The sequence below is a fragment of the Exiguobacterium sp. s183 genome (assembly GCF_018617655.1).
Taxonomy (GTDB): domain Bacteria; phylum Bacillota; class Bacilli; order Exiguobacteriales; family Exiguobacteriaceae; genus Exiguobacterium; species Exiguobacterium aestuarii_A.
The window spans coordinates 115,343-229,170 of record NZ_JACSKN010000004.1; the positions used below are offsets into that span (position 1 = coordinate 115,343).

118 protein-coding genes and 1 riboswitch (2 of these 119 running past the window's edge) are annotated in these 113,828 nt (G+C 47.6%); of the genes, 66 read left to right on the forward strand and 52 right to left on the reverse strand.

The features are described 5' to 3' along the window. Window positions 1-1,613, reverse strand: partial view of a lamin tail domain-containing protein gene (locus KNP62_RS10725; RefSeq protein ID WP_214785501.1) — the start only. Its footprint begins 1,894 nt before the window's first position; 1,613 of the gene's 3,507 nt are visible here — the first part of the coding sequence; its start codon is at window positions 1,611-1,613; the stop codon falls past the left edge of the window. 376 nt (window positions 1,614-1,989) lie between these two features. On the opposite strand from KNP62_RS10725, the gene KNP62_RS10730 reads away from it, so the two are divergent. From KNP62_RS10730 to KNP62_RS10750, 5 genes are all read left to right on the forward strand, one after another. Further along, window positions 1,990-2,751 carry an alpha/beta hydrolase gene (locus tag KNP62_RS10730; RefSeq protein ID WP_214785502.1) on the forward strand — a complete coding sequence of 254 codons (762 nt, stop codon included), beginning with the start codon at window positions 1,990-1,992 and terminating at the stop codon, window positions 2,749-2,751. A 129-nt stretch (window positions 2,752-2,880) separates the two neighbouring features. Then, window positions 2,881-4,536: a glycoside hydrolase family 13 protein gene (locus KNP62_RS10735; RefSeq protein ID WP_214785649.1), complete on the forward strand. Its 1,656-nt coding sequence runs from the start codon at window positions 2,881-2,883 to the stop codon at window positions 4,534-4,536. A gap of 54 nt (window positions 4,537-4,590) precedes the next feature. Then, on the forward strand, window positions 4,591-4,929 hold the full coding sequence (locus KNP62_RS10740; RefSeq protein WP_214785503.1) for a hypothetical protein: 339 nt from the start codon (window positions 4,591-4,593) through the stop codon (window positions 4,927-4,929). A gap of 57 nt (window positions 4,930-4,986) precedes the next feature. Next, entirely contained in the window at window positions 4,987-5,190 is a 204-nt protein-coding gene (locus KNP62_RS10745) for a YwbE family protein (protein ID WP_015880320.1), read from the forward strand. A 1-nt stretch (window position 5,191) separates the two neighbouring features. Beyond that, window positions 5,192-5,359 (forward strand): hypothetical protein, encoded by a 168-nt coding sequence (locus KNP62_RS10750; RefSeq protein WP_015880321.1) that lies wholly within the window; start codon window positions 5,192-5,194, stop codon window positions 5,357-5,359. A 39-nt stretch (window positions 5,360-5,398) separates the two neighbouring features. Here KNP62_RS10750 and KNP62_RS10755 read toward each other — a convergent pair whose 3' ends face one another. After that, window positions 5,399-6,385 (reverse strand): hypothetical protein, encoded by a 987-nt coding sequence (locus tag KNP62_RS10755; protein WP_214785504.1) that lies wholly within the window; start codon window positions 6,383-6,385, stop codon window positions 5,399-5,401. A 388-nt stretch (window positions 6,386-6,773) separates the two neighbouring features. On the opposite strand from KNP62_RS10755, the gene KNP62_RS10760 reads away from it, so the two are divergent. Continuing rightward, window positions 6,774-8,246, forward strand: coding sequence for an alanine/glycine:cation symporter family protein (locus KNP62_RS10760; protein ID WP_214785505.1), 1,473 nt, complete (start codon window positions 6,774-6,776; stop codon window positions 8,244-8,246). A gap of 50 nt (window positions 8,247-8,296) precedes the next feature. On the opposite strand, the gene KNP62_RS10765 is transcribed toward KNP62_RS10760, so the two are convergent. Both KNP62_RS10765 and KNP62_RS10770 read right to left on the reverse strand, forming a co-directional pair. Further along, window positions 8,297-9,097 carry a formate/nitrite transporter family protein gene (locus tag KNP62_RS10765; RefSeq protein ID WP_214785506.1) on the reverse strand — a complete coding sequence of 267 codons (801 nt, stop codon included), beginning with the start codon at window positions 9,095-9,097 and terminating at the stop codon, window positions 8,297-8,299. A gap of 93 nt (window positions 9,098-9,190) precedes the next feature. After that, window positions 9,191-9,580, reverse strand: coding sequence for a VOC family protein (locus KNP62_RS10770; RefSeq protein WP_214785507.1), 390 nt, complete (start codon window positions 9,578-9,580; stop codon window positions 9,191-9,193). Window positions 9,581-9,660: 80 nt separating this feature from the next. On the opposite strand from KNP62_RS10770, the gene KNP62_RS10775 reads away from it, so the two are divergent. From KNP62_RS10775 to KNP62_RS10785, 3 genes are read left to right on the forward strand one after another with little or no spacing between them, the layout of a single operon-like run. After that, complete coding sequence (locus KNP62_RS10775; RefSeq protein WP_214785508.1) at window positions 9,661-10,779, forward strand: GTPase; 1,119 nt, start codon at window positions 9,661-9,663, stop codon at window positions 10,777-10,779. Between the two features lie 14 nt (window positions 10,780-10,793). Further along, on the forward strand, window positions 10,794-11,936 hold the full coding sequence (locus KNP62_RS10780; RefSeq protein WP_214785509.1) for a YcjF family protein: 1,143 nt from the start codon (window positions 10,794-10,796) through the stop codon (window positions 11,934-11,936). A gap of 47 nt (window positions 11,937-11,983) precedes the next feature. After that, window positions 11,984-12,946, forward strand: coding sequence for a 2-hydroxyacid dehydrogenase (locus tag KNP62_RS10785; RefSeq protein WP_214785510.1), 963 nt, complete (start codon window positions 11,984-11,986; stop codon window positions 12,944-12,946). A gap of 37 nt (window positions 12,947-12,983) precedes the next feature. On the opposite strand, the gene KNP62_RS10790 is transcribed toward KNP62_RS10785, so the two are convergent. From KNP62_RS10790 to KNP62_RS10805, 4 genes are all read right to left on the reverse strand, one after another. After that, window positions 12,984-13,589, reverse strand: coding sequence for a YflT domain-containing protein (locus KNP62_RS10790; RefSeq protein ID WP_214785511.1), 606 nt, complete (start codon window positions 13,587-13,589; stop codon window positions 12,984-12,986). Between the two features lie 14 nt (window positions 13,590-13,603). Then, a complete protein-coding gene (locus tag KNP62_RS10795; RefSeq protein ID WP_214785512.1) occupies window positions 13,604-14,119 on the reverse strand; it encodes a YflT domain-containing protein in 516 nt (171 codons plus the stop codon). A 112-nt stretch (window positions 14,120-14,231) separates the two neighbouring features. Further along, window positions 14,232-15,092, reverse strand: coding sequence for a hypothetical protein (locus KNP62_RS10800; RefSeq protein ID WP_214785513.1), 861 nt, complete (start codon window positions 15,090-15,092; stop codon window positions 14,232-14,234). A 44-nt stretch (window positions 15,093-15,136) separates the two neighbouring features. Further along, window positions 15,137-15,550 (reverse strand): methylglyoxal synthase, encoded by a 414-nt coding sequence (locus KNP62_RS10805; protein WP_026824646.1) that lies wholly within the window; start codon window positions 15,548-15,550, stop codon window positions 15,137-15,139. Window positions 15,551-15,771: 221 nt separating this feature from the next. Between KNP62_RS10805 and KNP62_RS10810 the strand changes: the two genes are divergently transcribed. Together KNP62_RS10810 and KNP62_RS10815 are read left to right on the forward strand one after the other, a co-directional pair. After that, window positions 15,772-17,523 carry a mechanosensitive ion channel gene (locus tag KNP62_RS10810; RefSeq protein ID WP_214785514.1) on the forward strand — a complete coding sequence of 584 codons (1,752 nt, stop codon included), beginning with the start codon at window positions 15,772-15,774 and terminating at the stop codon, window positions 17,521-17,523. 103 nt (window positions 17,524-17,626) lie between these two features. Beyond that, window positions 17,627-19,105 (forward strand): HD-GYP domain-containing protein, encoded by a 1,479-nt coding sequence (locus tag KNP62_RS10815; RefSeq protein WP_214785515.1) that lies wholly within the window; start codon window positions 17,627-17,629, stop codon window positions 19,103-19,105. Between the two features lie 30 nt (window positions 19,106-19,135). Here KNP62_RS10815 and KNP62_RS10820 read toward each other — a convergent pair whose 3' ends face one another. After that, window positions 19,136-19,438 (reverse strand): AzlD domain-containing protein, encoded by a 303-nt coding sequence (locus KNP62_RS10820; RefSeq protein ID WP_214785516.1) that lies wholly within the window; start codon window positions 19,436-19,438, stop codon window positions 19,136-19,138. Continuing rightward, on the reverse strand, window positions 19,435-20,166 hold the full coding sequence (locus tag KNP62_RS10825; RefSeq protein ID WP_214785517.1) for an AzlC family ABC transporter permease: 732 nt from the start codon (window positions 20,164-20,166) through the stop codon (window positions 19,435-19,437). The genes KNP62_RS10820 and KNP62_RS10825 overlap by 4 nt, the downstream gene beginning before the upstream one ends. 114 nt (window positions 20,167-20,280) lie before the next feature. Between KNP62_RS10825 and KNP62_RS10830 the strand changes: the two genes are divergently transcribed. Continuing rightward, window positions 20,281-20,982 carry a CBS domain-containing protein gene (locus tag KNP62_RS10830; protein WP_214785518.1) on the forward strand — a complete coding sequence of 234 codons (702 nt, stop codon included), beginning with the start codon at window positions 20,281-20,283 and terminating at the stop codon, window positions 20,980-20,982. On the opposite strand, the gene KNP62_RS10835 is transcribed toward KNP62_RS10830, so the two are convergent. Together KNP62_RS10835 and KNP62_RS10840 are read right to left on the reverse strand one after the other, a co-directional pair. Further along, window positions 20,965-21,300, reverse strand: coding sequence for an antibiotic biosynthesis monooxygenase (locus KNP62_RS10835; protein ID WP_214785519.1), 336 nt, complete (start codon window positions 21,298-21,300; stop codon window positions 20,965-20,967). The two genes, KNP62_RS10830 and KNP62_RS10835, sit on opposite strands and share 18 nt — an antisense overlap. Before the next feature lie 76 nt (window positions 21,301-21,376). Further along, window positions 21,377-22,216 (reverse strand): M15 family metallopeptidase, encoded by an 840-nt coding sequence (locus KNP62_RS10840; RefSeq protein WP_214785520.1) that lies wholly within the window; start codon window positions 22,214-22,216, stop codon window positions 21,377-21,379. A gap of 174 nt (window positions 22,217-22,390) precedes the next feature. Here KNP62_RS10840 and KNP62_RS10845 point away from each other — a divergent pair, with 174 nt between their 5' ends. Both KNP62_RS10845 and KNP62_RS10850 read left to right on the forward strand, forming a co-directional pair. Continuing rightward, window positions 22,391-22,609, forward strand: coding sequence for a hypothetical protein (locus tag KNP62_RS10845; RefSeq protein WP_074036747.1), 219 nt, complete (start codon window positions 22,391-22,393; stop codon window positions 22,607-22,609). 55 nt (window positions 22,610-22,664) lie between these two features. After that, window positions 22,665-23,132, forward strand: coding sequence for a hypothetical protein (locus tag KNP62_RS10850; protein ID WP_214785521.1), 468 nt, complete (start codon window positions 22,665-22,667; stop codon window positions 23,130-23,132). A 17-nt stretch (window positions 23,133-23,149) separates the two neighbouring features. Here the strand turns inward: KNP62_RS10850 and KNP62_RS10855 are convergent, their stop codons facing one another. After that, the gene (locus tag KNP62_RS10855) at window positions 23,150-24,253 is read right to left on the reverse strand and encodes a glycerol dehydrogenase (RefSeq protein ID WP_214785522.1); all 1,104 of its coding nucleotides are present in this window, start codon (window positions 24,251-24,253) and stop codon (window positions 23,150-23,152) included. 372 nt (window positions 24,254-24,625) lie between these two features. Here KNP62_RS10855 and KNP62_RS10860 point away from each other — a divergent pair, with 372 nt between their 5' ends. From KNP62_RS10860 to KNP62_RS10880, 5 genes are all read left to right on the forward strand, one after another. Further along, window positions 24,626-25,285 (forward strand): type 1 glutamine amidotransferase domain-containing protein, encoded by a 660-nt coding sequence (locus KNP62_RS10860; RefSeq protein WP_214695688.1) that lies wholly within the window; start codon window positions 24,626-24,628, stop codon window positions 25,283-25,285. Between the two features lie 109 nt (window positions 25,286-25,394). Beyond that, window positions 25,395-25,820 (forward strand): DMT family transporter, encoded by a 426-nt coding sequence (locus KNP62_RS10865; protein WP_214785523.1) that lies wholly within the window; start codon window positions 25,395-25,397, stop codon window positions 25,818-25,820. 14 nt (window positions 25,821-25,834) lie between these two features. After that, window positions 25,835-26,509, forward strand: coding sequence for a Crp/Fnr family transcriptional regulator (locus KNP62_RS10870; protein ID WP_214695695.1), 675 nt, complete (start codon window positions 25,835-25,837; stop codon window positions 26,507-26,509). An 11-nt stretch (window positions 26,510-26,520) separates the two neighbouring features. Continuing rightward, window positions 26,521-26,994, forward strand: a complete 474-nt coding sequence (locus KNP62_RS10875; protein ID WP_214785524.1) for a DMT family transporter — start codon at window positions 26,521-26,523, stop codon at window positions 26,992-26,994. A 91-nt stretch (window positions 26,995-27,085) separates the two neighbouring features. Further along, complete coding sequence (locus tag KNP62_RS10880; protein WP_214695701.1) at window positions 27,086-28,414, forward strand: hemolysin family protein; 1,329 nt, start codon at window positions 27,086-27,088, stop codon at window positions 28,412-28,414. Window positions 28,415-28,424: 10 nt separating this feature from the next. On the opposite strand, the gene KNP62_RS10885 is transcribed toward KNP62_RS10880, so the two are convergent. Further along, window positions 28,425-29,609 carry an amidohydrolase gene (locus tag KNP62_RS10885; RefSeq protein WP_214785525.1) on the reverse strand — a complete coding sequence of 395 codons (1,185 nt, stop codon included), beginning with the start codon at window positions 29,607-29,609 and terminating at the stop codon, window positions 28,425-28,427. 128 nt (window positions 29,610-29,737) lie between these two features. On the opposite strand from KNP62_RS10885, the gene KNP62_RS10890 reads away from it, so the two are divergent. The 3 genes from KNP62_RS10890 to KNP62_RS10900 all read left to right on the forward strand — a co-directional run bounded on the left by KNP62_RS10890 (window position 29,738) and on the right by KNP62_RS10900 (window position 31,465). Continuing rightward, entirely contained in the window at window positions 29,738-30,286 is a 549-nt protein-coding gene (locus KNP62_RS10890; RefSeq protein WP_015880351.1) for a LemA family protein, read from the forward strand. A gap of 18 nt (window positions 30,287-30,304) precedes the next feature. Continuing rightward, complete coding sequence (gene htpX / locus KNP62_RS10895; RefSeq protein ID WP_214785526.1) at window positions 30,305-31,192, forward strand: zinc metalloprotease HtpX; 888 nt, start codon at window positions 30,305-30,307, stop codon at window positions 31,190-31,192. 69 nt (window positions 31,193-31,261) lie between these two features. After that, window positions 31,262-31,465 (forward strand): hypothetical protein, encoded by a 204-nt coding sequence (locus tag KNP62_RS10900; protein WP_074036726.1) that lies wholly within the window; start codon window positions 31,262-31,264, stop codon window positions 31,463-31,465. A gap of 15 nt (window positions 31,466-31,480) precedes the next feature. On the opposite strand, the gene nagE is transcribed toward KNP62_RS10900, so the two are convergent. The 3 genes from nagE to KNP62_RS10915 are packed head-to-tail and all read right to left on the reverse strand — an operon-like array spanning window position 31,481 to window position 34,325. Further along, on the reverse strand, window positions 31,481-32,971 hold the full coding sequence (nagE, locus tag KNP62_RS10905) for an N-acetylglucosamine-specific PTS transporter subunit IIBC (RefSeq protein ID WP_214785527.1): 1,491 nt from the start codon (window positions 32,969-32,971) through the stop codon (window positions 31,481-31,483). Then, entirely contained in the window at window positions 32,968-33,816 is an 849-nt protein-coding gene (locus KNP62_RS10910) for a PRD domain-containing protein (protein WP_251125684.1), read from the reverse strand. Before KNP62_RS10910 ends, nagE begins: the two co-directional genes overlap by 4 nt. A 20-nt stretch (window positions 33,817-33,836) precedes the next feature. Next, on the reverse strand, window positions 33,837-34,325 hold the full coding sequence (locus KNP62_RS10915; protein WP_214785528.1) for a PTS sugar transporter subunit IIA: 489 nt from the start codon (window positions 34,323-34,325) through the stop codon (window positions 33,837-33,839). A gap of 457 nt (window positions 34,326-34,782) precedes the next feature. On the opposite strand from KNP62_RS10915, the gene KNP62_RS10920 reads away from it, so the two are divergent. Beyond that, window positions 34,783-36,699 (forward strand): endonuclease MutS2, encoded by a 1,917-nt coding sequence (locus KNP62_RS10920; protein WP_214785529.1) that lies wholly within the window; start codon window positions 34,783-34,785, stop codon window positions 36,697-36,699. A 63-nt stretch (window positions 36,700-36,762) separates the two neighbouring features. Then, window positions 36,763-37,470 carry a hypothetical protein gene (locus KNP62_RS10925; RefSeq protein ID WP_214785530.1) on the forward strand — a complete coding sequence of 236 codons (708 nt, stop codon included), beginning with the start codon at window positions 36,763-36,765 and terminating at the stop codon, window positions 37,468-37,470. A 33-nt stretch (window positions 37,471-37,503) separates the two neighbouring features. On the opposite strand, the gene KNP62_RS10930 is transcribed toward KNP62_RS10925, so the two are convergent. Then, window positions 37,504-38,070 (reverse strand): hypothetical protein, encoded by a 567-nt coding sequence (locus tag KNP62_RS10930; RefSeq protein WP_214785531.1) that lies wholly within the window; start codon window positions 38,068-38,070, stop codon window positions 37,504-37,506. Window positions 38,071-38,213: 143 nt separating this feature from the next. On the opposite strand from KNP62_RS10930, the gene KNP62_RS10935 reads away from it, so the two are divergent. The 6 genes from KNP62_RS10935 to KNP62_RS10960 all read left to right on the forward strand — a co-directional run bounded on the left by KNP62_RS10935 (window position 38,214) and on the right by KNP62_RS10960 (window position 45,340). Then, a complete protein-coding gene (locus tag KNP62_RS10935; protein ID WP_214785532.1) occupies window positions 38,214-38,864 on the forward strand; it encodes a response regulator transcription factor in 651 nt (216 codons plus the stop codon). Beyond that, window positions 38,861-40,129: a sensor histidine kinase gene (locus tag KNP62_RS10940; protein ID WP_214785533.1), complete on the forward strand. Its 1,269-nt coding sequence runs from the start codon at window positions 38,861-38,863 to the stop codon at window positions 40,127-40,129. The genes KNP62_RS10935 and KNP62_RS10940 overlap by 4 nt, the downstream gene beginning before the upstream one ends. Further along, window positions 40,120-40,863: an AAA family ATPase gene (locus KNP62_RS10945; RefSeq protein WP_214785651.1), complete on the forward strand. Its 744-nt coding sequence runs from the start codon at window positions 40,120-40,122 to the stop codon at window positions 40,861-40,863. The genes KNP62_RS10940 and KNP62_RS10945 overlap by 10 nt, the downstream gene beginning before the upstream one ends. A 210-nt stretch (window positions 40,864-41,073) precedes the next feature. Then, complete coding sequence (gene licT / locus KNP62_RS10950; RefSeq protein ID WP_214785534.1) at window positions 41,074-41,925, forward strand: BglG family transcription antiterminator LicT; 852 nt, start codon at window positions 41,074-41,076, stop codon at window positions 41,923-41,925. Window positions 41,926-42,027: 102 nt separating this feature from the next. Beyond that, window positions 42,028-43,878: a beta-glucoside-specific PTS transporter subunit IIABC gene (locus KNP62_RS10955; protein ID WP_214785535.1), complete on the forward strand. Its 1,851-nt coding sequence runs from the start codon at window positions 42,028-42,030 to the stop codon at window positions 43,876-43,878. Between the two features lie 16 nt (window positions 43,879-43,894). Next, window positions 43,895-45,340, forward strand: a complete 1,446-nt coding sequence (locus KNP62_RS10960; protein ID WP_214785536.1) for a glycoside hydrolase family 1 protein — start codon at window positions 43,895-43,897, stop codon at window positions 45,338-45,340. Between the two features lie 113 nt (window positions 45,341-45,453). Here the strand turns inward: KNP62_RS10960 and KNP62_RS10965 are convergent, their stop codons facing one another. After that, on the reverse strand, window positions 45,454-45,891 hold the full coding sequence (locus KNP62_RS10965; RefSeq protein ID WP_214785537.1) for a hypothetical protein: 438 nt from the start codon (window positions 45,889-45,891) through the stop codon (window positions 45,454-45,456). Window positions 45,892-46,077: 186 nt separating this feature from the next. Continuing rightward, the gene (locus KNP62_RS10970) at window positions 46,078-47,865 is read right to left on the reverse strand and encodes a type I phosphomannose isomerase catalytic subunit (protein ID WP_214785538.1); all 1,788 of its coding nucleotides are present in this window, start codon (window positions 47,863-47,865) and stop codon (window positions 46,078-46,080) included. A 134-nt stretch (window positions 47,866-47,999) separates the two neighbouring features. On the opposite strand from KNP62_RS10970, the gene KNP62_RS10975 reads away from it, so the two are divergent. The 9 genes from KNP62_RS10975 (at window position 48,000) to KNP62_RS11015 (ending at window position 55,254) form a co-directional block, all read left to right on the forward strand. After that, window positions 48,000-48,296 carry a PTS sugar transporter subunit IIB gene (locus tag KNP62_RS10975; protein WP_015880368.1) on the forward strand — a complete coding sequence of 99 codons (297 nt, stop codon included), beginning with the start codon at window positions 48,000-48,002 and terminating at the stop codon, window positions 48,294-48,296. A gap of 5 nt (window positions 48,297-48,301) precedes the next feature. Continuing rightward, window positions 48,302-48,646, forward strand: a complete 345-nt coding sequence (locus tag KNP62_RS10980) for a PTS sugar transporter subunit IIA (RefSeq protein ID WP_353047530.1) — start codon at window positions 48,302-48,304, stop codon at window positions 48,644-48,646. Between the two features lie 23 nt (window positions 48,647-48,669). Further along, window positions 48,670-49,977, forward strand: a complete 1,308-nt coding sequence (celB, locus tag KNP62_RS10985; RefSeq protein ID WP_214785652.1) for a PTS cellobiose transporter subunit IIC — start codon at window positions 48,670-48,672, stop codon at window positions 49,975-49,977. Between the two features lie 61 nt (window positions 49,978-50,038). Next, window positions 50,039-51,439: a glycoside hydrolase family 1 protein gene (locus KNP62_RS10990; RefSeq protein ID WP_214785653.1), complete on the forward strand. Its 1,401-nt coding sequence runs from the start codon at window positions 50,039-50,041 to the stop codon at window positions 51,437-51,439. 79 nt (window positions 51,440-51,518) lie between these two features. Next, window positions 51,519-52,247, forward strand: coding sequence for a GntR family transcriptional regulator (locus tag KNP62_RS10995; protein WP_015880372.1), 729 nt, complete (start codon window positions 51,519-51,521; stop codon window positions 52,245-52,247). Between the two features lie 41 nt (window positions 52,248-52,288). Then, on the forward strand, window positions 52,289-52,963 hold the full coding sequence (locus KNP62_RS11000) for an ABC transporter ATP-binding protein (RefSeq protein ID WP_214785540.1): 675 nt from the start codon (window positions 52,289-52,291) through the stop codon (window positions 52,961-52,963). Then, window positions 52,960-53,967, forward strand: coding sequence for an ABC transporter permease (locus KNP62_RS11005; RefSeq protein WP_214785541.1), 1,008 nt, complete (start codon window positions 52,960-52,962; stop codon window positions 53,965-53,967). The genes KNP62_RS11000 and KNP62_RS11005 overlap by 4 nt, the downstream gene beginning before the upstream one ends. Further along, entirely contained in the window at window positions 53,964-54,575 is a 612-nt protein-coding gene (locus tag KNP62_RS11010) for a class I SAM-dependent methyltransferase (protein WP_214785542.1), read from the forward strand. The genes KNP62_RS11005 and KNP62_RS11010 overlap by 4 nt, the downstream gene beginning before the upstream one ends. A gap of 16 nt (window positions 54,576-54,591) precedes the next feature. Continuing rightward, window positions 54,592-55,254, forward strand: coding sequence for an NAD(P)H-dependent oxidoreductase (locus tag KNP62_RS11015; protein WP_015880376.1), 663 nt, complete (start codon window positions 54,592-54,594; stop codon window positions 55,252-55,254). Window positions 55,255-55,293: 39 nt separating this feature from the next. Here the strand turns inward: KNP62_RS11015 and KNP62_RS11020 are convergent, their stop codons facing one another. Together KNP62_RS11020 and KNP62_RS11025 are read right to left on the reverse strand one after the other, a co-directional pair. Continuing rightward, window positions 55,294-55,929, reverse strand: a complete 636-nt coding sequence (locus KNP62_RS11020; RefSeq protein WP_214785543.1) for a nitroreductase family protein — start codon at window positions 55,927-55,929, stop codon at window positions 55,294-55,296. Then, a complete protein-coding gene (locus KNP62_RS11025; protein ID WP_214785544.1) occupies window positions 55,926-56,372 on the reverse strand; it encodes a MarR family winged helix-turn-helix transcriptional regulator in 447 nt (148 codons plus the stop codon). Before KNP62_RS11025 ends, KNP62_RS11020 begins: the two co-directional genes overlap by 4 nt. Before the next feature lie 181 nt (window positions 56,373-56,553). On the opposite strand from KNP62_RS11025, the gene KNP62_RS11030 reads away from it, so the two are divergent. The 3 genes from KNP62_RS11030 to aceA all read left to right on the forward strand — a co-directional run bounded on the left by KNP62_RS11030 (window position 56,554) and on the right by aceA (window position 60,374). After that, complete coding sequence (locus KNP62_RS11030; RefSeq protein WP_483299211.1) at window positions 56,554-58,737, forward strand: malate synthase G; 2,184 nt, start codon at window positions 56,554-56,556, stop codon at window positions 58,735-58,737. After that, window positions 58,734-59,030: a hypothetical protein gene (locus KNP62_RS11035; protein ID WP_214785546.1), complete on the forward strand. Its 297-nt coding sequence runs from the start codon at window positions 58,734-58,736 to the stop codon at window positions 59,028-59,030. The genes KNP62_RS11030 and KNP62_RS11035 overlap by 4 nt, the downstream gene beginning before the upstream one ends. Window positions 59,031-59,105: 75 nt before the next feature. Continuing rightward, window positions 59,106-60,374, forward strand: a complete 1,269-nt coding sequence (gene aceA / locus KNP62_RS11040) for an isocitrate lyase (RefSeq protein WP_214746768.1) — start codon at window positions 59,106-59,108, stop codon at window positions 60,372-60,374. A 32-nt stretch (window positions 60,375-60,406) separates the two neighbouring features. Here aceA and KNP62_RS11045 read toward each other — a convergent pair whose 3' ends face one another. Further along, window positions 60,407-60,670 (reverse strand): LlsX family protein, encoded by a 264-nt coding sequence (locus KNP62_RS11045; protein WP_214785547.1) that lies wholly within the window; start codon window positions 60,668-60,670, stop codon window positions 60,407-60,409. A 65-nt stretch (window positions 60,671-60,735) separates the two neighbouring features. Beyond that, complete coding sequence (locus KNP62_RS11050) at window positions 60,736-61,932, reverse strand: LysM peptidoglycan-binding domain-containing protein (protein ID WP_214785548.1); 1,197 nt, start codon at window positions 61,930-61,932, stop codon at window positions 60,736-60,738. A 265-nt stretch (window positions 61,933-62,197) separates the two neighbouring features. Between KNP62_RS11050 and KNP62_RS11055 the strand changes: the two genes are divergently transcribed. Continuing rightward, window positions 62,198-62,947, forward strand: coding sequence for a FixH family protein (locus KNP62_RS11055; protein WP_214785549.1), 750 nt, complete (start codon window positions 62,198-62,200; stop codon window positions 62,945-62,947). Between the two features lie 33 nt (window positions 62,948-62,980). Here KNP62_RS11055 and KNP62_RS11060 read toward each other — a convergent pair whose 3' ends face one another. Beyond that, the gene (locus KNP62_RS11060; protein WP_214695756.1) at window positions 62,981-64,606 is read right to left on the reverse strand and encodes an ABC-F family ATP-binding cassette domain-containing protein; all 1,626 of its coding nucleotides are present in this window, start codon (window positions 64,604-64,606) and stop codon (window positions 62,981-62,983) included. A 189-nt stretch (window positions 64,607-64,795) separates the two neighbouring features. Between KNP62_RS11060 and KNP62_RS11065 the strand changes: the two genes are divergently transcribed. Beyond that, window positions 64,796-65,437, forward strand: coding sequence for a hypothetical protein (locus KNP62_RS11065; protein WP_214785550.1), 642 nt, complete (start codon window positions 64,796-64,798; stop codon window positions 65,435-65,437). Between the two features lie 38 nt (window positions 65,438-65,475). On the opposite strand, the gene KNP62_RS11070 is transcribed toward KNP62_RS11065, so the two are convergent. The 4 genes from KNP62_RS11070 to KNP62_RS11085 all read right to left on the reverse strand — a co-directional run bounded on the left by KNP62_RS11070 (window position 65,476) and on the right by KNP62_RS11085 (window position 68,343). Further along, window positions 65,476-65,925: an SACOL1771 family peroxiredoxin gene (locus KNP62_RS11070; RefSeq protein WP_483299212.1), complete on the reverse strand. Its 450-nt coding sequence runs from the start codon at window positions 65,923-65,925 to the stop codon at window positions 65,476-65,478. 52 nt (window positions 65,926-65,977) lie between these two features. Continuing rightward, window positions 65,978-67,216 (reverse strand): peptidase T, encoded by a 1,239-nt coding sequence (gene pepT / locus KNP62_RS11075; RefSeq protein ID WP_214785552.1) that lies wholly within the window; start codon window positions 67,214-67,216, stop codon window positions 65,978-65,980. A 102-nt stretch (window positions 67,217-67,318) separates the two neighbouring features. Beyond that, window positions 67,319-67,993 (reverse strand): LrgB family protein, encoded by a 675-nt coding sequence (locus KNP62_RS11080; protein ID WP_214785553.1) that lies wholly within the window; start codon window positions 67,991-67,993, stop codon window positions 67,319-67,321. Further along, window positions 67,990-68,343 carry a CidA/LrgA family protein gene (locus KNP62_RS11085; RefSeq protein WP_214785554.1) on the reverse strand — a complete coding sequence of 118 codons (354 nt, stop codon included), beginning with the start codon at window positions 68,341-68,343 and terminating at the stop codon, window positions 67,990-67,992. Before KNP62_RS11085 ends, KNP62_RS11080 begins: the two co-directional genes overlap by 4 nt. Window positions 68,344-68,493: 150 nt before the next feature. Here KNP62_RS11085 and KNP62_RS11090 point away from each other — a divergent pair, with 150 nt between their 5' ends. Beyond that, complete coding sequence (locus KNP62_RS11090; protein WP_214785555.1) at window positions 68,494-69,231, forward strand: YwqG family protein; 738 nt, start codon at window positions 68,494-68,496, stop codon at window positions 69,229-69,231. Between the two features lie 44 nt (window positions 69,232-69,275). On the opposite strand, the gene KNP62_RS11095 is transcribed toward KNP62_RS11090, so the two are convergent. Continuing rightward, entirely contained in the window at window positions 69,276-72,428 is a 3,153-nt protein-coding gene (locus KNP62_RS11095; protein WP_214785556.1) for an efflux RND transporter permease subunit, read from the reverse strand. Window positions 72,429-72,457: 29 nt separating this feature from the next. After that, window positions 72,458-73,024 carry a TetR/AcrR family transcriptional regulator gene (locus KNP62_RS11100; protein WP_214785557.1) on the reverse strand — a complete coding sequence of 189 codons (567 nt, stop codon included), beginning with the start codon at window positions 73,022-73,024 and terminating at the stop codon, window positions 72,458-72,460. A 228-nt stretch (window positions 73,025-73,252) separates the two neighbouring features. Between KNP62_RS11100 and KNP62_RS11105 the strand changes: the two genes are divergently transcribed. The 3 genes from KNP62_RS11105 to KNP62_RS11115 all read left to right on the forward strand — a co-directional run bounded on the left by KNP62_RS11105 (window position 73,253) and on the right by KNP62_RS11115 (window position 76,792). Next, window positions 73,253-74,314: a Fe(3+) ABC transporter substrate-binding protein gene (locus tag KNP62_RS11105; protein WP_214746803.1), complete on the forward strand. Its 1,062-nt coding sequence runs from the start codon at window positions 73,253-73,255 to the stop codon at window positions 74,312-74,314. A 133-nt stretch (window positions 74,315-74,447) separates the two neighbouring features. Beyond that, the gene (locus KNP62_RS11110; protein ID WP_214785558.1) at window positions 74,448-76,085 is read left to right on the forward strand and encodes an ABC transporter permease; all 1,638 of its coding nucleotides are present in this window, start codon (window positions 74,448-74,450) and stop codon (window positions 76,083-76,085) included. Next, the gene (locus KNP62_RS11115; protein ID WP_214785559.1) at window positions 76,085-76,792 is read left to right on the forward strand and encodes an ABC transporter ATP-binding protein; all 708 of its coding nucleotides are present in this window, start codon (window positions 76,085-76,087) and stop codon (window positions 76,790-76,792) included. The genes KNP62_RS11110 and KNP62_RS11115 overlap by 1 nt, the downstream gene beginning before the upstream one ends. A gap of 49 nt (window positions 76,793-76,841) precedes the next feature. Here the strand turns inward: KNP62_RS11115 and KNP62_RS11120 are convergent, their stop codons facing one another. The 3 genes from KNP62_RS11120 to KNP62_RS11130 form a co-directional block, all read right to left on the reverse strand. Beyond that, window positions 76,842-77,741 carry a class F sortase gene (locus KNP62_RS11120; RefSeq protein ID WP_214785560.1) on the reverse strand — a complete coding sequence of 300 codons (900 nt, stop codon included), beginning with the start codon at window positions 77,739-77,741 and terminating at the stop codon, window positions 76,842-76,844. 19 nt (window positions 77,742-77,760) lie between these two features. Then, on the reverse strand, window positions 77,761-79,101 hold the full coding sequence (locus KNP62_RS11125) for a copper amine oxidase (RefSeq protein WP_214785561.1): 1,341 nt from the start codon (window positions 79,099-79,101) through the stop codon (window positions 77,761-77,763). 88 nt (window positions 79,102-79,189) lie between these two features. After that, entirely contained in the window at window positions 79,190-79,969 is a 780-nt protein-coding gene (locus KNP62_RS11130) for an AraC family transcriptional regulator (RefSeq protein WP_214785562.1), read from the reverse strand. 123 nt (window positions 79,970-80,092) lie between these two features. Here KNP62_RS11130 and KNP62_RS11135 point away from each other — a divergent pair, with 123 nt between their 5' ends. Together KNP62_RS11135 and KNP62_RS11140 are read left to right on the forward strand one after the other, a co-directional pair. Continuing rightward, window positions 80,093-81,742: a glycoside hydrolase family 13 protein gene (locus KNP62_RS11135; RefSeq protein ID WP_214785563.1), complete on the forward strand. Its 1,650-nt coding sequence runs from the start codon at window positions 80,093-80,095 to the stop codon at window positions 81,740-81,742. Between the two features lie 103 nt (window positions 81,743-81,845). Beyond that, a complete protein-coding gene (locus KNP62_RS11140) occupies window positions 81,846-82,352 on the forward strand; it encodes a flavodoxin domain-containing protein (protein ID WP_214785564.1) in 507 nt (168 codons plus the stop codon). Here KNP62_RS11140 and KNP62_RS11145 read toward each other — a convergent pair. Next, a complete protein-coding gene (locus tag KNP62_RS11145; protein WP_214785565.1) occupies window positions 82,316-83,914 on the reverse strand; it encodes a glycoside hydrolase family 55 protein in 1,599 nt (532 codons plus the stop codon). The two genes, KNP62_RS11140 and KNP62_RS11145, sit on opposite strands and share 37 nt — an antisense overlap. Before the next feature lie 261 nt (window positions 83,915-84,175). Here KNP62_RS11145 and KNP62_RS11150 point away from each other — a divergent pair, with 261 nt between their 5' ends. The 4 genes from KNP62_RS11150 to KNP62_RS11165 all read left to right on the forward strand — a co-directional run bounded on the left by KNP62_RS11150 (window position 84,176) and on the right by KNP62_RS11165 (window position 85,969). Beyond that, complete coding sequence (locus tag KNP62_RS11150) at window positions 84,176-84,376, forward strand: cold-shock protein (RefSeq protein WP_015880427.1); 201 nt, start codon at window positions 84,176-84,178, stop codon at window positions 84,374-84,376. Between the two features lie 117 nt (window positions 84,377-84,493). Then, complete coding sequence (locus tag KNP62_RS11155) at window positions 84,494-84,907, forward strand: pyridoxamine 5'-phosphate oxidase family protein (protein WP_214785566.1); 414 nt, start codon at window positions 84,494-84,496, stop codon at window positions 84,905-84,907. Window positions 84,908-85,085: 178 nt separating this feature from the next. Further along, complete coding sequence (locus KNP62_RS11160; RefSeq protein WP_214785567.1) at window positions 85,086-85,592, forward strand: DoxX family membrane protein; 507 nt, start codon at window positions 85,086-85,088, stop codon at window positions 85,590-85,592. Between the two features lie 80 nt (window positions 85,593-85,672). Beyond that, the gene (locus KNP62_RS11165; protein WP_074034148.1) at window positions 85,673-85,969 is read left to right on the forward strand and encodes a DUF3817 domain-containing protein; all 297 of its coding nucleotides are present in this window, start codon (window positions 85,673-85,675) and stop codon (window positions 85,967-85,969) included. Window positions 85,970-85,990: 21 nt separating this feature from the next. Here KNP62_RS11165 and KNP62_RS11170 read toward each other — a convergent pair whose 3' ends face one another. Continuing rightward, window positions 85,991-87,241 (reverse strand): MFS transporter, encoded by a 1,251-nt coding sequence (locus KNP62_RS11170; protein ID WP_214785568.1) that lies wholly within the window; start codon window positions 87,239-87,241, stop codon window positions 85,991-85,993. 110 nt (window positions 87,242-87,351) lie between these two features. Here KNP62_RS11170 and KNP62_RS11175 point away from each other — a divergent pair, with 110 nt between their 5' ends. After that, complete coding sequence (locus KNP62_RS11175) at window positions 87,352-88,542, forward strand: helix-turn-helix domain-containing protein (RefSeq protein WP_214785569.1); 1,191 nt, start codon at window positions 87,352-87,354, stop codon at window positions 88,540-88,542. A 4-nt stretch (window positions 88,543-88,546) separates the two neighbouring features. Here the strand turns inward: KNP62_RS11175 and KNP62_RS11180 are convergent, their stop codons facing one another. Further along, window positions 88,547-89,554 carry a S66 family peptidase gene (locus KNP62_RS11180; protein WP_214785570.1) on the reverse strand — a complete coding sequence of 336 codons (1,008 nt, stop codon included), beginning with the start codon at window positions 89,552-89,554 and terminating at the stop codon, window positions 88,547-88,549. Between the two features lie 63 nt (window positions 89,555-89,617). Continuing rightward, window positions 89,618-89,944, reverse strand: a complete 327-nt coding sequence (locus KNP62_RS11185; protein ID WP_214790236.1) for a winged helix-turn-helix transcriptional regulator — start codon at window positions 89,942-89,944, stop codon at window positions 89,618-89,620. A 106-nt stretch (window positions 89,945-90,050) separates the two neighbouring features. Here KNP62_RS11185 and KNP62_RS11190 point away from each other — a divergent pair, with 106 nt between their 5' ends. Continuing rightward, entirely contained in the window at window positions 90,051-90,854 is an 804-nt protein-coding gene (locus KNP62_RS11190; RefSeq protein ID WP_214785571.1) for a VOC family protein, read from the forward strand. A gap of 13 nt (window positions 90,855-90,867) precedes the next feature. On the opposite strand, the gene KNP62_RS11195 is transcribed toward KNP62_RS11190, so the two are convergent. Both KNP62_RS11195 and KNP62_RS11200 read right to left on the reverse strand, forming a co-directional pair. Then, complete coding sequence (locus KNP62_RS11195) at window positions 90,868-91,860, reverse strand: 5'-3' exonuclease (protein WP_074034157.1); 993 nt, start codon at window positions 91,858-91,860, stop codon at window positions 90,868-90,870. A 199-nt stretch (window positions 91,861-92,059) separates the two neighbouring features. After that, on the reverse strand, window positions 92,060-93,382 hold the full coding sequence (locus KNP62_RS11200) for a hemolysin family protein (RefSeq protein WP_214695824.1): 1,323 nt from the start codon (window positions 93,380-93,382) through the stop codon (window positions 92,060-92,062). Window positions 93,383-93,571: 189 nt separating this feature from the next. Here KNP62_RS11200 and KNP62_RS11205 point away from each other — a divergent pair, with 189 nt between their 5' ends. Continuing rightward, window positions 93,572-94,369, forward strand: coding sequence for a glucose 1-dehydrogenase (locus KNP62_RS11205; RefSeq protein ID WP_214695826.1), 798 nt, complete (start codon window positions 93,572-93,574; stop codon window positions 94,367-94,369). Between the two features lie 33 nt (window positions 94,370-94,402). On the opposite strand, the gene KNP62_RS11210 is transcribed toward KNP62_RS11205, so the two are convergent. Beyond that, window positions 94,403-96,358: an ATP-binding protein gene (locus tag KNP62_RS11210; RefSeq protein WP_214785572.1), complete on the reverse strand. Its 1,956-nt coding sequence runs from the start codon at window positions 96,356-96,358 to the stop codon at window positions 94,403-94,405. A 189-nt stretch (window positions 96,359-96,547) separates the two neighbouring features. Between KNP62_RS11210 and KNP62_RS11215 the strand changes: the two genes are divergently transcribed. Next, window positions 96,548-96,868: a PadR family transcriptional regulator gene (locus KNP62_RS11215; protein ID WP_214746862.1), complete on the forward strand. Its 321-nt coding sequence runs from the start codon at window positions 96,548-96,550 to the stop codon at window positions 96,866-96,868. Next, window positions 96,865-97,896 carry a DUF4097 family beta strand repeat-containing protein gene (locus KNP62_RS11220; RefSeq protein ID WP_214785573.1) on the forward strand — a complete coding sequence of 344 codons (1,032 nt, stop codon included), beginning with the start codon at window positions 96,865-96,867 and terminating at the stop codon, window positions 97,894-97,896. Before KNP62_RS11215 ends, KNP62_RS11220 begins: the two co-directional genes overlap by 4 nt. Window positions 97,897-97,932: 36 nt before the next feature. Here the strand turns inward: KNP62_RS11220 and KNP62_RS11225 are convergent, their stop codons facing one another. From KNP62_RS11225 to KNP62_RS11240, 4 genes are all read right to left on the reverse strand, one after another. Next, a complete protein-coding gene (locus KNP62_RS11225) occupies window positions 97,933-98,625 on the reverse strand; it encodes a LutC/YkgG family protein (protein WP_214785574.1) in 693 nt (230 codons plus the stop codon). Then, the gene (locus KNP62_RS11230) at window positions 98,625-100,025 is read right to left on the reverse strand and encodes a LutB/LldF family L-lactate oxidation iron-sulfur protein (RefSeq protein WP_285800618.1); all 1,401 of its coding nucleotides are present in this window, start codon (window positions 100,023-100,025) and stop codon (window positions 98,625-98,627) included. Before KNP62_RS11230 ends, KNP62_RS11225 begins: the two co-directional genes overlap by 1 nt. Window positions 100,026-100,027: 2 nt before the next feature. Next, window positions 100,028-100,765, reverse strand: coding sequence for a (Fe-S)-binding protein (locus tag KNP62_RS11235; protein ID WP_214785576.1), 738 nt, complete (start codon window positions 100,763-100,765; stop codon window positions 100,028-100,030). 228 nt (window positions 100,766-100,993) lie between these two features. Continuing rightward, window positions 100,994-102,277 (reverse strand): NCS2 family permease, encoded by a 1,284-nt coding sequence (locus KNP62_RS11240; RefSeq protein WP_214785654.1) that lies wholly within the window; start codon window positions 102,275-102,277, stop codon window positions 100,994-100,996. 245 nt (window positions 102,278-102,522) lie between these two features. Between KNP62_RS11240 and KNP62_RS11245 the strand changes: the two genes are divergently transcribed. From KNP62_RS11245 to KNP62_RS11260, 5 genes are all read left to right on the forward strand, one after another. Beyond that, a complete protein-coding gene (locus KNP62_RS11245; protein ID WP_214785577.1) occupies window positions 102,523-102,756 on the forward strand; it encodes a hypothetical protein in 234 nt (77 codons plus the stop codon). 10 nt (window positions 102,757-102,766) lie between these two features. Next, window positions 102,767-103,726, forward strand: a complete 960-nt coding sequence (locus KNP62_RS11250; protein WP_214785578.1) for a LacI family DNA-binding transcriptional regulator — start codon at window positions 102,767-102,769, stop codon at window positions 103,724-103,726. Window positions 103,727-103,793: 67 nt separating this feature from the next. After that, entirely contained in the window at window positions 103,794-104,075 is a 282-nt protein-coding gene (locus KNP62_RS11255) for a HesB/YadR/YfhF family protein (protein ID WP_214785579.1), read from the forward strand. 97 nt (window positions 104,076-104,172) lie between these two features. Continuing rightward, window positions 104,173-104,307 (forward strand): hypothetical protein, encoded by a 135-nt coding sequence (locus KNP62_RS15685; RefSeq protein WP_256441184.1) that lies wholly within the window; start codon window positions 104,173-104,175, stop codon window positions 104,305-104,307. A 94-nt stretch (window positions 104,308-104,401) separates the two neighbouring features. Continuing rightward, the gene (locus KNP62_RS11260) at window positions 104,402-105,331 is read left to right on the forward strand and encodes a manganese-dependent inorganic pyrophosphatase (protein WP_214785580.1); all 930 of its coding nucleotides are present in this window, start codon (window positions 104,402-104,404) and stop codon (window positions 105,329-105,331) included. Between the two features lie 54 nt (window positions 105,332-105,385). Here the strand turns inward: KNP62_RS11260 and KNP62_RS11265 are convergent, their stop codons facing one another. The 7 genes from KNP62_RS11265 to KNP62_RS11295 all read right to left on the reverse strand — a co-directional run bounded on the left by KNP62_RS11265 (window position 105,386) and on the right by KNP62_RS11295 (window position 111,892). Continuing rightward, a complete protein-coding gene (locus KNP62_RS11265) occupies window positions 105,386-105,817 on the reverse strand; it encodes a GNAT family N-acetyltransferase (RefSeq protein WP_214785581.1) in 432 nt (143 codons plus the stop codon). Window positions 105,818-105,835: 18 nt separating this feature from the next. Continuing rightward, complete coding sequence (locus tag KNP62_RS11270) at window positions 105,836-106,627, reverse strand: ABC transporter permease (RefSeq protein WP_214785582.1); 792 nt, start codon at window positions 106,625-106,627, stop codon at window positions 105,836-105,838. Continuing rightward, entirely contained in the window at window positions 106,624-107,418 is a 795-nt protein-coding gene (locus KNP62_RS11275; protein ID WP_214785583.1) for an ABC transporter permease, read from the reverse strand. The genes KNP62_RS11270 and KNP62_RS11275 overlap by 4 nt, the downstream gene beginning before the upstream one ends. Further along, window positions 107,415-108,419 (reverse strand): ABC transporter ATP-binding protein, encoded by a 1,005-nt coding sequence (locus KNP62_RS11280; RefSeq protein WP_214785584.1) that lies wholly within the window; start codon window positions 108,417-108,419, stop codon window positions 107,415-107,417. Before KNP62_RS11280 ends, KNP62_RS11275 begins: the two co-directional genes overlap by 4 nt. Window positions 108,420-108,521: 102 nt before the next feature. Then, entirely contained in the window at window positions 108,522-109,649 is a 1,128-nt protein-coding gene (locus KNP62_RS11285) for a DUF418 domain-containing protein (protein ID WP_214785585.1), read from the reverse strand. A gap of 20 nt (window positions 109,650-109,669) precedes the next feature. Continuing rightward, a complete protein-coding gene (locus KNP62_RS11290; protein ID WP_074034179.1) occupies window positions 109,670-111,223 on the reverse strand; it encodes an ABC-F family ATP-binding cassette domain-containing protein in 1,554 nt (517 codons plus the stop codon). Between the two features lie 60 nt (window positions 111,224-111,283). Continuing rightward, the gene (locus tag KNP62_RS11295) at window positions 111,284-111,892 is read right to left on the reverse strand and encodes an NAD(P)-dependent oxidoreductase (protein ID WP_214695843.1); all 609 of its coding nucleotides are present in this window, start codon (window positions 111,890-111,892) and stop codon (window positions 111,284-111,286) included. A 126-nt stretch (window positions 111,893-112,018) separates the two neighbouring features. Continuing rightward, window positions 112,019-112,120: riboswitch (purine riboswitch) on the forward strand. 77 nt (window positions 112,121-112,197) lie between these two features. Here KNP62_RS11295 and KNP62_RS11300 point away from each other — a divergent pair. After that, window positions 112,198-112,779 carry a xanthine phosphoribosyltransferase gene (locus tag KNP62_RS11300; RefSeq protein WP_159563328.1) on the forward strand — a complete coding sequence of 194 codons (582 nt, stop codon included), beginning with the start codon at window positions 112,198-112,200 and terminating at the stop codon, window positions 112,777-112,779. After that, a protein-coding gene (locus tag KNP62_RS11305; protein ID WP_214785586.1) for a nucleobase:cation symporter-2 family protein crosses the window boundary here: on the forward strand, window positions 112,776-113,828 show its 5' portion. 252 nt of this gene lie beyond the right edge of the window; 1,053 of the gene's 1,305 nt are visible here — the first part of the coding sequence; the start codon lies at window positions 112,776-112,778; the stop codon falls past the right edge of the window. Before KNP62_RS11300 ends, KNP62_RS11305 begins: the two co-directional genes overlap by 4 nt.

Sequence of the window (113,828 nt, forward strand, 5' to 3'; positions counted from 1 at the left end):
CGTCCACCGTAAAGGACAATCCCTTCAGATGTGCGTGCATCGTTATCGGCTTCAGCATCCGGTGTCTGGATGAAGTAATATGTCGTCCCGCTCGAGATGAAAGTAGACGTGACGATTCCTTCGACGCCCTCAACCGTCTGTCCGTTCATTGGAGCCGTATGGTTCGCTCCTTGGATGTCGTGAATGCGAATCTTATCTGTGATCTTGTATGAGAATGTCGAGACCGCGCTGAACGTGTCGCCTGTTTTCACGACCGTCTTCAGCGTCGTCGAATTTTCGATGCGAATCGAACCTTCGTAACGAGTCCCGTTCTCTTTCGGATCTGAACCGTCGAGTGTATAGAAAATTTCGGCGTCTGCCGTCGTCGTTGAGAGCGTGACGTCTTGCGGTCCGACAAACGTGCCGGCACCTGGTTTTGCGACGGCCGGACGAAGGACCGACGTATCGATGACCGTGTCAGCTGGGTCACGCGGGATGATTTGATAAGCATCGTCAAACTGCTGAACGATTCCTGTGATAGATGAATAGTTCACGTCCGTCTGTAAATCGAGGATGCCACGCTCGTCACGAACGATGAACTCTTTCGTTCCGTCCGTTGCCGTCAAGTTTTGACCGCTCCCTGTGAGCGTGACATTGTTGACGGTTACGAGTTCTGATTCGACGTCTTCATTGATTTGTTCTCCCGTCACTACTTGTGCAGTAGGAAGCGTTGCTGCTTGTTTCGAGACGACGACCGCACTGTTCAATTGAAGGAGTTCACGATACGAACCGACGACGCCTGTGACGACGACTTCATCCCCAACGTTGACCGCAAGGGACGTCGGACGGATAGAAAGACCGCCTGTCGCATCTTGAATCGAGATTGTGTTCGCAAGCTTTCCAGTGACGACTCCTTTTACAGTGACCGTCTCATTTTCTGCTTTTGTCCGTGCGTCAGCGATTGAAATCGGTGTGACCGGTGCAGGTGGCTCCGTCGTACCGCCATCGCCATACTCGACGCCTCGGAACGTATGCGCACCGAGGTTATCGAACGAGTCTTGTGGTGTCGATGTCCATTCGACAGCAGGATCGAAAGCGTCGCTTCCGTCACTGTCGCCACGCGTGACCGTATCTTTTCGGATGAGTGACTGGTCGGCAGTCGCGACGGTCGTTCCCCATTTCGTACCTGGGTCGACACCGAGTTGACCGAAGACGTCGAGAACAGTGTCTCCTTTTTTCAAGACAATCGTGTCATCTCCGTTGAAGTTCGTCACAGCGCTCGTCGTATTCGATTTCGCTTTCAATGCGTCCGACGCACTACCGTTCACGATGACATATGTAGCTCCTGGTGCGAGTGTTCCCGTCAAATTCAATGTGTTTCCGGCAGTCGTACCACCATTTGAATAGAGTTCAATCTTGTAGGCAGAAAGGTCGATTGTCGCGTTCGTTCCGTTAAACAACTCGATGGCTTTATTGTTGCTTGACCCTTCTACATACTCTGAGATGAAGAGGTCTGAAGCATTCAACGTCTCAGCATGTACATTTGCCGCGATCGGCGTCATGCTACTGACGATGAGTCCTGCTGACAAGGCGAGTCCAGTGACTGCCTTAAATGATTGTGTTGGTTTCCCCATGTGTAAGTCTCCCTTAGATGTAATTGTGTGATTCGATTTCCCCATTGTGCACCATCATAAATTGAGTATAAATACCCCTCCTTTTTATCAAAAAACAACATGATAACGCTTACATTACTTTCCTTTTAACGAATCACTTGAAAAATTATTCGTGTATTGTCAAAAGTGACAAACACATTTCCCAAGTTTTTAACTACATGTTAAACATAACCAAGCAGACGTCAGAACTCAATCCACTAAATACGAAGTTATGATTACAGTTTGATGACAAGGTAAACAAAACTTGAAGAACTTGACGGTTGGGTCGATAACTTTTACACTCTTCTAATACGAATTAATTGTATCGGTTAAGTGGGAATTAAAAAAGGAGGCAGTAATGAGAGCGATCAACTATCCAGTCATTCCTGGAGCAGGCGCATTTTATTATGAAGGAAATGAAATTGGTATTTTGCTTTGTCACGGATTTAATGGAACGCCTCAGAGTGTGCAAGACGTCGGGATCGAGCTGATGAAACAAGGGTTTACGGTGTATGCTCCACGTTTGAAAGGGCATGGGACAGACCCGGAAGATTTTCGATGTTCGACACATCGATGTTGGTACAAAAGTGTCATCGAAGGCATCGAACGATTGCGCGAGTCGTGTCAGACGGTCATCGTCGTCGGTCAGTCGATGGGTGGGACGCTAGCGCTCAAAGCTGCACTTGAGGAAAAGGCAGATGCAATTGTCACAATCAATGCCGCCTTATCCGTACCTGGATATGCGTGTCATGCGTCAGATACCGAGTGTCGATTCATCGATGAAGACGCTCCCGATATTTTAGCAGAGGGTGTATATGAGATTGTCTATGACCGTGTGCCGACAAAGGCGATTCGGGAATTACTGTCGTTAATTGATGAGGTGAGACCACAAGTTGGTTCGGTAAATGTGCCGACATTTGTCATCCATTCGGCTGTCGACAACGTCGTGCCGCCGACCGACTCGATTTGGTTGTTCGATCAATTGCAAGGTACAAAAGAATATGCGGTGCTCTCGAACTCGTATCACGTCGCGACGATGGACAATGATTGGAAACACTTATCGAAGCTCATCACGACTTTTTGTGAACAAGTTGGGGCGCTTCATTCAAATGCAGTGTAAACTGCATTTTTTTGTGAGCTGATTCTTTGCAAACGCTTGCACTAGTGCTATGGTAGATGTGAATCATACCTTATTGTAGGAGGCACGTGCCGTATGGAGACGTTGTTCAGCCAAACAAAACAAACAGAAGTGAGTCGCGTATGGTGGAAAGAGGCGATTGCCTATCAAATCTATCCACGAAGTTTCAAAGATTCGAATGGGGATGGAATCGGAGATTTACGTGGGATTATCGAAAAGCTCGATTACTTAGAAGACCTTGGCATTGACGTGATTTGGATTTGTCCGATGTATAAGTCGCCAAACGATGACAACGGATATGATATTAGTGACTATCAAGACATTATGGAAGAGTTCGGGACGATGGAGGATTTCGATGCGCTATTAGAGGCCGTACATGCACGTGGCATGAAACTGTTGCTCGATCTCGTCGTCAACCATACATCGGATGAGCATCCGTGGTTCCTCGAGTCGAAAAGTTCTAAAGATAACCCGAAACGGGATTGGTACATTTGGCGAGACGGAAAAGATGGCGCACCACCGAGCAACTGGGCAAGTATCTTTGGCGGCTCTGCTTGGGAATACGATAAAAAGACCGATCAATACTACTTACACGTCTTCTCGAAGAAGCAACCGGATTTGAACTGGGAAAACCGTGAAGTTCGAACGGCTATCTATGACATGATCAACTGGTGGCTCGATAAAGGGGTGGACGGATTCCGTGTCGATGCGATCAGTCACATTAAAAAAATGCCAACGGGAACGATGCTCCCATCGCCGGACGGCAAGCCGATCGTCACGGCGTTCTCGATGTACTCGAATATCGACGGCATCCATGACTATCTTCAAGAGATGAAACGGGAAACGTTCTCGAAATATGATATTATGACGGTCGGTGAAACGAACGGGATTGAGCCGGAAGCAGCAGATCTTTGGATGGGTCCAGAAAACGGTGCAATGAATATGGCGTTTCATTTTGACCATGTCGACATTATGCGGCGGTCACGTCTGGCCCCACTCGATGTTGTCGAGTTGAAACGAATCTTCGATAAGTGGCAGCAAGGTTTACGTGAAACGGGTTGGAACGCTCTATATATTGAAAACCATGACATGGTGCGTGCGGTCTCGCTCGTTGGGGATGAGCATCATTATTGGCGGGAGAGTGCGACTGCGCTTGCGATGATGTACTTCTTTATGCACGGGACACCGTTTATTTACCAAGGACAAGAGATTGGGATGAAGAACGTACCGCTTCCATCCATCCATGACTACGATGATGTCGCGACGAAGAATGAATACTTCGAACGGATTGCGAACGGGATGAGTGAAGTCGACTCGATGCAGCAAGTATGGGGCACATCCCGTGATAACGTGCGAACGCCGATTCAATGGGATGCATCACCGTATGCTGGTTTCTCAACGACAGCCCCATGGATGCCGATTCACGAAGAGTATGAGACACTCAACGTCGAGGCACAGCAAAACGATCAGCACTCGATTCTCTCGTTCTACAAGGAAATGATTCGTCTTCGTCGAGCCGAAGATACGTTTACGTACGGTCGTTATCGTGATGTCTTGCCAGAGCATAAGCAGGCTTTCGTCTATGAACGTACATTTGAGAACAATCGATTCTACGTGGTCGTCAACTTGACCGCGAATCCGGCAGAAGTGACCATCCCGGAGATTGCGGGTGCGACGCTTGTCATGACGAATGAAATCGATCCGGAGACGATTGATACCGAGACATTCATGCTTCGACCATTCGCAGCGCGGTTATATCGTTTATGATAGAGGGGTACCTTCTGAGGAGGGTACCTCTTTTGAATGAGGGGTGGAGTGAGGATGCATACGATTGAATTTTCAAATGGGAATGATTCCGTACACGTCGTAATCGAAAGTGCCACTCGTGAACGATTAACCTTAAAGATTGGAGAAAGCTGGATCGTAACATCCGTGATGGCGTATCTCGACTTTGCAGAGACGTTCGCGGCAGCTTTTCATGATCTTCAAGGAACAGCGACACTTCGCGATATAGATGGAAACGAGATCATTGATGTCATCTTCTCACATCGAGGAGTCCGTATTACGTTTCATGATCCTCTTCCGGAGAAGACGCTACAGACCGATCAAAGTTATATGACGGAACCGATGCGACAAATCGGAATCTGGAATAGGCTGTGACAAATAAGGGAAAAGAGCATATGATAGAGGTTGACTAAATGGAAAGGGGTGTCGGGTATGGATGGAACGAAACGTGCTGACATTCGCCCAGGACTCCATGTCCAAATCGTTTTGAAACAAGATCAACGAAGCGGGAAGCTGACGAAAGGCGTCGTTCAAGATATATTGACGAACTCGCCACGTCATCCGCACGGAATCAAAGTGCGTTTGAGCGATGGACAGGTCGGTCGTGTGAAAGTGATCGAAGCTGGAGGTGAGTAAGATGAGTGAGAAAAAACTATCTTTTCAAGAAGCGATGAAACAAAAGCTGGCAGAAAAGAAACAGAACCAGACAAAGGTTCCGACGGGTTTACATGGTACAAAACAAAAACCGTTGACGAGCCAATTGACGAAAAAACCAAATAACCAGAAGAAACGTACTGGTATTTAAAAAGCAGTCGCTTGAAGAAGCGACTGCTTTTTTGATTCATTAATCGTGTAACGTATTTTCGAAATAACCGTTGTTAAATTGATCGAGAAGTTGTTGATAATACTTCATTTGGTCTACGTTCTTATTAACTAAAGCTGTTTCTGCGCCGGAAAGTAATTCGCCAACTGTCAAACCAGTGGATATTCCGCTGTCTTTGTAAACAAGATCGAGACCAAGAAGAGATGGGTCATTCAATAACACGTTGATTTTCGCTGCTGTTAATTGCATAATCAATCGTTTTTCTTCAGTCATTGATTTTGGAGAACTTGTCATCAATGCAGCTAAGGCTTGTTGTCCTTCAAGTGTACTGACGTCATAAGCAATTCCTTGAATATAGACGATTGAGCCGTACTCGAACGTTACTTTCTTGTAATTGAAGATGTTTTTCCAGAAACCAATTGTATAGACTCCATAATCGAACTCTGGTGGGGGTGGCGTACATTCTTCAACGGTTAATGTCACATAGCGTACCCAAGGGTTACCCGTACCTGGGTCACCAGGGTAAGCAGTCTCTGTATCTCCATTGACGATTGTATCTAGGTGAAGAAAAACGTTAAATTGGAAACCGTTTGATTTTAATACACTTTCGTCTACACCAAGATAACTTGCTAATGAAGCATAAGGTATTAGTAGATGTGTCGGATCAACAAGCGATGATGTTTTAAATTCGTATGCACCGGGACTTCCGCGTTCAAGTGATTCGCTTGTCAATCGAAAATCAATTTTGATGTTTTCAGGCACATCAGCTAATGTCACACCGTCATTTAGATCGATGACAACTTTTAGACCGTCTGCGACAAATTCAAAATCGACGACTCCGATTGGGATGTTCTGTCCTGCATAGATGGTTGAATCAGAGGTCGTGGACACACACCATTGTCTCTCCGTTCCTACGGTCGCTTCTGCTACGTTTCCTTTCATAGGCAACAATGACAACACAAAGGCCAATACAACGAACCAGGACAACCACTTCCGATGCCTTTTCATGATGGATTCCTTCTTTCTTCTAGATGATTTTTCGTGGTGAACAGAAGGTGATAACTATATTTAGTTAATACCCGGTAAACAGAAAAATCATATATTTTATGCGAAAAAACAGAGTAGTAAAATAGATGATTGATTGATTTAGCCTCAGAAATAATGAATTTTAATTTTGAAATATGTCGAATTAATCATGATTTAATATTTCTAAACATTTTTATGTAAGCGCTTTAAGTGCTTATAAATAAGGAATCTTGCTTAGTTGATGTGAAAAAAGAGTGAAATCACCTATAAAAAAATTATTGCCAATTGTCAGAATCTTTGTATAATTCAGAACTAAGACATCATAAAAAATTCTCAACTTCAGATTCACACAACAGGGAGGAACTTATTCATGGAAGCGATTCAAGGTATGTTACAGGGAAGCGTCGACTTTTTGAACAACATCTTATGGTCGTACGTATTGATCGCCGTGCTCGTCGGAGCCGGGATCTACTTCACGGTCAGAACACGATTTATGCAGTTCCGTTACTTAAAAGAAATGTTCCGGACGATTACAGATAAATCGGACGTGACACTTTCGAAAGACGGGAAGAGTATTTCTTCGATGAAATCATTCTTTATTGGTGCCGCAACTCGTATCGGTACAGGTAACCTTGCAGGGGTCACGGTAGCCGTCACACTCGGTGGACCGGGAGCGGTCTTCTGGATGTGGATTGTTGCCCTTCTCGGTGGAGCAACAGCTATGATTGAAAGCACACTCGCTCAAGTATACAAAGTGAAAGACGATGTTGCGTACCGTGGTGGTCCGGCTTACTACATCGAAAAAGGATTGAACAATCGTGCACTCGGAATCGTATTCGCAGTTCTCATCGCCGTCACATTTGGTTTGATCTTCAACTCTGTTCAATCGAACACGATCGCTGCAGCATTCGATAACGCGTTCGGTGTCGATGCAGTCATCGGTGGAGCAGTCTTAGTCGTCCTTACTGGTCTCGTCATCTTTGGTGGTGTACAACGTGTCGCGAACTTCTCGGCAATCGTCGTACCTGTCATGGCAGTTCTCTACCTTGCAATCGCACTCTACGTTGTTGTTGTAAACTTCGCTGAACTTCCAGCTGTGTTCGCGATGATCTTCCAAAGCGCATTCGGTTTAGACGAAGCGGTCGGTGGTTCAATCGGTGCTGCAATCTCAATGGGTGTCCGTCGTGGACTCTTCTCGAACGAAGCTGGTATGGGTTCTGCACCAAACGCAGCAGCAGCTGCTGAAGTATCGCACCCAGCGAAACAAGGTTTCCTTCAAGCTCTCGGTGTATTCTTGGATACATTGATCGTTTGTACGGCTACTGCAGCAATCATCCTTCTCTCAGACAGCTATGCTTCAGGGAACGGTGAAGGGATCGTCCTTCTTCAAAACGCTTTGACTGAACAAATCGGGGCACTTGCTCCAGCATTCATCGCCATCAGCGTCTTCTTGTTCGCGTTCAGCTCAATCGCAGGAAGCTACTACTACGGTGAAACGAACATCGAATTCATCAAGAAGAGCAAAGGTGCAGTATTCGGATTCCGTCTCGCAACAATGGCATTCGTCTTCATCGGAGCGGTCGCAAGCCTCGGATTCGTATGGAGCCTCGCTGACCTCTTCATGGCAGGAATGACATTGATCAACATTGCGGCTATCACATTGCTCGGTGGCGTTGCCTTCAAAGTTCTTAAAGACTACGAAGAGCAACGTGCTCAAGGTCTCAACCCACGCTTCTCTGCTCGTAAACTCGGCATCGAGAACACAGAATGCTGGGACGTGGAAGAAGACGAAGTGGCACAAGGTTCTGTTCAAGCAGCCGCTGCTGACTCTTCAAAATCATAATTCGTGAAATGAAACAAACAGGGACCCTGCTAATCGGGGTCCCTGTCTTTTTATGCGTGATGACGCATCGGTTTGACGGCTTGTTCCGTCTCCGATTTATTCAAATATACGTAACTTCCGGCGACGAACAACGCACCACCGACAATATTACCGAGTGTAGCGAAGAATAGATTGTAAAGAGCACCGCTGAAGGTGATGAGGTCCGACGGTACATAGTGAAGCGCAAGCGCAAAAACGCCCATGTTCGCAATCGAGTGCTCGAATCCGGCGGCAAAAAATACGACGACTGGAATCATCGTCAGCATGATCTTCGCGACGTCGTTATTTGTTTTGAGCGGCATGAAGATGGCCAAACAGACGAGCACGTTACACAAGATGCCTTTCAGGAAAATCGCGAGGGCATCTCCACCGATTTTTTTCGCGGCGACGACAGCTAGTAGGTGGTCACCCGTCACTTCGCCCATACTGTGAGCGCCGATGACGAGTAAGGACAGGATGAGGGCACCAATCAAGTTACCGAACCAACTGAGTCCCCATATTTTTGCTAAGTCTAACCAGGCGACACGACCTCGTTTTGCCCCGGTGTAGAGATACATCGTGTTACTCGTAAACAGTTCTCCCCCCATCCAGACGATGAAGACGAGCGCGACCGAGAAGCTCGCGCCGGCGATGAGCATCGTGCCGGGCACATCGATGAACATGTTTCCGACCGTGAACGAGAAGACGACCCCGATCCCAATCAAAAATCCAGCGATTATCGAACGTAACATGTATTGCGAAAATGATTGCTGAAGCAATGACGATTTTGTAAATGCGGCTTCTTCCATATAGTCGATGACTTGTTTTTCCATAAGAAGACCTCCTTTAGACATTTTCAGTCTAGGAGGTTGTTATAAAGTTTGCAATTGTTTTCACAAACTTTCAAGAAGTTCTCACGAAACCGTTCACATCGTTGCCACGAGTTCAACTTTGATGCGGTCTGGGTCTTCAAAAAACAGTGCGGTATAGTTCGGACCCCCTGCGTGAGGGAAACGGTCAGCATACAATTCACGAAACCCGTGTGACGTGAGTTGCTGTCGGATTTCTTCTAGTTGTGCGAGCGATGAGGCATGAAACGCCAAGTGATTGAGTCCGGTCTTTTTTCGATGGTAGGACGGAGTAAGGTGGTCTTCCTCTGTCTGAACGAACACGATATATGTATCGCCGTAACGATAGCTTCGACCTTCTGGCCACGATTGGTAGAGCGTGTACGCTAGCTGGTCACAGAGAAGCCATTCCCAAGCGCGTATACTGTCATCTAGGGTGGATACGTATAGTTCGACATGGTGAAGCATGAGAATCATCCTTTCGATGGACGTTTGAAATTGCTCCATTCGGTATAATTGAACTATACAACGAATGGGGGAGGAAGCATATGGATCGGACAGGGCTCGTCTCGAATATTTTGATTGCCGGGAAAACTGGCGTCGGAAAGAGTGCGTTCATCAATTATATATATGGACATGACGTCGCCGAATCGCGTGCCGGAAGTCCGGTCACCGCAGAAGGGCTTCATGAGTACGAGTATTACGACTTAGAACGGGGAATCTTATTTCGGTTCTTTGATACGTGGGGACTCGAGGCAGACCGCTCCGAAGAGTGGCATCAAGCGATCCTATCCATTGTGCATCAGCGCGAAGGGGCGCTCGATATCGCAGAATGGTTTCACACGATTTACTACTTGCTGTCCGTGCAGTCAGGGCGTGTCGAGGCATACGAGCTCGAGGCGATTTTAAAGCCGTTATATGAACGTGGGAGCAACGTCACTCTCATTCTGACCAACTTCAATGAAGAAGACCCGATGAGTGTGCAGAAGGCGGAAGCGATGGAACGGGTATTGTTACGTGAATTGCCAATCGATAAAGGGGATATCATTCGTGTCAACAGTGTCGAGAAGAAGTTACTGACGGGGAAACGTGTCCCGGTAAGAGGCTATGAAGAGGTATGGAAACGGAATCGGACGAACCTTTGGAAAGACATCGAACGAAAACTTCCCATCAATCTGACGAATCATCTTTTAGAAGAGTTGGAAGATTGGCGGATTCGAAGTATCGACTCGGCAGAAAAAATCCGTATGCTGACCCCACAGGCGATGATTAGTTGGAAAGCCCGTCACATTGAAAAGGATTTAGAGAAAACACTCGAGCAGGCGGCCGTAACGACCGAAGACGCGATGGCAGAAGGGGTGCGTCACTATATCCAACTCATGCAACGGTACCCATTAGTCGGTGAACAAGCAGACCACTTGTTTAGAACGAGACGAGTCGAACTCGGATTTGACTATTCATTTGGAAAAACGGTAAGGAAGATGGTTCTCGGAATGATTCCCGGAGTGCATTTCATTTACTGGGCATTCAAGCGCCGAACGGCAGAACGAGGCATCAAAAAGGCCATCGATCAGCAATACACATCTGTGAAACAAACGATTGAAGAAGAGATTCGACGTGGCTTTGAGCGCGAGATGCGTCAGCTAGGGCAAACGCTCAACTCATAAAGGGGGAAACGAGAATGGAATCGACAAAGCGGTTTGATTTTAAAGACTATGATTTGAAAGCAGAGCTCGAGCGACTTCGTGGAAATGTAAAGAAACCAAACATCCTCATCGCAGGGGCGACGGGAGCGGGAAAAAGTTCGGTCGTGAACCATGTGTTTGGTCGAGATTTGACAAAGGTGGCGGCAGGGGAACCCGTCACTCGGGGAATCCATCAATATAAGAGTGACGATATTGCGGTCACGTTGTTTGATAGCGAAGGGTACGAGATTGGGAGTGCCCGCCAACAACATTACGAGGAAGAAGTCATCGGGTTTGTGGAGAACGCAAAGAAACAAGAAGCATCCGAACGAATCCATCTCGTTTGGTACACAATCAACGCCGCGACAAAACGTGTCACACCACTCGACAAGACACTGATCCATCGTCTTCGTGAATCGACTGCTGTCGCTGTCTTATTTACACAGATTGACCAAGTTGATTTAGATGAACTGACGGCGCTACGAAGTGAACTAGATGAGGTCGTATCAGAGGAATCCGTATTCCAAGTCAGTATTTCTTCGGAAATATTAAATGATGAGACGTTACGACAGTATGTCGATTGGGAACGATTGATTGTGTGGTCGGTCGAACAGCTAGACGCTTCTTTGCAGGAAGGACTCTTGATGGAGATTCAGGCAGAGAGTGAAGCGATGCTCAAGTTGAAACGGAAGAAAGCGAATCGAATCATCTCAGGCTATGTGGCGAGCGCAGGAACGGCCGCTGCAGTCCCGCTTCCGTTTGCCGATGCCGTGGCCTTGACACCGATTCAAGTGACGATGAGCGTCCATCTGTTTCGCTATTGGGGCGTGAAGGCGAGTGATGATTTACTGAAGACGCTCATTGGAAGCACGATTATCCCACAAATCGGACGTACGTTATCGAAAACGATTCTATTGAATGTCATGAAGTTCTTCCCGGGAGCGAATGCGGCAGCCGGTGTCATCAATGCGACGGTTGCCTCAGGAATCACGTGGGCAATCGGACTCGCCATCAACGAAATTGCCTATCGAAATGCGATGGACTCCTCAAAAACAATCGAGCAGTTGTTGAATCAAGAGTTCGGTTCGTTGTTTGAACAGTTCTTGAAACAAAATCCGAAGTCGAATCAACCATCCTAACGATCCCTTTTGTTAGACTACAAGTAAGTGTAGAGAGGGGGAGAAAGATGAAAAAACGAATCTATATTACGCGACGCTTGCCAGAAGAAGCAGTCGCGCCACTTCGTGACCATTATGATGTGCGTATGTGGGAACATGAGGGGCAGAGTGTCCCACGTGAGGTTCTTCTAGAAGAGGTGGAAAGTGCACATGCACTATGGACGATGCTCAGTGACACGATTGACCGCGAAGTGTTTGAACGTGCCACGAATTTAGAGGTCGTCTCCAACTTGGCTGTCGGCTATAACAATATCGACTTGAACGCAGCGAAAGAGAAGGGAGTCATCGTGACGAACACTCCGGACGTCTTGACCGAAACGACGGCGGACTTGACGTTTGGACTCATGATGATGACGGCACGGCGTCTCGGTGAGGCAGAGCGTGATTTACGTGCTGGCGAGTGGAAATCTTGGCTGCCGATGGGATATGTCGGGATGGACCTCTATCAAGCGAAGCTTGGCATTATTGGTATGGGACGGATTGGTGAGGCGGTCGCACGGCGGGCACGAGGGTTTGATATGGAGGTGCTGTATCACAACCGGACGCGTCGTCACGAGTCGGAGTCGATGTATGGCTTCACCTATGCGGAGCTCGATGAACTGTTGACGCAATCTGATTTCGTCGTCGTTCTCGCACCACTCACGGACGAGACGCGTGGAATGCTTGGAGCAGATGAGTTTGCCAAGATGAAAGAAACAGCGATTTTCATCAACGTGGCTCGTGGAGAGATTATCGACGAACAGGCGTTGTATGAGGCGCTCAAGGCGAAAAAGATTTGGGGGGCTGGCCTCGACGTGTTCACGAAAGAACCGGTCGACTTGGATCATCCGCTATTGACGCTTCCGAACGTGACGACACTACCGCATATCGGGAGTGCCTCGATTCGGACACGTCTCGCGATGATGGCGTTGAACCGAGATGCCATCGTGAACGTGCTGGAAGGAAAGGAACCGAAGAATCGTTTAACATGACAAAGAGCCTGACGCGTGCGTCAGGCTCTTTGTCATGTTAAAAGCGTCGAATGTTGTCTGGGTCTTCGACATCGTTTCGATACGCACGATCATCGAGACCGCGTAGTTTTTCTTCTCGGTCAGGATTCTTTGTTTCTTTATCAAGCTTGTCTTGCTCCGGGTCTACCGGGTGACTTGGGTCGACGGTCTTGGCCTCATGGTACGGTTTCGAGTCGATTTCCAATCCGTCGTCTGTGTGACTACCGAGATGGGTGGAGGATGCGTCTTGATACGGTTTCGCGTCAACCGTCACCCCGTCCTGATGACGACGTTCAAAGTCTTCGTCGACGTATACGAGAATTTTACCGGCCTCTACATCGTCATAGTGACGTTTCACTTCTTCCTCGCTGAGTCCCATGTTTCGTAAGCCGGCATGAACATCTTCATGACCACTTAAGAAAGCCCGAACTTTATCAAACCAACTTGCCTGATGTGCAGCTTCCGTATGAACATCTGTATCACGTCTCAAAATCGATACGTTGTCTTCATGCTTTGTGATGACGTAAATGTGCGAATCTTCGTATCCTTTTGCTCGTAATTCTTCAATTTTCCCGAGTGCTGCGTCCTGTGTATCATGCATACTGATAAATTGTTTTTCGTTCATGGTTGTGTTCCTCCTTATAGTCGTCGATGGTCTTCTAAGCCGGAATGGCCACGTACAATCGGGTCATCCTTTGTACCTTTTGGTTCTTCGTCATGGTCGTTGAATGGTTTCGCATCAAACGCGATGCCATCCGCCTTTTCTCCTTTGTCATGATCGAGTTCGCTATCTTTTTTGTACATGTTCGGATAGCGGTCATATGAATGACGATCGATATAAAGTAAAAGTTGTCCTTCATCGATGGCATCATAATACTCTTCTGCCTCTGCATCGCTGAGTCCCATGTTTCGGAGTTCGTCACGTATGCGATCACTCCCATGCAGAAATGCTTTGACGCGATCGAGTAAATTTACATCTCGAACCCCAGCCTCGGCGTTTACATCCGTATGGTCACGTAATGCGGAGATTTCCCCATCTCGTTTGGCAACGACATGCATATTTTTCTCAGCTTCCCCTGCAGCCTTCAACTCGTCTACTTTATGCATGACTTCCTGTTCCGTCTGAAACAGACCAATCATTTTACGTTCTGACATCGAATACCTCCTTATATTTTGGTCAATCTTCAAATAGCGTCACAATAGGAGTAATTTCCGTTCTATCCAAAATTGAAACAAAAAACGCCATCCTCTGAAAGGAGTGGCGTGGTTAGTAATAAAGCATGAGTGTGTCGTCCCCGAGCGAACAACGTGTGCTCTTCCAGACGAATTCAATTAATGTCCAAATGGCCATGAAGCCACTAATTGCCAATAAAATCAGCGCATACAGTGGAGTCAATTGAATGATAAACGACCAACCGAGCGTCATTAAAATCGGTTGAATCAAAAAGATTGATGTGATGTAGACGATGACAATGAGTAAGGCGAACGCAATCCTTCTTCCGAGCGTGTGGACATGGTGCCGAAAACGGGTCAATATACCGAAGATGGCACCGGTCACGAGAACAGGTAACAGGAATGCGAGATAGTCTACCGGATATGTCGACATCGGGGCGGTGAATAAGCGCCCACTGAATACATCATCGATGACGAGCAGTAAGTTCGCATAGGAGAATGCCAAAATCATACCAAGCAACCATCCGAATCGGTTCCAAATTGTACGTGATGATTTGAGTGCCTCGATTTTTGTATAGGCGAGGAAAGCAAGATCTCGGACCTCAATTTCTTTTAATGACAGTTTTGCTTCATCAAGCTGATTGATGGCCCAGTCAAAATCTCGATTCGCTTGGACTTTTTCATGAGGTTTTAATTCATCTGAGGCCTCAATCAAGACGTGGTAACGACGACGATATTCTTCATTCGTCTCGGGTTGTTCGATGAGGAAACGGGCGTATTCGTGGGGGTCTTGATTTAAGAGACCGTCTAACGACTGTCCTGTTTTTTCTGCATGACGGATATAGCCGGCGAGTGCCAGTAAGAGACGGTCCGCCTCCGCCTCATTTCCAAGCAGTTCGATCAGGCGATGACGTACTTCGTTAAAGAACTGTTGGACGTTCGGGTCATGAATCATATTCGGTTCCAGGGAGATTCCTCTCCTTTCTTGGTTTGTCATGGTCACGCAGGTGGTTCGTCATTATGAGAAAGTTTAAGCGACTCGAAATCACCTTGTTCGATGCTTCGAATCAAAATCTCGCTTCCTCCCATATTTGTCGAAAGGGGGATGGAATACACGTCACAAAGACGCATCAATGCGCTCACGTCTGGTTCGTGAGGTTGGGCAGTCAGTGGATCCCGGAAGAAGATAATCATATCCATCTCACCACGTGCGACGGCAGCTCCAATTTCTTGGTCTCCTCCAAGCGGTCCTGAGCGGAAACAATGCACGGGTAACCCGGTCGCTTCCGCAATTCGCTTACCGGTTGTACCTGTTGCGAACAATTGATGCTTTTCTAGAATATGTGCATACGTTTTAATGAGAACAATCAAATCGTCTTTCTTTTTGTCGTGAGCCACTAAAGCGATGTTCATTTTAATTCCTCCTAAAATGACTTCTCATGTTATTCGTATCATATCTCACGTGATTTGACACGATTTCTCTCTTAACTTACCTACCCATTTCCACTGAATCGTAATAGTGATGTAAACGAGTTGTCATGTGCATAATGTTTGATAATTTTGAAATATAGGTATTTAAGAAATAGCACTGTTAAGGAAAAGCAATCATTTCATAAAAAAAGGAGGAAGATTCGGTGAACAATACAACGTATAACTTCAATTCGTTCATGTCATGGCTACCAGAACTTTTACTAGCAATTGTTATTCTCGTAGTCGGTTATATCTTGGCGAAAGTATTGGAAAACGTGACACGAAAAGCATTGAAGAAGGCACGACTCGATGAGCGGGCAGGTATCAAAAAAGAGGGGGAAAAAGGAGATAAATGGACACCTGAACGCATTATTGCAAAAGTGGTGTTCTTTGGGGTGTTACTTCTCGCATTCCTGATCATCTTTGAATTCATGAATGTCCCTGCAATTACGGAGCCGTTCAGTCAGATTTATGAAGGATTCTCTGGGTTGATTATCGGTGTCATTAAAGCAGGTTTGATTTTACTCGTTGCGTGGGTCATCGCTACCCTTTTGAAAAAAGGGATTCAAATGGCGGGGCACCGCTTGAATTTAAGCAAGTTGATGGAAAAAACGGGACAAGAATCGACAAGTGTCAACCAAACGAAATGGGTCGATACGGTCGCGAACATCGTCTTCTATCTCGTTCTCTTATTGGCATTACCGGCTGTACTTGACGCATTGGGACTTCGTGGGGTCAGCGGACCATTCGAAGACTTGTTGAACAGTTTCCTTGGATTCATTCCGAAGCTTGTCGCAGCAGCGCTCATCTTCGCAATCGGTTATATTGTCGCGAAGATTGTACGTGACATTTTGACGAAGTTCCTTGAAGCAGCAGGATTAGATCGATTGGCAGAGCGATTCCATCTTTCTGACTATGTGAAGGGATCGAGTCTTGCGAAAGCAATCGGTACAATCGTGTTCATCTTCATCATGATTCCGGTCACGATTTCGGCACTTGAAGCGCTTGATATTCGAGGAATCTCGGAACCAGCGATTGCGATGCTCAATGATGTTCTTGTCATGATTCCAGACATCCTTGTCGCAATCGTCCTCGTCCTCGTCGGTGTATTCGTGGCAAGATGGTTGAAGGGTGTCGTTGTATCACTCCTTGAGAACCTTGGCGTCAATTCATTGGCTCATAAAATGGGCTTCGGGGAACGAGCATCTTCGATGTCGATCGCCCAAGTGGTCGGTGTCATTGTACAAGTGATCGTCATCTTACTCTTCGTATCTGAAGCACTTCAGGTGGCGAATCTCGAGTTCATGGCGTCTCTCGCCACTGCAATCTTCGCTTACTTGCCAATGGTGATTGCGGCACTCATCATCTTGGCGGTCGGCTTCTGGTTAGCTAACATGGCAGAACGTTTGGTCGGAAGTGTTCTTGTCGATGGCGCAGGACAACCGAGTGCGCTTCGTTACGTAGCGAAATATGCGATTCTCGGACTCGTCTTCTTCATGGCCATCAGCCAGCTCGGCATCGCGCCGATGATTGTCAATACGGCCTTCCTTCTTATTCTTGGAGCCGTTGCCCTCGCCTTCGGTCTTGCTTTCGGGCTTGGCGGTCGCGAGACGGCAGCACGCTACTTGAAAAAAGCGGAGCACCGTATTGATGAGACGGAAGTTTCAAAAGAAGGACTCGAAAAAGAAAAAGAACAGATGAGTCGCGAAGCGGAAGCTGCGAAACAGCAAGCCAAACAAGGTGTTGAGCAGTCGAAGCAGGAAGCGGAACAATCGAAGAACGAAGTGAAGCGAGACGTTCATGATTCAACGGAAGATCACGTAAACGGACCGGAACCAAATCCGTTCCACGACAATATCACTCCAGATCAAGACAATCGTTCACTTGACGACAACGATGGTCCGTTACGCCCTTAATTGATTCTTTCACGGATCTCCCATGTGGAGGTCCGTTTTTTGTGTTCAACTTTGAAAGGAATCTGGTCGATAGATAAAGAAAAGAGTGACAGAGGTGAGAGGGATGTTTGAACGATTTCAACGAACACTCGTTGTGAACTATGTGATTGGCTCAGGATTAGCGGTTTTTGGTGTGGGGGGCGTTTTCATTTTTCAGACGCTTGATTTGTCAGTTCGTGAAATCGGACTACTTCTGGCCATTATGTTCGGTTCGGGAATTGTCATGATTACGTCAGAACTTCTTTTGTATCGTAAACATATTCGACCGATCCGACGGTTTTTTGCAACTGAGTCTCCGACGATACAAGAATTGGCGTCGGCGTTCGAACAAGCGAGCCGCTTCCCAATTTTAACGGTCGAGCGAATTTTGGGTCCTCATTTATTTGGATTATCCATTCCGTCAATCGCTTTGACGACCATATGTATTTACAATGGCTGGATTGATTTACCGTATCGTTTGATTGGTCTAGCTGCCATCGGTGCCGTCATGATTGCCGTGTTGCACGCGTTGATTGAGTACTTTTTGACGGTACGGTCGGTGGAACCGCTACTCGTGTATATGAAAGAAAGGCACTTCGAACTTTATCATCAGCCTATCCATGCAACATATCGGTCATTCAGTGTCCGAACTAAATTATTGATTAGCATGCTCATTACGGGTGTCTTTCCAATCATGTTGTTTATGTTGGCCTCGAGCGTTCAATTGTCGACCTCGACTCGGACGGATACATATTGGAATTGGGCGTTCGTGATTCTTGTCATTATCGTTGGGATTGCAGTGTTATGTAGTTTCTTACTCTATGACAATATCAAACGCCCGATTGGACTCTTGACGTCGGGAATCGAGCAGATGGAATCAGGACGACTCCAAAAAATCGAAAACCCCTATTTAGATGAGTTCGCCCAATTGATTGGTGGGTTCAACCAAATGGTCGAGACGGTGAACGCTCGTGAACAAGAGAATGCGCAACTGTTGGACAGTCTCTTCATTTTATTCGCGGCAACCCTCGATGCACGTGACCCTTATACGGCCGGTCATTCAGAACGTGTGGCGATGTACTCGGTAGAGCTTGCCCGTGCGCTTCATTTGCCAAAGGAACAAATCGATTTACTCAATAAGTCTGCACTTCTTCACGACATCGGGAAAATCGGGATTCGTGATGATGTCTTGCTGAAGGAAGGAAAATTGACAGACGAAGAGTTCTCAAAAATTCAGGAACATCCGACGATTGGCATTCATATATTGAGTCAAATTCATTTACCGGCATCCCTTCAACCGATTTTGGCCGGGGTTCGGTCGCATCATGAACGAATCGACGGCAAAGGGTATCCGGACCGCTTAAGTGAGGTCGATATTCCATTGTTCGGAAGAATCATGGCGATTGCCGATGCTTATGACGCCATGACGTCTGATCGGCCTTATCGCTCTGGGATGCCGATGGAAAAGGCACTCTCTATTTTAGAGAGCGGTCGTGGCACGCAATGGGACAGCGAATTTGTAGACGTATTCGTAAGGCTTCGTCGACAAGCGATATCTGCATAAAAAGGAGCGGCACCTCGTGTGCGGCTCCTTTTAGAATAGAGTTTGGAATGCGTACACACCGAATACGGCTCCGATAACGACAACGACGAGATTGACGCGGAGTAGCGCAAGCATCGTAGCAACCACTCCTCCGAACAAAGCGGACGTCGTAGTGGTCGTCGAAGACAAGACTCCCGGAAAAATCAAACTAGCCAATACCGCATACGGGATGAAGGAAAGAAATCGTTTCATATATGCCGGTAACGCCAATTCCTTTAACCAGAGTAGCGGGACGAGGCGAGGAAGATACGTGACGAGCGCCAACCCTAGGACGAGCAAAAATAAGGACATCATGAGACCTCACCCTCCTTAAATAGAAAAGCACCGATTCCGGCTGCGACGACAGTCGCGATGATGATCCGAATTCCATCTGAAATCGGAAAGAACGGCGTGATCATCCAATGAAGCACCGCTTGCATGACGATGGCGAAACTCGCAACAACGAAGACAGGGCGATTCGTCAAGGACGGGACGAGTAACCCGATGAACATCGCATATAGCGCAATGCCCATGCTCGCTTGTAACGTGCCGGGAAGACCGAAAGCGAGAAAGACACCAATCCAAGTACCGATGTTCCAAGCGAGAAAGGCAATCGTATTCAATCCGAGAACGAACAGACCAGAACGTGCCTCTTTTCGGGTGGATGCGATACTGAATGTTTCATCGGTGACACCGAACGCAATGGCTGCTAAAAGCTTGCGAGACGTTGTATCGATTCGTTGCGACAACGAGGCGGACATTAAAAAATGACGAGAGTTTAGAATGAACGTCGTCAGAATGATTTCCCAATACATCGAACCGGTCATCAGCAATTGCACGGTGATAAACTGACTCGCTCCTGCAAAGATAAAAAACGACATGGACAACGTGATCACGTTTGGCAGATCAAACGATTTTGCCAAAAGACCGAAGGCGATGGCAATCGGGATATATCCAATGGCGACGGGAATACCTGCTCGCAGTCCCGCGCGAAATGTCGACTGTTGTGAAGATGGGGATGTGGATTGAACTGAAGTCGCCATGACAGCCCTCCTTGATGATCAAGATGATTTCTATGTCATTCGGGATGAATGGACGGTTTCCTGCTGAAACGATGAAAAAGAGGGTATACATGTATCGTTAAGGAGGGTGGTCACATGAGTCGTGCTGAAGAATTTTTGGCATCCTACCATCGAATCGAGGACTACTTGAGTCGAGAGATGGGAGATGGCCAGCATTTCAGTTTTAGCAATATGGTGAATCGGTTAGCGAAACAAAATCCAATCATCGATCGGTATAAAGAAGATTTACATCAAATGAGTCAACTGCGAAATGCAATCGTCCATGAGCGGCGTGAACCCGATTTTATTATCGCGGAGCCTCACGAGTCGCTCGTCGAATTGATTTTAGAGGTGGAACGGGAACTGCTTCATCCACGTCTCGTCATCCCGTTGTTTGCGAAATCAGTGGTGACGTTTCAGTCCGAAGATTTTTTGACGGAGGTGCTCCGAGAGATTCGCGATAAAAATTACTCACAGTTTCCCGTATATCACGACAACGGTTCTTGGCGTGGTCTTCTGACGAAAAAAGGAGTGACCAGTTGGTTGGCCGAGACGATCGACGGAACCAACTTATCACTCAAAGGAGTTCGCGTGAAGCATGTTCTCCATCATGATCCGCATATGCATCGGTATCGATTTATTCGAAAAGATGCGACAGTGATTGAGGCACAACACTGCTTCACGCAAATGAAAGAGGGCGCACGATACGACGCCCTCCTGATTACGGAGACTGGTAGTCCAGATGAAACGCTACTTGGAATCATCCGTCCTCAAGATTTATTAAACGCGCTCCGTTGAGGCGAGGTGTTCAATCGCGACCTCATATTGGGTCACGGTGTTGCCGAGGACGATCGGTTTTACTTCCGACGTCCCGTCATCTCGTTTCTTATGGGCGTGCTTGTAGGCATTGCTGTCGCGCCAATTTTCAAAGCTTGCCGCATCCCGCCATGTGGTCATGATGACCACATGGTCCATTGCTGCATCGGACGTATCCGTCAACACTTGCATCCGGACAAAGCCATCCATCGCTTCGATTCCTTTTGTCGTCTCGAAACGCGATTTGACAGCATCGACTTTTCCTTTTTCAACGTCTAGTTTATTCATAACAATCCACATCCCGCATGTCCCCCTATACGAATAAGATGATTCCATTATACCGTGAACAGGGAAATGTCTAAAAAAGGATGCTCACTCAACGTTTGCTCCACCATTCTTCAAACGCCCAGTTCTTCTGCTTCATCATCGTCGCTTCGGTTACCCCGACATAGCGCAAGTGCCATGGCTCATAATTGTATCCAGTGATTTTTTCTTTTCCTTTCGGATAACGGACGATAAAGCCGTAACGATGGGCGTTTTGAATCATCCACTTTCCTTCAGGCGATTGGTCAAAGGAAGCGTATAATCCTAGACGCATACGTTGACTCGTCATATCCACCGCTAGACCGGTTTGATGTTCACTGTATCCGGGACGGGCGACATATTTTGAAGCGTATGCGACTCCGCGCGTATTGACCCAGTAGGTATATAGCGATTTTTGAGTTGAATAGGAGCGATAGGCGCTGAGTGCGTATAACGTATGACCTTGCTTTCGACCTGCGTAATACAATTTCGCTAGCGCATAAGCGGCTTCCGCTGTCATCAGTGTACGTTCACTACCTTTTTGATAAACAGTTGGGACGGTTAAGGTCACAAGTTGTGGGGAACGATAAGTGGACGGGAGCCCATTTGTTTTATTGACGAGTCGTAACCGGTCGGCCGTTGGCATTTTAGGGATGCCGGCTTTTAGGTTAGTGGTCGGAGTGAAGTACTTTGTACTCCCGATATAGACATTGGACCAACTTCGGTTATACGTGGTGTAACGGATAGGGACATTCGTTCGTAACGCCTTCAACACAGGTGAAGATTGCATTGCACGACCGTATAGGTAGGTTGTTTTGATGGTATAACCTGGTTGTGGGGACGATGATGCCGCTGTCACCGGCGAAGCTTGCAACAGGAGCAGACAAATAATCAAGATACGCAGGGACTTCATGGCAAAACGCCTCCTCGTGGGTTAGATGATGTTCCTTTTCCCGTTTTCTTGATGGACTGAGCATCTTTTATCCATCCTCAGGTCGGATGAGGATACAGCTTGGGTCCGATGAAGCAAGGAGTCAAATCCGATACAATAAACATAACGAATGAGATCGTAGAAAGGAGTGAGCGAATGGAAGTCTTATTTGGATTACCACTGTTGTTGCTCGTCCTGTTCTTTGCCTTTTTATACTTTAATATTAAAGGGCTATCGAATATGTGGAAGGACTACAATCGAACGAAATCGATGATTCCGCTCGGATTCTTCATCGTCGGGATTATCGGAATTTTTACAGGAGTGTGGACGTGGCTCGTCATTTTGATTTACTACGTCGTCCGCCCGAAAGACTAAACACTGTATGCAGACGCATACGGTGTTTTTGCTATACTAAGGACGAGGTGTTGAGATGGAGAAGTTAATAAAAGCATGGTTTATCGTGACGTTGATCGCGTTTGTAATCTTTAAGCTTGGTGAAGTAATGACAACCCCGTATTCGGAAACACCGAGCGAAGGGAATATATACTGGATTGTGCTCTTGATTGGATGGCCGTTTCTGTTATTGTTCATTTGGATTACGGTTCTTATGACACGTCGAGTCACGGCATCCGTGCGACCGATGGGGAGAATCGTGTTAGGTTTGGGTAGTCTCATCATGGCCGGGATTGCCTGGGTGACCAATCAATCGCAAGCGACGTCTCTTCGGGAAGGGATTCGTTTATCTACGAATGAGTCTTTCGCCGAAGGGTGGAACCAGTTCACGAATATCATTTATATGAACCAGCTGACTTTCTTTTTCCTGACAGTCAGTTGTATGGGGGTTGGGATTGTCCTTTCGTTCATCCCGACCAAAAAACAGCGAGAAGAAGCCGTGTGAGCTTCCTCTCGCTATTTTTATAACCGTTCTTGATAAAGACGGGCATATCGATCAGCTGCGATGATGGCGTCTGCAACTTCTTCTGGCGTGACATCAAAACCGCTATGAATCGTTTCGCCTTCTGCCGTGGCGGCTTTTCCGACTTTCAAGATATCTTCTCGAGATGCATCTTTCAATTTGATATCTTCGAGTGTGACCGGCAAGTCGAGTGCCATATAAAATGCAACGTACTGCTCGAATTCTTCTTGAGGACGTCCTTCGAGTGCGAGTTGCACAAGTGTTCCAAATGCAACTTTTTCACCGTGCGTCAAATGGTGGATGTCCCCTTCTAACGCGGTAAATCCATTGTGAATGGCATGGGCTGCAGCCAAACCACCACTTTCAAAGCCGAGACCGCTCAATAGGGTATTGGCTTCAACGATGGCTTCGAGCGCAGGTGTAACGACTTTTGCCTTGACGGCTTCATACGCTTGAATACCATACGTGAACAATACTTCTTCACAACGTTCGGCGATTGCTTCCGCCGCAAGCGTCGGGACACCACCGGCCATCGTCTTTCCTCCGAATGAAAGGACGCTTCGGACTTCGACCCACGTCGCCAAAGCATCGGCAATGCCTGATGCAAGGAAGCGCGGCGGTGCCTGTGCGATCAATTCGGTGTCCACCAGAACGAGGTCTGGATTCTTTTTATAAAAACGATAACTTTCGAAATTGCCTTCATCTGTGTAAATGACTGAAAGTGCGCTCGTCGGTGCATCTGTCGAAGCAATCGTCGGTACAATGACGATGCGCGCATCCAATTCATCTGCGACCGCTTTTGCTGTATCAAGCGTTTTACCACCACCGAGACCGATCACGAACGCGGTGCCACTCTCTTTGACATCTGTGGCGATTCGAGTGATTTCATGCTTCGATGCCTCACCGACAAAATCTGCTTTCGTCGCCTCAATATTGCTCGCCTGCAGTGAATGTGTCACACGCGAACCGACCAATTCCCAGACGACGTCATCCGCGATGAGTAAAGCGTTTGAACCGAAGTGAGCGACATACTCTCCGATGCGATCAATCGTTTGTTTCCCTTGCACATACTTAGCCGGACTGATGAAAATACGTTCTGACATAGTAAACTTCATCCTTTCATATCGGGTTTAGTGTAAGTGCTTACAACGACATCATACTACAGTTTGTGAAGGAATACCGTGAAGATTACATGAAGATTGGCAACTGACCGAGCACAAGCAACAAGATGATGATGGCGACAACAATGAGAAACCCCCAGTCATTCATTCGTTTCGTCATACGAGATATCCCCTTCATAGGTCTAAGTGTCGATTCATCTACAGTATAAAAGGATGTGGAAAAAAGGCAGGACGAATAAATCACCAGGTCAAAAAAAGAACTACCTGATGACGGTGAGGCAGTTCATAAGGTTTAACGGATGATGAATCGGGAACAATAGTGTCGTATGTTCATTATTGAAGGAGGAATTGAGTATGTCGAAACATGTACTGATTGTCACGACGTCAGCGAATCAATTATCAAATGGCCACGCAACGGGACTTTGGCTTGAAGAGTTTGCCGTGCCTTACTTGTTATTTGAAAAAGAAGGATACAAAGTGACGGTCGCGAGTATCGAAGGTGGAGACGTGCCAATCGATGCAAATAGTTTAGAAGATGGCTTGTCAGAAGACATTCTAAATACACGCGAGTTGCTCAAAGACACAGCGCGACTTGATCAAGTCGCAGACGAGTCGTATGACGCAATTTATTTGCCAGGTGGTCATGGGACAGTCGTCGATTTCCCAGAAAATGAAACGCTACAACGCGTTATTCGTAACGTTTATGAGAGTGGAAATATTGTCGGTGCCGTTTGCCACGGACCAGTTGGATTGGTCAATGTGAAACTGAGCAACGATGAACCACTCGTCAAAGATAAACAAGTGACAGGATTCACGGACGCAGAAGAAAAAGAAATGCAACTCGATTCTGCTGTACCATTCTTACTTGAGACGGGACTACGCAATCAAGGCGGACAGTTCAAAGGAGCCGACAACTGGGCAGTGAATGTGGCAGTCGACGAGCGACTCGTCACAGGTCAAAACCCTCAGTCTTCTGAAGCAGTCGGAAAAGAACTTGTCAAATTGCTAGGATAAATAGATAAAGCAACTTCGGTTATTCGAAGTTGCTTTTTATTTTTGGACATATGTCCTATTCAAGCGGTCATTCTTTTTGTACAGTCAGACGAAGAGAGAGGGGAATGACATGGGAATTATATTTGCCATACTATCTGGTACGTTTATTGCTTTACAAGGAATTTTTAATGCCAAACTAGGAGATGCGGTAGGGGCGTGGATGTCTGTCACAATCGTCCATTTTGTCGGACTTCTGTTAGCGCTCGTCATTTACTTTTTCAAACGAGATGCAGACATGACAGCTTTCAAACGTGTCCCTTGGTATTATAGTCTAGGTGGACTATTCGGTGTATTCGTCGTCTTCGGCGAACTGACAGCGATTCAACAACTTGGTGTGACGTGGGCAATCTGTGTCCTGCTTGTGGCACAATTGCTAGGCGCCTTTATCATCGATTTGAACGGTTGGTTTGGTGTCAAACGGAAGCCGATGAATACGGGACAGGTCATGGGACTCGTCTTGATGGTCGTCGGGATCGGAATCTATACATTCGCGTAAGGAGTTCAATTCTCATGATGAATATGATGGATGCACTGACAAGATTGCAGTGGAATCACCTTTTTTCTAACGAAACGCTTGAAGCTTCTTCTTTAGTCACTTATGAATCCGGTACAATGCTTTGTTCGAACAATCAACACATTGAATCCTTGTTCGTCGTGCTCGAAGGACGTGTCAAAATCTATACACTCAGTGAAGAAGGGAAGTTGCGCTTGCTTCGTTTGAAAGCTGCGCCGACGCTCATTGGAGACATCGAATATGCGAGTGGTCGTAACGTATTGCATACTGTCGAGGCGGTTGGTTCGGTAACCTGCTTACGGATTCCGTTTGAGGCACTTCGTCGTCATAATCGTACGGTCGAATTCACGGAACACCTATTGCGTGGGGTGTCCGAAAAACTGTTCATCGAGGCGAACGCCTCATCCAATCATCTCATGTCGACACTTGAAGAACGGTTGGCGGGCTATTTGATTTCCCTTAGTGAATCGGGTAACGAGCTGTTTCAAGCTGAGATGAGTCAACTGAAGCGTAAAGAAGTCGCCGAATGGCTTGGGACGAGTTATCGTCATTTGAATCGGACGTTGCAGGCGTTCGTCGATGAAGGATTGGTCACGCGAACGAGAAAAGAAGTTGTCATATTAAATAGTGAACGATTGAAGGAACGTGCGAACGGTATGTTCTATGAGTAAGGAGAGATTATATGATTTTTGGGATCATCTGTTCAGCAGTGGCCGGAGCATTCATTAGTGTACAGGCAGCGGTCAATGCAAAAATGAATACAAATTTAGGAGCATGGGCGACGACAGTGTTGGTCTTCATCGTCGGATTGGTCGGTTCCATCATCCCGTTACTGTTATTCGGAGGCAATCTTTCCGGATTGCGTGATGTGTCGCCAATCTATTGGCTCGGTGGATTGCTTGGCGTCGGTGTCGTGTATTGTGTCATGCGGAGCATCCAGCTGCTTGGACCGACTTTGTCCGTGTCACTCATCCTCGTGTCACAACTCATTTGGGCGTTAATCGTCGATTTGTATGGCGCTTTCGGGATGCCTCAAATTACGTTATCGGCTGGACAAGTCGTTGGGCTTACGGTCCTGCTCGTCGGGGTTATTCTCTTTAAACAGTCTCAGACGGCGGCTATCGCCAAACAAGCTGTCAACGAAGCCACTTCATAAGGAGTGGCTATTTTTTCGAGCAAAACGGGTACAGGTTGGTAACGATTTTTTGTTAAAATGAAGCAGTATGGTTTTAAAAATAGCTGAGGTGATGAAAAAAGTGGATTCTTCCATAGTGATTGATTTGTTGATTGTTTTGTTTTTGATTGTGTTGAACGGGATTTTTGCGATGACAGAAATTGCGCTCATCTCATCGAAGCCTGCAAAACTTGAGGTTGAAGCAAATCGAGGGAAACGAAGTGCCAAGATTGCGCTTCATTATTCGAAAGACCCGACAGATTTGTTGTCGACCGTTCAAGTCGGAATCACATTGATTGGGATTATTAACGGGGCATACGGGGGCGCACGCTTCTCGGCACCGCTCGCATCGGCATTTGAACAAGCCGGAATGAGTACGCAGTATGCCGGAACCGTTGCTTATGTGGCCGTCGTTACGATTATTACGTATCTGTCGCTCATCATTGGTGAATTGGTCCCGAAACGGATTGCGCTCGTCTCGCCTGAAAAAGTAACGATGGCAATCATTCCGTCGCTCGATCTATTCAGTAAGTTGATGCGCCCATTCATTTGGATTTTATCGAAATCGACGCTCTTCTTATTCAAACTCCTTGGATTAAAGGCAGAACAAACGAGTGGAGAGACTGAGCTTGAGATTAAACAGCTTCTCTTTGAAGGAGCTCAGCAAGGTCAGTTCGCCCATGAAGAAGTGCAACAAGTCGAACGCGTCTTTGCGTTCCACGATCAATTGATTTATGAGCTCATGCAACCTCGGACGACGCTTGAATGGGTCGACTTAGAGGATGACATGGATGACATGAAAAAATCGATTTACGAGAGTAAGCATAACAAGTTACCAGTCGGTCGCGACTCACTCGACGACTTTGTCGGATATATCGATGTGCGTGACATTTTGACGTTACCGACATTGCGTGAACCGTCACAAATTTTAAAGCGCATCAAGCAACCGCTTATCGTGCCAAAACAACGTGAAGCGAGCCAAGTGCTTCAGATGATGCAGAAAAATGGTGTCGAGATCGCATTCGTCTTAGATGAATACGGTGGATTCCTTGGGATGGTCACGCTGTTCGATATTTTGGAAGAAATCGTCGGAGAAGTCATGATTGAAGAAGATACACCGGAAGTGGTTCGTCGTGAGGATGGATCGTATTTAGCGGACGGGTTACTCGGGATCGAGGACTTGAAACGAACGTTCGAGATTCGGGACGATCGCTTCGATGAGGGACGCAACTCGTATCATACGCTCGCCGGACTCGTTATTTATGCATTAGGTGATTTTCCGAAGCGGGGGGACGTGGTCGAAGCGTACGGTCTTCGTTTCGAAGTCGTGGATATGGACGGCAAACGAGTTGACCAAGTGCTCGTGTCTGAATTAACAGAACCAGTCAAAGAAGAGGATTGATGCAATTGCATCAATCCTCTTTTTCATGTGTCATCCAAGTACGCTGTAAAGCGCCTAGCAAAATGTGAGCCGTGTGTAACATCGCTCGTTCATCCACATCGAAACGAGGATGGTGGTGAGGGAAAATCGCTGAGAGTTCAGGGTTTCCAGCGCCTGTGAAAAAGAAGCTGCCTGGTACTTGTTCTAAATAGTAAGCGAAGTCTTCTCCGACCATGAGTGGTGCCATCTCGATGACACCGTCTTCGCCGACGGTTTCTTTCGCACTTTGGCGGACGAATTCTGTTTCTCTCACATAGTTGACGACGGCTGGATAACCTTTTATATAGTCAAGCGCATACTCGGCATCGCTCGCAGCACAGACAGAACGAATCATACGTTCCATATCCGTGATGATTTTATCTTGCGTCTCTGAAGTGAACGTACGCACGGTTCCAGACAACTTGGCCTCTTCGGCAATCACATTGAACGCTTGACCGGAATGGAGAGTCCCAATGGTCAAAACGGCTGGTTCGAGCGGGTCGATGCGTCGACTGACCACTTGTTGGAGATGGTTCGCCACATTCACGGCGACCATGAGGGCATCGACCGTATGTTGCGGAATCGCACCATGTCCACCTTTTCCTGTGATGGTTAATTCAAAGCGATCGGCTGCCGCCATGACGGGACCTGTTTTGACGCCGACCGTTCCGAATGGGAGAGGTGTCCAGATGTGCGCGCCGTAGATATAATCCACATTGTCGAGACAGCCGTCCTCAATCATCGGTTTAGCGCCACCGGGAGCCAACTCTTCGGCGAACTGGTGAATCAGCACGACGTCTCCCGGAAGGTCCATCTCGGTCAATACTTTCGCGAGGACGAGAAGCGTCGCTGTATGGGCATCGTGTCCACAAGCATGCATGACCCCGTTTACTTTTGAACGATACGGAACGTCTTTCACATCTTGGATGGGAAGCGCGTCAAAGTCGGCCCGTAACGCGATGGTCGGACCATCACCGCCTTTGATTCGACCGACGACCCCATTACCGCCAACGTGTTCACGTACTTCAATCCCAAGTTCGCGGAGATAAGAGGCGATCATCTTCGGCGTTTCGACTTCTTGAAAAGATAGCTCTGGATATTGGTGAAAATGGCGTCTTAGTGACACCATCTCTTCGAACAATTCGGTCAAACGTACTTCGGCATTCGTGACAACCATTGCGTACACTCCTTTGTGATCAACGCATTAAGAATTGCAACCATTTGCTAATTTTTATGAAAGTTAAGCTTATCTTATACGAGTAAAGGGAATTAATACAGGAGAAAATGAAGAAATGAGGTGCCAACATGGGGTGGATTATTGCGATTGTAGCGGTTGTCGTGCTCGTACTCATTTATTTTTCGATGTACAACGGGCTCGTCAAATATCGAAACTGGGTAGATGAGGCATGGGCTCAAATCGATGTACAGTTGAAGCGGCGCTATGACTTGATTCCAAACTTGGTCGAGACGGTGAAAGGGTATGCGAAACACGAGCAGGAGACGCTCGCAAAGGTCGTCGAACTGAGAAATCAGCTCGGAGAGAAGTCAAATCGCCAAGATCAGATGGCGGTGAACGATCAACTGAGCGGGGCGTTGAAAAATCTATTCGCGCTTCGTGAAGCGTATCCGGATTTGAAGGCGAACGAGAACTTCAAGATGTTGCAGGAAGAATTGACGCAGACGGAAAACAAGGTCGCATACTCGCGTCAGCTCTATAACAACACGGTCATGAAGTACAACACAAAAATCGAATCGGTACCGACGAACATCATTGCCTCTGTGCACCATTTTGAAAAGCGCGATATGCTCGAGGCGCGTGCCGAAGAGCGCGAGAACGTTCGCGTCTCGTTTTGATGAATCGAGGTGGCAAGTATGCTCCTCTATGAACAGATTCGAAAGAATAAAGTGAAGACGGTCTTCATCGTCACAGGGTTTGTCTTATTCGTCCTTCTCGTTGGGGCAGCCATTTCCTATGTGAACTATGGAGACGCGATCCCAGGTTTGATTTTCACACCAGTGTTCTCCTTGTTTTATGTCGGCATCGTCATCATGTCGAGCACGAATATCGTCATGAAGATGAATCGGGCACAAGAGGTGACATCGGTGGAAGAACACCGCTTTTTATGGCATACGGTCGAAAACATGGCGATGGTCGCGCGAGTACCGATACCCCGCATCTTTATCATCAACGACCCGTCGCCGAACGCCTTCGCGACGGGATTGAAACCGGAAAAGGCGGCCGTCGCCGTCACGACGGGGCTACTAGAGCGATTGTCTCGTGAGGAAGTGGAAGGTGTCATCGCACATGAGGTCGCACACATTAAAAACTATGACGTGCGACTCTCGACGGTCACCCTCGCACTCGTGTCGGTCATCGCCATCATGAGTGATATCGGTTCACGGATGTTATTTTTCCGAAGCATCAGTGGGGGACGACGTGATCAAAATCAGAATCCCATCTTCCTCATCATCGGACTCGTTTTATTAGTGTTAGCCCCGCTCATCGCGATGCTGATCAATATGGCGATCTCACGTAATCGCGAGTTTCTAGCAGATGCGAGTGGAGCGGAACTGACCCGAAACCCGGATGCCCTCGCTTCGGCGCTTGAGAAGATTGCCAACGTAGAGACACCGGTCGAGCAAGCCTCGAGTGCCTCGGCCCCACTGTACTTCTCCGATCCACTTAAGAAGAAAGTGAGCGGACTGTTCTCGACACACCCCGATCCAGTCGAGCGGATTTCCCGACTTCGTCAAATGTGAGCAGAGCCTGTCCGGTTGCGGCAGGCTCTTTGTGTTACACTGAACTGGGAAAATAAGGGGGTGGATGAGTTGGGTAAAAAGAAGTACATAGGGTTCGTCCTTGGATTTTGTGTCGTCATTTTCTTATCAGGTTTTGTATTGAATAATCCGATTTGGCAATTGATGCGTGTCATTATGTGGCTTACGCAATACATCTTGCCGTGGATTTTCCTCTACTATTTCATTCAATTCTACAAACACTATGCACAAAAACAAGAAAAGCCACCTGAATGAGGTGGCTTTCGACGTTTATCCGGCGCGGTGGCTACGGATTTTTTCAATCTCATCGAGGACGAACTGAACGTTTGTGCCGACGATGACTTGAATGTGATTCGGGCTGACGACTTTAACGCCAGGGATGCCGGCTTTCTTGATTTGATCTTGGTTGACGGTATCCATGTCCTTCACGTCGACGCGCAAGCGTGTGATGCAAGACTCGATTCCTGTGACGTTGCTGTCACCGCCGAGACCGTCATAAATCATGTTCGCCATCGCTGAGAATTCGTTACCTGAAGCAGATGCGACCGGCGCCACTTTCGTTTCGCCGTCTGTCGTTTCACTTGCGACTGCATCCACGACTTCATCTGGTTCACGACCTGGTGTCGCCAAGTTGAGCTTCACAATCATGAAGCGGAAGATTGCGTAGTAGATGACTGCAAACACGAGACCTTGAACGAGTAGCATATACGGTTGGTTTGCGAGCGGCAAGCGCGAGCTCAACACGAAGTCAACGAGTCCTGCACTGAATCCGAACCCGGCTGTCCATTGGAACGTTGCTGCGATAAAGAGCGAGATTCCTGTAAGGACTGCGTGTACAAGGTAAAGAACTGGTGCGAGGAACATGAATGAGAACTCGAGTGGTTCAGTTACCCCTGTAAAGAATGAAGCGAATGCAGCTGCAAGAAGAAGTGAAGCCGCTTGTTTCTTACGTTTTGTCTTCGCTGTATGGTACATCGCAAGTGCTGCGGCAGGAAGACCGAACATCATGGTTGGGAAGTAACCTGCTTGGTACATTCCCGTTACACCTTTCTCACCTTCACCCGACCAGAAGTTTCCGATGTCGTTGATCCCTGCGACGTCGAACCAGAAGACCGAGTTGAGGGCGTGGTGAAGTCCAGTAGGGATCAAGAGACGGTTGAAGAACCCGTAAAGTCCGGCACCAAATGCGCCAAGTTTAGAAATCGATTCCCCGAATCCAACGAGGCCTGTGTAAACGACCGGCCAGATGAAGTAGAGCGCGACCGATACGAGAATCATCGAGAATGCCGTCATGATTGGAACGAGACGCTTCCCACTAAAGAACGCGAGGGCATCCGGTAATTTGACGTGACTAAAGCGGTTGTACATCGAAGCAGCGACGAGACCAGAAAGAATCCCTACGAACGCGTTGGCAATCTTCCCGAATGCTGGGTTGACGGCTTCGACATCAACACCTTGGAATAAGGCGACTGTACCAGCAGATAGTAGTGTTGTGACGGTCAAGAAGGCCACGAGTCCACTGAGTGCTGCAGAGCCATCTCGGTTTTTAGCCATTCCGAGAGCGACCCCGACTGCGAAAAGAATTGGAATGTTATCGATAATCGCTGCACCCGCTTTAATTAAGAATGCAGCTGCAATGTTTTCAGATCCCCAGCCGACTGGGTCAATCCAATAACCAATCCCCATGAGAATCGCGGCAGCAGGAAGTACGGCAACCGGCAACATGAGGGAACGTCCGAGACGTTGGAAAAAGTTCATCATTTTTGATTTCCTCCTTTTTGGTGGTGTTGATCTTGTAGACGTTGAATGTGGAGCGTAATATAGCCAAGTTCTGACTCGGGCAAGACGATGCCATATGTCTCTTCCATTTCTGTTGCGACATCAGATGCGCACGCATAAGCAGACGTGAATTTCGTCTGAATCATGCGGAGCATATCTTCATCAATCGTGTGATGATCGTAATGGTTGACCCGATCCATGACGAACCGTAAATGTGTTAATAATCGTTGATAGGATAAGTCATCTTCTTCAATGGATACATCGAGTCGTCGTGAAATCGATTGAATCATGTCGCGGACAATCGTTGTCTGTTTGACCGTCTTGCGTAAATCACCTCCTTTCACTTTCATCGTATGGATATGAAGCGCGATGAACGCGGCTTCGTCTTTCGGCATTTGGACGTTCAATTTTTCTGCGATATGTTCAATCGCCCATAGTCCAATCTCGTACTCATTCCGATAAAGGATTTTAATCTCGTTCAACAGTTTGTTCCGAAGTGAGATGCCTTCCATCTCACGCTCAATGGCAAATGAGATATGGTCGGTCAAGACGATGTGAATATGTTCATTAAATGATGTCTCGAGCCGTTTTTCTGCGTACGAAATAATGTCCTCGGAAACGGTAAAGTGTTCAACGGGGATTCGACTCAACAACTGTTGAAACTTGTCGTTTTCCGGCATGATGAACAATTTTTCAATTTTATGGGGATTCACGATGTCATTTTTCGCTTTTTTAAAGGCGACGCCAGGTCCAATCGCAATCTTTTCTTCCCCATCGTCTGAGACGATGACCGCATTGTTGTTTAGAATCTTTTTGATCTTAATCATGTGTCCTCCTTGTTCCGGAGTCACGCTTCCACTCGGGCGACAATCGTCTTACCTGGGACGGCTTCCTTCGTGAATGTGAAGGCGTAATGATGGGCAAGCGCGCCACCATTCGTCACGACCATTGGCGTGACCGTGTCTTTACCAGCTTGATGGATTTGGACCAAGTCGGCTGTCATTAACAGCTGTCCTGTTTTCACGTGGTCACCTACATCTACACGGAGATCGAACGGTCGACCTTCGAGTTCGACGGTGTCGAGTCCGACGTGAATCAAAATCTCAGCACCATCCTCGGTCCGAATACCGATGGCGTGCTTGGTCGGAGCGATTTGTACGATCTCTCCGTCAGCTGGTGAGACGACTGCTCCGTCTGTTGGTGTGATGGCAATGCCATCTCCCATCATCTTTTCACTGAAGACCGGGTCAGCTACTTGATCGAGTGGAATAACGTCTCCTTCCATTGGCGAGTGCAGTGTCGGTTTGTGTCGATTCATTAACTTATTCCATAGCATATCTTCTACATCCTTTCTTAACGCAAAACGAGGAAAAACAAAACAGGCATGGAGTATAGACGGGTGGCATGCACCGTACGTCTTACCCCATGCCTGATCGAATCAGTCACATGTGATCGCTATTCGTTTCTTCACGTTCAACATAACATGTGTAGATTTGAGACACAAGTCTTTTTTGAAAGCGTTCTCTAAAATTTTACAAGGTGATGAATCTGTTGTATAGTAAGGGCGAATCTATTGAAGAAAGGTGTTGCATGTTGATGAGTGAGGTTGTATCTGCCTAACGAACTGAAAAATGTCGGATGACACGTCTTTTTGTCATGCCGTCATGTTCCGTTACAGATACCGCCCATCAAAAACTGCCAGACACCGGTCTGTCTTTTTGCGTTGGTCGTCATCGACCGACGCTTTTTTGTTTGCGCGGTATCTCGATTCTACAATTTGAGGAGAGAGACACATGAACGAACAAACATTTGAAAAATTACAATACAATGAATTGATGACAAAAGTAGAGCGTTTCTGCATCAGCGGATTCGGAAGACGACTACTCAGACAGCAACGTCCGACGAGCCATATTGCGACGGTGAAGAAGCGTCTGCAAGAAACGTCTGAAGCACGAGCGATTTTAGATGCGACGTCACATGTCCCATTCATCGGCGTGTCTGATATGGAGACGATCATCGGCAAACTACAGCGAGGGATTCAACTCGAAGCAAACGAGCTCGAAGCAGTCGCGGAGTTTTTACGTGGCGCGCGCAAGCTGAAGCGATTCATGCTTGAACATGAATTTTTCGCACCACTCTTGTCCGCGTATGCTGCCGGAATGGGCGAATGGCGAACACTCGAAGAAGACATCACGCAAGCGATTCGAGCCGGTCAGGTCGTCGATGAGGCATCAAAAGAGTTGAAGCGGATTCGAAAACAAGTCGACATTCTCGAAGGACGGATTGAGGAACGGTTGGCCAAATTTTTGAAGAGCGCCGCCAATCGTGAGATGATTCAAGACGGATTCGTCACGAAAAAACAGGACCGCTTCACCATACCAATCAAAGCTTCATATAAGCATAAAGTGGCGGGTACGATTGTGGACACATCGAATCGCGGCACGACGGTCTTTATTGAACCGGAAGCCATTTCGAAGTTGAACGCCGAACTCGTCGTCAAACGTACAGAAGAAGCGGTAGAAGTGTATCAAGTACTAGCGACGTTGACGGGAGCCGTGGCAGAAGTTCTTCCTGACATCGAGGCGACGCTCGATGTCATTGCCCAGTACGATATGGTCTTCGCCAAAGGGAAGTACAGTCAGTCGATTGATGGCGTGACACCGCATGTGAATGCGACCGGTCGCATCCAATTGAAGCGAGTACGCCATCCGCTCTTAGAAAGCGCTGTGCCACTCGATTTTGCCATCGGTACAGACTATCGCGGCTTGATTATCACGGGACCGAACGCCGGCGGGAAGACGGTCGTATTGAAAACGATTGGACTCCTCAGTCTCATGACGATGACGGGTCTGCATATACCGGCCCATCCCGATACGGTCATCTCGACATTCGATGAGGTGTTCGTCGATATCGGAGACAATCAGGATTTGGAGTCGGCGCTCAGTACGTTCTCGGCGCATATGCACAATGTCGCGAAAATCATGCAAACCGCTGGAAAGCGGTCACTCTTGTTATTCGACGAAATCGGAAGTGGGACGGAACCGAACGAGGGGGCTGCTCTTGCGATTGCCATTTTAGAAGCGGCATATAAACGGGGCGCGATCGTCGTGGCGTCGACGCATTATGGAGAAATCAAATCGTATTCTGAAGCGCATCCGGATTTCATGAACGCTGCGATGCAGTTTGACCCGGAAACGCTCGAACCGAAATACCGGCTGCTCATGGGGCAGTCTGGCGACAGCAACGCCTTGTTTATCGCTCGCAAGATGAAGTTATCGGAAGCGATTCTCAAACAGGCATCTCGTTACATGAACGAGAAAACGTATGACACTACGAAAGTCGATGAATCTAAAATAACGCGAGAAGTGGAAGTGGTACCACTTGAAGAAGCAGAGCGTTTTGGAAAAGGTGACCGTGTCCGTCTACTCGAGACGAATCAAGTCGGTCTTGTCTATTCGTTTGATGCATCGCGTCGGCATGTACGAGTATTTGTGGATGCAGAGTATATAGAGTTGCCGAGTCGTCGTGTGCGGTTAGAAGCACGGGCAACGGAACTTTATCCGGCTGACTATGATTTGGATACGTTGTTTACGACGTATCAAGAACGAAAGGAAGCCCACGACTTTGCACGAGGATCGAAAAAAGCGTTACGACGAGTGGAGAAAGAGATTCGAGAAAGAAAGAAACAAGAGCAATCTAATCGGAAATGAATGTAGCATATGGTGAAAGGGTAAGAGCACATAGAGAGAAGTCTTAATGTGGGAGGGGCTCATGTGTTCGAGTTAAGCTTTTGGTTTGCACTCGGTTTTGCCGTGATTCACTTTTTTTCAGGAAAGCTCATTCACGTGCGTGAAGTGCCGAGGAGCCGTTTTTTGTCAGTGGCTGGCGGGATTGCCGTTGCTTATGTATTTCTTCATCTCTTACCAGAGTTAAATGAATATCAACGCGAACTTGAAGGAGAGATTGGAAATAACGTCTTCGCTTCCCTTGAGAACCATATCTTGATTATCAGTATGTTAGGGCTGGCTGTCTTCTATGGACTCGAACGTTTCGCGACGGCGAATAAACGCAAACAAAAACCGTATGTATTTTGGATTCACATCGGTTCGTTCACTCTTTATACGTTTAGCATCGGTTATGTACTCGCAGAAAGTGAGTTTCAATCGAATGGCACGATGTTCCTTTACTTTGTGGCGCTCGGCATACACTTTGTCACGGTCGATCAAGGATTGAGTCAGCATCATCAGCAACTTTACGATCGACAAGGGCGCATCTTCTTAGCGCTTGCCGTGCTTATAGGATGGGGAGTCGGTACATTTGCAGAAGTAAATGAACTCGGCTTGTCCATCGTTGTCGCTTTTTTGGCAGGAGGGGTGATTTTGAACGTCATGAAAGAAGAGTTGCCTGCTGAACGTGAAAGTAGTTTTGGTGCGTTTTTAATCGGATTGTTGGGTTATGCTTTGTTATTACTCGTCATATGAAAAGGCAGCCACTTGCGGTGGCTGCCTTTTGACTTATAAGCTGTTGCTTTGATTTTCTACGTCGCTCTCTGTTGAAGCATCGTCATCTGAAGAGGATGAATCGCCGTGATGTGGACCGTGACCATGCCCATGGCGATCCCCTTCACGTCCGCCACGCATGCCGCGAGCATCTTCTAAATCATCGTAACTCGTCACATCGGCAAAACGTTCTTCGTGGTCCGCAAGGATTTGATCGGCTTCTTCTTGCGTCAAGTTTCCTTCTTCTACAGCGGTTGCGAGTTTTTCTTCATGCGATGTCATGATGGCATCGATGAACGCTTCAATTGAGATCCCTTTTTCTTCTGCAAGCTCAGGAAGTGATTGTCCGTTTTCGCGAGCAGCATCCACTTCTTCTTCGGTTAAACCGAGCGCTTCAATGAGAGCTGCATGTCCCGCTTCTCGGTCACCGAACATACCGGGACCCCGTTCACCGCGTTCGCATTGTGTGGATGCTGTCGTTGTCGATTCATCTGTCGTAGTGTCATTCGTCGCGGCATATACGCCTGTGCCCGAGACGGCTAAAAGACCCGCCAAGGCGATTGCAAGTTTTGTTGATTTCATGTGTATCTCCTCCTTTGTTACTTCAAGTGTAGAACTGAAGGCTTCGGAAGTTGTGAGGGAGTTGCAAGATTTCTGCAAATTGTCTTTGGGAAACGGTGGGACGTTCGATGTGTGCGATATAATGGATGTGGAGGCGATAGGAGATGAACGTACTCGTTGTGGAAGATGAACAAAAACTGGCGGACGGCATGTCCCGTTTTTTAACCTATGCCGGGTTTGAGGTGACCGTGGCGATGACCTTGAGTGAGGCGAAACAACAGCTGCACCAACGGTTTGATGCGGTCTTATTGGATGTTCGCTTACCGGACGGGGAAGGATGGACCTTGATTCCGACATTGAAAGCGCAACAGCCCGCACCTGCCATCATCTTGACGACGGCACGAGGTGAAGCAGATGATCGCGTATTCGGATTGGAGCTAGGGGCAGACGACTATTTGGTCAAACCGATTGTCTTGAAAGAGCTGGAGATTCGTCTGAAACGTCTCGTCAAACAGACCGATTTGATTCAATTCGGAGCGCTCACCATCGACATCAAATCGAGGATGGTACAAGAGAACGGTCATCCGCTTCGACTGACAAATAAGGAGTATGAACTACTTTTGTATCTATGGAAGCACGTCGGAGAGGCGTTGGACCGGAATCGCCTGCTCGACGACGTATGGGACTACGCGTTCGTCGGAGATACGCGTACGGTCGACACGCATATTAAACAATTACGTGATAAATCACCCACACTAAAAGAACAGTTGAAGACCGTTCACCGGGTCGGTTATCGCTTAGAGGGACTGTCATGAATCGGTTGATGAAGAAATTACTGTGGACGGCTGTTCTACCACTTGCTGTGATGGCACTCTTAACTTTCGGACTCACGTCATTATTGATTGGGCGCTTCGCAGAAGACGAAACATATGCACAATTGGAGCGCGAGGCGGCGATTGTGTATGAGGCCGTTCAAGAAGGTCGTGGGATTCCAGGTCAACTAGACGTGCTACTATTTCAGAACGGGCAACGGATCGAGCTAGAACGTGGTGGACGGATGCATCGCATGATGCCGATCAGCCTCGACCCGGATGACTTAGCGGTTCAGGACGAAGTGAGTGTGAACGGCACCCGCTTCTTGACGTATTTACAAGAAGAAGGGGATATTCAAATCGTGACGTACAGCCCCGTACCGTTTTCGAATCCACAGTTTCAGCAAATCTATCTTATCCTAGCAGGCGGGTTTATCCTGGCACTGTTGGTTGCCATCGGCGTCACATTTTGGATGAGTCGTCGGCTCACGCAGCCGCTCGTGGAGTTGAAACAAGCGACCGCATCGATCATGGAGGGACGACACGACATCACTCTACCGAATGTGACGAATGACGAGATTGGGGATTTGACTGTCACGGTTGGTCGTATGAATGAATCGCTTCAAGAAAAAGAGGCGCTTCAAAAATCATTCATATCCGGGGTGACGCATGATGTGCGTACACCACTCGCCATCGTCCGGAACGAGGCGGAACTGTTAGAGCTTGGCGTCGTCAATGACACAGAAATTGAGGCGACCGGAAAAAGTATTACCGAGGAAGTGGACCGGATTGACCGACTCGTCAACCAGATGCTCGAATATTCAAAGTTGTCGTCCGGTTCGATTCCGCTTGAAATAGAGTCGCTTCAACTAGACGAATTGATTCGTCGGTTGACTTCACGCATGTCCGAGTGGTTCCGACAAAAAGATGTGACGCTCGACTTACAATTGGAACCTGTGACGATTCAAGCCGATCGACTAGCGATGGAACGGGTTCTCTCGAACTTTTTGAGAAATGCGTATGAAGCGAGTCCTCCTGGGGGATGCATCACCATCAGACTGACGCCAAATCGATTAGAAGTGACAGATGGAGGGAAGGGAATTGACCCTACCATCCAGCATTCGATTTGGGATATGTATGTGAAAGGAGACCGTTCGAACGGACATGGTCTAGGTCTCGCCATCACGAAACTACTTCTTGAAGCACAAGGACTTGCTTACGGGGTTGATTCAGAGAAGGGGGCAACATTTTGGATCGAATGGACATGACTGTATTTTTGCGTGGGGTGCGGCTAGAAAGGGAACGCATCCGTTCGACAGGCTATCCGTATACGTTACCGATTTTTCAGACACTCGATGAACTATCGTTTCATCATCCTGTCACGTTTCTTGTCGGAGAGAATGGGAGTGGGAAATCGACGTTGATTGAGGGGATGGCCGTGGCGGCCGGATTTAATCCAGAAGGCGGAGCACCTTCCTTCCAATTTGAAACAGAGTCGACGCATAGTTCCTTATTTGAAGCGCTTCGTCCGATTCGAGGTCCGTATCGTCCGAAAGATGGCTTTTTCTTACGTGCTGAAACGGCATACCAGCTATCGAGTTATGTGGACGAAATGGCGAAATCTGGTCCCAATCTTGAACGATTTTATGAGTCGTATGGCGGGCGTTCCCTTCATGAACAATCACACGGGGAAGCGTTTCTCTCCCTCATGCTACATCGATTTCGTGGAGACGGTCTCTACATTTTGGATGAGCCAGAGGCCGCATTGTCGCCGATGCGTCAGCTGACCATGCTCGCGCGCATGCATGAACTCGTACAATCCGGTAGTCAATTCATCATTGCGAGTCACTCCCCTATCTTGATGTCGTATCCAGGCGCGATGATTTTGCAAGTGGAGACGGGGCTTACTCCGACAGCGTTTGATGATCTGGAACATGTAAAGGTCATGCGCGACTATTTGGATGCGCCAGAGCGGATGCAGCGGGTCTTGTTCGATGAATAAAACGGTCACGATGTAAGCGTTTTAATTTTATGTTGACGTCAAGATTTCTAGGGAGTATGCTTATATCGAAAAGAAGAAAATCCACTTTGGGATTGTTACTGGTGATGCAGGCAAAACCTAAATTGATGCCATGACTCCATATTGGACTCTGGTGTGAATTTAGGTTTTTTTCTTTTCAGTTCAGTTGAATGAGAGCGAGGTGAGGAGACCATGCATATTTCAAAAGTGTTCAACAACAATGTCGTAGCCATCGATGCGAACGGTCAAGAGCAGGTTGTGATGGGACGTGGGATTGCGTTTCAAAAGCGACCTGGCGATCAGATTGACCAGACACGAATCGAAAAAATCTTTACGCTCGAGAGTAAAGAAAGCTATGAGCGTTTCGTTCACTTTTTAAATGAAATGCCGACAGATGAGATGGAAACGGTGAAGCAGATTGTCAGGTTGGCTGAACAACGATTAGATCAACCCATCCATGATTCGTTATATGTGACGCTAGCAGACCACCTTCATTTTGCACTCAGTCGGTATCAGGATGGAATCCAAATTCGAAATCCTCTCGTTTGGGAAGTGAAACGATTTTATGCTCCGGAGTTCGTTATCGGAAAAGAAGCGGTTAAACTGATCAATGAGCGGCACGAGGTCAAACTTGATGAAGACGAGGCAGTTGCGATTGCCTTACATCTCGTCAATGCGACGATGTCTGGTGTCAAGGGTGAAAACCTGCATCTTGTCACCGAGATGACGAGAGCTACGCAAGCGATTCTGACGATCATTACGTACCATTTTCAAATCGAATTGGACGAAGAGTCATACGCGTATGCACGCTTTTTGACACATTTAAAATATTTTGTGCAGCGCCTTGCATCTGGAGAGAAGGTCAAGTCAACGGGTGACGAAACCTTGTTCCTGATGGTGAAGCAGCGATACCCGGAAGCGTTTGAGTGTGTCGAAAAAATCGCCGGGTTGATCGCGACGAAATATCATTACGACGTATCGATGGACGAACGACTGTATATGATGATTCATATCGAAAACTTAATGAAAGAACGCCGATCCTAAGGATGGTTACTGATGATGCAGGCCAAACCTAAATGACTACACAATTTGTTGTGTGGTGATTTAGGTTTTTCTTTTTACCTAAAATGATAAGGAGTGAACAAGATGGACCAATACAAACAACTGGCAGAAACGATTGTGCAACATGTCGGTGGTAAGGAAAACGTCAAAAGCGTCTTTCACTGTGCAACGCGGTTGCGCTTCAAACTAAAAGATGAATCAAAGGCGAGTGCGACAACATTGAAACAACAAGATGGTATCATCACCGTCGTTCAAAGCGGTGGACAGTTTCAAGTCGTAATCGGAAACAATGTACCATACGTCTACAAAGAGGTTGTCGACGTCGGTGGTTTCCAGACATCTTCGACCGATGATGAAGAAAAGTCAGGAATATTCAACCGATTGATTGACGTGATTGCCGGAATCTTTACGCCAATCCTCGGACCGATGGCAGGTAGTGGTCTGTTGAAAGGATTGCTTGCGATTCTCGTTGCGCTCGGATTATTAACGCAAGAGATGGGGACGTATGTCGTCTTAAACGCTGCGGCAGACGCGCTATTTTACTTCCTACCGGTGATTTTAGGACATTCGGCTGCGAAGAAATTTGGTGGGAACCCGTATATTGGGATGATTATCGGGGGGGCACTCGTTTATCCTTCGATTGTCGCGATTCAAGGAGCAGGTGAGTCATTAACGTTTCTCAATGTACCAGTCGTCTTGATGAGTTATGCGTCTTCGGTTATTCCGATTATCTTGGCGACATACGTGTCTTCAAAAGTAGAAACATTCTTCAATCGTCATACACATGAGGCCGTCCGAAACTTCACGACGCCGATGATGGCGTTGTTACTCGTCGTCCCGTTGACGTTTTTAGCCATTGGACCGGTTGCGACGTATGCGAGTCAAGGATTGGCGAATGGATACTCGTTCTTATATGACTTGAGTCCGACCATCGCAATCGCATTCATCGGTGCGTTCTGGCAAGTGCTCGTCATGTTCGGGCTTCACTGGGGGCTTGTGCCAATCATCATCAACAACTTATCAGTCGTCGGTATGGATACGATCGTTGTCGGTGTATTGATGGCGACATTTGGTCAGGTCGGTGCTGTTTTGGCAATCACGTTAAAGGCAAAAAATCCCAAAGTGAAAGGTCTCGGAACCTCTTCTACGATTGCGGGTGTCTTCGGGATTACAGAACCGGCAATGTATGGGTTGACGTTACCTCGTAAGAAGCCGTTCGTTTTCGGAATGATTGGTGGTGCGGCAGGTGGTGTTATTGGTGGGCTATTTGGTACAGCAGCTTATGCGATGGGTGGACTCGGAATCTTCAGTATTCCTGTCATGATTCCTGCTGCGGGTGTCGACCTAGCCTTTTACGGAGCATTTATCGGAATGGCGGTGGCAACGGTGGTCGCACTCGTTTTGACAATGGTCTTCCACAAAGAAGAAGCGACGGTCGAGTCGCAAGAACAAGAGGTCGCCCAATCTGTATCTGAGCAAGTAGGCTTTCCGGTCTCAGCTCCATTGAAAGGAGAAGTTGTGTCACTTGAGACGGTTCGAGATGAAGTGTTCTCGAGTGGGGCGATGGGGAAAGGAATTGCCATCATGCCTTCAGAAGGTACCGTGTATGCTCCGTTTGACGGCGAAATCGTCACGGTTTACCCATCAAAACATGCAATCGGCCTTCGATCAAATGCAGGTGTGGAAGTATTGATTCACATTGGTTTAGACACGGTTAAACTAAACGGGAAGTACTTTGAAACACTTGTGACGGATGGACAGAAAGTGAAAGAAGGAGATTCGCTCGTCCGGTTTGATATGGATGCCATCGCTCGTGAAGGATATGACACGATCACGCCAATCATTGTGACGAATACCGATCATTATTTAGACGTATTGCCAACTTACACAGGAACGGTAGAAGCGAATCACGGCGTATTGCGCGTCATTGTATAACAAAGGAGGAGACAATATGAAACAAGTATCGAGTGAATTTTTATGGGGCGGGGCCACTGCGGCCAATCAACTAGAGGGCGGTTATCAGGAAGGTGGTAAAGGACTTTCAATCGCTGACGTGATGCCAGGTGGAAAGCACCGAATGAAGATCATTCATGACTCAACGTTTGATTTTGAATTACATGATGAATATTCGTATCCGAACCATGAAGGGATCGACTTCTATCATCGCTACAAAGAAGATATCGCCCTCTTTAAAGAAATGGGATTCAAGACGTTCCGTATGTCGATTGCCTGGTCACGAATTTTCCCGAATGGAGATGAAGTTGAACCGAACGAGGAAGGTCTTCAATTCTACGATCGCGTCATCGATGAGTTGGTCGCACAAGGCATTGAACCACTCGTCACGATTTCTCACTATGAGATGCCGTTGCATCTTGCAAAACATTATGGAGGTTGGCGCGATCGCCGCCTCGTAGAATATTTTGAACGATATAGTCGCGTCCTGTTTGAACGCTATCAAGGGAAGGTCAAATATTGGTTGACTTTCAATGAAATCAACGGGGCGCAATTCATGCCAATGCTCAGTCTGGGAATCGCGGTTCGAGAAGAGGAAAACACATTGCAACTTACGTATCAGGGACTTCATCACCAACTGGTAGCAAGTGCACTCGCAACGAAAGCGGCACGCGAGATAGACCCAACGATGCAAATTGGATGTATGCTCATTGCAGCTCCAGTTTATCCATACAGCTCAAACCCGGATGATGTTTGGTATGCACACGATGCTGAGCGGATGATGAACTTCTTCTGCGGGGACGTCCATGTACGTGGGAAATATCCAAGTTTTGCGAAGCGCTTCTTCCATGAGAACGGCATTGAACTCGAAATGGAAGATGGCGATCTTGAAATTCTAAAAGAAAATACAGTTGATTTCTTTTCGCTCAGTTACTATATGTCCCGTACTGAAAAGGCTGAAAAAGGTCAGGATGAAGCGGAAGGAAATATCATGAGCGGAGTCAAGAATCCATATTTAAAAGCGAGTGACTGGGGATGGGAGATTGATCCGACGGGACTTCGTGTCATCTTAAACAAATTATATGAGCGTTATGAGCTCCCGTTATTCATCGTCGAGAACGGATTAGGTGCATATGATCAAATCGAGTCGGATGGAACAATTCATGATCACTATCGGATTGATTACTTACGCGACCATTTAAAAGGGATGATGGATGCAATCGAAGACGGGGTTGAAGTGATGGGGTACACGAGTTGGGGCTGTATCGACTTGGTGAGTGCCTCGACAGGTGAATACAGCAAACGGTACGGTTTCATATACGTAGATCGACATGACGATGGTACCGGGACGTTAGAACGAAAACGGAAAGAATCGTTCTTCTGGTATCAAGATGTGATACGTTCACAAGGCGCGAGCTTATACGAAGAAGAATCAGTCAAATGAAAAAAGCGGCCTCGGCCGCTTTTTTCATGCTTTCGTAATCTTTCGCAATAAGATGATTGCGAGGCTAACGCCCCCGGCAATCAACATATACAAAACAATCTCCGTCCATGTACTCATTCATCGTCTCCATCTGCAAAGATAGCAAGCTCACCTTGCGGCATCGCGACCAATAAATAGGCATCTCCGCCGAGCGGTCGTGCGTCACCTGCTTGCCAACATTCAAATTGTTCTTGAAATCCATTGATGAATAGGAGAGAACCTGATTCAAATTCAAGTTCGAGATGGGGATGTTCGTCACCGAGGCGTACGTGATGGATGCGCTCACGACGAAGCCGCATAAGTTGTTCGAGTTGTTCACCTTCATCAAACGTGCTTTGTGTAGCGTGAACGTGCCACGGGCCCTCAATCGAAATCCAGGATTCTAATCCCTGACGACTGAAATAAAGAAGATGGTGATTTGGACCAGAACCGAAATCGATTCCGACAAAAGAAGAGGCGGTAAAGAGGTGATGCAAAATAGATGTCGCTTGTTCGTGCTCTGTGGTAGACACACCGTCACCTCGCTTTAAAGAGTTGTTATTATTATCATTTCACGTTACCACGCTAAAGTAAACGAATCTAACTCAATCTAGAAAAGAAAACTATGATGATTCGCAAAGTATAATGTTGATTTATTTCACATTTCTGTATACGAAAAAATGGACATTCACGATGAACGTCCATTTTTTCAAACCTCATTATGCTTCGACAAAGGCAGCGCCGATCACGCCCGCATCTCCTGACAATTGAGTGAGGCAGAGACGCGTTTTTCCACTAGCATGTGGATACATTTTATTCGAAACTGCTTGTTGTAATTCGTTCCAAAATAATGAGGCCGACATCATGACGCCTCCCCCTAATACAATCACATCAGGATCGACGGTATGAATGATATTAGCTAGTCCGCTGGCCAGTTCCTCGACGAAGTGATGGCGGTACTCGTCATCTGATAATAGCGAAGGGACGTTTGTATATCCCTTTTCGCTTGCGCGATTCATGAGCGCAGTACCACTAGCGAGTGATTCGAGAGAGCCTCGATTCAGTACAGGGTAAGCTGGTCCGTTCGAACGAATAATCATATTTCCGATTTCACCAGCACTGCCGTTCGCCCCTCGAATAATTTGATGTTTATAGACATAACCGCCACCAATACCTGTGCTAACTGTTACATAAAAAACAGAATCGAATCCTTTCCCTGCCCCGAATTCGGCTTCTGCGAGAGCTGCCGCATTCGCATCGTTTTCAAGGGTGACAGAAAAGCCGAGGCGCTGTGTTAAAGGCTCAACGATTTTTTGATTGTGCCAATTCGGAAGGTTTGGAGGCGTTAAAAACATTCCCTGTTTCAAATCGAGTGGACCGGGAGTCACAATCCCAACATGTCGGATATCAAATTCAATAGTGAATTGATGAATCGCAGTCTCAATAGATTGTAGTGCCTCTTCGAAAGGAAGGTGAGGCTGCGTGTTAAACGTGAGTTGTTTCAGTACTTCACCTTTGAGTGAAACAGCCGCAATCCGAGTGTTCGTGCCTCCTAAATCGATTCCGACTCGGACGGCTTGCTTCTCATCGGAAGGAACACCAGTCACTAGACAAGTCGCGTCTCCCTCAATCAAGAACGACTCATTGGCCGGCAGTAGGAGTGTACCTCCCGTAGGAACTTCCATCTCATCAACGATTAATGTTCCTTCCACGACAGATAGTAACCGAAACGTGTCGGTCGAAATCTTTTCTTTCGCTGTAACGTGCCATTTTTCCACGAAGAAGAATGAATTCTTCGTCAAACGTGTTCGAAAGTGATCGAGTTGACGGATTGGTTCGCTATAGCCAAGGTGAGGAACGAAAGAAGCGAGGACTCCCTTCTCTACGTGAAGCTCACGAGGACGACCGGTCGTCACATCTAATCGCTCGTAATCGTATAGACGATAGGTTGTGTCCGAACTTTGTTGAATTTCCAGTGCGCATACCCCTTTGGTCAACGCATGGACCGTTCCAGCTGGGACATAGAAGAAATCACCGGGATGAATCGCTTTTCGTATCAAGCCATTTTCCAAATCGCCTGTTTCAAGCGCTTTGTTGAAGTCTTCCGAGCTGGTATAAGAGTGACCGTAAATGAGTGTCGCATTTGCTGGAGCATCGAGAATGTACCAACATTCATTTTTTCCATATGGTTCGTTTTCGAGTCGTTTTGCTAACGAATCATCTGGATGAACTTGAATAGACAAATCATCATTTGCATCAATCCATTTAATCAGTAGCGGAAACACGTCCGCTTTAACTTGAAACAACTTTGGATGTTGTTGATAAAGTTCACGCAAAGAAAGACCAACGTAACGTCCGGAAGCAACGGTTGAACTGCCTTGTTCTAATGCAGAAGCCGTCCAGGCTTCACCAATTGAAGGGTCATTGAATTCGAATCCAAATTTCTTCAGCCGTTCCCCTCCCCAAAGTCGGTGTTGATAGTGTGGTTTTAAAAGAATAGCGCTCATATTCCGTCCTCCTATTAATTTTATATACACTTATGAATTTAAAAACTAAACAAAGTTTAAATCAAGTATAGACATGAAATTAATCATGTGTATAATAAAACATGTAACCGATTTCAAATAAGGAGTGAGGACACATGAAGAAAATCTTATTAGCGTGTAGTTCAGGGATGTCGACGAGTTTACTCGTAACAAAGATGAAAGATCATGCCACATCAATCGGGGATGAGGCGAAGATTTGGGCAGTCGGTCAAGATCAAGTCGTAACGGAGATGGACGAGGCAGATGTGATTTTGATTGGTCCACAAATGCGTTTCTTGTTGGATAAATTGAAAGCGCAAACATCAACACCGATTGAAGTGATCGATATGATGGCGTACGGCACGGCGAATGGAAAAGCTGCATATGAACAAGCGATGAAATTAATGGGGTGAATAACGTGGAAGAGGTAGACGAGTTAACCTTAGAACAAATGGCATTCATGATGATTTTGCATAGTGGCAATGCGAGAAGTTCGATTCAGGAAGCGATTCAACTGTATAAAACGAATTCATATGAAACGTTCGAAAAAAAGATTGGTGAGGCGCGAGAACAATTAAAAGAAGCACATCAAACACACTTTTCACAAATCCAAAGAGAAGCGAATGGAGAAAAAACAGACGTTTCGTTATTGCTTCTTCATGCAGAGGACCATTTGATGTCTACGCAAACGATGCTTGATTTGACAGCGAGTTTGGTCGAAATGGTCGAACAAAAGATTGTAAATCCTAATCAAGAAGGGTGAATCATATGTCACAGGACAATAAGATGTTCAACATGATCAGTAAAATGCTCATGCCGATGGCGACCTACTTAAACAATAGTCGCTATTTACAAGTATTGAGAGATGCATTCATGCTCGCTTTCCCAATTACCATGTTTGGGTCAATCATCGTCGTCATTGCAAACCTGCCGTTCCTCGACCGTTTCATGTCCGAGAGTACACTCAGTGTATTTAAAACATCACTCGGAAACGCGCCATCTGCAACGATGGGGATTATGTCTATCTTTGTCGTCTTCGGTATCGGGTATTATCTATCGAAAAGTTATCAAGTCGAGGCTGTGTTCGGAGGAGCGATTTCGCTCGTGTCTTTCCTTCTCTTAACGCCTTTCTTGATTGAAGTGGATGGCATGTCAGAGGCAGTCGGGAATGTCCTTCCATTGGATCGCCTTGGAGCGAAAGGGATGTTCCTTGCGATGATTACCGGATTCCTTTCCGGTGAGATTTATCGATTTGTCGTTCAAAAGAACTGGACGATCAAGATGCCGGATGGAGTACCGCCAGCTGTTGCGAAATCATTCTCAGCACTTGTTCCTGCATTATTAACCTTGACTGTATTTTTAACTTTCAACATCATCGTGACGAACTTATTCAATACGAATCTTCATGACGTCATTTTCAACGTCGTTCAGCAACCGCTTGTGACATTAGGAAATGGTCTCATTCCAACGTTGATTGCAATCTTCTTCGTTCAGCTATTTTGGTTCTTCGGACTCCACGGTCAGGTCATCGTCAACTCGGTGATGGACCCGATTTGGAACACATTATCCGTGGAAAACTTGACGGCTTATACCTCGACTGGAGATGTGCCGAACATTATCAGTAAACAGTTCATTGAAATTTACACGGTAGGGCTTGGTGGTTCCGGATCTACACTTGCTGTCGTCGTGGCCATCTTGTTGTTCTTGAAATCGAAACAGTTGAAACAAATCGGAAAACTATCCCTCGGACCTGGACTATTCAACGTAAACGAGCCGGTCATCTTCGGACTTCCGATCGTTATGAACCCGCTCATCATGATTCCTTGGATTGTCGCACCGCTCGTGACGGTAACGGTCACATACTTCGCGATGTCGACAGGCTTAGTCCCACCACCAACGGGTGTCGCTGTTCCATGGACCGTCCCGATGTTCTTGAGTGGTGTCATGGCGACGAACTCGCTTGCCGGAGGTCTTCTTCAAATCGTGAACTTCTTCATTATTTTGGCGATTTGGTTCCCGTTCTTGAAATTTATCGACCGCATGAACTTGAAAAAAGAGTTAGAAGAATCAACAGATAAACAAGAAGCAGTGTAAACAAATAGAGAAAATAGAAATAAGGGAGAGATAAAAGATGACGAACCCGACACAAACACGAATGAAAGAGCAAAAGACCTATCAATTTCCGACAGACTTTTGGTGGGGAACGGCTTCTTCTGCTACACAGATGGAAGGTGCTGCGTTTGAAGGTGGAAAAGGATTGAACATCTGGGATTACTGGTACATGCAAGAGCCGAACCGCTTCTTCAATGGCGTGAGCGCGACAGAGGCCTCAAACTTCTATCATTTGTATGAAGAAGATATCGCATTGATGAAAGAACTCGGGCATAACACGTTCCGTTTCTCCATTTCATGGTCACGCCTTCTTCCACAAGGTGTCGGGGAAGTAAATGAAGAGGCAATCACATTTTATAACAATGTCATCAATTGCTTAATCGATCATGGTATCGAACCGTTCATCAATCTGTATCACTTTGATATGCCGATGGCGCTTCAAGAACAAGGTGGCTGGGAGTCACGGGAAGTCGTGGAGGCATATGTCACCTTTGCGAAGACATGCTTTGAGTTGTTTGGTGACCGCGTCGAGAAGTGGTTCACGCATAATGAACCGATTGTACCGGTAGAGGGTGGATATTTATATGACTTTCATTATCCAAACGTTGTTGATTTCAAGCGAGCTGTCCAAGTGGCGTACCACTCGATCTTATCGAGTGCGATGGCAATCGAATCGTATCGTGACATGGGACAATCAGGGCAAATCGGAATCATCTTAAATCTGACACCCTCATATCCGAGAAGTCAGCACCCAGCTGATTTGAGCGCAGCGCGCATTGCTGATGCGATGTTCAATCGCTCGTTCCTCGATCCATCTGTTTTAGGCACGTTCCCTCAAGAATTAGTAGATGTGCTGAAGTCGGAAGATGCGATGCCACAGATGGAAGCAGGCGATCTTGAACTCATTCGAGAACATACAGTCGATCTGCTTGGCATCAACTATTACCAGCCGCGTCGCGTGAAAGCGAAAGCATCGCTTCCGAATCCGGACGCACCATTCTTACCGGAAAACTTATTTGATTTCTATGAGATGCCTGGACGTAAAATGAATCCATATCGTGGATGGGAAATTTATGAAAAAGGAATCTATGATATTTTAATCAATCTAAAAGAAAACTATGGTAATATTCCATGCTTCATTTCAGAGAATGGAATGGGTGTCGAAGGTGAAGAGCGTTATCGTGACGAGAACGGAAGTGTCCAAGACGATTATCGGATTGACTTCATTCGTGAACATCTGAAATGGATGCATCAAGCGATTGAAGAGGGTTCGAACGTGAAAGGCTATCATCTTTGGACGTTCATGGACAATTGGTCATGGAGCAACGCTTATAAAAATCGCTATGGATTTGTAGGTATTGATTTAGATACGCAACAGCGTACTGTAAAAAAATCAGGATACTGGTTTAAAGAATTGATTGAAGCGAAAGGTTTCACAGAATAATGAAGCGAACTGACAAAGACTACTCTTTGTCAGTTTTTTTTGATATATTGTACATATATGTCTATACATGAGGTGCTATATGTCTACTAAGAAAAAACCAAAATATGAAACCATTGCTGATGAAATTCGTAAAAGAATTATTGAACACGTTTATCCGCTAGAACATGCATTACCCGATGAAATCCATTTGGCCCAAGAGTTTGAGGTGAGCCGAATGACGATGAAACGTGCGCTTGAGATTCTCGTCATGGAAGGGCTGATTTATCGTAAACGTGGCAAAGGAACATTCATTTTACAGTCGAGCTTCCAAAAAGATCGCATCAACGTGATTAGCAAAGAAACGAGAGGGCTGACTCAAGTAATCGGAGATCGCTCGTTACGAAGTGAAGTCCTCAATTTTGAGGTGAAGTTTCCGAGTCAGGAAGTCGCCAATCATCTCATGATTGAGCTGACAGAACCAGTCTATGAAATACGTCGTGTGCGTTACGTAGACGAGGAGCCATATGTCATTGAATTGACGTACATGGTTGCTAACCTCATTACGGGAATCACACGTGAAATTTTAGAAAAGTCCGTGTATGCGTATATTCAAGAAGAGCTGGGTTATACGATTACAAGCTCGCATAAAGTGATACGAGCAGATAAACCGGATGAGTACGATCAAGCTTACTTGAAGAATGATGTCACTGAACCGATTATCGAAGTCGAGCAAGTTGTCTATTTGAGTAACGGGAAACCGTTCGAGTATTCGTTTGCCCGTCACCGATACGATAAATTTGTGTTTTCATCGGTCAATATTGTGAAGTAAAAGTCGCCGCGATGGCGACTTTTTCGTAAGGAGGACCCATCGTGGATGTGAGAATTGAACAAGCAGGATACGAGAGTAACGAGCCGGTCATTCAGGACATCTCGTTTGATGTACGGGCAGGTGAGATTTTAGGGGTGATTGGGTCGAATGGTGCGGGAAAAACGACCACCATCGCCTGTCTTACCGGAACGATTCCTTGGATGAAGGGAACGGTCAAGATGGAACGCTATGCGTATATCCCGGAGCAACCGGTCTACTATGATTATTTGACGCTGTCTGAACATATCGCACTCGTCCAAGAATTAACGGGAGTCGATTCAAAAGAAAAAACGGAAGAATTGCTACAGCTTTTCCGACTCGATCATGTGACCGACCGGTATCTCTCTTCTTTTTCAAAAGGGATGAAACAGAAGGCGATGATTTTATTGGCGCTCATTCAAGAAACGCAGATATTAATTGTCGATGAACCGTTTATCGGATTGGATGCAACGACGACGATTCAGTTACTTCGACTGTTAGAAACGGAGCGTGCGAGGGGGACAAGTGTCTTATTAGTCACACACGTTCTTGATACGGCCGAGCGGTTGTGTGACCGGTTCGTATGGATCGATGACGGGCAACTGCTGGCGAGTGGGACAAAAGCAGAGATTCGTGAGGCACTCGAAACAGAGGGGATGACCTTGTTCGATATGATGGAAGATGTGGCGCTCCGATGATTGCGAAACGATTGCTTTGGATGCGTGTCTCCCGTTATATAAAACAACAGTGGAAGACGGTCCGATTGATTGTCGACTGGACGATTTTTTTATACGGTGTCCTTCCTCTTCTCATATGGGCAGGGTATTCTTACTGGCTCGTATGGGAAGGGAATATCGATTGGTTGCGTGATGTGCCTTACCTGTTATGGGCAATCCTGTTCGGATGGGTGATGTGGCAGGACCGCATGTTTGTCTGGGTGGAACGCGCCGACCTCATCCTTGTGGCAGATCGTCATCTCATTCGACAGTTGAAATGGTACTCCGTCGTATATCAGATGACTCAACATCTGATTCAATACGGATTCTATCTTCTATTGATCGCACCGATTCTACATGTGAAGGGAAAGACCACTGTCGAGATACTCGCATTCGGAGCCGCACTTTTCTTACTCTCCTGGTGTCATACATGGATTCAGTATCAACTTCGCCTCCGACACGTCCATCCCATGAAACGATTATTGGTCGTGTTGATTGCTTTTGCAGGCGTGTATGCGCTATTGATTGAGTCGGTGTTACTCAGTGTGTTGATCGGAAGCATGATGGTCACATTTGCGTTATACGTAGGGGAAGGATGGGTGTCGAAACATCCGAATATCGGTCGGGAGATTGAAATCGGGGAACGTGAGCGTGCCTCATTCGACCGAGTCCTGCTGACGACCTCAGGAGCCATCGAGAAGACGAGTGAGCGGAAACGTCCACTGTATCGACCGAGACCGAACCGCTTCGGCACCGTCAGGCGAACGATGGCAATCCTGATCTATTTCAGGACACCGAGCCATCGGAATCTATGGTTTCGACTCATTCCGCTCGGGGTCACGAGCGTGATTCTTCTCCAGAGTTGGTTCAAACTAGTGGTTCCGATTTATTTGTTATATGTCGCCTATCAGGAACAGACGTCGTTCACGAGAGAGATGGAGCGGCATCCATTCTTCCAATCTATTCAAGAAAGAGGTTCATCATGAACGAACAGCAATATGAACAACTCCTGCAAATCGAGACGGCTAAACCACAGCAAGGATTTCCGTCCTCGGCCGAATATCATCGTTATGAGCCGACTCCTTACGAGGCACTCGATTTGCTTCGGGATGCGTATCCGTTAGAGTCCACAGATACGATCGTGGATTTCGGTTCGGGCAAAGGGCGTCTGCCGTTCTATTTAGCGTATACGTTTCGCGTGCGGGCAATCGGTGTCGAGATGGACGGTGGATTTCATGAGGAGGCACTTCAAAATTGGGCGAGCTATACGAAGAAACATCGTAATCGGGGAAGTGTTCAATTGGAACGGGGGCTAGCGGAGGAATTCACGATTCCATCGGATGCGAATCGATTCTACTTCTTTAATCCGTTCTCCGTGAACGTCTTCCGCCAAGTGATTGCCAACATCATCGAATCTGTTGAAATAGGTCCTCGCCCGGTCGATGTGATTTTATATTATCCGGCGGATGAGTACCTCCATTATTTAAACGACGAGACACCTTTTCAGTACGTACAAACGGTGCGATTGCCGCTGAAGAATCTTCATGAGCGATTTTTGATTTATCGGTTTGATATGATGGAGTCATCTTGGTAATGGAGGAGTGAGCACGATGAAAAAGAAAGACATTTTAGAAGCGTATCGTTGGCGTCAAGCGACGAAAGCATTCGATGCGGATCGTAAAATCAAAGAAGAGGACATGGAGTTCATTTTAGAGACGGGACGTCTTTCGCCGAGTTCATTCGGATTCGAGCCATGGCAATTCGTCGTGGTGCGTCGGGAAGATTTGCTCCAAAAAATTAAAGATCACGCATGGGGAGCGCAAGGTCAGGCTTTGACTGCGAGCCACTTCGTGTTGATTCTCGCAAGAACACCGAAAGCGATGCGTTACGATGCGGACTATATTCGTCATATCGTGACGGGTGTACAGGGCCGGACGGAAGAAGAATACGCGCAACGCGTGAAACGGGTACAGGAGTTCCAGGAGAACGACTATCGTCTCTTGGATGATGAACGTGTCTTCCAGGAATGGATCAAGCGTCAGACATACATTCCGCTCGGAAATATGATGACGGCTGCCGCACAAATCGAAATCGATTCATGCCCGATTGAAGGGTTCAATCAAGAAGAAATCGATGAGTTGCTCATCTCAGAAGGTGTGATGGAACGAGGCGAATGGTCACTTTCGGTCATGGTTGCATTTGGGTATCGGGCGCGTGATTTCGCACCGAAAACACGCCGGGACTTCAACGAAGTCGTCAAATATATCGGATGAAAAAAAGGTTCAATCGCCTCAGCGATTGAACCTTTTGAATTATTTCCAGTCTGTGATGCGGTCGACCGGGAAGCGGACTGATGGGTATCCTTCTTCTGCTGCTTTCCCGATTGAGAGAAGCATGACTGGAAGGTAACGTTCTTTGTCGAGACCGAACGCTTCAGCAATATTCGCTTTGTCGTATCCGCCGATCGGGTTTGTATCATATCCGTGCGCACGTGCGACGAGCATGAGTTGCATCGCAACAAGACCTGAATCGAGCATGATGCTGTCTTTGACCATTTCTTTCGGTGCATCTTTGAAGATGCCTTTGATCATGTCGACTTGACGGTCACGGACCTCAGTCGGCATCATACCGCGCTCTACCGCTGTATCGAAAATCTCTTCTGTATAATCTGCCATTTGATAGTCAGCGAAGAGTGCGATGACAGCCGAAGATGTTTCCACTTGGCGTTTGTTGAAACTTGCGAGTGGAAGGAGTGTTTCTTTTCCTTCTGCGCTATCGATGACGACGAAGCGCCATGGCTGTAAGTTAAGTGATGAAGGAGCTGTTGTCGCTTCTTCAAGGATTTGGGTCATTTCTTCTTTTGAGATTTTGACGTTCTCATCGTATACACGAATCGAGCGGCGTCCTTTGACAATCTCCATAAAGTCTTTTTGTGTAGCAGTGTTCATATTGTAGTCTTCCTTTCATGGTCAATAGTATCTTGTAACATCGTTAGGGATGCTAATAACTGTTGTTGATCCTCTACCTTCATGTTGACAAAAAGTCGGTCCGTTAAGCACTCTTTTTGCTCAGTCCAATGTGCAATTTGCTCACGACCATCGTCTGTCAACTCGACATAAATGACACGGTTGTCTTGTTCACAGCGTCTCCGCGTGATCAGTTCTTGTGCCTCTAATTGTTTCAGGTGTCGGGTGATGGCGGCATGGTCAACATCGACGCGTTGTTGCAATTCACGCTGTCGCAATGGACCGACGTGATACAGGTTGCTTAAAATGTCGTAGCGACTCAGGCTGAGCCCGTCCATTTCAGAGTCGAATAATTGCCCCAATTCTTTTTGTACGGTGATGATGTGATAGAGAATTTGATCACGGAGCGAGCAGGAATCTCGCATGCATATCGCCTCCTCAAATCATTGATGACTCAATCATTGATGGGTCACACAATGTATAGTAAACCCATCCTGACGAGATTTCAAATAAAAAGTTTTAAGAAATGGGTTGTCAAACTGTTATATAATAGTCTATATTGTAATCAACTGATATATAACAATGGTTAAAGGAGGATGTGAACGCTTGGAACACTATGAACGACTAAATACGTATCATGTTCATGAAAAGCTGGTTGAATTTGTGAATAAAAACGTACTTGAACCCCAGGAAATCAACGTTTTTTGGGAAGGCGTTGAATCGCTTCTAGAGCGTTTCATTCCAGTGAATCAGACACTTCTGGAGCAGCGCATGACATATGAGCGATTGTTACAGGAGTGGTACAGTCGCCAAGAAGAAGTCGATCCAATCGAATATGAGACATTTTTAACGTCAATCGGCTATATCGAACCGATTGTCGAAGATTTTAACATCGATGTTTCGGGTGTCGATCGTGAAATCGCGCATCAAGCGGGACCGCAACTCGTCGTACCATTAGACAATGCCAGATATGCACTTAACGCCGCCAATGCCAGATGGGGAAGTCTCTACGACGCCCTTTATGGAACAGATATGATTGAAGAGGCGGACGGTATGGAAAAGGGACGAGGATATAATCCCGTTCGCGGTAATGAAGTTATTCGGTTGGCGAAACAATTTCTAGATGACACGTTCCCGCTATCGTCAGGGTCGCACAAGGAAGTGACGCAATACGTCGTTCGTGATGATGTCGCCTATGCGGTAATCGGGGATGACGAGCATTCGTTCGCAGATGATTCTTTCGTCGGTTACACCGGGGAACCGAACGAGTTGAAGACGTTGATGCTCAGACACCATGCCTTACACGTTGAACTGCAATTTGACCGCGAGCATCCGGTCGGCAAAGTCGATCCTGCTGGACTGATGGACATCGAGCTCGAATCAGCCCTATCCGCAATCGTGGATTGTGAAGACTCGGTCGCAGCCGTTTGTGCGGAAGACAAAGTTCATCTGTATCGTAATTGGCTCGGCTTGATGGATGGGACGCTTGAAGCCTCGTTCCAAAAGAACGGGGAGCGACTCTCTCGACGTTTAAACGAAGATAAGCGTTTGATTGGAAAAGGTGGAGTGGAAGTTGTGCTCCCAGGACGCGCACTCTTATTCATTCGAAATGTCGGACACTTGATGACGACGGACTTGATCCTCGATGCAGAAGGTCGTGAGGTAGCAGAGGGGATCGTTGATGCCATCTTCACTTCATTGATCGCGAGTCGCCATCTACATCGCCGCCTCAACTCTCGGGAAGGATCGATCTATATCGTCAAACCGAAAATGCACGGGTCTGAAGAAGTAGCATTCACCAATGACTTGTTTGACGCTGTAGAAGATCTATTGAACCTTCCGCGCCATACGTTAAAAGTCGGCGTGATGGATGAAGAGAGACGAACGTCACTCAACTTGAAAAATTGTATCGCTCAAGTGAAAGAGCGGGTCGTCTTCATCAATACGGGCTTCCTCGACCGGACGGGGGACGAGATTCATTCCTCGATGACACTTGGACCAATGCGTCGAAAAGGAGAGATGAAGACGTCTCCTTGGCTCGCTGCATACGAACGATTGAATGTATCGACTGGTCTCGAAAGCGGATTCCATCACCGTGCACAAATCGGGAAAGGGATGTGGGCGATGCCTGATCAGATGCGGGACATGATGCGTGAAAAGATTGCGCACGTACGGTCCGGGGCGACAACGGCGTGGGTGCCTTCCCCGACGGCAGCGACGCTCCATGCGATGCACTATCATCAACTCGACGCTTTTGATGTACAGCGAGAATTGATCAAGCAGCCTCATTCGAAACATGAGCGACAACAACTCCTCGACATTCCGCTCGCGACACGCATCTATTCACAAGACGAAATTAAAGAAGAGCTCGAGAACAACTTACAAGGATTGCTCGGATACGTCGTTCGTTGGGTCGAACAAGGTGTAGGTTGTTCGAAAGTACCGGATATTCACCATATCGGACTGATGGAAGACCGAGCGACACTCCGGATTTCGAGCCAACACGTGGCCAACTGGCTGCATCACGGCATCTGTTCAGCAGATCAAGTGGAGGTCACACTTTATCGGATGGCGCAAGTTGTCGATGAGCAAAACGAGTCAGATCCGAATTACCGACCGATGACACCGAACGTCGATCAGTCAATCGCCTATCAAGCTGCTCACGAACTCGTGTTTCATGGGTTGAAACAGCCGAACGGGTACACGGAACCAATCTTGCATCGCCGCCGCCGTGAATTTATGAAACGACAAACCGTGGAGTTCAATTTAAAAGGAGGAACCTCATCATGACAACGAAAAAAATGGAAAGCGAACAGTTGATTGAACGTTGGGTCGTCCGCCGCATCGTATCTGGAGAATCGACAGCATCACTTGCGAATACAGCATTCGTATACGGGAACGACTTAATGCGTCTCGTCTTGGACCGGGCAGATGGATCACTTCAAATCATGAAGGAACCGATTGAGGAAGTCGTCGTCTTCCGCAAACCGGAAGATCGGGACGAAGAGAACGTCTGTCGTTGCTGCGGGATGGAGCACTCGACGTTCAAATCGGCATTGGAGTGCTGTGCTTACCTCGACTAAATTGTTTAATTTGGGCTATCTGTTATATAACAAATATCATTTAATTAAATTAATATAATACAGGAGGGTTTATTGATGAAACAACGCGAAGAATTGGTGAACAGTTGGAAGTCAGAACGATTTGAAGGGGTAGAACGTCCATACTCTGTAGAAGACGTCATGAAATTACGAGGGTCCATCGTGATTGAACAAACGCTTGCGACAAAAGGAGCGGAACGCCTGTGGCAATTGATGCACGAGCGTGATTATGTTCATGCACTCGGCGCGTTGACAGGGAACCAGGCCATTCAGCAAGTGAAGGCAGGACTCGAAGCGATTTACTTGAGCGGCTGGCAAGTAGCGGCGGATGCGAACCTATCGGGTCATATGTACCCAGACCAAAGTCTATATCCGGCCAACTCGGTTCCGAGTGTCGTCAAACGAATCAACCAGGCGCTTCAACGTGCCGATCAAATTCAAACGGCAGAAGGAAAAGGCGATACGCATTGGTTCGCACCGATTGTCGCGGATATGGAAGCGGGGTTCGGTGGTGTCCTCAACGTATTCGAATTGACGAAGGCAATGATCGAAGCAGGTGCTGCCGGTGTTCACCTCGAAGACCAACTCTCGTCTGAGAAGAAATGTGGTCACCTCGGTGGGAAGGTGTTACTCCCAACCCAGACGGCTGTGAAAAACTTGATTTCGGCTCGACTCGCGGCAGACGTCATGGGCGTTCCGACAATCATCGTAGCGCGGACAGATGCGCACGCGGCGAACTTGATCACGAGCGACATCGATCCAATCGATCACCCGTTCATCATTGGAGAGCGTACACCAGAAGGCTTCTATCGTACGGAGGCTGGTATCGAGCAAGCCATCGCTCGTGGTCTCGCTTATGCACCATATGCAGACCTCGTCTGGTGTGAGACGTCTGAACCAGATTTGGCAGAGGCACGTCAATTTGCCGAAGCGATCCATGCGAAGTATCCAGGGAAGCTACTCGCTTACAACTGCTCGCCATCATTTAACTGGAAGAAGAAGCTATCAGACGAAGAGATTGCGACATTCCAACAAGAAATCGGCGCAATGGGCTACAAGTTCCAGTTCGTCACACTCGCTGGATTCCACGCGCTCAACTTCGGCATGTTCGAGCTCGCACGCGGGTACAAAGATCGCGGCATGGCAGCGTACTCGGAGTTACAACAAGCAGAATTTGCGGCTGAAGTACATGGATACACGGCGACACGTCATCAGCGTGAAGTCGGGACGGGTTACTTCGATGAAGTCTCACTCGTTATTTCAGGTGGGCAATCATCAACGACAGCACTCGCCGGTTCGACAGAAGCAGAGCAATTCACAAATTAATGAATGTAAAATAACCGCTGCACGCGCAGCGGTTATTTTTGTTTGAGGCGTGCCCCAATTTCTCCGACGAGAATAGCGATTCCCATAAAACCTGCACCAAGTATGGCCATCTGATTCTGATTGGCGACTCCGACCTCGTTTTCGAATTGATAAATGTCACGAGTGAAGAATTGGATTGGCTCACCGGATGTGAGTGCTTGTTCATAACCGAGCCAAATCAAAATCGAGAATGTGGTAATGGAGACACCAAGTCCGATGAGTGCAGCGATACTAACGCGGATTGCGATTCGAGTCATAGCGATTCCTCTTTTCCTGTTTGCATACGATACGTCACAAGTAGAGGAAAAGATTCACGGTTCACTCATTTCGGAATGGTCAACACTTGCCCGACACTGATGAGGTTAACGTTCGTGATGTTATTGGCGGCTGCAATTTTCGCGACGGTGGTATTGTACATCGTCGCAATCTTATACAGTGTGTCGCCCGACTTTACGGTGTATTTCACAGTTGTTGTAGGTGGAGGTGTGACGGTTGTTCCTGGAATGATGAGCACCTGACCGACAGTGATGGAGTTGACGTTGGTGATATTGTTAGCGGCTGCAATTTTCGCGACGGTGGTATTGTACATCGTCGCAATCTTGTAAAGCGTGTCGCCCGATTTCACGGTGTATTTCACGGTCGTTGTAGGTGGTGGAGTGACGGTTGTTCCTGGAATGATGAGCACTTGTCCGACATAGATTAAGCTATAGTTGGTGATATTGTTAGCTGCCGCTAAAGCGGATACGGTGACGCCATACGTCCGTGCGATGCTGTACAATGTGTCACCGGACTTCACGGTATACGTTTTGTTCGTGGACGTGTTTTGATAGGCGAGTAATTGCGAGACCGTGACGAATTGGTACCCTTTTGCTTTGAGTTGCGAAATCATCGTCGGTAATGCGAGTGGGGTCCCCGGTGCACCCGCACCTGTATGCATCAAGACGATTGAACCCGGTTTGATGTTAGTCTGAACTTTCGTGTTGATTTGGCTCGCGGTCAACCCTTTCCAGTCAATCGTATCAATGTTCCATTGAATCGTGTATCCGTATCCTGCAGCCCCGACACCGCTCAATACGGTACTATTCACTGCACCAAACGGGGCTCTGAAAATCGGTTTTGTCGTTTTTCCGGTCAACGATTTAATCAAAGCTTCCGTGCGATCGAGCTCGGATTTCATTTGTGTAGCAGTCAGTTTGGTGAAGTCTGGATGTGTGTACGAGTGATTTCCGAGCTGATGCCCTTTTGCGGCGATGTTTTTAATGTACTGTGGATGGTTATTTGCGCCCGACCCCGTTAAAAAGAAAGTGGCTTTGACATTGTTTTTTGCTAAAATGTCTAAAATCTTGTTCGTGTTCGCCCCGTCTGCCCCGTCATCGAACGTCAATGCGACGACCTTGCTCGTCGTGTTCACGCTCGTGACAAATTTTGAAGCGGCGGCACTGACGGAAATCGATTGTGTGATCACCATCGCCAATAAGATGAACAGTGCCATCGCCCCACGAATGACCTTACGTTTCATCTGAATTCGCCTCCATTCATGATGTAACTCTCTTGATGTTAAGACTTTCCAAATGATTGACCTTGATATATTTTATATACCCCTTTTTAGAAATGATGGACTAAAATTCGGAAATGTACTCAATAAATTTTGATTCAACTATATGTGTGAAATTTGTGAGAATGTATCGTGGGATATCTCACAGAATGCTCACACTCTTTTTGGAAAGAGATGGTATCATGAACAATGTGTGAAAGATGTAAGCGATTTATAAGGAGGACTTATGATGAAAAAGGTGATGACACGGTTTGGGGTCGTGTTGGGGCTCATCGGGTTGTTCGTACTCGGTGCGTGTGGTACGGAGAAGGAAGCGGAGAGCGCAGCTGTTCCACAATCGATGGAACCAGTAGAGGCAGAGTTGACGGTTGCTGCGACGGCAGAAAAAGGAGAAGCGGTACCGTTATCTGTAACAGTCACGCAAAATGGTCAACCTGTAGACGATGCGGATGAGATCAAGTTCGAAGTATGGAAGAACGGTGCGAAAGAAGAAAGTGACATGATCAAGGCGTCACTCACGAAAGATGGTGTCTATGAAGCAGAGACGACGTTTGCGGAAGAAGCGGTCTATACGGTCCAAGTTCACGTGACAGCGCGTTCGATGCACACGATGCCGACGACGAATGTGACGGTTGGACATCCAGAAACGGCTGCTGAAGCGGAAGAAGAGAGTGAGCATCACCACCACGCTGGAGCGGATATCACCCTTGACCCGAAAGAGGCGACAGCAGGTGAGGAACAACCGTTCATGGTTCACGTTATGATTGAAGAGGAGATGTTAGCGGGGGCAGACGTGCAACTCGAAATCTTCCAAGACGGAGCGGAGAAACATGAGTGGGTGAAGTTAGAGGAAGCAGATGCTGGGATGTACAAAGGAATGTACACCTTTACTGAATCTGGTGCATACAACGTTCAAGTTCACGTCACGAAAGGTCATGATCTTCATGAGCACGTGATGGAAATGGTAGACGTCAAATAAAAATGATCGGCTCACGCGAGCCGATCATTTTTATTATGCATTTTGATAGAGAGATTCAACTTGTTGTTGAAGCGCTTCGTTCTCCAAGTACTCATCGTACGTTGCTTCTTTATCCACGATGCCATTCGGTGTCACTTCGATGATGCGTGTCGCAATCGTCGAGATGAGCTGATGGTCATGTGAGCTAAAGAGGAGTACGCCTTTGAATGACTCGAGACCGTTGTTGAGTGCTGTGATTGATTCGAGGTCCAAGTGGTTCGTCGGATCGTCGAGGACGAGCACGTTCGAGTTTGAGAGCATCATCTTCGAGAGCATGCAGCGTACTTTTTCTCCCCCTGAGAGGACAGACGCCTTCTTCATGACTTCTTCACCTGAGAAGAGCATGCGGCCAAGGAATCCACGAAGGAACGTATCTGACTCATCGGCTGGTGAGAACTGACGCAACCAGTCGAGGATGCTCTTTTCCGAGCCCTCGAAGTATTCCGAGTTGTCTTTCGGGAAGTACGACTGAGTCGTCGTCACGCCCCATTTGACCGAACCTGTATCTGGTTCCATCTCACCCATGAGAATTTTGAAGAGTGTCGTGATCGCAACGTCAGAACGACCAACGAATGCGACTTTGTCCGTCTTGTTAAGTGAGAACGTGACGTTGTCGAGCACTTTTACGCCATCAATCGTTTTCGAAACGTTGTCGACATAGAGAACATCGTTCCCGATTTCGCGTTCCATCGTGAATCCGACGAATGGATAACGACGTGATGACGGACGAATGTCGTCGAGTGTGATCTTATCGAGCAACTTCTTACGTGACGTCGCTTGACGCGCCTTCGATGCGTTCGAGCTGAAACGTGCGATGAAGTTTTGAAGCTCTTTGATCTTCTCTTCTTTCTTCTTGTTCTGATCTGCCGCCATACGTGTAGCAAGTTGACTTGACTCATACCAGAAGTCGTAGTTCCCGACATACAATTGGATTTTTCCGAAGTCGAGGTCTGCCATGTGTGTACAGACTTTGTTCAAGAAGTGACGGTCGTGGGAAACGACGATGACTGTGTTTTCAAAGTTGATTAAGAACTCTTCCAGCCATTGAATTGCTTTGAGGTCAAGTCCGTTGGTCGGCTCGTCCAAAAGCAAGATGTCTGGCTTACCGAAGAGTGCTTGGGCAAGAAGGACTTTGACTTTCTCGCCACCTGTGAGTTCGCTCATTTGTTTCTGGTGAAGCGCTTCTGTGATCCCGAGACCTTGAAGAACCATCGACGCTTCCGACTCTGCTTCCCAACCGTTCAACTCGGCGAATTCACCTTCGAGTTCAGCTGCGCGCATTCCATCTTCGTCTGAGAAATCTTCTTTCATATAAATGGCGTCTTTTTCTTTCATGACGCTATAAAGACGCTCGTGACCCATGATGACGGTCTCGAGAACAGCACTGTCCTCATACGCATAGTGGTCCTGTTTGAGGACCGCGAGACGCTCACCCGGTGTGATGCTGACATCACCCGTCGTCGTATCTTGCTCACCTGATAAAATCTTTAAGAATGTCGATTTACCGGCACCGTTCGCACCGATCAATCCGTAACAGTTGCCTGGTGTGAACTTGATGTTCACGTCTTCGAACAACTTACGGCCGCCAAATTGTAGGCTGACGTTATTTACTGTAATCATGTATGGTATCCCTCGTTTTTCTGATTAGTTTACGACGTGTATTGTATCACGTTTTTGAAAAACGCGCAGTGTCACGTCATGATTCACAAACGTTAAAGAAAAACTTGTGCATCAGGATAGAGGATTATACAACGTAAGATGGAAATATTATGTAGAACAGAAATGCACGTGAATCAAATGGGGGGTACTATGAAACAAATTAGACTCTGGCTGATCATCCTATTTATTGCGGTCAGTTTAAGTATCATGAATTCGCTATTGAAGAATGAACTTCAAACGTTTGAGGTAGGGAAGTTTGAGTTTGGGAAATATGATGATTTTGACGAGGCGTTGGCTAAAGGTCTCACTTATGACATGAATAAGTTGATTTATATAACACGACACAATGGGGTGACCATCGTCATGTACACGACGATTCCGGATCCTACAGAATTTCAAGATGTCATGGAGTTTCAAGATGATATGGAGTTTCAAAATGAGATGGAGGCATTGGTCGTCCAGTTCTTTGAGGGGAATGATGAAGAAGGATGGGAGCTTCTTGGCCCAAGAGGGTGGACGCACTATGAAAACGACAATTTCACCTCATATAGCACATTTTTACGAGAATACGATGACGCCGGAAACGTCGAACATTCTTTCAATGTGGGATTTGGAGAAGTGAACAATCCAGAAATCGATACGATTGAAACGAAATCCCATCACGAAAATACGTTCACCGAGGCAACGATGATTCAAAAAGGCCCGTACCGATATTATTTTCAAATTGGAGAAGACGCGGTTGTACGAGGAATTTCTGTGAACGGTGAGATTGTCGATCAACAAGGTAGCTGATACTTCGATGCACAGAAAAAGCCATCGTCATGATGGCTTTAATCGACTCGTACAACGGTCGTATTCAATTCGAACGCTACATTTCCTGCGAGCGCGCGTGAAATCATACATTGATCTTTCGCTTTTTTCGCAATGCGCTCGACTAGCGTAATCTCTCGGTCGGTCATCTCTGCAGGTACTTGAATCGTTGTCGTATAGCGAATCGTCTCGTAGGTGAAGATGCCGTTCGTCACATCGACGATTCCTTCTGCGTCAATCGTGATGCCACGGTGAGTCAGGTCGCTTCTCCCGAGTACGGCTGCGAGTGTGATGATATAACACGTGGCCGCTGCTCCGAGTAACATTTCATCCGGATTCGTGCCGACTCCGGGACCGTCCATTTCGGGTGGAATCGAAATCTGTGTCTTTAATCGCTCAGCCACGAGGGTACCGACGTCATTTCGTCCGCCATCCCAGCCGAGGTTCATGCTAAATGTATGTTTCATCAAAAATCGCCTCCAATGTCTCTAGTGTAAAAGAGAACGATTGGAGGCGCATGTGTTATGCTTGTGCACGCTTCGCGAATGTGCGAAGTGTTTCGATGATGACGGTTGTTGCTTTTTCCATGTTGTTCACAGAAATATATTCGAACTTCCCGTGATAGTTCTCGCCACCCGTGAAAATGTTCGGTGTCGGAAGGCCCATGTAAGAAAGTTGCGATCCGTCTGTCCCACCACGAATCGGTTCAATCTTCGGTTCGATGCCAAGGCCGCGCATGACGTCAGCAACGGTATCGACGATGTGTTTCACCGGTTCGATTTTCTCGGCCATGTTGTAATACTGGTCTTCCATTTTGAGCTCAATCCGCTCTTCCCCGTATTTTTGCTTCCATTCGAGGACAAGTTTCTCCATCAACGCTTTACGCGCTTCGAACTTCTGTTTGTCGTGATCGCGGATGATGTATTGAAGTGTCGTCTTTTCCACATCCCCATTAAAGCCGTTCAAATGGAAGAATCCTTCGTAGTTGCTCGTACGTTCCGGTGCCTCATCAGCCGGTAAACGGTTTTGGAACGCCATCGCGAGCTTCATCGAGTTGACCATCTTGTTCTTGGCGCTACCCGGGTGCACGTTCGTCCCATGGAAGGTGATGGTCGCACCAGCTGCGTTGAAGCTCTCATACTGTAACTCTCCAAGTGGACCGCCGTCCATCGTGTAAGCGAAGTCCGCGTTAAAACGGGCGACATCGAATTTATGTGGTCCACGCCCGATTTCTTCATCCGGTGTGAAAGCAATGCGGACCGGTCCGTGCGGAATCTCAGGGTGAGCCAATAAGTATTCGACGGCTGTGACGATTTCGGCGATTCCTGCTTTATCATCCGCACCGAGGAGTGTCGTTCCGTCCGTTGTCATGAGCGTATGTCCGACATACCCGTCAAGTTCTGGGAAGTCTTTTGGTGACAAGACGATATTTAAGGATTCGTTCAAGACGATATCGCCACCTTCATAGTGCTCGACGAGTTGAGGGGAAACGTTCGTACCCGTGAAATCGGTCGCCGTATCCACGTGGGCGAGGAAGCCGATTGTCGGGACATCATGATCGACGTTACTCGGAAGTGTGGCGAAGAGATAGCCGTATTCATCCGTCTCGACGTCTGTCAGCCCGAGTTCTTTCAGTTCTTTCTCCAAATGACGAATCAAATCCCATTGTTTGGCCGTCGATGGTGTTGTCGTACTCGTGAAGTCAGACTGTGTATCAATCTTCGCGTATGTCATTAAGCGTTCAATTAATTTCTCTTGCATGGATTGCCCTCCTCTAAAAAGTTTCATCTTCATTAGTTTATCACGCGCGCTCGAAGTCGAAACAAAAAAGTCACGCCCATCGATGAAATGAGCGCGACCTGTTCAAAAGAGAAACGGGTATAAAATGGGCAAGATGAATGAGGTGAAGATGGCCGTCAATCCCATCGCGGCTCCACCTGTTGCACCAGACAACGGATGTTCTGTCGCCGCTTGAGCGGTCCCGATCCCGTGACTGATGGTGCCGAGTGTGAGTCCACGCGTGAACGGGTCGTCCATATTCATCCATGTCAATAGTACCGGACCGAGCATCGCACCTAAAATACCGCAGGCGACGGCAATCGAAGCCGCAAGCGTTGCATCCCCTTCTAGTTGTCGAGCCAATTCAAGGGCAATCGGGGACGTGGCCGATTTGACCGATAGCGCAATCAATACGTTTTCGGTGAACGAAAACAATTTGCCGAAAAGGACAGCAACAAAAATCGTGGAAAGTGACCCAAGTACGATGGCACTCAGGGCCCGTTTTGCCCGGGCGAGTAACACGGGTAAGTTGCGATAGAGCGGTAACCCGAGGGCGACAGTCGCCGGACCGAGTAAGATGGTGATGAGATCGGTAGCCGGTTTATACGCATCATAGGACTGTCCTGTCACAAGTAACAGAAGAATCAGAATCGCTGTACTTAAGAAGACGACATTAGTGAACGGGGATGCCCACTTTTTCGAAAGTTGACGACTAAACGTATATACGAGAATCGTCAATCCGATCCAAACGTATGTCATGATGTCTCACCTTCTTTCCCGGAAACGAGAGCCGTCACGATCATACCGACCGCCATGCTGACGAGTAACGTCACGAGAAGAGGGATGCCGGCGGCTTTTAACAACGTACCGTACGCCATGAGACCGACAGCAATCGGGATGAAGAAGAATGCGAGGTGCTTCGTCAAAAATCCAGCGCTGTCTTCAATCCATTCCACGCGGATGACTTTTGTTATTAAGAGGACGAGCAACAGCACCATGCCGATGACGCTGCCCGGTACTTTCCACGAGAACGTCTCAACCATCCAGTTGCCGAGCGTGCTCAATCCAAACAAGAGTGAGAGCCCAATCATCCATTTCAATAATTTCATCTATAAGACTTCCTTTCGCATCATTCAAAACGTATGCATCTTCTCAAATTCATCCTCATCGGTCAAGAAAAGGGTATAACAAAAAAAGATAATGGGTACATACGTTCGGAATGCTATACTACATCTATCATAAACAAGCGGGGTGTCGAGATGGAACTAAAAACGATTGAGCAATTTATTGAAGAGCATGGATTACAAAACGGGGAAGACATTTTACGTGCGTTCACGAAGCGAGTCAATTTGACGCTTGTACCACGAACCACACGAGAAGAAGTTCAAATCGGCCATTCAAAATTCGGTGGGCATCCTGATTTGCCACATGCTGACTTGCACCCTGGGGAGAATATGACGTTTTTAGCTCAGTTCCGTTTAAGTGATTTAGCTGAGTTTGAATCCGTGGATGCACTCCCGAAAGAAGGTTTGTTGTCTTTCTTCTATGACTTGGAAGAACAACCTTGGGGAGATGAGGACGAGCGTCATCTTTGGCGTGTCTTGTATACGGAAGAAACGCAACTTGAGCGAGTGCGGGTTGGAGAAGCATTGAATGAGCGTGCCGTTTCTTTCAAAGAGAGCTATGCGGAGAATGGATATGATTTGTACGATTTGCTCGGTGACGACCTGTACGAAACGCTTGTCGAACAATTCGAACAAGAAGAACTCCACGCAATCGGTGGACATCCGAATGAAGTGCAGAATGATGTGTTTGAAGAAGTAGAAGAAACATATGGGGAACGATTCGATCGTCCTTTCCTGCTCTTTCAAATGGATTCTACTGAAGAATTAGATGTCATATTTGGGGATGTTGGCATTCTTTATTTTCTTATTCCAGAAGATGCCCTCCGCGCCAAACGGTTTGAAGAAACCGAAATCATCATGCAGTGTTATTGAGCGCAAAAAAGAGAGTTGACTTGTTAAGGTCAACTCTCTTTTGTTTAGGCTTGTTTTTTCTTACGGAATCGTGCGAAGAACTCATAGACGATCGGTACGATGAGCAACGTGAGAAGCGTCGAACTTGTAAGTCCGCCGATCACGGTGACTCCGAGACCTTTCGAGATGAGTGCCCCGCCCTCGAGACCGAGTGCGAGCGGTGCGAGTGCACCGATTGTCGCGAGTGCGGTCATCAAGATTGGGCGAAGGCGTGTGCCTGCTGCCTCAAGTAACGCTTCACGTGTTGATAAACCAGCTTCTTCTTTATGAATGACGCGGTCAATCAAGACGATGGCGTTCGTGACGACAATCCCGATTAACATGAGTGCCCCGATCAAGGCAGAAACCGAAATCGTTTCACCAGTGATGAGGAGGGCGACAAGTCCCCCGATAATCGCATACGGGAGTGAGAACAACACGACGAATGGTGTGAGTGCCCCTCCGAATGTGATCACGAGAACCAAGTATACGATAGCGATTGCAGCGAGCATCGCAAGACCGAGCTGTGTGAACGATTCTTGAATCTGTTCCGTTACACCGCCGACATCATACGATACGCCAGACGGGAGCTCGATCTCTGATACGCGTTCTTCGATCGCAGCCGACGCTTCTGTCGCTTTATCCGTGCTGAGTTCGACACTTACTTGTGCGAGCAGTTTTCCGTCGCGCTCGACGAGTGTGTCCGGCGTTGTGCCTTCTTCGATTTCAATGAAGTCTGAAATCGGGCGTGGTCCGAACGGTGTCGTGATTTCTTGTGCTTGCAGGTCATCGACACTATCATACGTCACTTGCTCGTTCGGGATGACGACGTCTAACTGTTTGTCATCCACTGTCACGCTCGCAAGTGGGCTTTCTGGTGCCTGGAATTGGCTGATGACTTGTGCGATTTGACCTGCAGATACACCAGCTTCTGCAGCGGCTTGTTGGTCGACGTTGAACGTGTATTGAACATAGGACTCACGTAAGTCTGACGTTGCCTGACGGACGTAATCCGTTTCTTTTTCAATCGTTTCGATGAAAGTCGGCACGATGGCTTCTAAATCTTCAAGCGAGTTGGCATAGACGTTATATGTCACACCGCTCGTTGCGCCGCCACCTGAGAAGTCTTGTTCTTTCCACTCACCGTTTGAAGCGAGTTCGTTCAACTTCTCAATATCAGCCAACTTCACATCTGCGAAATCTTCTGTATCCGGGTCATACTGGACGATAAAGATTCCTTGTTTATTGTTTCCTGGGTTCAGCGGGTTCTCTCCACCGACCGTGAACTGAACGTCCGTTGCGTTCGGTTGTTCTTTCATGAAGTATTCTTCTGCCACTTCAGCTGCAGCAATCGAATCTTCAAGCGTTTGACCAGGTTCTGGGTCGAATGTGACGAACAACGTCTTCTCCGAATCTTGGTTCAAGAAGTTGACTCCAATCGCTGGGACGAGGGCAAAACTACCAATCAATAGGGCGGTCGCGAGTCCGAAGACGACGAGTTTATGGTTCAGTGACCAGTTCAAGACGCCGCGATACCATTCCGCGAGCTTTCCTGGACCTTCTTCTGGCTTCAACTTGTCGCGGTTTTTAAAGAACGAGTCGGCCATCATTGGTACGACCGTGATTGCGACGAGTAACGAAGCGAGTAGGGCGAAGACGACAGTCAATGCGAACGGCAAGAACAACTCACCGACAAATCCTGTGACGAAACCGAGCGGCAAAAATACCGCGATTGTAACGATCGTCGACGAGGCGATCGGGATGAATACTTCTTTTGTCGCCGCGATGATCAATTCTTTACCGCGAAGTGGTTCGTTCGACCGTGTGAGTCGACGGTAAATGTTCTCGATGACGACGATGGAGTCATCGACGACGCGTCCAATCGCAACGGTCATCGCACCGAGTGTCATGATGTTCAATGTGATATCCAATTGCTTCAACACGATAAGTGCCATGAGAAGCGATAACGGGATCGAGATGACAGCGATGATTGTCGATCGGAAGTTACGCAAGAACACTAAGATGATGAGGATGGCGAATAAGCCACCGAGCAATGCTTTCGATAACATCGTCTCGACCGACTCTTCAATCGGTTGTCCTTGGTCGAGTGTGATCGATACATTCGCCGTATCATACTCTGCTTCGAAGTCGCTCAATACTTCTTTGACGGCGTTGACGACATCGACCGTGTTCGCATCTTGTGTTTTCGTCACTTGTACGCCGATTGAACGTTCACCGTTCGAGCGAGAAATCGATTCTTCGATTCCTTTGTCCTCGATTGTCGCAAGTTCACTCAACGCGACAGTCGGAACCGTCGTCGGAACGTTCGGTGGTAATGCCGATGGTGTTTCCGTCGGGACCTCTGTTGGCACGTCTGGCGTTTGACCAGGTGGCAATTCAGTCGGGGCAGACGGTGTCGTCGGCGTTGATTGTGCTGGTGAGTATGGGATTTGGATGTCGCGGAACGCTTCGAGCGTCTCAGACTTGCCGTCGATGACGACCGCTTGCTCCGTGTCACCCAATTCATATAATCCGAGCGCGATACGGGCATCATTCGCTTGAATCAATTGTTTGACCGTGTCTTCTGTCAAATTGTATTCAGCGAGCGCTTCTTGATCGAATTGAAGTTCGACGCGGCGAATCTCTTGTCCGGCAATCTGGACGGTTTGTGCGCCTTCCACTCCTTCAAGAGCGGGTTGGACTTCTTCCTCGACGAGTTTCGTCAATTCGGCTAAATCAAGACTCTCATCCGAGATGGCAGCCCCGATGACCGGGAAAGCGTCGAAACTGAGACGCGATACTTGTGGTTCTTGTGCCGACTCCGGCAATTCGACGTTACTCAACGCATCTTTGACTTGCTGTTCCGCTTCATCCATATCTGTACTGAAGTCGTAATCGATTTGGATGTTCGAAGCGTTTTGGAACGATGAAGAACGAACTTGTTCCACACCATTTAGACTTTGCAGGCGTTCTTCGAGAACGGTACTGACTTCTTCGAGTACTTGCTCAGGGGATGCTCCTGGATAAATAGTTGTGACCGAGACGGTCGGTGTGGTGATGTCCGGTAACGTCTCGAGCTTCATCGTCAGACCGGCGAAAAGACCGGCGGCCGTCAAAATGATCGTCATCAACCAAACCGCGAACTTGTTGTTGACGGAGAAGGACGTGATTTTCTGCATGGGTTTTTAATCTCCTCTATATGTTGTTTTTATGATTGGCTGTCGATGGCGTGGGCCCGTTCAATCAAGCGGGTGATGATTGCTTGTTTGAGTTCGGCAGGGGGAACACCGACCCCAAAATGTTCTGACATCATCATGCCTTCGAGTGCATAACGAATGATCATCGTTTCAACCGGGTCGGCTGTTTTTTGAAACTGTTCGAAGAACGTATCTAAATCTTGCTTCCATCGATCGGCATACTCTTGATCGACGGCAAACAGCGTGAGAAATGCGATCATTTTCTCAACGTCGATATGAATGGCAGCGCGTTCGGGATGCAAATTCGTTTCATCGAACAGACGAACGAATGCTTCGACTGGACCGTGACCTTCCTGTTGCAGTGAGGCATACAACTCGTTTTGCTCTTGTTGTAACCGTTCGACGATTGCAGTCAGTAATGCCTCTTTTGAAGCGTAGTGATAGAGAAGTCCACCTTTTGAAACACCAGCTGTTTTAGCGACCTCATCTAACGTGAGTTGATGCACACCTTGATTCATAATGATGTCCGTTGCCGCATCTAATAGCTTTTGTTTCGTGACTTTCGATCGGTTTGTCATATCTCCACCTCTTTCTGTACCGACCAGACGGTTTGTTTGATTTCACTATATCGTTCGCATTCTTTTGAAGTCAAGAAATGATGACCTCAAAACGGTCACAAATTAGGCATTCTTACTGATAGCGATTGCAGAAAACCCTTGACGTGAGAATGATTATCAGTGATGATAAGTACTGAGAGTAATTATCATTACCAGAGAGAGAAATCATTGAACGTGGGGGAATGACAGATGAACAAAAAATATGCAGCTTTAGGAATTTCAGCAGCACTAACGACATCGCTCCTTGCCGCTTGCGCAAGCACAGATGAGACAACTTCAAATGAAGGCTCGGACGATTCGAACGTCGTCAACGTTTACTCGAGTCGCCACTACGATGTCGATCAACAATTATATAAACAGTTTGAAGAAGAGACGGGCATCAAAGTAAACGTCGTGGAAGGTAAGAGTGACGAACTTCTCGAGCGTTTAAACACTGAAGGAGAGAGCACAGAGGCTGACCTCTTCATTACGGCAGATGCTGGGAACTTGTATCAGGCGAAAGAAGCGGGACATCTCCAAGCGGTCGATAGCGATGAGCTTGAGTCAAACATTCCTGCAAAATATCGTGACACGGACAACGAATGGTTCGGTTTGACGAAACGTGCACGTGTCATCGTTTACTCGAAAGATCGCGTGAAACCAGAAGAATTGTCGACGTATGAAGCATTGACAGAAGAACAATGGAACGGCAAAGTACTCGTGCGTCCGTCTGAAAACATGTACAACATCTCACTTCTCGCATCATTCATCGAAGTGAACGGTGTCGATGAGGCGAAAGAGTGGGCGAAAGGCTTAGTGAATAACATGGCACGTGATCCACAAGGGAACGACCGTGACCAAGCGAAAGCAGTCGTCGCAGGTGAAGGGGACGTCGCCATCATGAACACGTACTATATGGGTCTCATGTTGAATTCTGAAGACGAAGAAGAGAAGAAAGTCGCTGAGCAACTCGGTGTCTTCTTCCCGAACCAAGATACAACAGGCACACACGTGAACATTTCTGGTATCGCGATGACGAAAGCATCGAAAAACACAGAAAATGCTCAGAAATTGATGGAGTTCATGTCAGAGCCGTCAGCTCAAGAGAAATTTGCGAGTGTGAACTACGAATACCCAGTCAACGAGTCGGTTGAGCCGAATGAGCTTCTTCAATCATGGGGCGAGTTCAAAGAGCAAGACATCAACCTCTCTGCACTTGGAGAAAACCAACAAGAAGCAATCCGCATCTTTAACGAAGTAGGTTGGAAGTAAGATGACTTCGGCTTGAACGCGAGTTCAGGCCGGAGGTTTTTGCGTTTCATACACCCTAAGCGCTACACGGGACGCGTAGAAACTGATATGATGGGACAGGAATTGATTGTTTACAGAACGGGAGCGGTACGACATGAACTGGCACGCGGTAAAACGACAACTGAATGGATGGGCGATCCTAAGCTTTCTTGCGATTTTATTGATCGTCTTGCCGGGGATTGTCGTGCTCGTGGAATTATTCGCACCGGTCAACGAGAACTGGCAGCATATTCAAGAGTATTTGTTGCCCCGTTATGTGCGGAACACGTTGTTCATCATGGTGGCTACTGGTCTCCTGACGACGGTGATTGGAACGAGCCTCGCCTGGTTCGTGACCGTCTATGATTTTCCGTTCCGTCGCTTCTTTAAATGGGCACTCATCTTGCCACTGGCGATTCCGCCTTATATCGGGGCGTATACGTATCACGGCATTTTAAATTACACCGGAGTGATCCAAACGACACTACGGAATCAGTTCGGGATCACTGTCGATCAGTCGTACTTCAATATCATGTCGATTCAAGGAACCGTGTTTATTTTCACCTTGTTCCTCTATCCATACATTTATACGATCACACGAGCGTTCCTGCATAACCAATCGTCCTCGATGATTGAGAACGCACGGATCCTCGGTCGTGGGTCATGGGATATTTTCTTCACCGTCGTCATTCCGATTTCCCGAGTCGCCATCATTGGCGGTGTCAGTCTCGTCTTGATGGAAGTACTCAACGACTATGGCGTCGTGAAATATTTCGGGATCCAGACGTTCAGTACCGCTATTTTTAGCACATGGTTCGGGATGAAGGATACGTCGTCGGCGCTGAAGCTGGCAGGTACCCTCATGATTCTCGTCATCGCCATCTTGACGATGGAGCGACTCGTGCGAGGACGGAAGCAATTCAGTTACGCTTCGACGAAAGTGAAACCGCTCAAACCGAGACCGCTTCAAGGCTGGCATCGCTACGCGGTATTCGCTTATGTCTCGATCGTCTTTGCCATCGCATTCGTCATTCCGTTCACGCAGTTGACGGCCTGGACGTTCCTGACGTTCGATACGGTCTTCACGGAAGAATTTTGGCAACTTGTTTGGAATACGGTGCGTGTCGCCTTTATCGCAACAGTGATCATCCTGTTGTTCGCACTCATCATCGCGAACTACACGCGGCTCTTCCCGTCGAACATGACACGCGTCATTTCAAAAGTGACGACGCTTGGATATTCGATTCCAGGGGCAGCGATCGCGATTGCGGTCATCACGCTCTTCTTATGGCTCGATGACAAAGTGCTCGATATGGCACGGGCACTCGACTTGAGCCAGACGTTCGTGTTTCGGACGACGCTGATCATGCTCATCTTCGCCTACGTCATCCGTTTCCTCGCCATCGGCTATAACTCGATTGAGAGCGGGTTCGAGAAGGTCGGGAAATCGTTCACGGAAGCATCTCGCATGCTCGGATGGAACACGGTCCAGACGTTCTTCCGCGTGGATATCCCGATGATCAAAGGCGCCATCATGAGCGCATTTATCCTCGTCTTTATTGATATTATGAAAGAGTTGCCGTTGACGCTCTTTTTACAACCATTTAACTTTTCGACGCTTGCGACTCAGGCGTTCAAATACGTGAGTGATGAGAAGATACACGAAGCGGCACTCGCTTCCATCGTCATCGTCCTCATGAGTGGACTGTTGATATTCGTTTCCCACAAGGTGCTTGATAAGGAGGCCGACTAATGTTCGTTCAAATCAACGATTTACATTTTAGCTATAAAGGTGCACATGAAGAGACCATCAAAGGGTTCTCGATTTCAATCACAAAAGGCGAAATCGTCTCGCTTCTTGGGGACAGCGGTTCTGGGAAAAGTACGATTCTCCGATTGATCGCAGGGCTCGAGATGCCGAACCAGGGCGTCGTCGTCGTGAACGACTGCGTCTGTTGCGACGATTGTCAGTTCATGCCGCCAGAAGATCGTGGCGTCGGGATGGTCTTCCAAGACTACGCACTCTTCCCACACATGACCGTTGAAAAGAACATTCGGTTCGGTCTTCATAAACTAAGCCGGAAGGAACGGAATGCGCGTGTCGAAGAAATGCTCGCGCTCGTCAACTTGGCGGAGTTCCGTCACCGTTACCCGTACGAACTCAGTGGGGGACAACAACAGCGTGTCGCGCTCGCGCGTGCACTCGCACCGAAGCCGGCACTGTTGATTCTAGACGAACCGTTCAGTAACCTCGACACGTCACTCCAACATCGGATTCGCGACGACCTTCGCCGTCTCTTGAAGCAGACGGGCACAACGACAATCTTCGTGACACACGACGAGGAAGATGCAGAGGCGCTTGCTGACCGCATCGTCTACCTCGGAGAAGGCAAAATTAAAAAGCAAGTCATGACGGAGAACAACAAGACGTTCAACCCGCAGATTCCTTGCTTCGTATAATAGAGAAGACCCCTTATTCACACATTAAAAGTGAGTAAGGGGTCTTTTGTCATTTGGTCATCTCGGAAGGCTTCGACTCATTTCCAAGTTGGTCAATCGCAGTCACATAATAAGAAACACCTGTTTTACTTGCGACTTCGATACTCTTTCTTGCATGGGATGGGACGCTTTCGATATGAGTCGCTTTTCCGTCGACGACTTCATAGATGCGATATCCGATCACGCTCTCTTGACGCACGGCGTGCCAGGTTAACAAGTTTCCTTGTCGCGCGACTGCCGTCGGGATCTCGAGATCGACAGTTTCGTTCAGTTCGGTATCCACTAGCTCTGTATACACGACGAATCGTTCATCGTAGCCCCCGTCCCCGAACGTACCCGAACAGGTGATCAAATTTAAATTGCGATTTGATGTGGCACCGAAAATCTCTTCGATTGGCGCGGTTTTCGTATCATAGCGTTCTGTTTTTGTGACGCGGAACCGAAGTGTGTTTCCGGCTTCGTCTTGAATCAGAACGTCATCGCCTTCTTTAAGTTGATCGAGTTGATAAAAGACGGCCGGACCGGTCTTGCTGTCGACGTGACCGGCGATCACGGCATTCCCTTTACTTCCCGGTGTGACACCGGGTTCGAACCACCCGACCTGATTTTCATCTTCTGGTACACCCATCTGTCCGTTTTCCAGTACCCCGACTTGTTCGATGGCGGTATCGACATCGATTTTCGGAATTTGGATTTGAAAGGGGGTGACGGCCTTCGCGTTTTCTTCTTCCTCTGCTAATCGTAACTTCTTCACCTCTTCCTGTAGAAGTGAGAATTCAGCCGTTAAATCCGGGCTCTCCTCTATTTGTTTTTCTTCTACAGGTGGTGACGACGATTCTTGGGCGCTCGTCCACGTCCAGAAGCTAAAACAAAAGAGAGAGAGCGCCAGAAACAAATGGCGCTTGTTCATGGGGCTCCCTCCTTATTGATTATTGTTCAGACACTTTACGTTTGCGAAGCGTTACGAAGGCGAGTAAGATTCCGCCAAGTACAGCTAAGCCAGCGTAGAGCGTGTTCATTGATTGTTCTTGTGCACCACCGAGACCTGTTTCAGGCATCTCTTCAGGCATCGTTGTTTCTGCGAACTTGTCAGGCATTTGTGTCACGATTGCGTTACCGAGTGTTTCACCAACACCGAACATGAACGCATATCCTTCACGGAATGACATCCAAGCAGCTTCTGCATCGCCTGCGACGTATTGATCGAATGTGTCGAGTACGAGTGTCTCATGCTGTTTGATGGCTTCTTCACCAGCAGCTTGTGGTAAGTTACCTTCTGTTGCTGCATCGAGGAATGTGCTGAAGTCGACAGCGAATTGGTCGAGACGCATACGTGCTTCTTCGATTTTCGCTTCGTCACCTTCAAGTGTAGCAGCTACGATATCACCTTGTGCTGTGATGTGATCTGAGTTCCAGACTTTTTCGAACTGTGCAGCACCTTCGTCACCATATACAGATGCGATGGCCGCTTTGAAGTCGAGTGTATTCTGGTCTTCTGCCCATGTTACGTAGTCATAGTCCTCTGCCTGGTCATATCCTTTTTGCATACCGATTGCAGCGAGGGCGAAGTGCTCACCTGCAAGACTGTTCAATGTTGAGCGGAGTTCTACCGCTGGTGTGTCTGCTCCAGTCGTGAATTTGTCAGGCATTTGTGTGACGATTGCACCTGAGAGGGCTTTACTGATGTTGAACATGTGCTTGTAGCCTTCACGGAACGTCATGTAAGCTTCTTCATAATCTCCTTCGACATAGTTATCGAATACAGAGAGGACTTGGTCTTCATGAAGTTCAAGTGCATCTGCTGCCGCTTCTTTCGGTAAGTTACCTTCTGTCGCTGCATCGAGGAATGTTGAGAATTCTTCTACGAACTCATCAACTTCAGCTTCAGCTTCCATGCGTAGTTCTTGGTTGTCTGATTTTGCAGCTTCTACGAAATCATCTGAGTAGTCGTTATGACCACGGAAGATGTCTTCAAATTGTGCAGCGCCTTCTTCACCGTAGATTGAAGCGATAGCTGGCGTCATGTCGAGCGCGTTTTGATCGAGTGCTTGATCCGCGACTTCGGCATCTGCTGCCTCGTCGTATCCTTTCATCATCGATGTGACCGCTAATACGTAGTGCTCAGATAAGAGTTGATCGAGTGTGGCGCGAAGGTCACCTGCTGGTGTACTTGCTGTCGGTGTGTGATCCGCTGCCTGTGCGTTGACCGGTACGAGTAGTCCTAAGGCTAGTGCCGGTGCTACGATTTTGTTTAACGTCTTCTTCTTCATGTGTAATCGCTCCTTTTCGTAAGTGAGTGTTGTTGTCGTTATTTACACCCATCTAACGGAGCGGTTCAAAAAATGGATCACTCTTTTTTTATTTTTTTTCGTTTTTTTGTTGAAGAGTACGATAAACCCCTGGTGCTACGCCATATTTCCGTTTAAAAATTCTGTGGAAATATGGATAACTTCGAAATCCAGACAGTTCCGCAATCGTTTCTAACGAATGTTTTGTATAGCGCATTTGCTCTTCGGCAAGCTGTAAGCGAATCGATTGCGCATATTCGATGATCGTCATCCCGGTCTCTTCTTTAAAAAGATGAACGGTTCGTGAAACGCTGAGTCCGACCGCTGCGGCGATGTCTGCCACTTTGAAGTCACTCGTGACGTGCGATTCGATAAAGCGCATCATACGAGAGACGACTGGAGGTCGCGCCTGAGAATGCACATCTTGAATTGAACGATCCAGCATGAGTAGAAGCGCCTGAACGAGAGTTTCAATTAGTACGGCACTTTGTTCAGATGATGGACGGCGCACTTCCTCTGTAATGTGTTGCCATAGTGAAAGTAGGCGGGAATCGATGGTGATGGTATACTTTCGCTCCCGAGGCGTGGCATGCCACCACGTATCCATCGCATGTCCGGTGCAAAAGATGTGATAGTCTCCGCTCGCAGGTGTATCGACGTGCATTTCATAGAAGTCACCCGGACGGACAATCAATACGTCACCAGGTCGTGTGATCATCATTTCTCCATTGATCACAATCCGAGCCGTCCCCTCTGTCTGTAAGCGAATCAGATACGTATCGAGTAAGTTAGCGAACGGAAAAGTGTAGGTCGTTGTATGATACGAATAGCCACAAAAGCCGATTTCCATAATAGTCTCCTCATTTTATAGCAAAATTGTACATATCCTAATCATATCATGGATGGTCATGATTCCTTGAAGACAGTACGATGAAAGCGTTGAAACGGAAATGAATTTCAAGGAGGACGTAACATGAAACAATGGTGGAAAGAAGCAGTCGTGTATCAAATTTATCCACGGAGCTTCAATGATTCGAACGGCGACGGGATTGGTGATATCCAAGGGATCACGGAGAAGATGTCTTACTTGGCAGAACTCGGGATCGATGTCATCTGGCTCTCGCCGGTATACGATTCGCCGAACGACGACAATGGATACGACATTCGTGATTATCGTGCCATCATGGACGAGTTCGGTACGATGGACGACTTTGATGCGATGCTTGAGGAAGCACACCGTCACGGAATTAAAATCATGATGGACCTTGTCGTCAACCATTCTTCTGATGAACACCAATGGTTCATGGAGTCACGCTCTTCAAAAGAGAGTCCGTATCGTGACTATTATATTTGGAAAAAAGGAAAAGATGGGCAGCCACCGACGAACTGGGGAGCTTTCTTCGGCGGCAGCGCTTGGCAGTATGATGAGGCGAGCGATGAGTACTACCTTCATCTATTCAGTAAAAAACAACCGGATCTGAACTGGGAAAGCGAGACGCTTCGTCGTGAAGTGTACGATCTCATGACGTATTGGCTCGATAAAGGGGTCGATGGGTTCCGGATGGACGTGATCAATATGATCTCGAAAGACCCGAGTTATCCGAATGGTCAAACGCAAGGAACAGGTTACGGTGACGGCACGCCATTCTTCTTTAACGGGCCACGTATCCATGAATTCATGCAAGAGATGAATCAAGAAGTCTTATCGAAATACGACACGATCACGGTCGGTGAGATGCCAGGGGTCAGTGTGGAAGAAGCGAAACTGTATACAGGGGAAGACCGTAACGAACTGAACATGGTCTTTCATTTTGAGCATGTAGATGTCGGGAACGGCAGCTTCGGAAAATGGAATCCGACGGACTGGAAACTCACAGAGTTGAAGACGATCTTTTCGCGTTGGCAAGAAGGACTAGAAGAAGAAGGGTGGAACAGCCTGTATTGGAGTAATCATGATCAGCCCCGTGCCATCTCGCGCTTCGGGAACGACTCTCCGGAATATCGCGTCCGTTCCGGGAAGATGCTTGCGACACTTCTTCATCTATTGAAAGGGACACCTTACATTTATCAAGGGGAAGAGTTCGGGATGACAAACGTCGCGTTTGATTCGATTGATCAGTACCGAGATATCGAAACGTTGAACGCCTACCGTGACTACACATCAAAAGGGTTGTTGACGCACGATGAGATTTTCCGTGGAATTCATGAGCGAGGACGTGACAATTCACGAACGCCGGTACAGTGGTCGGATGAAGCACATGGTGGCTTCACGACAGGGACACCATGGATTGGGGTCAACCCGAACTATGTCGACATCAATGCGGAAGCGGCACGAAAAGACCCGAATTCGCTCTTCCATTACTACCGTCAATTGATTGCGCTCCGTAAAGCCAATCCGCTCGTCGTCTATGGGAAGTATGAGCTCTTACTCCCGGAAGATGAGGCGGTCTATGCGTTCACACGATCGTTCGAAGGAGAAACATGGCTCGTGCTCTGTAACTTCTCAGGTGACACACAACAACGTGACTTACCATATGACGTAAAAGAACGCGTCATCGGAAACATGGAACCGATTGAACCGTTCAACCTTCGTTCTTACGAAGCACAAGTGTATAAACTGTGACGAAAAGCTCGCCAGACGGCGAGCTTTTTTGAGTGGTCGCGTATCTTCTTCTCATGATTCGGGAATAGTGTAAGTAACGTCTGACATGAAAAGAGGGAACGACATGGGTACTTTAATCGCGTACTCTTCCAGATATGGAACGAGTGAAAAAGTGGCGTCTTTACTCGCTGAACGGTTATCGGGAGACGTTCATGTCCAAAATATCGTAGAAGAGCCGAACGTCATGTGGGAGACGGTGGATCACGTCATCGTCGGCAGTTCGATTCGAATGGGTACCATCCAGGACGAGATGAAGGAATGGTTGTCGCTTCATGAGGCACACTTGCTGGAGCATCCTCTCGCTCTATATTTGTGTGCCGGGACACCGACAGAGTCGGAGCGGATTCGTGAGCTAGAAGAAGCTTATCGTGACAAGTTGCGCGAACATGCTTATTTCGTCGAAGTCGTCGGAAGTGGGTATGACTTTGAACGAATGGGCTTTTTAGACAAAGCGATCGTCCGGATGATGGCCAAACAGAAAGAAAGCTCGCTTGAACTCGATGAGGACAAATTGAATCGGCTTGTCGAGGCGGCTCAAACGTCCGAACGCACTCGGGCTGAGAATCCGTAAGCAAATATGTCTTTCACATCGATCGGACTTTTCGTGGAGATGAGTACATCTCCGCTTTTTTTCTGTCCTTCGATGTGATGAAGTGCAATCTTCTCCAGTTGACGTCCTATTCTTAACGCGATTGGCGCAGATTCATGGCATCGTAAGTTTTCGATGGTCACTTCATCGGTCCGATTATCCCCTCCAAACAGTTCGAGATCAGCTCTCGAGGTTGTAAATCCACGAACGGAGATGCGATGTAATTGAACGCGTCGAGACTTGTATTGAACCGCCAGTGCCGGATGTTTTTCATAATCGTAAGTCGGATCACCAATCGCGGTCAATCCATGGATCAAGACGTCTTGATAGGCCGATACGACCAGGCTTCGTGGAGAGGATTTCGCGTATAGCGAGCTTCTAACCGGTTCGACGGATACTAAATTCGTACCAGACAGAAAGCGTGCTGTCGCCGAATCGGGATCGTCTGCTAAATGATGACCAATGTGACGGAAGTTAAATGAGCGATTGTCATGAAGTGAAAGGTGTCCAAAAATATGAACGTCATGAGCCGCTGACGAGGTTCCATGTGCCTTTACTTCGATTCCACCAAAACATCCTTCACTTTTATTGTTCACGAGTGTGACGTGCCGCGATCCATCATCAATCTCAATGCCATTCGAGTTTGAAAATCCAACAGCATGCGTTCGACCATGAGGATGATGACAATAACAGTTAGTGATATAAATGGCATCGCTATGGTGTGTCGTGATTCCGTCATCCCCATAGTTCGTCGCCTCAAGGTGATCAAGATGAATATACCGACTGCCGTTTGCGGCACGGAGGCCGTCCCCTAAGTAATGATAGTGTGGAGACGTGATGTCGAACGCATGAAGACCGGCATTTTTAGCCGTCACATGATGCACCCAGCCATACGTCACATGGGCAAACGTCAAGGCACTCGATGACGTGTCACCGCTCGTCGTTCGTTTCGCATCGCCTAATCGTGCAACGTTCCAATCGAGCGTCAGGTGACATACCTCGATATGATGGTTTCCCGCAAATGGGGTGGCGTTTCGTAACAATCTTCGATGCTTTGGGGCACGATCGGATAGTTTTAGAATGGTGACGTCCTGTCCGGCACCTTCTAACACGCAGTTCGAAGGAAGGCGAATGCCCCGAACGATATACACACCTGCCGGGACAAAGACACGGCGATTGGAGCGGAGGGCGAGACGAAAAGCGAGCGTGCAATCCGTTTGTCCGTCCCCGACGGCGCCATAGTCTGTCACATCAACACGTTGTTTTGTGACCTGCATCAGATTCAAATATTCCGCATCGAGGCGGCGCATCCAAACAGGACGAACCATTCCGTCCATTTGTTCGAGCGGGAGTGACGTTTGAACAGGCGTAATGCGCTCAGTCATTGGAATTCGGCAAGGGATGGAATGTTGCTGCTCTGAGTAAGATGTCTCGCGCGTGGAGCGGTGCCATTCGAGTGTTCGCTGGATGAGGTCTTCTTCCGACCAATCAGAATATGAGGCAATCATCGAAGCGATTGATTGCGGGTCCTTTGCATTTTTCATAATAAATCCTCCTAGCATCATCTTCTCTAGCATGTACCCGTTTCGCCTTGTTTTTTAGCAATCAGAAGTATTTACTAGACAGAAGCATCTAGTCGTGTTATATTCAATATGTGCTTAATTAAGAATAGCTGGAATCATAATTCACAAGTGCTTGGGATTATTTTTCATTAGATAATCCAGAGGCTTGTATTTTTTTTGGTCAAGTTTTTTCTAGTAAGGCACTACTATAACGCATAGCGTTTATTTCAGGAGGGTTCATTCATGAACACAGGTAAAGTAAAATGGTTTAACTCAGAAAAAGGTTACGGCTTCATCGAAATGGAAGGCGGAGACGACGTATTCGTACACTTCTCAGCAATCCAAGGCGACGGCTTCAAAACACTTGAAGAAGGCCAAGAAGTAACTTTCGAAATCACAGACGGAGCTCGTGGACCACAAGCTTCTAACGTTGAAAAAATCTAATCTTCCTTTCTAAGGAATATGATACCTGCTCGCATCGGCGAGCAGGTTTTTTTGTGTTTAATCGTGTGGTTTGAGGGAACAGTATACGAGCGACAAACCATGAAGGAGGAATTCGGAATGAGTGCAAAAGAAACAGCATTAAAGATTCTAGATTCAAGTAATGTAGGGACGATGGCGACCGTATATAAGGTGAAGCCACATAGTCGTTACATGACATTTTTCCATGATGATTTCACACTCTATACAGCAACCTCGAACGATACAGATAAGGTGGCGGAATTAGAGAAGAATCCATATACGCATATTTTGATTGGTTATGATGGCGATGGGGTCGGCGACACGTACTTAGAAATTTTAGGGAAAGCGACTGTGTCAGATGATGAATCGATGAAAGAAAAAGTGTGGAACGACAAGCTCGAGGGCTGGTTTGATGGACCAGACGATCCGAAACTGGTCATCCTTAAAATCGAGCCAGAATCGATGCGCGTGATGAACAAGAAGGGTCAACCACCACAAGATGTGACGTTGTAAAATCCTCAAAGGCGCCTCAAGTAGGCGTCTTTTTGATGGATGTGAATAGAGTGTGACGTACATATGGACGAATCATGAACAAACAAAAATACATATGTGAAATAGTGAACATAGATGGTATATTGTGAATGTAATCACATTATTCATTTATTCAACTTCTTGAAAGGGAGGAATCATCATGTTCACGAAATTTTGGCAAAATCATAACATCGCTACGGCAATCTTGACGGTGTTACGTGTATGGCTCGGTTATCATTGGTTAACAGCAGGTTTGGGTAAAATCACAGGTGGTTTTGGAACGGAAGGATTCTTAAACAACGCGGTGACACTTGCGACTGGAGAACATCCAGCCGTCGCAGGATGGTGGGCTGCATTCTTAGAAAACGTTGCAATTCCGAACGCTGGATTATTCGATGTCCTTATTCCTTATGGTGAATTTTTGGTCGGGTTGGGGTTATTGCTCGGTGCACTCACACGTAGCGCGGCGTTCTTCGGTCTTGTCATGAACATGGCTTTCTTGCTCTCTGGAACGGTCAGTACGAACCCAACGATGTTGATCGTATCTGTATTGATTTTGGTTGCTGGACATAACGCAGGGAAAATCGGAGTCGACGGTCTGTTCCTTCGCAACTTTGTCGAAACGAAAGTATTGCATCGTTCACCAAATCGTCAAATAGCTTCGTAACTTTTGTGCACTCTCCTGTGACAAACCTCTCATGTTTCGGCTACGATAGATATAGCCTACAGAGATAAAGGAGAACGCATATGACTACGACTCATTTTAAATGGCTTGGCTACACAGAAGGTGTGTCCTTCTTGTTGTTACTGTTTATCGCGATGCCATTGAAATACATGGCGGGTATTCCACTCGCGGTCAGTATTGTCGGCGCAGCGCACGGTTTCTTGTTTGTGGCCTACGTACTTGCGGCCATGTACATGGCGTGGCGCTTCCGTTGGGGCTTTAAAGTGCTGACGCTTGCCGTCATGGCATCCGTCATCCCATTCGGACCATTTTTATTAGAAAAACGGGTACTCCCGTCAACAGAGAAGACATCGAACTGATTCGTTCGATGTCTTTTTTTGTTAAGACGCTTGTTCAATTGACTGAGCTTCTCGTTCCGCTTGGATGTCATGGCGAATCCGATATGTGAGTGTGAAGGTACATAGGAGTAGGCCAATCATACATGCGGTGTATAGATATGAGACTGGTACAAGATCACTCAATACCCCGAATAGAATAAAACCGATTGGTGTGATACCCATCGCAAGTGACTCGAGTACCCCAATCACGCGACCTAAATAATTCGGATCCGTATTCGTTTGTAAGAGCAATTGAATCGGAACGTTGACACGTACGATAAAGAAACCACTCAATAAGGCGAACATTGCGAAAAAGAAAATCGAAGTGAGGACGTTGAAGTTCAAATATAATGGAATGGCAGGGCCGATAAATAGAACACTGAGTATGGTCAGTGCAGATCGCATGGTCGCCAGGCGATGTTTGATTTTAAATAGTGGCAAGGCGTGAAGTAAAGAAGCGATTAAGAATCCAATGGCAACCATGCTTTCAAGTAGTCCGAACTGAAACGGAGACACGCCGACCTCTTGTAGCGCGGCTATCGGGAACAACACTTCTGTCGCGACGAAAAAGAAATTCAAGAAGGCAGCTAGAACGGCGACTGTCCATAAAACGCGTTGCTGCTTCAAATAAGAGAGACCAGACCGTACATCTTCCCAGGTAGATTGTTCGGTTGGAGCAACCTCTTTCTGATGAAATGTGAGTCGAGAAGCAAGCAAGGCGGCAATCATGAAGAATAGGGCTGAGCTGAATAAAAAAGCTGGAATCGGTATGAGTTTAAACAGTGCTCCGGCAAGAAGCGGAGTGCCGATACTTGAGATGGAGATGATGCTCTGAATGAGAGAGTTGGCACGTTGAAGCTCTTCCTCTTCGAATAGAAGGGGGATCGAACTCGATAGCGTGACCGATAAGAAGGTGGAAACGATAGATAAGAAGAATGTGATGACATAAAAGGAAGGTGCTTCGAACGTCCAAAGCAAACTTGCGATCCCTGCGAGTAAAAATAATCCTCCATTCAGAGACTCCATCTTGATGATGACTCGTTTTCGGTCAAGTTTGTCCGCATAAGCGCCTGCAAATGGCGACAAAAGAACGCGTGGCAATGTGCCTGCCAGTAAAACAAATGCGAATTGTAATCCAGATCCAGTCGTCGTCAACACCGTTAATCCTGCTACGAACGTAAATAAGTTGGATGCGAACAGTGACATGAATTTACCGAGTAATAAAATCGATAAATTGGAAGAAAAGAATTTCATAGAGAACACTCCTTTGCAAATTAGTTAAATGTGATTTAACATTATCATAAAGGCAAGTGAGTGAAATGTAAACATAAAGTTCAATATAATTTAACTTATAGAGGTGGCATATGATTGGTGAACGAATTAAAACGTTACGAAAACAGAAGAAAATGACCCAAACGCAGTTGGCGGAAGGGATCGTCACGAAATCGATGCTCAGTATGATTGAAAATGGGAAAGCGGAGGCATCGATGCGTAGTTTAAGAGAACTCGCAAGTCGGTTAGATGTGTCGATGCAGCAGTTATTGATTGACCCGAAAGAAGCTGAACTACAAACGATGGTCGAGCAGTTAGAATATGAAGAAATGACACTCGTTTCGCGGCCAGATCAAGAAATACGACAGATGCTTTCCCCATACTTAAAAGAAGAAATGAACTCCGTGTGGCAAGGTAAAGCATACATGTTGTATGGGGATACGTACTTTCAAGAAGGAGAAAATGAGAAGGTATTGACCTACTACGATCGTGCCATTGAAATTTTTGAGAAGCTAGGTGAGTCTGAGGAATTGGCAATGGGACGAATCAGCCAGGCTTATTATTTATTGATGTGGAACCGATTTGAAGAATCGCTTGAACGGATTGACGCGATCGAACTTCTTGATGCGAAATACATGAAAACGAAAACGAGAACTGAGTACGTCATGTTGATTGTATTTAAAAACCTTCTTTGTGACGAGGATTTGGAAGATTCGATTCGACAGCTTGAAGACGTGCTCGAGTATATGAAACGAACAAGAATCTACTACCGTGCGGATGACGTGTATCGCACCATTTCGATTTGTGCGCTCTATTTGAACGATGAAAAGCATGTTCGTGAGTCTTTACAAAAGGCGAAGCAATACATTCAATTCACGGAAGACCGCTTGGCAGAAATCAAAGTGGCACTTTCCGAAGCGCTCTATGCGATGGAATATCGACATATTGATCTGTTAGGGGAAAACGTCAAGTTGATGGAATCACTCACGACAGAGGTTGAGCCGTTCATTGCGGCGATTTCGATGGCGAAAGGTGTGTACTACGCTTTTCGAGGGGAATCGGAAAAAGGAAGAGAGTGTTTATTGGCACTATGGGAAAACAGAGACGAGTGGAAAGCACATAGTTTAGTCGATATCGCGATTTACTACGAAGGGTTATTAAGGGGAACATTGAACGGATGCGGAGACGACTGGGTATCGGTCATCGAAGAACAAGTAGCGAAATTCCCGCAAGGACTGTTTCGCAAACGTTTAGAATTATTACTACAACAAATCAAGGGCTGACGCATCAGCCCTTGAACGTTTGAATCAATGTCCCTTGACCATGCTCGACTTGGACGGAAGCGTGGGCCCCATTGACGAGCGTCATCTGCGGCGGAACGTGTCCGAAATCGATATCGAAAAAGATAGGAACCTCTAACATGTGGTGGAGCTCCTCATACACCATCTCAGTCGTATAGTCTTGATGCACAGATGGGGCATCACTTCGTCCAAACAGAATACCAGACGTCTGATCGAACCAACCGGCCCACTTCATTTGAAGGAGGGTCCTTTTTAATGCGGGGACGTTCATCTCGGCATTCTCAAAATACCAAAGAATCGGTTCATCATTCAGGTAATCGTGTTGGAATGTCCTGACGTCGCCATACGGTGTCCCAATTGTATGTAAGAGCACATCGAGACATCCACCAAGCAATCGACCTGTCGCGTGTTGACCCCCAATCGCTTTCCATTCCGTTGTTTCACTCAAATGAAACAGGTGTGGCGTCGGATTGTCATGCTGCCATTCCTTTTGAAACTTCTCAGACGAGCGTTGGATGACCGTCTCGTCGACCCGCGTCGACAATACATCTAACCAGCGTGAACTCGTCTCATCCCAAATATCCGCACGTAAATCGACCAGGTTTGGACCATGGGCCGAGGCGATTCCGGTTTTTAGCGTATAGACGAAGAGCAACAAACTCGTATCTGAATAACCGAGCATCCATTTTGCGGGTAAGGATTGCCACTCGATTTGGTCGAGGATCTCCATTAAAAGTTCTCCGCCCCAAGGCGGAATGATCAAGTCGACAGTGTCGTTTTGAAGGAGATTGGTCAATTCATTTACTCGTACGCGAGCCGGGGAGGACTTCCCTAATTGTTGTTTCCACGCATTCGGAGTGAATTGTAACGTGAACCCTCGATCGGAAAACTTCTGTTCTGCTTGATGCAATAAATGGTGTAATTCTGTTGGTATACCTGACGAGGGAGCGGTGACACCGATTTGATGACCGGTAAACTGTGGATAACGAATCATGACGACCTCCTGTGGATAAGTGATAAATGAAATCGGTTAAAACGGTTATCCACATGTGGACAACTAGTTGGAGCGCATCCGTTCCGCGTGACGCATTCCCCATTCGTTCATCGCTTCGAGAATCGGGATTAGTGTTTTTCCATACTCGCTTAAGCGATAATCGACACGGGGAGGGACTTCTGGATAGACGGTCCGGATGACGATATCTTGTTCTTCTAAATCACGGAGTTGTGCGGTCAGTATCTTTTGACTGATTTTTGGTAACGCTCGTTTCAACTCACTGAAGCGTAACGTATCCCCATTGATCAGGACGAGGAGGATGGAGTGCTTCCATTTTCCTGTAATCAGTTCGAGTGCCGTATCGACTTCGCAGCTTGTTATCTTGGTCACATCATTCTTCCTTTCCATTAGTATCGTTGAAGTAACTATACCACCTTTTTGTGCCTACTTCTGCAATGTGAGCCGAGCGGGTATAGTGAAGGTGAGGTGATTGTATATGAAAATCGAAAATATTGAACTAGGACCGGTGACGCTACGCGTCCGTGACATCGAACAGATGAAACAATTTTATGTAGACGTGATTGGGATGAGTGTCCTTGAAGAAACCGAAGAGCTTGCCACGCTCGGAACGAAAGAGCGTCCGCTCGTCATCTTGCACCATGTTCCGCAGGCGAAGACGAATCCGCGAGCGGCAGGGTTGTTTCATTTAGCGATTCTATTACCGGATCGTGTAGCGTTAGGAAGCATCTTGGCGCATCTTATCGAACAACGCATCGAAGTCGGACAAGGCGATCATTTAGTGAGCGAAGCGTTCTATTTGAGTGACCCAGAAGGGAACGGGATTGAGCTATATGCCGATCGTCCGAAAGAGCAATGGAGCTATGAAGCGAACGGGCATGTGAAAATGGCGACTGAACCGGTCGACTATGAATCGATGCTTCAAGCTGCAGTGAATCGACCATTCGCAGGGTTACCGATTGGCACGACGATGGGACATGTGCACTTTAAAGTCCGGTCAATCGAAGCAGCGAAACGCTTCTACCATGACCGACTCGGATTTTCTGTTACGACGGATTCTTATCCGGGGGCACTGTTCTTAGCGGCAGACGGGTATCATCATCACATCGGCACGAACGTGTGGGCACGTCCGAGTGAAGCTCTAGGGGTCGAAGCCGGACTCGAAGCGTGGACACTTCTTGTCAACGAAGAGACAAACCAGGCGTTAGGTGGAACATCGTCTGAATGGACGTTGACGGATGAAGATGGAATTACTGTGCATATAAAAAGAACGGGCGCATGAGCGACCGTTCTTTTTAACGTGCGGATGTTTTCTTCTGACCTGCATTGAAGGAGAGACGAAGTCCGCGTTTTTGATACGCTTGCTCGACTCGCTTCGGGTTGAGGCTGAGCTCGAGATGAGCCAACTTCAAATGGTCAAGTGCCGGCACCGTGACATCAAGACGAACGAGCTCCATGTTGCGCTCTGCTTTTTTGCGTGTTCGTCTCAAGTTACGGGGCACCTCCTCTGACGTCAGTGCCGCGATCGTTTCATTTACTTGTTGTCGTTTATCACCTTTAATACTCAAGGCAGAATACAGCTTATCGAGCGAACCGAATCGTTTGATCAATTGGACCGATTGGTTTTCGTCAAGTCCCGCAACGGGTGGAATTCCGTCTGAACGGTCTCCCGTCAACGCTTTAACGGCTGACAGCTGTTTCGGTTTCAACCCTTCGTATAACGCCGCAATCTCTTCTGGTCGAATTTCTAAATGACGTTTGAGCGGTAACGGACGGTTATCACGAATGTCACAGCGAGCCTGCATTTGCTGAAGCTCCTGTGTTTGCAACCAAACGGTGATTCGTGGACTGACAAGCTGTAACAAGTCTTTGTCTTTTGTCATGATGACCACAGGTGCACTGCAACTGAATTTACGTGCGATGTGGGCAATTAAATCTTCCCCTTCATAGCCTTCTACTTGGAATTGTGGAATTCCACTATCCTCAAGTAGTTGGCGCATGAGTTCCATCTGCGCTTTCAATTCAGGCGGTGTTTGACGTCTGCGGCGTTTATAGCCCGGGTAGAGTTCTCGACGCCATAATGTTTCACGTGAGACGTCCCAGACGACGACAAAGTGAGTCGGACGATGTCTACGTAGAATCGTCCGGATGAGGCCGGTCATTCCGATGACGGCACTCCGATCGTTTTTGGATACCTCGCGTCCTTTTTTCGTTCGGCTCGCGGCGGCACCATAGTAAGCACTGGCCAGCATGGAGTTACCGTCAATCAAAAATAGTTTGCGTTCCATGCGTAACCTTCTTTCTATTTCTTTCTGTTTAAACCGAACATCTCGCCATGTTTCGGTGATGTTGTGTCATTGAGTGCGTGACACTCAAATAAGCAACATATGTGCAGTATATCACGGCAAGAGGCGAAAATATAGCGACAGTTCGGTTCACACATGAAAAACCCTTCTCCAAATCAAGGAGAAGGGTTTGATAGAAACCTTATTCTGAGAGAGGCTCTTCCTCTTCATGTGAGGCCAAAATCAGGTCGACGAAGACAATCCGGTGGTTATCGACTTCACTGACAATCAATTCATGGTCGCCAGGTAAGAGGAAGCGTTCGCCCGTCCGAGCGTTCGCTTTTTGCGATAAGACAAATCCGCCGACTGTATCGACATCATCTTCGATTTCGATCCCGAACCGTTCCTCGAGTTCTTGTGTTAACACAAGTCCAGAGAGACGGTAATGTTTCGGAGCAATTTCTGTAATTTCTGCTTGTTCATCTCGGTCGAACTCGTCGCGAATCTCACCGACAATTTCTTCTAAGATGTCTTCAATCGTTAAGAGGCCGGCAGTACCCCCATACTCATCGATGACTAAACACATCATCGTCTGCGCGTTTTGCATCTTCACCATCGCTTCTTGAAGCGGTGTGAACTCGGTGACGAGTGGCAATTGATGAATGAACGATTCGAACGGTGCGTCATTTTTTGAAAGTTGAGCAGTGAAGAGTTGTTTTGCATTCACGAATCCGAGCACGTCGTCACGGTCGCCATCTCGTGTGACCGGATAACGCGTATACTGGTGCTCTTCGACAACTGAAATGATCTCTTCAATCGTATCTTCTTCATCGATTGTGACCATGTTCATACGTGGAACCATGGCATCCTTGGCGATTCGTTCGTCAAACGAGAAGATGTTTTGTACATATGCCAACTCGTTTTCGTTGATTTCACCACTGCGGAAACTTTCCGTCATGATGATTTTCAGCTCTTCTTCTGAGTGTGCCGTCTCCTGAGCCGTCGTCTGCACCCCGAATAAGCGGAGGGTGAGACGTGCCATACTGTTCAAGGCACGAATGAACGGGTAGAAGATTTTCGTGAACACGTAGAGCGGACGTGCGACAAGGAGCGTCAACTTTTCGGCTTCATGGACCGCAAGTGTTTTCGGCACAAGTTCTCCAATGACGACGTGTAGGAACGCAATGAGTAAGAATGCGATCAGGAACGACAAGAATGTCACGAGAGATGGCGATAAGTTTAGCTGGTCGACCAACGTGTGGATATATGTTTCGATTTGATCGGCACCAATCCACCCGAGTCCGAGTGCAGAAAGCGTAATTCCGAACTGAGATGCAGAAAGGGAGTCGTCGATATTCTCGATGACTTTTTTTGCGCTGACCGCTTTCTTGTTTCCTTCAAGCACGAGCTGGTCGAGTCGAGCGCCACGCACTTTCACAATTGAAAATTCGGCTGCCACGAAAAAGGCAGTCAAAAAGATTAAGAGCGCAACGATGAGTAAGCTGAGTAACATGGGACTGTCCAACAATTCCCCCAAAAATCGGGGAGTCACCTCCATTGAGTATAAGATCAAACGTCTTTCAGGCAGTTCCTGAAAACGAATAGTTTGTTTCAGTATAGTTGATTTGTTTCAAATATTCAAAATGCAGCCAATCATGTTTGATGAGGAGGGGAATGTGGGAACTAAAAACGAGAAGATGAAGGAGGAGTTCACATGGCAAACTATCCAGAATTAAAAGGAAAAGTCGCGGTCATCACGGGAAGCTCGAAAGGTCTCGGTCGAGCAATCGGTGAGCGTTATGCGAAAGAAGGGATGAATGTCGTCCTGAACTATCGTAGTAGTGAAAAAGAGATGGAAGAAGTCATCCGTGGCATCGAGGCAGGTGGTGGGAAAGCCGTCGCCGTAAAAGGGGACGTCTCGGAAGAAGGACTCGCGGAGAAGATGATTGAAAAAGCCATTGCTGAGTTCGGGAAAATGGATATTTTCGTGAATAACGCCGGCGTTCAAGTCGAGGCGAAAACACATGAGATGGAATTCGACAATTGGAAGAAGATTATCGACGTCAACTTGAACGGAACGTTCCTTGGTGTCCGTGCTGCCTTGAAGTACTTCGTTGAGAACAAAATTGAAGGCAATATCATCAACATGTCTTCTGTTCACGAAGTCATTCCACGTCCTGGTTATACACATTACGCAGCAAGTAAGGGCGGCGTAAAAATGTTTACGAAATCAGTCGCTCTCGAATATGCACCGAATCACATTCGTGTGAATGCGATCGCACCAGGGGCAATCGATACACCAATCAACGAAGAGACGATGAGCGACCCAGAAGAGAAGAAAGGGTTAGAGGCACTCATCCCATCTCACGTCATCGGGAAACCGGAACAAATCGCTGCCGTTGCCGCATGGCTCGCGTCGGATGAATCGTCATATGTTACAGGGACAACGATTTTTGCGGATGGTGGACTATCACTTTATCCATCATTCGGTCCAGAGAATAAAGTACAGTAAACAAGAGGGTGCGCTATCGCACCCTCTTTTCGTTTAGCTACTCATCTGACTCGTTACATCCATTTTCGGAAGACTGACGGTGAAAATGGACCCTTTACCGATGTTCGAGGTGGCGTGAATTGTGCCGCCATGACCTTCTGCAATCTCTTTACAAATCGCGAGACCAAGGCCGGTTCCTCCGATTTTGCGGCTAGCGGAATTGTCGACGCGATAAAACTTGTCAAACAACTTCGACAGCGCGGTTTGAGGGATCCCGATTCCATGGTCTTCAATCGAAATATCAATCCAATCCGGTCGCTCACATGCGACACGGACATGGATGTCTCCCCCATGAGGAGAATACTTCACAGCATTATGAAGTAGATTCATGAAGAGTTGATTGAGTCGCGTTCGGTCTCCATATACATAAAGATCTTCCTGACAATCAAACGAAATTTGATGATGTTGGCTTGCTCCTTGATGCACCGCGATGGCCTGTTTCAGGATGTCGGACAGGCGCTCCGATTCGTTATGGTACGTCTGTTGTCCTGATTCCATCCGTTGAACATCGAGCAAGTTGGAAATCAAATCTTCGAGACGCAATGTCTCTTGATGAATCATCCCTAAATATTTTTCGGAACGTTCGGCTGAAAGTTTTCGGAAACGGAGAAGCTCAGTGAATCCGATGATACTCGTGAGTGGGGTACGAAGTTCATGGGAGACAGTCGAAACGAGTTCGGTTTTCAAACGGTCGACCTCAGTCTCATGCGTGACATCACGGAAGACGAGCATCGTCCCGTGGCGTGTTCCTCTCAAGTAAATCTTCTCCGCATACATTTGAATGAAGCGTTCTTCCTGATTCATCGAGAACGTGACGCTCTCTTCTTTACACTGTCCGTCAAACGACCGCTCCATGAACGCGAAAAAGTCATCCTTTTGGTCGACCTGCAGTCCAAGTTCTTCGAGACTGGCGTCTAAACTGTATAAGTCGACTTCATTTCGCTTTGTGATCGGTTGGTTAAACAAGACGAAGAGTGCTTGGTTGGCCACTTTTTCGCTTGTTGCGTGCTCGATATAGATGACGGCATCGCGGATGGAGTGAAGGAGACGCGCTGTCTTCTCACGCTCTTCTTCGATTCGATGGCGCTGCGTCGTGAGTGACGAAGCCATCTGACGGAATGAGGTCGTCAGTTGACCGACTTCGTTTTTAGATTGAACGGTGACCGGCGTGACCGGTTGCTTCTCTCCGGCAAGGCGCTTGCTGTTTTCAATCAATTCCTGAAGTTGACCCGTTAAGCGTCTGACGTAAGGGCGAGCGACGATGAAGAGAATGAATAGAACTCCGAGCAAGGAGAGGAGCCAGAGAGCTTGTGCCCATTTCGTATGTGTCGCAAGTTGAGCACGGAGCGCATCCTCTTCTGCGTTCAGTGAGTTCCGATATTCCGTGAAGACGCTCTCCATATCGACGATGCTCGCGCTCATATCCGCGGCACTTTTCGAGTTGATTTTAAATTTACGGTCTGCCGGCGGCTCTTTTTGAGGGTTTACCTTCCCGAGCGTTGGCATTTTTAAAAAAGGTTCGGTCACACTTCCGTCCCGCTTTCCTTCTACATAACGTTCAAGGCTCGGCATGACGCGTTCTTGATAAGCAACAAACAGTGTACGGGCATCGCTCGCATACGTTTTTTCCTTATCGGTTACGGCGTTCTGTTCGAACCAAGTCGTCTGTTCGTCAATCAAAACTTGTTTATCTTGTACGCGCTCTAGCATCGCATCGTCTCCGAGGAGTACGTAGCCGCGCATTTCATATTGCATCGACTGCCATGTCTCGAACAATTCGGTCGCATTCGTGCGCCGTTCACTGATGTTCTCGAGCGATGACGTCGTCTGTTCGATTTGGTTTTCCGTATACACATATACGGCAAGTGATGTGAGGAGGATCAGTCCGATGAATAAATAGAAGACGAATAAAAATTGTCTTCCGATCCGTTGGTCAATCCATGACTTCATAAAGACCGTTCCTTCCTAGAATGATGAACATTCCGACTGTGACAAATATCCTACGAGTGTCGTTCTTTTATTGTACAGATTCACCTCCTCAGAAGCTAGATATTGAGAAATCAGGGGAATGAATACTATTGTTTATTGAATAGTAGTGGTTGATGTGCTATTGTTCTATGTATAGTAGGGGGTGGGATCATGAATCCTCAATTCAAGAAGGGCGTACTCAATCTTTGTGTGCTGGCGCTTGTAGCGGAACAAGACCGCTACGGCTATGAACTCGTCCAAGCGATTTCGGCCAAAGTAGCCATTTCAGAAGGTGCCGTCTATCCGTTGTTGCGTCGCTTGACGACAGAGGGCTATTTCACAACGTATTTAATGGAGTCCGGAGAAGGGCCGCCGCGGAAGTACTATCAGATCACGGAACAAGGGCTTACACATTTGGCTGAGTTACGAACAGAATGGAATGTATTCACGAACGGCGTCAATGACTTAATCCGAGGGGGAGACGACAGATGAATGAAGAACAGTACTTGTCAGAGCTTGAGCAATTATTGATGAACGTGAAGGTGAAAGATCGCCTCGATATTTTACGAGATGTGTCTGAGTACTTCACGAGCGGTCGATTAGAAGGAAGAAGTGATGAAGAGATGGCGCGTGAGTTAGGGGAACCGAGCGTACTCGCATCGGAACTACTCGCGTCTGTCGATTTTGAAGTAGCGGAGTCGACACGACCGCCTGCAGTTGTCAAAAGTTCGACCGTAGCTTTTCAAAGTGTCCTCATTCAAGTTCAACATGCGCAGGTGTTCGTGACACCATCACAAGATGGATATGCGTACGCGACACTTGAAACAGAGACCGACCATGGGGTAGTCATGGATATCGTCGGGGACACGTTAGAAATCCGGATTGAATCCGAACGTCGTTTCGGTCTGTCTGATTTGTTTTCGTGGTTTGGGTCAAAAGCACCGGTCCTTCGGGTCGAGCTACCTCATCACGCCTATCATCAAATTCAATTGAAGAATCGTCACGGTTCGAGTGATGTACAAGATCTTCAAGCGGAACGTTTACTCGTAGAGAGCGAGAATGGGCGAATCATCGCACATCACATTCAAGCACGTCATGGCGAACTTCGCACATCGAACGGGAAAGTGCTCGCATCAGACTGTCATGGTCACGATTGGGAGCTTCATTCCTCAAACGGTCGTGTTGAAGCGAAGCACTCTCAGCTAGAGCGCATCAACATCCATTCCTCGAACGGTCGAATCGATGTTGATCACGTCACAGGAGCCATTGATGCCAAGACGTCGAACGGCCGGATTGACTGCCTCGTTCAATCGATTCAAGCGCCGATTCGTTTGAAGACAAACAACGGAAAGATTGACTTGCACGTGGATGAACGTCCGGAAGATGTGACGATTCGGGCGAAGTCACGGAATGGAAAAGTCAATGTGTTCGGAGAACGGTCGAAAGAGTGCGTGTTCGGTGAAGGATCCATTGAAGTGAAACTAACAAGCTCAAATGGGAGCGTCACGGTATCAGGATAAACGTAGCCCCTCCATCGATCGATGGAGGGGCTACGCTTATAAATCATGTACCAACACATAGGCAACTCGAACAGGACCATGAACACCGACGATGAGGTTCATTTCGATGTCGGCCGAGTTCGACGGACCGGAGATGAAATTGACGCCGTTCGGGGAATGGAGACCATCTCGATCGAGTGCGGCAAGCTGTTGTGCCGTTTGCGTCATACGTGGGACAAGGACAGATTTCGGGATAATCGCAATATGGTCTTGCGGTAACAGACTGATTGTCCGTGATTTTCCAGGCTTCGCATATTGGACGATTGTCGCACTTTCCGCAAACGCTGCATCCGCAATCGTGATGCCGATGTCGGCACGTGCGGCGAGCTCTCGGCTCGTGTCCGGCTTTGTCGAATCCCACCATGCGAACGCCTCGCTCGTTGAGGGAGCCCAAGCGGAGATTCTATTATCGTTCTCCGCGAGGATTCGTGTTCCTTCGTAACGTTCAATCAAGAGGCGAAGCGTATCATCGAGATGCGTGGATTCGCATTCCACCAAATCGGTGTGGATTCGTGTCGCGACCATGCGAAACGTCTCGAGTAGCTCTTCTTCGCTCGCATCTTTTAACACGTCGTCTTGTGGGCGATGTTTGTATTCGCGTTTCGGTGGGGTGAGGTCGACCTCACGCCCGAGCTGTTTGGCGATGCGTTGTAAAAAGTCTTCACGGTTTGTGATTGTACCAGGATTCATCAGGCGTTCCCCCGTTTCTTGAACCAGTCTCGGACGGTCTGTTTGTTCGGCTGTGGCAAGTCTTTCGAGTCCGTCCAAGCCGGCAGTCCTTTTTCAATCTGACCAGATGTGGCGAACGGTGATGTCGCAAACGGTGCGACGTGTTCCGCTGCTTCGAATAAGAACGGACTTGATGCTGTGACGGCAAATCCTTTCATCGCAATTCGTTCCACGAAAGGTGATTGTTTCTTTTCCTCAACGATGACGCGGCGGTGTTCAATCAACAGCTCGTGTAACGGAATCTTCACGGGGCATGCCTCTGTACAGGCACCACAAAGACTCGACGCATAAGGAAGTTCTTTATAGTTCTCGTATCCATCTAGCAGTGGGGCTAAGACGGCACCAATCGGACCAGGATAGATTGACCCGTATGCATGCCCGCCGATGTGACGATAGACAGGACAGACGTTGATACAGGCCGCACAACGGATGCATTGCAGGACCGATTGGAACTGTGTACCGAGAATGCCAGAACGCTTATTGTCGACGATGACGAGGTGGAATTCTTCAGGACCATCGACTTCACCGACCGCGCGCGTCCCGGCGAATGTCGTGATGTATGACGTGAGGCGTTGACCGACCGCGCTTCGACAAAGCATATTGACGAGTACCTCGAATTCTTCATAAGAAGGGACAATGCGTTCCATCCCCATGACAGAAATGACCGTGTCAGGAAGTGACGTCACCATGCGTCCATTCCCTTCATTGGTCACAAGCCCGACGGCTCCACTCTCTGCAATGGCAAAATTACAGCCGGTGATGCCGACTTCTGCCTTTAAAAAGTCTTTCCGTAGTTCTTGTCGTGCATAGCGCCCGAGTTCGGTCGGATCGTTCGAGCCGGTATAGCCGTGAGCGGTGAACGTCTCATGGACAGCGTTGCGGTCTTTGTGCAGGGCAGGGGCGACGATATGAGACGGTGGGTCTTCGTCGAGTTGCAAAATCCATTCCCCAAGGTCGGACTCGACGACGGTACATCCTTCTTCCTGGAGCGCCTCGTTCAACCCAATCTCTTCTGTGACCATCGATTTTGATTTCACGACATGTTTGGCTTGTTTCGAACGAACGACTTCCCGAATGTAACGGTTCGCTTCTTCTGGCGTCTCTGCGAAGAAGACGCTCCCACCTCGTTTTGAGACATTCTCGCTCAATTGATACAAGTAATAGTCGAGATGCTCGAGCACGTGTTGACGAATCTCTTCCGAGTGGTCACGGAACGCTTCCCAGTCTCCGAGTTCACCCGCAGCATCCAACCGTCCATCCCGTAGCCGGTTTTGAGCTGAACTGACGGCTTGCCGCATGAACGCATCCTCAATCCCGTCCTTGCGGCGATCCTGAAACTTCTCATCTAACCGAATCCCCATGCTCATGCTCGTTTCACTCCTTCGTTCAAGACTTCGGCAATATGCATCACTTTAATCGGATGTCCCTGTTTATGAAGGCGTCCGCCGATGTTCATCAGACACGATGCATCCGCCCCAATCAAAACGTCTGCACCGGACTGTAAAATCGATTCGACTTTCTCGTCCACCATCTGCACCGACACGTCCGGCATCTTGACGGAGAACGTCCCTCCGAACCCGCAACAGTTATGTACGTTCGCAAGGGGAACCATCGTCAGTCCATCGACGTTTCCTAGCAACTTTCCAGGCGCCGCTTCAATTCCGAGAAGGCGGGTCATATGACAAGACGCATGATAGGTCGCTTTGGCGGGAAATTTGGCGCCGACATCAGTGACTTCGAGTACATCGACGATGAACTGCGTCAGCTCAAACGTTTTGGCGGCATGTGCCTCTGCCCGAGGACCCCATACTGGATCACCTTGGAACAAATGCGGATAGTCGCGCATCATCATGACACATGATCCCGATGGTCCGACGATATATTCCGCATCTGCTTGTTCGAACGTTTCAATCATATGCTTGGCAATCTTTTTCGTTTCCTCATGATAGCCGCTGTTATAAGCAGGTTGCCCACAACACGTTTGTTCAAAAGGGAAGGTCACCTCACACCCTAAATGTTCGAGTAGTTCGACTGTCGCTTGTCCGACGGATGGAAACAACGTATCAGATAAACAAGTGACGAATAAAGCTACATTCGGCATAGCCATTCCTTCTTTCTTCTCATGATAGCAATTTCAAGGTCATTATTTCATAATACGTAGGAAAGTGACAGAAAAATGGAGAGAAAAACTCATTTATTTGTAAAATCCTGTCTAATTGATAACACATCTCACTGAATGATAATTCATCCGTAATCTGATATAAAACAGCATTCTGTCACGTATAACAGAAAAAGACCCTCGTCATATGACGAAGATCTTGTGTCTAAATTATAGGAAAAACATTTCCAAGATGAAGAGTGCGCCGAACAAGTAGATGAGCGGGTGAACCGTCTCTTTGTTCATCGCTTTGAAGATCGGGTACAAGATGAACCCGAATGCGATCCCACGTTCGATACTTCCTGAAAGCGGCATGATCAAAATGGTCATGAAGGCCGGGAAGTATTCGCTAAAGTCGCTCCAGTCGATATAACGTACGTTCGTCAACATGAGCGCCCCGACGATGATGAGTGCAGGAGCTGTGATCGCCGCAACGCCAGAGATGGCACCGATGAGCGGGCTGAAGAAGAGCGTCAATCCGAACAAACCAGCGACGACGGCCGTTGTGAGACCTGTACGTCCACCTTGTGCGACACCGGCTGCAGACTCGATGTATGCCGTCGAAGGACTCGTCCCGACGAGTGAACCACCCATTGTGGCAAGTGAGTCGGCAAAGAGTGCACGGTGACCATTTTCAATCGTTCCGTCTTCTTTTAAGAGACCAGCTTGTTTCCCGACACCGACAAGTGTACCTGTCGTATCGAACAATGTGACGAGGAAGAACGAGAGGACGGCACCGAATAATCCATATTGAATGACATCACTAAATGCTGTTACCGGGTTGACCATGAGTCCTTCTGGAAGTGTCGGCATTGCCGTGACACCGCTGATTTGTAAGATGTCCATGAAGTAAGCCGCGATTCCAGTGAGTAGCATCCCGATCAATAACGAACCGGGGACATTGCGCGAGAAGAGAAGTGCCGAGACGATTAAACCACCGAGTACGAGTAACACTTCTGGTGAGGATACGTCACCGAGACGCACCAAGTTTGCCTCATCTGCGACAATCAATCCTGATAACTTCAATCCGAGCGAAGCGATGAAGAGACCGATTCCGGTCGTGATCGCATGTTTCAACGAAGTCGGGATCGCCTGAATCAGTTTTGTCCGAATCGGAGAAAGCGACAAGATTAAAAAGAAGACGGACGAGACGAAGACGACGCCGAGTGCGGCGGATGGTGCGATTTGTTCTTGGGCGACGAGCGTGTAAGCGAAGAAAGCGTTGAGCCCCATACCGGGTGCCACAGCAATCGGCAAGTTCGCATAAAATGCCATTAAGCCTGTTCCGATGAGGATGGCAATGATCGTCGCCGTGAAAGCTTGAGCAAATGGAATCCCAGCGTCAGATAGAATGGCCGGGTTGACGACAGAGATATATGCCATCGTCACGAACGTTGTGATTCCGGCTGTCACTTCTTGTTTAACATTCGTACCATGTTGTTTCAATTGAAAAATATTCATCGATAAAACTCCTTATTTCGATCTATTTCCGAACATTAATTGAGAAAAATGTTTAAATTAACGTTATCAACTTGATGACTATACAAAAATGTTTGATTCCCGTCAATTGTTTTGAGTAAAAAACATGAAAAATGAAAGTTACCAATAAATAATGTTCGGAAATAAACTTTTTTCAAAAAAGACCTTGCTCTGAAACGCGTTTCAGAAGATACGGTATAGACAAAGGGAGGGGAACCGATATGAAACCGACAACGTGGAAGACATGGTGCAGTGGAATCGTATACGAACTCGTCATCAATCAGTTGTATACACCGTTCGGGAAAATGTTGTGTAGCCGTTTCCAGGAAGAGTTTCTTCACTTACCGTTAGAGGAGCGCTTCCGTCTCGTTCAAGCGATTCGAAGTCAAGTCGTCGAAAGAGGTGACAGTCAGCAAGTAGAGTGGGTACACTATATGCAAAGACTGACAAGTTGAGGTGGGGCGAATGGCAAACATTCGAGATATCGCGAAGCACGCTGACGTATCGGTGACGACGGTCTCGCGCGTGTTGAACGAGCATCCGTATGTATCGAAGGAAAAACGGACCCGTGTCCATGCGGCGATGAAAGAGCTCGGGTATTTGCGAAATCAACAGGCGTTGACGTTGTCGACGGGGAAAACACAACGCGTCGTCGTTATCTTACCTTATATGGATCATCCGTATTACGGTCTCTTCGTCAACGGGCTTGCGAAAGCGGCCCTCGAGCACGATTACCGACTCGTCATGTGGCAGACGGAGTATAAGCTTAGTGAGGAGCGACAAGCACTCGATTTATTGAAGCATCGCGAAGTCGATGGGGCGATCGTCTTGTCGCACGAAATGTCCTTTAAGGAAATGGAGACGTATCGTGCATACGGACCGATTGCCGTAGCGACCGTCGGCGCACCGGAGACGATCTCATCCATCCATGTCGACCATTATGCGTCGTTCGTGTCAGGTATTCATGTGCTACAGGAGCATGGATATGAAGAGATTGGAATCATCTTGTCAAGAAGCCATAGTCCGAGCTCCCTTGCGCGTCAGCAAGCCTATTTCGATGAAGTAGCACATGCGCGTGAGCAATGGATTTGGACCGGTTATTTGACGAGTGAGGACGGTATTCGGTTAGCAGAAACGTTCCTCTCTCAAAAAGAGCGTCCTCGAGCGCTCTTTTTCTCGTCGGATTATGTCGCTCTTGGATTTTTGGGAGAGATGCAACGACGGCACGTCGCCATTCCTGAGGAAGTCGCCATGCTAGGGTTTGACGGACATCCGATTAGTCGGGCATTCGGGCTGTCGACGATGCTTTCTCCGAATGAACAGATTGGTCGTCAACTGTTTGAAACGACGCTCGCTGAAATGAACGGAGCCATTCCAGAGATCCACGGGATGACCGTCAGCTATCAAGCGGGAATGACACTTTAGGCAACATCCTCGCTCGACTCTTTTGAAACGTTTAGAATGAAAGAAGTAGTCGAGAGGAGGAAATGTTATGAAGATTCAAGTAACAGAAGAAGCGCTCCAATGGTTTAAAGAAGAAATGGAAGTCGAAGCGGGTCAAACGGTTCGTTTGTTTGCAAAATACGGGGGCTCGACAGACTTGACGCACGGTTTCTCCGTGGGAGTCATCACAGAAGACGTGAACAATGCGGCTGTTGAGACCGAAGAAGACGGCATTCGTTTCGTCGTGGCGGAACAAGATGAGTGGTTGTTCCAAGAACAAGATGTGAAAGTCGAACTTCGTGGAGAAGAAATCGTCTTCGTTCAAGCCTGACGTTTCAGTTTGTTTACGTTTGATGAAATGTCGTTTGACGAAATCTGGCTTGGGGAACAGATTACGACAAGTCGGATTCTCGAAAGGATGACACGATATGTCAGACAAAGAAAAGCGTGAACAAGAAGAAAAAGAGAAGTTGAAACGAGATCAACCGGATATCTCCCACGAAGAAGATTCAAAAGGAGATCATTCCGACCTCGAGGAGACAGATGAAGACGAACAATCTTAAGAGCCGACACGGCTCTTTTTGTTTGGGGAATTGAAAGAAATGCCGTGGACGTTATAATGGATAAGGGAAAACTATTTAGTGAGGAGAATGAGACATGAGTACAGTACTAGTCTTCGGACATAAAAATCCAGATACCGATACGATCACATCAGCGCTCGCCTATGCCGAGTTGAAAAAGAAATTAGGGATGGACGCAGAAGCGGTCCGTCTCGGTGAAGTGAACGGAGAAACGCAATATGCACTTGATCACTTCCGCGTGAAGGCACCGCGTTTGATTGAAAGCGTAACAGGTGAGGCAGAAGAAGTCATCTTAGTCGACCACAACGAGTTCCAGCAAAGTGCAGACGGCATCGAAGACGTGCGGATCCTTGAAGTCATCGATCACCACCGCATCGCGAACTTCCAAACGGCAGACCCGCTCTACTATCGTGCCGAGCCAGTCGGATGTACAGCGACAATTTTATTGAAGTTGTATAAAGAGCACGGTGTTGAAATCGCAGCGGACATGGCCGGTTTGATGCTTTCAGCCATCATCTCGGACTCACTTCTCTTCAAATCACCGACATGCACGGACGAGGATATCAAAGCAGCGGAAGAACTTGCTGAGATTGCTGGCGTCGATGCGGAAGCATACGGGCTTGAAATGCTCAAAGCCGGTGCAGACCTTAGCCAAAAAACGATTGAAGAGCTCATCTCACTCGATGCGAAAGAATTCGCAATGGGCGACTATCGTGTCGAGATCGCGCAAGTGAACACGGTCGATGCGAATGATGTCTTGAACCGTAAAGAGGAAGTCGAAGCGGCAATCGCTAACACGGTTGCGGCGAAAAACTTAGACTTGTTCGTCTTTGCCATCACGAACATTTTGACGAACGATTCAGAAGCAATCGTCGTCGGACCAAAACCAGAACTCTTCGAACAAGCGTTCAATGTGACGCTCCAAAACGGATTGGCGACACTTCCGGGTGTCGTATCACGTAAGAAGCAAATCGTGCCATTCTTAACGGAAGCGGCGACAAAATAAAAACCCGAAGCCTTGGCCTCGAGCGGAACTGCAGACGTTCATACGTCTGCAGTTTTAATTTTGTTTGAGAAGAGTCTTTTTCAAATAATATTGTTGATGCTCTACTGTCGGGTGGTGTTCGATCACCCCAACGACTTCATAACCGAGCCCGATATAAAAGTCAGGTGCCTGGAAACTGAACGTGTCGAGTTGTATGAGACCGCACTGATGCTCGATGGCGCACTGTTCAATACGCTTCATCAATCTCGTTCCATATCCCTCTCCCCGAAGCTGTTCGTCCACCCATAAGAAATGAATGTGCATCGTGTACCAAAACACCGTACCGGTCACCCCACCGACAATCTGATCGTCGTCATCTCGAACGATGAAACTTACATGTTCGACGGGGTGCTTCACTTCATCCGGTAATTGAGATGCATTATATTCAATCAATCGCTGTCGAATATATTCGCGATCTTCCTGATTCCACTGTTGAACAATCTTCATCCACTCACCCTTTCCTCATTAAGAACCTGTACTTGCAAAAGCGCGCAGTCCAAACAACCAAAATCGATAGGCGATGACGAGTGAGAGGATTGCGACAAGCGGTGTTGCTAGTGCAAACATGGTGAACCCCCGTCCTTCAAAGAAGTACATCGCCGGATAAAATGCCGTGAAGCCGAACGGGATGATGTACGTTAAGACGAACATGATCACCTTCGAGTAAATCGTCATCGGGTAACGGGCGAAATCACTCAAACTGAATACGGCGAACACGACGGGCAAACTATCAATCATCCAAAACGAGAACGTCGCAAAGAACAAGTTGACCGCGATATAAATCATGCCGCTCGCGAGGACCATGATGAGAAGGACAATCACGTCCATCACACTCCACGACATCCCGAGTTCGTTCGATGCGAGCCAGAGTACACTCCCCCCAATCAAGAGTTGACCGAATCCGTCTTGTTGAACCCGCTCCGCGACAATTTGGAACAGCGGATTCACGGGACGCATGAGAATACGGTCCAAGTTTCCCGTACGGATGTACTGCCAGCCAATCGTCCAAAGGTTATCAAAAAAGATATGATGGACAGCCCGACCTAAAAACGCGATGCCATAGATGAACAAAATCTCGTAAAAGCCCCAACCGTTCAGCGATTCGATGTGTTGGAAGACAATCGATAAAAAGAAGAGGGCGGCAAATTGCTGACCGAAGACCGATAACACGCCAATCAAGAAGTCCATCCGATATTCCATCATCACTTTGAAATGATTTTTGGCATAGAGCCAATATAGTTTCGCATATCGTTTCATCCGCCAAACACCGTCACTTTCCGAACCGCATACGCGAATAAGAGTCGTACAAATAGAAAGAAGGCCCCGACCCAAGCGACTTGAATCAAAATCGAAGACCATATAGCAGATGCATCGATCCCACCTGTATAGATGGCGACAGGCACATAGACGAGTGAGGCGAACGGTAAATACAAGCTGATCGTCTGGAACCAGTCAGGGAAGAGTGTCAAAGGGATGATCGCCCCGGACATGATGGTAATGATCGCCTCCTGTAAGACAGAAAGTCCCCATACGTTCACCGTATAAAAGGACAACACACCGACGAGTAAATCAATCAGTGTCGCAAGTAGAATCGCGAGTACGACGCTGATTGAGAAGGCGAACACACTCTCGAGGGACGTCGGAGGATCAACCCCGATAAACAGCATTGCAATGATGAGGAGAGGCAACGTCGACCGGAAAAATGTCGACGTTTTCGTCCCGATATCTTGAGCGAGTAACTTATCAAGTAAATGATAGGGACGGAGCAGTTCGACGGCGACACCACCATGTTTGATGAGGTGAGCAAGTTCACGTCCGGCACCGCCACGGAATTGATCGAGCATCGTTGCAAGTACTGCATACGTCAACATCATTGAAAGCGAGATGCCTGATACATCGGTCTTATTTTCGTAAACCGCTTGCCAAAAGAAATATAAGATGAACAGGCGCATCGTCACCGAGAACATGCTCGCCCAATACCAAGCTGTGTAGGCCATGTCGACTTTGATTTGCGAGACGGCGAGTGCTACATATTTTTGGAGCCTCATGCACTCACCTCAGGCTGATACAGGTTCCGAATCAACGTCTCCATTTTCGGTACAACGACGGATAAATCTTTTACTTGATTACAGTTCACGATTTCACGAATCAATTGTCCGCTTGAAATCTCATGATGGTTGAATGCTAGTTGAATCGAATCTGTCTCTGAAGCGAGTTCGGTGACGAGTCCTGTCACCGACGGCGGAATGACAAATGCCGTTCCCTCGTCGAGTGTGATTTCAAGTGTTCGCTCATTGTTAAACGTTTGTTTGAGTGTCTCGATACGGTCGTCATAAATGATGCGTCCTTCATCGAGAACGATGACCCGGTCACACACTTCTTCGATATCTTGCATATCATGTGTCGTCAAAATGACCGTCGTACCCCAAGCATCACTGATTTCCCGAATGAACGCCCGAATCGTCTCTTTGATGTCAATATCGAGACCGATCGTTGGCTCATCCAAATACACGACACGTGGGCGGTGTAAGAAGGCGGCTGCGAGCTCGCATCGCATTTTTTGTCCGAGCGATAATTGGCGGACGGGTACATCGAGGAGAGGTTCTAGCTGGAGGCGCTCGATGAACCAAGCGACGGTCTCGTCGAACTCTGCACGTGGCACTTCATAGATTTCTCGGAGTAAGTCGAACGACTCACGGACCGGAATATCCCAAAACAATTGCGTCCGTTGACCAAAGACCGCTCCGATTTGACGGGCGTTTTGGATACGGTCTGTATGCGGATCGATGCCAAAGACGCGAACGGAGCCTGCATCGGGACGGAGGACACCGGCAAGCATTTTGATCGTTGTCGATTTTCCAGCGCCGTTAAAGCCGATGTATCCGACGCGTTCTCCTGGGGCGATGGACAAGTCGATTCCTTTCACGGCTTCTTTGATGCGATACTTCCTTGAAAACAAAGCTTTGATGGCGCCTTTCAAGCCGGCATCACGCTCTAAAATTTGATAGTGTTTCACGAGATCGTGAACCTCGATGGCTGACTGTGACATACGTTCCTCCTTATTCATGCAAGCGTTTTCCTTCATTAGAATAGCATGTGAATCTGGGATTTCCTACCTGTACAAAAAAAGACCGGACGATGAAGTCCGATCTTAGGATGATTTTGTTTGTCTTCCATACGTCCCTAAGCGCCATAGCTTCTCAAATGGTCCGTAACGGTGATTCTTCAGCCACCACATCGAGAAGAATGCCTGGACAATCAAGATTGCGATACTGAGGAATAACCCTTCGGTTAAAGAGAGCGCCCCGTATGCACCGAGTGCGACCACCGGTAAGAACACGATCAGCGTATGCGTCAAATAATTCGTGAGTGCCATCCGGCCGAGCGCTTGAAGCGGCGCGAACGTACGACCTTTACGAACGGCTACCGTGAACAGACAGACGTAAGTCGTGGCGAGTAACTTCCCGGAAATCAAGACGGCGAACAAGTTCAGCCAGAAGTATGGATACCCTTCACCGTAATGATGCCAAATGATCACGCCGAAGAATGGAAGGGCGAGGACGGCACAGATGATGGCCGTACGCATCAAGCTTTTTAAACGCCACGTCAGAAGTTTTCGTTCACGTCCGATATACAGTCCGAATAAGAATAGACTGAGGATCTCGAAACCGACAACGAACGAGTTGGAGAAGGCGTTAAAGATTTCGATAGAATATCGATAATCGAACCAGGCACCAAACCCTTGATTGAATACATCAGGGAACGGGATGCCGCCATAATAGCTTCCACCCATGCTCCATTCACTCAACGCGGAAGTTCCATACAACAGAAGGATACTTCCGATTAACAAGCCCCATGCCCACGTCAGAATGGCACGGTTGCTCAACTTATAGAAAAGGGGAAGCAATAAGCCCCACATCGCGTACGTATGGAGGATATCACCGGACCAAATCGCCAAGTGTGCGAGACCGAACAAGAAGAGGATCAAAATTCGGCGTATGTAACGACTGACCGATTCGCCACGAGCGTAAGAACGCTCGAGGAAAATCGAAAAGCCGATCCCGAATAAAAGGGAGAAAATCGTATAAAACTTCGTCTGCACGAACAAGTCAAAGAGCGTGCGGACGAACAAGTCGCTCCCATAATAATCGGGACGACCGAACATCCAGTCGCTCCCGAGCATACTCGGGATATTGACGAGGAAAATGCCGCAGAGGGCAAACCCTCGGATAATGTCATACAAAATAATCCGTTCATTCGTTTGAATTGGGGTCGCCATACGACACGTCCTTTACTGAATTAGAATACTTTCGTTGTCCACGACTCACAGTTCCAGACATCTGTGACGATATCTTCATAGAATTCTGGTTCGTGACTGATGAGGAGGACACTTCCTTTGTACTCTTTCAACGCACGCTTCAACTCTTCCTTCGCGTCGACGTCCAAGTGGTTCGTCGGCTCATCGAGTAAGAGAAGGTTTGTCTCGTTGTTGAGGAGTTTACAAAGACGAACTTTCGCTTTTTCACCACCACTGAGGACGGAGATCTTACTTTCGATGTGTTTCGTCATGAGTCCGCACTTCGCGAGCATCGCGCGTACTTGCTGTTGGTTGAGTGACGGGAACTCGCTCCAAATCTCTTCGATACATGTGTTGTTGCTCGTTGCCGCTTCTTGTTCGAAGTAACCCATCTCCAGAAACTCACCGCGCTCGACGGTTCCTTCAAGCGGATTGATCAATCCAAGCAAGCTCTTTAAGAGCGTCGTCTTCCCGATTCCGTTCGCTCCGACGAGGGCAATCTTTTGACCGCGCTCCATCTGAAGGTCGAGCGGACGTGAGAGCGGCTCGTCGTATCCGATGACGAGACCTTTGGCATCAAAGATGAGGCGTCCCGATGTACGGGCCTGCAGGAAGCGGAATTCCGGTTTCGGACGCTCTGCACTCAATTCGATGACATCCATCTTATCGAGTTTCTTTTGACGTGACATCGCCATGTTTCGTGTCGAGACGCGTGCCTTGTTCCGGGCGACGAAGTCTTTCAAGTCGGCAATCTCAGCTTGTTGACGCTTATAAGCGGCTTCAAGTTGCGAGCGTTTCATCTCGTACACTTCCATGAACTTGTCATAGTCCCCGACGTAGCGGTTCAACTCTTGGTTCTCCATATGGTAGACCAAGTTGATGACGCTATTTAAGAACGGGATATCGTGTGAAATCAAAATGAAGGCATTGTCATAGTTTTGGAGATAGCGCTTCAACCACTCGATGTGTACTTCGTCCAAATAGTTGGTCGGCTCATCGAGGAGCAAGATATCCGGCTTCTCCAAAAGCAACTTCGCAAGCAATACTTTCGTACGCTGACCACCTGACAAGTCCGTGACGTCCCGGTCGAGACCGACATCTAAAATACCGAGACCGCGTGCGACTTCTTCTACTTTCGCATCGATGATATAAAAGTCGTTCGAGTCGAGCGTCTCTTGAAGTTCACCGACTTCAGCGAGCATGTCTTCCATCTGTTCAGGTGTCGCGTCACCCATCTCCATGTAGAGTTCGCCGATGCGCGTCTCCATGTCAATCAAGTATTGGAAAGCACCTTTTAAGACGTCACGAATCGTCATCCCGCGCTCGAGCACCGCATGTTGATCGAGGTAACCGACACGGACATTTTTCGCCCATTCGATTTTCCCTTCATCCGGTTGCAGTTTGCGTGTGATGATGTTCATGAACGTTGATTTTCCTTCACCGTTCGCTCCGACGAGACCGATGTGTTCCCCTTTTAAGAGGCGGAAAGAGACATCGTTCAAAATAGCGCGGTCACCAAAGCCGTGGCTCAAGTTTTGTACCGTTAATATACTCATAATTCGTTTTCGTTCCTTTCAAAGTAAACTACCCGATATTGTAGCATGAATCCAATCAAATTAGTACGCCAGTCCGACTGACTCCCGTACATGTTCATTCTCTTCGATGGCGTGAAGCATGAACTGGGCGACATCTGCCCGTGAGATGTGTTTCCCGTTATCCGGTACCTCATCGATGGCCGTACGATAAGTCGAGGTGCGAGGACCGTCCGTCAATTGCATCGGTCGTACAATCGTATAATCGAATGACGAGTTGCGCCACAGGTCCACGGCTGCCCGATGATCACGGAGCGGTTTTCGGAGCATGAACGTAATGGCTTTCCCTGCAAGTCCCGGTATCTCATTGTCGATTCCAGCTGAGGCCAAATAGACGACGCGTGAGATGCCATTCGTCTTCATCGCAGGGACGAGCTTGTCCGTGACACTCGCTAAAAAGTCCGGATCGCTCAAATCCGTTCCGAGACAGCTGATGACCGCATCATGACCATGCATCGCTTCTGTTAACGCATCGATGTCATATAAGTCGCCTTCGATGATTTCAAGTTGTGGGGTCCGAATCAACTTTTTCTGTTCACGTACGAACGCGGTGACGTCATGACCGTGCTCGATGGCTTGGTCGATGAATTGATGTCCGGTCCGACCGGTTGCGCCTAATACGAATAACTTCATAAGGGCAAGGCTCCTCTCTCATATCCAATACATACAGTATACAGCAGTTTCAGAAAAATCGAACATTTCACCGTTTGATTCCAACCTATTGCATTTCTCGTCAGCTCGTCTACAATAAAGTTTATCTTATATAAATAGATTCGCACTCGTATATCAGCGGAAATATGGTCCGCAAGTCTCTACCGAACTACCGTAAATGGTTCGACTACGGGTGGCGCTTGTCGTATGCTGTCGTTGATTTCCATGCGGTTCGTTGCCTCCCGATGAGGGGTGACGAATCGCATTTTTTAATGGAGGGAACAACAATGAAGCAGTTAGAAGACAAAATCCGTGAAGAGGGTCGGGCCTTATCCGACCAAGTGTTGAAAGTTGACGCCTTCTTGAATCATCAAGTCGACCCCGTGCTCATGCAAGCCATCGGCAAAGAGTTCGCAGAACGCTTCAAAGACGCTCAAATCGACCGAATCGTCACACTCGAATCGAGTGGGATTGCGCCAGCGATGATGACGGCGCTTGAGATGGGCATCCCGTTCGTATTCGCGCGTAAACGGAAATCGCTGACGCTCCAAGACGACCTCGTCGAAGCGGATGTCTACTCGTTCACGAAACAGGAGACGAACCGCATCAGCTTGAGCCGGCGCTTCGTCTTACCAGGCGAACGCGTTCTCGTCATCGATGACTTCCTCGCGAACGGGGAAGCGGCGCTCGGACTGACACAACTCGTCGAAGCGGCAGGTGCAGAAGTCGCAGGTGTAGGCATCGTTATCGAAAAATCGTTCCAACCAGGGCGCGACAAATTGATCGAGCGCGGTTATCGCGTGGAATCGCTAGCGCGCATCGCGAAATTAGAGAAAGACCACATCTCATTCGTGGAGGTCGTTCGATGAATACGTTCAAGACAGCCAGTCTAGGGTTTCAACATCTGCTCGCCATGTACACGGGAGCGGCAATCGTCCCGCTCATCGTCGGTGGTGCCATCGGTCTTGGGCCGACCGAGCTCGCCTATCTCGTGGCAATTGATTTATTCATGTGTGGGGTGGCGACGCTTTTACAAGTATGGACGACACGCTTCACGGGTGTCGGATTGCCGGTCGTCCTCGGATGTACGTTCACGGCGGTCGGTCCGATGATTGCCATCGGAAGCGCAAATGGGATTACGGCCATTTATGGCGCGTTGATTGCCAGTGGAATCATTGTCATCCTCATTTCTGGCTTTGTCGGGAAGCTCGCACGTTTCTTCCCGCCGGTCGTTCTCGGTTCGGTCGTGACAATCATCGGTCTCTCACTGATTCCGGTCGCTATCAATGACATCGGTGGCGGGATGCCAGGTGAGCCTGGATTCGCATCGATGCAGAATCTCGGATTAGGTGGTTTGACGATTTTACTCATTCTCATCTTGAACCGTGTCGGTACTGTCTTCACACGCGCCGCTGCTGTCCTCTTTGCCGTACTCATCGGAACAGGGGTTGCTGCTTCGCTCGGTCTCGTGGACTTCAGTCCTGTCCGTGAAGCAGGTTGGTTCCAAATGGTCCAGCCGTTCTACTTTGGGATGCCGACATTCGATGTGTCTGCCATCCTCGTCATGACGCTCGTTGCCATCATCTCGATGATTGAATCGACTGGTGTATTCTTGGCGCTCAGCGATATCACGAAAAAGCCAATCGGTGCGAACGAATTGACGAAAGGGTATCGTGCGGAGGGCGTCGCAACGATTCTCGGAGGGATTTTCAACAGCTTCCCGTACACGACGTTCAGTCAAAATGTCGGACTCGTTCAATTGTCTGGTGTAAAATCGCGCCGTGTCATCTTTTGGACAGGTGGATTGCTCATCTTGCTCGGATTCCTTCCGAAAGTCGCCACATTCACGACATTGATTCCAAAGCCTGTTTTAGGTGGAGCGATGCTCGTCATGTTCGGAACGGTCGCCGCTTCCGGC

Coding starts and splice junctions, on each gene's coding strand:
- KNP62_RS10730 (WP_214785502.1), top strand. CDS start 1,990: ATGAGAGCGATCAACTATCCAGTCATTCCTGGAGCAGGCGCATTTTAT.
- KNP62_RS10740 (WP_214785503.1), top strand. CDS start 4,591: ATGCATACGATTGAATTTTCAAATGGGAATGATTCCGTACACGTCGTA.
- KNP62_RS10745 (WP_015880320.1), top strand. CDS start 4,987: ATGGATGGAACGAAACGTGCTGACATTCGCCCAGGACTCCATGTCCAA.
- KNP62_RS10750 (WP_015880321.1), top strand. CDS start 5,192: ATGAGTGAGAAAAAACTATCTTTTCAAGAAGCGATGAAACAAAAGCTG.
- KNP62_RS10755 (WP_214785504.1), bottom strand. CDS start 6,385: ATGAAAAGGCATCGGAAGTGGTTGTCCTGGTTCGTTGTATTGGCCTTT.
- KNP62_RS10760 (WP_214785505.1), top strand. CDS start 6,774: ATGGAAGCGATTCAAGGTATGTTACAGGGAAGCGTCGACTTTTTGAAC.
- KNP62_RS10765 (WP_214785506.1), bottom strand. CDS start 9,097: ATGGAAAAACAAGTCATCGACTATATGGAAGAAGCCGCATTTACAAAA.
- KNP62_RS10770 (WP_214785507.1), bottom strand. CDS start 9,580: ATGCTTCACCATGTCGAACTATACGTATCCACCCTAGATGACAGTATA.
- KNP62_RS10775 (WP_214785508.1), top strand. CDS start 9,661: ATGGATCGGACAGGGCTCGTCTCGAATATTTTGATTGCCGGGAAAACT.
- KNP62_RS10780 (WP_214785509.1), top strand. CDS start 10,794: ATGGAATCGACAAAGCGGTTTGATTTTAAAGACTATGATTTGAAAGCA.
- KNP62_RS10785 (WP_214785510.1), top strand. CDS start 11,984: ATGAAAAAACGAATCTATATTACGCGACGCTTGCCAGAAGAAGCAGTC.
- KNP62_RS10790 (WP_214785511.1), bottom strand. CDS start 13,589: ATGAACGAAAAACAATTTATCAGTATGCATGATACACAGGACGCAGCA.
- KNP62_RS10795 (WP_214785512.1), bottom strand. CDS start 14,119: ATGTCAGAACGTAAAATGATTGGTCTGTTTCAGACGGAACAGGAAGTC.
- KNP62_RS10800 (WP_214785513.1), bottom strand. CDS start 15,092: ATGATTCATGACCCGAACGTCCAACAGTTCTTTAACGAAGTACGTCAT.
- KNP62_RS10805 (WP_026824646.1), bottom strand. CDS start 15,550: ATGAACATCGCTTTAGTGGCTCACGACAAAAAGAAAGACGATTTGATT.
- KNP62_RS10815 (WP_214785515.1), top strand. CDS start 17,627: ATGTTTGAACGATTTCAACGAACACTCGTTGTGAACTATGTGATTGGC.
- KNP62_RS10820 (WP_214785516.1), bottom strand. CDS start 19,438: ATGATGTCCTTATTTTTGCTCGTCCTAGGGTTGGCGCTCGTCACGTAT.
- KNP62_RS10825 (WP_214785517.1), bottom strand. CDS start 20,166: ATGGCGACTTCAGTTCAATCCACATCCCCATCTTCACAACAGTCGACA.
- KNP62_RS10830 (WP_214785518.1), top strand. CDS start 20,281: ATGAGTCGTGCTGAAGAATTTTTGGCATCCTACCATCGAATCGAGGAC.
- KNP62_RS10835 (WP_214785519.1), bottom strand. CDS start 21,300: ATGTGGATTGTTATGAATAAACTAGACGTTGAAAAAGGAAAAGTCGAT.
- KNP62_RS10840 (WP_214785520.1), bottom strand. CDS start 22,216: ATGAAGTCCCTGCGTATCTTGATTATTTGTCTGCTCCTGTTGCAAGCT.
- KNP62_RS10845 (WP_074036747.1), top strand. CDS start 22,391: ATGGAAGTCTTATTTGGATTACCACTGTTGTTGCTCGTCCTGTTCTTT.
- KNP62_RS10850 (WP_214785521.1), top strand. CDS start 22,665: ATGGAGAAGTTAATAAAAGCATGGTTTATCGTGACGTTGATCGCGTTT.
- KNP62_RS10855 (WP_214785522.1), bottom strand. CDS start 24,253: ATGTCAGAACGTATTTTCATCAGTCCGGCTAAGTATGTGCAAGGGAAA.
- KNP62_RS10860 (WP_214695688.1), top strand. CDS start 24,626: ATGTCGAAACATGTACTGATTGTCACGACGTCAGCGAATCAATTATCA.
- KNP62_RS10865 (WP_214785523.1), top strand. CDS start 25,395: ATGGGAATTATATTTGCCATACTATCTGGTACGTTTATTGCTTTACAA.
- KNP62_RS10870 (WP_214695695.1), top strand. CDS start 25,835: ATGATGAATATGATGGATGCACTGACAAGATTGCAGTGGAATCACCTT.
- KNP62_RS10875 (WP_214785524.1), top strand. CDS start 26,521: ATGATTTTTGGGATCATCTGTTCAGCAGTGGCCGGAGCATTCATTAGT.
- KNP62_RS10880 (WP_214695701.1), top strand. CDS start 27,086: ATGAAAAAAGTGGATTCTTCCATAGTGATTGATTTGTTGATTGTTTTG.
- KNP62_RS10885 (WP_214785525.1), bottom strand. CDS start 29,609: ATGGTTGTCACGAATGCCGAAGTACGTTTGACCGAATTGTTCGAAGAG.
- KNP62_RS10890 (WP_015880351.1), top strand. CDS start 29,738: ATGGGGTGGATTATTGCGATTGTAGCGGTTGTCGTGCTCGTACTCATT.
- htpX (WP_214785526.1), top strand. CDS start 30,305: ATGCTCCTCTATGAACAGATTCGAAAGAATAAAGTGAAGACGGTCTTC.
- nagE (WP_214785527.1), bottom strand. CDS start 32,971: ATGATGAACTTTTTCCAACGTCTCGGACGTTCCCTCATGTTGCCGGTT.
- KNP62_RS10910 (WP_251125684.1), bottom strand. CDS start 33,816: ATGATTAAGATCAAAAAGATTCTAAACAACAATGCGGTCATCGTCTCA.
- KNP62_RS10915 (WP_214785528.1), bottom strand. CDS start 34,325: ATGCTATGGAATAAGTTAATGAATCGACACAAACCGACACTGCACTCG.
- KNP62_RS10920 (WP_214785529.1), top strand. CDS start 34,783: ATGAACGAACAAACATTTGAAAAATTACAATACAATGAATTGATGACA.
- KNP62_RS10930 (WP_214785531.1), bottom strand. CDS start 38,070: ATGAAATCAACAAAACTTGCAATCGCCTTGGCGGGTCTTTTAGCCGTC.
- KNP62_RS10935 (WP_214785532.1), top strand. CDS start 38,214: ATGAACGTACTCGTTGTGGAAGATGAACAAAAACTGGCGGACGGCATG.
- KNP62_RS10940 (WP_214785533.1), top strand. CDS start 38,861: ATGAATCGGTTGATGAAGAAATTACTGTGGACGGCTGTTCTACCACTT.
- KNP62_RS10945 (WP_214785651.1), top strand. CDS start 40,120: ATGGACATGACTGTATTTTTGCGTGGGGTGCGGCTAGAAAGGGAACGC.
- licT (WP_214785534.1), top strand. CDS start 41,074: ATGCATATTTCAAAAGTGTTCAACAACAATGTCGTAGCCATCGATGCG.
- KNP62_RS10955 (WP_214785535.1), top strand. CDS start 42,028: ATGGACCAATACAAACAACTGGCAGAAACGATTGTGCAACATGTCGGT.
- KNP62_RS10960 (WP_214785536.1), top strand. CDS start 43,895: ATGAAACAAGTATCGAGTGAATTTTTATGGGGCGGGGCCACTGCGGCC.
- KNP62_RS10970 (WP_214785538.1), bottom strand. CDS start 47,865: ATGAGCGCTATTCTTTTAAAACCACACTATCAACACCGACTTTGGGGA.
- KNP62_RS10975 (WP_015880368.1), top strand. CDS start 48,000: ATGAAGAAAATCTTATTAGCGTGTAGTTCAGGGATGTCGACGAGTTTA.
- celB (WP_214785652.1), top strand. CDS start 48,670: ATGTTCAACATGATCAGTAAAATGCTCATGCCGATGGCGACCTACTTA.
- KNP62_RS10990 (WP_214785653.1), top strand. CDS start 50,039: ATGAAAGAGCAAAAGACCTATCAATTTCCGACAGACTTTTGGTGGGGA.
- KNP62_RS10995 (WP_015880372.1), top strand. CDS start 51,519: ATGTCTACTAAGAAAAAACCAAAATATGAAACCATTGCTGATGAAATT.
- KNP62_RS11005 (WP_214785541.1), top strand. CDS start 52,960: ATGATTGCGAAACGATTGCTTTGGATGCGTGTCTCCCGTTATATAAAA.
- KNP62_RS11010 (WP_214785542.1), top strand. CDS start 53,964: ATGAACGAACAGCAATATGAACAACTCCTGCAAATCGAGACGGCTAAA.
- KNP62_RS11015 (WP_015880376.1), top strand. CDS start 54,592: ATGAAAAAGAAAGACATTTTAGAAGCGTATCGTTGGCGTCAAGCGACG.
- KNP62_RS11020 (WP_214785543.1), bottom strand. CDS start 55,929: ATGAACACTGCTACACAAAAAGACTTTATGGAGATTGTCAAAGGACGC.
- KNP62_RS11025 (WP_214785544.1), bottom strand. CDS start 56,372: ATGCGAGATTCCTGCTCGCTCCGTGATCAAATTCTCTATCACATCATC.
- KNP62_RS11035 (WP_214785546.1), top strand. CDS start 58,734: ATGACAACGAAAAAAATGGAAAGCGAACAGTTGATTGAACGTTGGGTC.
- aceA (WP_214746768.1), top strand. CDS start 59,106: ATGAAACAACGCGAAGAATTGGTGAACAGTTGGAAGTCAGAACGATTT.
- KNP62_RS11045 (WP_214785547.1), bottom strand. CDS start 60,670: ATGACTCGAATCGCAATCCGCGTTAGTATCGCTGCACTCATCGGACTT.
- KNP62_RS11050 (WP_214785548.1), bottom strand. CDS start 61,932: ATGAAACGTAAGGTCATTCGTGGGGCGATGGCACTGTTCATCTTATTG.
- KNP62_RS11055 (WP_214785549.1), top strand. CDS start 62,198: ATGAAAAAGGTGATGACACGGTTTGGGGTCGTGTTGGGGCTCATCGGG.
- KNP62_RS11060 (WP_214695756.1), bottom strand. CDS start 64,606: ATGATTACAGTAAATAACGTCAGCCTACAATTTGGCGGCCGTAAGTTG.
- KNP62_RS11065 (WP_214785550.1), top strand. CDS start 64,796: ATGAAACAAATTAGACTCTGGCTGATCATCCTATTTATTGCGGTCAGT.
- pepT (WP_214785552.1), bottom strand. CDS start 67,216: ATGCAAGAGAAATTAATTGAACGCTTAATGACATACGCGAAGATTGAT.
- KNP62_RS11080 (WP_214785553.1), bottom strand. CDS start 67,993: ATGACATACGTTTGGATCGGATTGACGATTCTCGTATATACGTTTAGT.
- KNP62_RS11085 (WP_214785554.1), bottom strand. CDS start 68,343: ATGAAATTATTGAAATGGATGATTGGGCTCTCACTCTTGTTTGGATTG.
- KNP62_RS11090 (WP_214785555.1), top strand. CDS start 68,494: ATGGAACTAAAAACGATTGAGCAATTTATTGAAGAGCATGGATTACAA.
- KNP62_RS11095 (WP_214785556.1), bottom strand. CDS start 72,428: ATGCAGAAAATCACGTCCTTCTCCGTCAACAACAAGTTCGCGGTTTGG.
- KNP62_RS11100 (WP_214785557.1), bottom strand. CDS start 73,024: ATGACAAACCGATCGAAAGTCACGAAACAAAAGCTATTAGATGCGGCA.
- KNP62_RS11105 (WP_214746803.1), top strand. CDS start 73,253: ATGAACAAAAAATATGCAGCTTTAGGAATTTCAGCAGCACTAACGACA.
- KNP62_RS11110 (WP_214785558.1), top strand. CDS start 74,448: ATGAACTGGCACGCGGTAAAACGACAACTGAATGGATGGGCGATCCTA.
- KNP62_RS11115 (WP_214785559.1), top strand. CDS start 76,085: ATGTTCGTTCAAATCAACGATTTACATTTTAGCTATAAAGGTGCACAT.
- KNP62_RS11120 (WP_214785560.1), bottom strand. CDS start 77,741: ATGAACAAGCGCCATTTGTTTCTGGCGCTCTCTCTCTTTTGTTTTAGC.
- KNP62_RS11125 (WP_214785561.1), bottom strand. CDS start 79,101: ATGAAGAAGAAGACGTTAAACAAAATCGTAGCACCGGCACTAGCCTTA.
- KNP62_RS11130 (WP_214785562.1), bottom strand. CDS start 79,969: ATGGAAATCGGCTTTTGTGGCTATTCGTATCATACAACGACCTACACT.
- KNP62_RS11135 (WP_214785563.1), top strand. CDS start 80,093: ATGAAACAATGGTGGAAAGAAGCAGTCGTGTATCAAATTTATCCACGG.
- KNP62_RS11140 (WP_214785564.1), top strand. CDS start 81,846: ATGGGTACTTTAATCGCGTACTCTTCCAGATATGGAACGAGTGAAAAA.
- KNP62_RS11145 (WP_214785565.1), bottom strand. CDS start 83,914: ATGAAAAATGCAAAGGACCCGCAATCAATCGCTTCGATGATTGCCTCA.
- KNP62_RS11150 (WP_015880427.1), top strand. CDS start 84,176: ATGAACACAGGTAAAGTAAAATGGTTTAACTCAGAAAAAGGTTACGGC.
- KNP62_RS11155 (WP_214785566.1), top strand. CDS start 84,494: ATGAGTGCAAAAGAAACAGCATTAAAGATTCTAGATTCAAGTAATGTA.
- KNP62_RS11160 (WP_214785567.1), top strand. CDS start 85,086: ATGTTCACGAAATTTTGGCAAAATCATAACATCGCTACGGCAATCTTG.
- KNP62_RS11165 (WP_074034148.1), top strand. CDS start 85,673: ATGACTACGACTCATTTTAAATGGCTTGGCTACACAGAAGGTGTGTCC.
- KNP62_RS11170 (WP_214785568.1), bottom strand. CDS start 87,241: ATGAAATTCTTTTCTTCCAATTTATCGATTTTATTACTCGGTAAATTC.
- KNP62_RS11175 (WP_214785569.1), top strand. CDS start 87,352: ATGATTGGTGAACGAATTAAAACGTTACGAAAACAGAAGAAAATGACC.
- KNP62_RS11180 (WP_214785570.1), bottom strand. CDS start 89,554: ATGATTCGTTATCCACAGTTTACCGGTCATCAAATCGGTGTCACCGCT.
- KNP62_RS11190 (WP_214785571.1), top strand. CDS start 90,051: ATGAAAATCGAAAATATTGAACTAGGACCGGTGACGCTACGCGTCCGT.
- KNP62_RS11195 (WP_074034157.1), bottom strand. CDS start 91,860: ATGGAACGCAAACTATTTTTGATTGACGGTAACTCCATGCTGGCCAGT.
- KNP62_RS11205 (WP_214695826.1), top strand. CDS start 93,572: ATGGCAAACTATCCAGAATTAAAAGGAAAAGTCGCGGTCATCACGGGA.
- KNP62_RS11210 (WP_214785572.1), bottom strand. CDS start 96,358: ATGAAGTCATGGATTGACCAACGGATCGGAAGACAATTTTTATTCGTC.
- KNP62_RS11215 (WP_214746862.1), top strand. CDS start 96,548: ATGAATCCTCAATTCAAGAAGGGCGTACTCAATCTTTGTGTGCTGGCG.
- KNP62_RS11220 (WP_214785573.1), top strand. CDS start 96,865: ATGAATGAAGAACAGTACTTGTCAGAGCTTGAGCAATTATTGATGAAC.
- KNP62_RS11225 (WP_214785574.1), bottom strand. CDS start 98,625: ATGAATCCTGGTACAATCACAAACCGTGAAGACTTTTTACAACGCATC.
- KNP62_RS11230 (WP_285800618.1), bottom strand. CDS start 100,025: ATGGGGATTCGGTTAGATGAGAAGTTTCAGGATCGCCGCAAGGACGGG.
- KNP62_RS11235 (WP_214785576.1), bottom strand. CDS start 100,765: ATGCCGAATGTAGCTTTATTCGTCACTTGTTTATCTGATACGTTGTTT.
- KNP62_RS11245 (WP_214785577.1), top strand. CDS start 102,523: ATGAAACCGACAACGTGGAAGACATGGTGCAGTGGAATCGTATACGAA.
- KNP62_RS11250 (WP_214785578.1), top strand. CDS start 102,767: ATGGCAAACATTCGAGATATCGCGAAGCACGCTGACGTATCGGTGACG.
- KNP62_RS11255 (WP_214785579.1), top strand. CDS start 103,794: ATGAAGATTCAAGTAACAGAAGAAGCGCTCCAATGGTTTAAAGAAGAA.
- KNP62_RS15685 (WP_256441184.1), top strand. CDS start 104,173: ATGTCAGACAAAGAAAAGCGTGAACAAGAAGAAAAAGAGAAGTTGAAA.
- KNP62_RS11260 (WP_214785580.1), top strand. CDS start 104,402: ATGAGTACAGTACTAGTCTTCGGACATAAAAATCCAGATACCGATACG.
- KNP62_RS11265 (WP_214785581.1), bottom strand. CDS start 105,817: ATGAAGATTGTTCAACAGTGGAATCAGGAAGATCGCGAATATATTCGA.
- KNP62_RS11270 (WP_214785582.1), bottom strand. CDS start 106,627: ATGAAACGATATGCGAAACTATATTGGCTCTATGCCAAAAATCATTTC.
- KNP62_RS11275 (WP_214785583.1), bottom strand. CDS start 107,418: ATGAGGCTCCAAAAATATGTAGCACTCGCCGTCTCGCAAATCAAAGTC.
- KNP62_RS11280 (WP_214785584.1), bottom strand. CDS start 108,419: ATGTCACAGTCAGCCATCGAGGTTCACGATCTCGTGAAACACTATCAA.
- KNP62_RS11285 (WP_214785585.1), bottom strand. CDS start 109,649: ATGGCGACCCCAATTCAAACGAATGAACGGATTATTTTGTATGACATT.
- KNP62_RS11290 (WP_074034179.1), bottom strand. CDS start 111,223: ATGAGTATATTAACGGTACAAAACTTGAGCCACGGCTTTGGTGACCGC.
- KNP62_RS11295 (WP_214695843.1), bottom strand. CDS start 111,892: ATGAAGTTATTCGTATTAGGCGCAACCGGTCGGACCGGACATCAATTC.
- KNP62_RS11300 (WP_159563328.1), top strand. CDS start 112,198: ATGAAGCAGTTAGAAGACAAAATCCGTGAAGAGGGTCGGGCCTTATCC.